Source organism: Pantoea sp. EKM101V, assembly GCF_011800325.1.
In the GTDB taxonomy this organism is placed as follows: Bacteria; Pseudomonadota; Gammaproteobacteria; order Enterobacterales; family Enterobacteriaceae; genus Pantoea; species Pantoea anthophila.
Genome location: NZ_JAALFP010000014.1, coordinates 1 through 114,959, shown reverse-complemented (window position 1 = coordinate 114,959; position 114,959 = coordinate 1). Strand labels below are relative to the sequence as shown.

At 55.9% G+C, this 114,959-nt stretch carries 107 protein-coding genes and 1 pseudogene (1 of these 108 running past the window's edge); 63 read left to right on the top strand and 45 right to left on the bottom strand.

The genetic code is table 11. The features are described from left to right. A protein-coding gene (fabR, locus tag HFD92_RS19050) for an HTH-type transcriptional repressor FabR (protein ID WP_009087996.1) crosses the window boundary here: on the bottom strand, positions 1-614 show its 5' portion. Its footprint begins 31 nt before the window's first position; only the first 614 of its 645 coding nucleotides appear in the window; it begins with the start codon at positions 612-614; the stop codon falls past the left edge of the window. A 192-nt stretch (positions 615-806) separates the two neighbouring features. Here fabR and sthA point away from each other — a divergent pair, with 192 nt between their 5' ends. Continuing rightward, positions 807-2,207 (top strand): Si-specific NAD(P)(+) transhydrogenase, encoded by a 1,401-nt coding sequence (gene sthA, locus HFD92_RS19045; RefSeq protein ID WP_009087998.1) that lies wholly within the window; start codon positions 807-809, stop codon positions 2,205-2,207. Here sthA and oxyR read toward each other — a convergent pair. After that, a complete protein-coding gene (gene oxyR, locus HFD92_RS19040; RefSeq protein WP_009088000.1) occupies positions 2,190-3,107 on the bottom strand; it encodes a DNA-binding transcriptional regulator OxyR in 918 nt (305 codons plus the stop codon). The genes sthA and oxyR overlap by 18 nt on opposite strands. A 122-nt stretch (positions 3,108-3,229) precedes the next feature. Here oxyR and HFD92_RS19035 point away from each other — a divergent pair, with 122 nt between their 5' ends. Next, positions 3,230-3,964 carry a glutathione peroxidase gene (locus HFD92_RS19035; protein ID WP_140029930.1) on the top strand — a complete coding sequence of 245 codons (735 nt, stop codon included), beginning with the start codon at positions 3,230-3,232 and terminating at the stop codon, positions 3,962-3,964. Between the two features lie 120 nt (positions 3,965-4,084). Here the strand turns inward: HFD92_RS19035 and argH are convergent, their stop codons facing one another. The 4 genes from argH to argC form a co-directional block, all read right to left on the bottom strand. Then, positions 4,085-5,458, bottom strand: a complete 1,374-nt coding sequence (gene argH, locus HFD92_RS19030; RefSeq protein ID WP_167429496.1) for an argininosuccinate lyase — start codon at positions 5,456-5,458, stop codon at positions 4,085-4,087. 91 nt (positions 5,459-5,549) lie between these two features. Then, a complete protein-coding gene (locus HFD92_RS19025; protein ID WP_058957348.1) occupies positions 5,550-6,770 on the bottom strand; it encodes an argininosuccinate synthase in 1,221 nt (406 codons plus the stop codon). A gap of 24 nt (positions 6,771-6,794) precedes the next feature. Continuing rightward, positions 6,795-7,571, bottom strand: a complete 777-nt coding sequence (gene argB / locus HFD92_RS19020) for an acetylglutamate kinase (RefSeq protein ID WP_046100826.1) — start codon at positions 7,569-7,571, stop codon at positions 6,795-6,797. 14 nt (positions 7,572-7,585) lie between these two features. Further along, positions 7,586-8,590, bottom strand: coding sequence for an N-acetyl-gamma-glutamyl-phosphate reductase (gene argC, locus HFD92_RS19015; RefSeq protein ID WP_154929275.1), 1,005 nt, complete (start codon positions 8,588-8,590; stop codon positions 7,586-7,588). A gap of 167 nt (positions 8,591-8,757) precedes the next feature. Between argC and argE the strand changes: the two genes are divergently transcribed. Both argE and ppc read left to right on the top strand, forming a co-directional pair. Next, the gene (gene argE, locus HFD92_RS19010) at positions 8,758-9,906 is read left to right on the top strand and encodes an acetylornithine deacetylase (protein WP_009088011.1); all 1,149 of its coding nucleotides are present in this window, start codon (positions 8,758-8,760) and stop codon (positions 9,904-9,906) included. A 353-nt stretch (positions 9,907-10,259) separates the two neighbouring features. Further along, entirely contained in the window at positions 10,260-12,911 is a 2,652-nt protein-coding gene (gene ppc / locus HFD92_RS19005) for a phosphoenolpyruvate carboxylase (RefSeq protein ID WP_046100828.1), read from the top strand. 92 nt (positions 12,912-13,003) lie between these two features. Here the strand turns inward: ppc and metF are convergent, their stop codons facing one another. From metF to metB, 3 genes are all read right to left on the bottom strand, one after another. Beyond that, positions 13,004-13,903 (bottom strand): methylenetetrahydrofolate reductase, encoded by a 900-nt coding sequence (gene metF / locus HFD92_RS19000; RefSeq protein ID WP_167429495.1) that lies wholly within the window; start codon positions 13,901-13,903, stop codon positions 13,004-13,006. 199 nt (positions 13,904-14,102) lie between these two features. Beyond that, a complete protein-coding gene (locus HFD92_RS18995; protein WP_150030384.1) occupies positions 14,103-16,538 on the bottom strand; it encodes a bifunctional aspartate kinase/homoserine dehydrogenase II in 2,436 nt (811 codons plus the stop codon). A 2-nt stretch (positions 16,539-16,540) separates the two neighbouring features. Then, the gene (gene metB / locus HFD92_RS18990) at positions 16,541-17,701 is read right to left on the bottom strand and encodes a cystathionine gamma-synthase (protein ID WP_009088017.1); all 1,161 of its coding nucleotides are present in this window, start codon (positions 17,699-17,701) and stop codon (positions 16,541-16,543) included. Between the two features lie 273 nt (positions 17,702-17,974). Here metB and metJ point away from each other — a divergent pair, with 273 nt between their 5' ends. The 3 genes and pseudogenes from metJ to HFD92_RS18975 all read left to right on the top strand — a co-directional run bounded on the left by metJ (position 17,975) and on the right by HFD92_RS18975 (position 21,951). Next, positions 17,975-18,292 carry a met regulon transcriptional regulator MetJ gene (gene metJ, locus HFD92_RS18985; RefSeq protein ID WP_009088019.1) on the top strand — a complete coding sequence of 106 codons (318 nt, stop codon included), beginning with the start codon at positions 17,975-17,977 and terminating at the stop codon, positions 18,290-18,292. Between the two features lie 242 nt (positions 18,293-18,534). Continuing rightward, positions 18,535-20,298 (top strand): annotated as a pseudogene (locus tag HFD92_RS18980) (ShlB/FhaC/HecB family hemolysin secretion/activation protein). 63 nt (positions 20,299-20,361) lie between these two features. Further along, complete coding sequence (locus HFD92_RS18975; protein WP_167429494.1) at positions 20,362-21,951, top strand: filamentous hemagglutinin N-terminal domain-containing protein; 1,590 nt, start codon at positions 20,362-20,364, stop codon at positions 21,949-21,951. 76 nt (positions 21,952-22,027) lie between these two features. Here the strand turns inward: HFD92_RS18975 and rpmE are convergent, their stop codons facing one another. Next, on the bottom strand, positions 22,028-22,243 hold the full coding sequence (gene rpmE, locus HFD92_RS18970) for a 50S ribosomal protein L31 (protein ID WP_003851227.1): 216 nt from the start codon (positions 22,241-22,243) through the stop codon (positions 22,028-22,030). Between the two features lie 226 nt (positions 22,244-22,469). On the opposite strand from rpmE, the gene priA reads away from it, so the two are divergent. From priA to rraA, 6 genes are all read left to right on the top strand, one after another. Continuing rightward, entirely contained in the window at positions 22,470-24,665 is a 2,196-nt protein-coding gene (gene priA / locus HFD92_RS18965) for a primosomal protein N' (protein ID WP_167429493.1), read from the top strand. Between the two features lie 162 nt (positions 24,666-24,827). Further along, complete coding sequence (gene cytR, locus HFD92_RS18960; RefSeq protein ID WP_185185213.1) at positions 24,828-25,865, top strand: DNA-binding transcriptional regulator CytR; 1,038 nt, start codon at positions 24,828-24,830, stop codon at positions 25,863-25,865. Between the two features lie 152 nt (positions 25,866-26,017). Further along, complete coding sequence (gene ftsN / locus HFD92_RS18955) at positions 26,018-27,031, top strand: cell division protein FtsN (RefSeq protein WP_167429491.1); 1,014 nt, start codon at positions 26,018-26,020, stop codon at positions 27,029-27,031. Positions 27,032-27,119: 88 nt separating this feature from the next. Further along, positions 27,120-27,650: an ATP-dependent protease subunit HslV gene (gene hslV, locus HFD92_RS18950; protein WP_009088029.1), complete on the top strand. Its 531-nt coding sequence runs from the start codon at positions 27,120-27,122 to the stop codon at positions 27,648-27,650. 10 nt (positions 27,651-27,660) lie between these two features. Then, a complete protein-coding gene (gene hslU, locus HFD92_RS18945) occupies positions 27,661-28,998 on the top strand; it encodes an HslU--HslV peptidase ATPase subunit (protein WP_046100836.1) in 1,338 nt (445 codons plus the stop codon). Between the two features lie 158 nt (positions 28,999-29,156). After that, positions 29,157-29,642, top strand: a complete 486-nt coding sequence (gene rraA, locus HFD92_RS18940) for a ribonuclease E activity regulator RraA (protein ID WP_009088032.1) — start codon at positions 29,157-29,159, stop codon at positions 29,640-29,642. Positions 29,643-29,713: 71 nt separating this feature from the next. Here the strand turns inward: rraA and zapB are convergent, their stop codons facing one another. Beyond that, the gene (gene zapB / locus HFD92_RS18935; RefSeq protein WP_003851242.1) at positions 29,714-29,953 is read right to left on the bottom strand and encodes a cell division protein ZapB; all 240 of its coding nucleotides are present in this window, start codon (positions 29,951-29,953) and stop codon (positions 29,714-29,716) included. A gap of 405 nt (positions 29,954-30,358) precedes the next feature. On the opposite strand from zapB, the gene HFD92_RS18930 reads away from it, so the two are divergent. From HFD92_RS18930 to glpX, 3 genes are all read left to right on the top strand, one after another. Next, complete coding sequence (locus tag HFD92_RS18930) at positions 30,359-31,213, top strand: MIP/aquaporin family protein (protein ID WP_009088034.1); 855 nt, start codon at positions 30,359-30,361, stop codon at positions 31,211-31,213. A 30-nt stretch (positions 31,214-31,243) separates the two neighbouring features. Then, positions 31,244-32,755 carry a glycerol kinase GlpK gene (glpK, locus tag HFD92_RS18925; RefSeq protein ID WP_009088036.1) on the top strand — a complete coding sequence of 504 codons (1,512 nt, stop codon included), beginning with the start codon at positions 31,244-31,246 and terminating at the stop codon, positions 32,753-32,755. A 96-nt stretch (positions 32,756-32,851) separates the two neighbouring features. After that, positions 32,852-33,862, top strand: coding sequence for a class II fructose-bisphosphatase (gene glpX, locus HFD92_RS18920; protein WP_058957357.1), 1,011 nt, complete (start codon positions 32,852-32,854; stop codon positions 33,860-33,862). Here glpX and emrD read toward each other — a convergent pair. After that, complete coding sequence (gene emrD / locus HFD92_RS18915; protein WP_084690423.1) at positions 33,852-35,045, bottom strand: multidrug efflux MFS transporter EmrD; 1,194 nt, start codon at positions 35,043-35,045, stop codon at positions 33,852-33,854. The genes glpX and emrD overlap by 11 nt on opposite strands. A 273-nt stretch (positions 35,046-35,318) precedes the next feature. Here emrD and fpr point away from each other — a divergent pair, with 273 nt between their 5' ends. Further along, on the top strand, positions 35,319-36,065 hold the full coding sequence (fpr, locus tag HFD92_RS18910; protein WP_111207965.1) for a ferredoxin--NADP(+) reductase: 747 nt from the start codon (positions 35,319-35,321) through the stop codon (positions 36,063-36,065). On the opposite strand, the gene HFD92_RS18905 is transcribed toward fpr, so the two are convergent. Next, positions 36,056-36,490: a DUF805 domain-containing protein gene (locus tag HFD92_RS18905; protein WP_046100839.1), complete on the bottom strand. Its 435-nt coding sequence runs from the start codon at positions 36,488-36,490 to the stop codon at positions 36,056-36,058. The genes fpr and HFD92_RS18905 overlap by 10 nt on opposite strands. A 96-nt stretch (positions 36,491-36,586) precedes the next feature. Here HFD92_RS18905 and HFD92_RS18900 point away from each other — a divergent pair, with 96 nt between their 5' ends. Next, positions 36,587-37,177, top strand: a complete 591-nt coding sequence (locus tag HFD92_RS18900; RefSeq protein WP_009088047.1) for a DUF1454 family protein — start codon at positions 36,587-36,589, stop codon at positions 37,175-37,177. A gap of 120 nt (positions 37,178-37,297) precedes the next feature. After that, positions 37,298-38,065, top strand: a complete 768-nt coding sequence (gene tpiA / locus HFD92_RS18895) for a triose-phosphate isomerase (protein WP_009088051.1) — start codon at positions 37,298-37,300, stop codon at positions 38,063-38,065. 26 nt (positions 38,066-38,091) lie between these two features. On the opposite strand, the gene HFD92_RS18890 is transcribed toward tpiA, so the two are convergent. From HFD92_RS18890 to cpxP, 6 genes are all read right to left on the bottom strand, one after another. Further along, entirely contained in the window at positions 38,092-38,865 is a 774-nt protein-coding gene (locus HFD92_RS18890; protein WP_167429490.1) for a CDP-diacylglycerol diphosphatase, read from the bottom strand. A 149-nt stretch (positions 38,866-39,014) separates the two neighbouring features. After that, positions 39,015-40,004 (bottom strand): sulfate ABC transporter substrate-binding protein, encoded by a 990-nt coding sequence (locus HFD92_RS18885; protein ID WP_009088055.1) that lies wholly within the window; start codon positions 40,002-40,004, stop codon positions 39,015-39,017. A gap of 144 nt (positions 40,005-40,148) precedes the next feature. Continuing rightward, on the bottom strand, positions 40,149-41,111 hold the full coding sequence (pfkA, locus tag HFD92_RS18880; RefSeq protein ID WP_009088057.1) for a 6-phosphofructokinase: 963 nt from the start codon (positions 41,109-41,111) through the stop codon (positions 40,149-40,151). Between the two features lie 205 nt (positions 41,112-41,316). Then, a complete protein-coding gene (fieF, locus tag HFD92_RS18875; RefSeq protein WP_058957362.1) occupies positions 41,317-42,219 on the bottom strand; it encodes a CDF family cation-efflux transporter FieF in 903 nt (300 codons plus the stop codon). Positions 42,220-42,460: 241 nt separating this feature from the next. Further along, positions 42,461-42,616, bottom strand: a complete 156-nt coding sequence (locus HFD92_RS18870; RefSeq protein ID WP_003851267.1) for a general stress protein — start codon at positions 42,614-42,616, stop codon at positions 42,461-42,463. 453 nt (positions 42,617-43,069) lie between these two features. Further along, positions 43,070-43,579 carry a cell-envelope stress modulator CpxP gene (cpxP, locus tag HFD92_RS18865; RefSeq protein WP_046100843.1) on the bottom strand — a complete coding sequence of 170 codons (510 nt, stop codon included), beginning with the start codon at positions 43,577-43,579 and terminating at the stop codon, positions 43,070-43,072. A gap of 148 nt (positions 43,580-43,727) precedes the next feature. Here cpxP and cpxR point away from each other — a divergent pair, with 148 nt between their 5' ends. The 3 genes from cpxR to trmL are packed head-to-tail and all read left to right on the top strand — an operon-like array spanning position 43,728 to position 46,312. Further along, positions 43,728-44,426, top strand: coding sequence for an envelope stress response regulator transcription factor CpxR (cpxR, locus tag HFD92_RS18860; protein ID WP_009088062.1), 699 nt, complete (start codon positions 43,728-43,730; stop codon positions 44,424-44,426). Beyond that, on the top strand, positions 44,423-45,802 hold the full coding sequence (cpxA, locus tag HFD92_RS18855) for an envelope stress sensor histidine kinase CpxA (RefSeq protein WP_009088064.1): 1,380 nt from the start codon (positions 44,423-44,425) through the stop codon (positions 45,800-45,802). The genes cpxR and cpxA overlap by 4 nt, the downstream gene beginning before the upstream one ends. 36 nt (positions 45,803-45,838) lie before the next feature. Further along, positions 45,839-46,312 carry a tRNA (uridine(34)/cytosine(34)/5-carboxymethylaminomethyluridine(34)-2'-O)-methyltransferase TrmL gene (gene trmL, locus HFD92_RS18850; protein WP_009088065.1) on the top strand — a complete coding sequence of 158 codons (474 nt, stop codon included), beginning with the start codon at positions 45,839-45,841 and terminating at the stop codon, positions 46,310-46,312. Here trmL and cysE read toward each other — a convergent pair. The 5 genes from cysE to HFD92_RS18825 form a co-directional block, all read right to left on the bottom strand. After that, positions 46,309-47,130 (bottom strand): serine O-acetyltransferase, encoded by an 822-nt coding sequence (cysE, locus tag HFD92_RS18845; protein WP_009088067.1) that lies wholly within the window; start codon positions 47,128-47,130, stop codon positions 46,309-46,311. The two genes, trmL and cysE, sit on opposite strands and share 4 nt — an antisense overlap. Positions 47,131-47,198: 68 nt before the next feature. After that, positions 47,199-48,215 carry an NAD(P)H-dependent glycerol-3-phosphate dehydrogenase gene (gpsA, locus tag HFD92_RS18840; RefSeq protein WP_181405375.1) on the bottom strand — a complete coding sequence of 339 codons (1,017 nt, stop codon included), beginning with the start codon at positions 48,213-48,215 and terminating at the stop codon, positions 47,199-47,201. Continuing rightward, positions 48,215-48,685, bottom strand: a complete 471-nt coding sequence (gene secB / locus HFD92_RS18835) for a protein-export chaperone SecB (protein WP_009088070.1) — start codon at positions 48,683-48,685, stop codon at positions 48,215-48,217. Before secB ends, gpsA begins: the two co-directional genes overlap by 1 nt. A gap of 38 nt (positions 48,686-48,723) precedes the next feature. Then, positions 48,724-48,978 (bottom strand): glutaredoxin 3, encoded by a 255-nt coding sequence (grxC, locus tag HFD92_RS18830; RefSeq protein WP_008926942.1) that lies wholly within the window; start codon positions 48,976-48,978, stop codon positions 48,724-48,726. Positions 48,979-49,004: 26 nt separating this feature from the next. Further along, positions 49,005-49,436: a rhodanese-like domain-containing protein gene (locus tag HFD92_RS18825; protein ID WP_009088074.1), complete on the bottom strand. Its 432-nt coding sequence runs from the start codon at positions 49,434-49,436 to the stop codon at positions 49,005-49,007. A gap of 252 nt (positions 49,437-49,688) precedes the next feature. Here HFD92_RS18825 and envC point away from each other — a divergent pair, with 252 nt between their 5' ends. The 4 genes from envC (at position 49,689) to HFD92_RS18805 (ending at position 54,133) form a co-directional block, all read left to right on the top strand. Continuing rightward, positions 49,689-50,990 carry a murein hydrolase activator EnvC gene (gene envC / locus HFD92_RS18820; RefSeq protein WP_111207968.1) on the top strand — a complete coding sequence of 434 codons (1,302 nt, stop codon included), beginning with the start codon at positions 49,689-49,691 and terminating at the stop codon, positions 50,988-50,990. Positions 50,991-50,993: 3 nt separating this feature from the next. Beyond that, the gene (locus tag HFD92_RS18815; RefSeq protein ID WP_111207969.1) at positions 50,994-51,896 is read left to right on the top strand and encodes a divergent polysaccharide deacetylase family protein; all 903 of its coding nucleotides are present in this window, start codon (positions 50,994-50,996) and stop codon (positions 51,894-51,896) included. A gap of 103 nt (positions 51,897-51,999) precedes the next feature. Beyond that, positions 52,000-53,229, top strand: a complete 1,230-nt coding sequence (locus tag HFD92_RS18810) for a glycosyltransferase (protein ID WP_058957366.1) — start codon at positions 52,000-52,002, stop codon at positions 53,227-53,229. Further along, positions 53,222-54,133: a hypothetical protein gene (locus HFD92_RS18805; protein WP_111207970.1), complete on the top strand. Its 912-nt coding sequence runs from the start codon at positions 53,222-53,224 to the stop codon at positions 54,131-54,133. The genes HFD92_RS18810 and HFD92_RS18805 overlap by 8 nt, the downstream gene beginning before the upstream one ends. A 28-nt stretch (positions 54,134-54,161) precedes the next feature. Here HFD92_RS18805 and tdh read toward each other — a convergent pair whose 3' ends face one another. Together tdh and HFD92_RS18795 are read right to left on the bottom strand one after the other, a co-directional pair. After that, positions 54,162-55,190, bottom strand: a complete 1,029-nt coding sequence (gene tdh / locus HFD92_RS18800) for an L-threonine 3-dehydrogenase (protein ID WP_167429489.1) — start codon at positions 55,188-55,190, stop codon at positions 54,162-54,164. Between the two features lie 10 nt (positions 55,191-55,200). Beyond that, a complete protein-coding gene (locus HFD92_RS18795) occupies positions 55,201-56,397 on the bottom strand; it encodes a glycine C-acetyltransferase (RefSeq protein ID WP_167429498.1) in 1,197 nt (398 codons plus the stop codon). Between the two features lie 230 nt (positions 56,398-56,627). On the opposite strand from HFD92_RS18795, the gene rfaD reads away from it, so the two are divergent. The 11 genes from rfaD (at position 56,628) to coaD (ending at position 67,879) form a co-directional block, all read left to right on the top strand. After that, positions 56,628-57,560 carry an ADP-glyceromanno-heptose 6-epimerase gene (gene rfaD, locus HFD92_RS18790; RefSeq protein WP_009088090.1) on the top strand — a complete coding sequence of 311 codons (933 nt, stop codon included), beginning with the start codon at positions 56,628-56,630 and terminating at the stop codon, positions 57,558-57,560. 17 nt (positions 57,561-57,577) lie between these two features. Then, positions 57,578-58,633 (top strand): ADP-heptose--LPS heptosyltransferase RfaF, encoded by a 1,056-nt coding sequence (gene rfaF / locus HFD92_RS18785; RefSeq protein ID WP_167429488.1) that lies wholly within the window; start codon positions 57,578-57,580, stop codon positions 58,631-58,633. Further along, a complete protein-coding gene (gene rfaC / locus HFD92_RS18780; RefSeq protein ID WP_167429487.1) occupies positions 58,621-59,598 on the top strand; it encodes a lipopolysaccharide heptosyltransferase RfaC in 978 nt (325 codons plus the stop codon). Before rfaF ends, rfaC begins: the two co-directional genes overlap by 13 nt. Next, positions 59,595-60,671, top strand: a complete 1,077-nt coding sequence (locus HFD92_RS18775; RefSeq protein ID WP_167429486.1) for a glycosyltransferase family 9 protein — start codon at positions 59,595-59,597, stop codon at positions 60,669-60,671. The genes rfaC and HFD92_RS18775 overlap by 4 nt, the downstream gene beginning before the upstream one ends. A 9-nt stretch (positions 60,672-60,680) precedes the next feature. Then, positions 60,681-61,670 carry a glycosyltransferase family 8 protein gene (locus tag HFD92_RS18770; protein ID WP_167429485.1) on the top strand — a complete coding sequence of 330 codons (990 nt, stop codon included), beginning with the start codon at positions 60,681-60,683 and terminating at the stop codon, positions 61,668-61,670. 327 nt (positions 61,671-61,997) lie between these two features. Beyond that, entirely contained in the window at positions 61,998-62,984 is a 987-nt protein-coding gene (locus HFD92_RS18765) for a glycosyltransferase (RefSeq protein ID WP_255461736.1), read from the top strand. A 73-nt stretch (positions 62,985-63,057) separates the two neighbouring features. After that, positions 63,058-64,134, top strand: coding sequence for a putative lipopolysaccharide heptosyltransferase III (rfaQ, locus tag HFD92_RS18760; protein ID WP_167429483.1), 1,077 nt, complete (start codon positions 63,058-63,060; stop codon positions 64,132-64,134). Next, positions 64,127-65,260: a glycosyltransferase family 4 protein gene (locus tag HFD92_RS18755; RefSeq protein WP_167429482.1), complete on the top strand. Its 1,134-nt coding sequence runs from the start codon at positions 64,127-64,129 to the stop codon at positions 65,258-65,260. Before rfaQ ends, HFD92_RS18755 begins: the two co-directional genes overlap by 8 nt. 92 nt (positions 65,261-65,352) lie before the next feature. Beyond that, on the top strand, positions 65,353-66,627 hold the full coding sequence (gene waaA / locus HFD92_RS18750) for a lipid IV(A) 3-deoxy-D-manno-octulosonic acid transferase (protein ID WP_009088102.1): 1,275 nt from the start codon (positions 65,353-65,355) through the stop codon (positions 66,625-66,627). Next, positions 66,627-67,403 (top strand): glycosyltransferase family 2 protein, encoded by a 777-nt coding sequence (locus HFD92_RS18745; protein ID WP_167429481.1) that lies wholly within the window; start codon positions 66,627-66,629, stop codon positions 67,401-67,403. Before waaA ends, HFD92_RS18745 begins: the two co-directional genes overlap by 1 nt. Further along, positions 67,400-67,879, top strand: coding sequence for a pantetheine-phosphate adenylyltransferase (coaD, locus tag HFD92_RS18740; RefSeq protein WP_167429480.1), 480 nt, complete (start codon positions 67,400-67,402; stop codon positions 67,877-67,879). The genes HFD92_RS18745 and coaD overlap by 4 nt, the downstream gene beginning before the upstream one ends. Here coaD and mutM read toward each other — a convergent pair. The 4 genes from mutM to radC all read right to left on the bottom strand — a co-directional run bounded on the left by mutM (position 67,876) and on the right by radC (position 70,076). Then, positions 67,876-68,685 carry a bifunctional DNA-formamidopyrimidine glycosylase/DNA-(apurinic or apyrimidinic site) lyase gene (gene mutM, locus HFD92_RS18735; protein WP_009088108.1) on the bottom strand — a complete coding sequence of 270 codons (810 nt, stop codon included), beginning with the start codon at positions 68,683-68,685 and terminating at the stop codon, positions 67,876-67,878. The genes coaD and mutM overlap by 4 nt on opposite strands. A gap of 69 nt (positions 68,686-68,754) precedes the next feature. After that, positions 68,755-68,922, bottom strand: a complete 168-nt coding sequence (gene rpmG / locus HFD92_RS18730) for a 50S ribosomal protein L33 (RefSeq protein WP_001051798.1) — start codon at positions 68,920-68,922, stop codon at positions 68,755-68,757. A 20-nt stretch (positions 68,923-68,942) separates the two neighbouring features. Further along, entirely contained in the window at positions 68,943-69,179 is a 237-nt protein-coding gene (gene rpmB, locus HFD92_RS18725) for a 50S ribosomal protein L28 (RefSeq protein WP_006121249.1), read from the bottom strand. A gap of 240 nt (positions 69,180-69,419) precedes the next feature. Next, entirely contained in the window at positions 69,420-70,076 is a 657-nt protein-coding gene (gene radC, locus HFD92_RS18720) for a DNA repair protein RadC (protein ID WP_009088110.1), read from the bottom strand. Positions 70,077-70,256: 180 nt separating this feature from the next. Between radC and coaBC the strand changes: the two genes are divergently transcribed. From coaBC to slmA, 3 genes are all read left to right on the top strand, one after another. Further along, the gene (coaBC, locus tag HFD92_RS18715; protein ID WP_033736105.1) at positions 70,257-71,477 is read left to right on the top strand and encodes a bifunctional phosphopantothenoylcysteine decarboxylase/phosphopantothenate--cysteine ligase CoaBC; all 1,221 of its coding nucleotides are present in this window, start codon (positions 70,257-70,259) and stop codon (positions 71,475-71,477) included. After that, positions 71,455-71,913 (top strand): dUTP diphosphatase, encoded by a 459-nt coding sequence (dut, locus tag HFD92_RS18710; protein WP_033736106.1) that lies wholly within the window; start codon positions 71,455-71,457, stop codon positions 71,911-71,913. The genes coaBC and dut overlap by 23 nt, the downstream gene beginning before the upstream one ends. A 118-nt stretch (positions 71,914-72,031) precedes the next feature. Beyond that, on the top strand, positions 72,032-72,628 hold the full coding sequence (gene slmA / locus HFD92_RS18705; RefSeq protein WP_167429479.1) for a nucleoid occlusion factor SlmA: 597 nt from the start codon (positions 72,032-72,034) through the stop codon (positions 72,626-72,628). A 28-nt stretch (positions 72,629-72,656) separates the two neighbouring features. Here the strand turns inward: slmA and pyrE are convergent, their stop codons facing one another. After that, a complete protein-coding gene (gene pyrE / locus HFD92_RS18700; protein ID WP_009088114.1) occupies positions 72,657-73,298 on the bottom strand; it encodes an orotate phosphoribosyltransferase in 642 nt (213 codons plus the stop codon). Between the two features lie 49 nt (positions 73,299-73,347). Beyond that, complete coding sequence (gene rph, locus HFD92_RS18695) at positions 73,348-74,064, bottom strand: ribonuclease PH (RefSeq protein WP_009088115.1); 717 nt, start codon at positions 74,062-74,064, stop codon at positions 73,348-73,350. 150 nt (positions 74,065-74,214) lie between these two features. Between rph and HFD92_RS18690 the strand changes: the two genes are divergently transcribed. Continuing rightward, positions 74,215-75,399 carry a NupC/NupG family nucleoside CNT transporter gene (locus tag HFD92_RS18690; protein WP_046100862.1) on the top strand — a complete coding sequence of 395 codons (1,185 nt, stop codon included), beginning with the start codon at positions 74,215-74,217 and terminating at the stop codon, positions 75,397-75,399. Positions 75,400-75,434: 35 nt separating this feature from the next. Here the strand turns inward: HFD92_RS18690 and HFD92_RS18685 are convergent, their stop codons facing one another. Continuing rightward, entirely contained in the window at positions 75,435-75,860 is a 426-nt protein-coding gene (locus HFD92_RS18685) for a DUF3574 domain-containing protein (RefSeq protein ID WP_167429478.1), read from the bottom strand. A gap of 157 nt (positions 75,861-76,017) precedes the next feature. Between HFD92_RS18685 and HFD92_RS18680 the strand changes: the two genes are divergently transcribed. The 9 genes from HFD92_RS18680 to HFD92_RS18640 all read left to right on the top strand — a co-directional run bounded on the left by HFD92_RS18680 (position 76,018) and on the right by HFD92_RS18640 (position 84,311). Further along, positions 76,018-76,881, top strand: a complete 864-nt coding sequence (locus tag HFD92_RS18680) for a YicC/YloC family endoribonuclease (protein ID WP_009088118.1) — start codon at positions 76,018-76,020, stop codon at positions 76,879-76,881. A 297-nt stretch (positions 76,882-77,178) separates the two neighbouring features. Then, the gene (locus HFD92_RS18675) at positions 77,179-77,994 is read left to right on the top strand and encodes a DUF3289 family protein (RefSeq protein ID WP_167429477.1); all 816 of its coding nucleotides are present in this window, start codon (positions 77,179-77,181) and stop codon (positions 77,992-77,994) included. Then, positions 77,991-78,479: a DUF943 family protein gene (locus HFD92_RS18670; protein WP_111207985.1), complete on the top strand. Its 489-nt coding sequence runs from the start codon at positions 77,991-77,993 to the stop codon at positions 78,477-78,479. The genes HFD92_RS18675 and HFD92_RS18670 overlap by 4 nt, the downstream gene beginning before the upstream one ends. Before the next feature lie 405 nt (positions 78,480-78,884). Next, a complete protein-coding gene (locus HFD92_RS18665) occupies positions 78,885-79,061 on the top strand; it encodes a hypothetical protein (RefSeq protein ID WP_158000249.1) in 177 nt (58 codons plus the stop codon). Further along, the gene (lpxP, locus tag HFD92_RS18660; protein ID WP_009088122.1) at positions 79,039-79,962 is read left to right on the top strand and encodes a kdo(2)-lipid IV(A) palmitoleoyltransferase; all 924 of its coding nucleotides are present in this window, start codon (positions 79,039-79,041) and stop codon (positions 79,960-79,962) included. The genes HFD92_RS18665 and lpxP overlap by 23 nt, the downstream gene beginning before the upstream one ends. A 218-nt stretch (positions 79,963-80,180) precedes the next feature. Continuing rightward, positions 80,181-81,323, top strand: coding sequence for an alanine racemase (locus HFD92_RS18655; RefSeq protein ID WP_167429476.1), 1,143 nt, complete (start codon positions 80,181-80,183; stop codon positions 81,321-81,323). 135 nt (positions 81,324-81,458) lie between these two features. Next, entirely contained in the window at positions 81,459-81,854 is a 396-nt protein-coding gene (locus HFD92_RS18650) for a hypothetical protein (RefSeq protein ID WP_009088126.1), read from the top strand. A 762-nt stretch (positions 81,855-82,616) separates the two neighbouring features. Beyond that, positions 82,617-83,261, top strand: a complete 645-nt coding sequence (locus HFD92_RS18645) for an oligosaccharide flippase family protein (protein WP_167429475.1) — start codon at positions 82,617-82,619, stop codon at positions 83,259-83,261. A 432-nt stretch (positions 83,262-83,693) separates the two neighbouring features. Then, positions 83,694-84,311 (top strand): trimeric intracellular cation channel family protein, encoded by a 618-nt coding sequence (locus tag HFD92_RS18640; protein ID WP_009088129.1) that lies wholly within the window; start codon positions 83,694-83,696, stop codon positions 84,309-84,311. On the opposite strand, the gene ligB is transcribed toward HFD92_RS18640, so the two are convergent. Next, positions 84,249-86,000 (bottom strand): NAD-dependent DNA ligase LigB, encoded by a 1,752-nt coding sequence (gene ligB / locus HFD92_RS18635; RefSeq protein ID WP_111207987.1) that lies wholly within the window; start codon positions 85,998-86,000, stop codon positions 84,249-84,251. The two genes, HFD92_RS18640 and ligB, sit on opposite strands and share 63 nt — an antisense overlap. A gap of 239 nt (positions 86,001-86,239) precedes the next feature. On the opposite strand from ligB, the gene gmk reads away from it, so the two are divergent. From gmk to HFD92_RS18600, 7 genes are all read left to right on the top strand, one after another. Beyond that, positions 86,240-86,863, top strand: coding sequence for a guanylate kinase (gmk, locus tag HFD92_RS18630; RefSeq protein ID WP_009088132.1), 624 nt, complete (start codon positions 86,240-86,242; stop codon positions 86,861-86,863). 54 nt (positions 86,864-86,917) lie between these two features. Then, positions 86,918-87,193 (top strand): DNA-directed RNA polymerase subunit omega, encoded by a 276-nt coding sequence (gene rpoZ, locus HFD92_RS18625; RefSeq protein WP_003851346.1) that lies wholly within the window; start codon positions 86,918-86,920, stop codon positions 87,191-87,193. Positions 87,194-87,213: 20 nt separating this feature from the next. Further along, complete coding sequence (gene spoT, locus HFD92_RS18620) at positions 87,214-89,319, top strand: bifunctional GTP diphosphokinase/guanosine-3',5'-bis pyrophosphate 3'-pyrophosphohydrolase (protein WP_009088134.1); 2,106 nt, start codon at positions 87,214-87,216, stop codon at positions 89,317-89,319. 3 nt (positions 89,320-89,322) lie between these two features. After that, positions 89,323-90,021 carry a tRNA (guanosine(18)-2'-O)-methyltransferase TrmH gene (gene trmH, locus HFD92_RS18615; RefSeq protein ID WP_009088135.1) on the top strand — a complete coding sequence of 233 codons (699 nt, stop codon included), beginning with the start codon at positions 89,323-89,325 and terminating at the stop codon, positions 90,019-90,021. Further along, entirely contained in the window at positions 90,018-92,096 is a 2,079-nt protein-coding gene (gene recG, locus HFD92_RS18610; protein WP_140029963.1) for an ATP-dependent DNA helicase RecG, read from the top strand. The genes trmH and recG overlap by 4 nt, the downstream gene beginning before the upstream one ends. Before the next feature lie 105 nt (positions 92,097-92,201). After that, a complete protein-coding gene (locus tag HFD92_RS18605) occupies positions 92,202-93,575 on the top strand; it encodes a uracil-xanthine permease family protein (RefSeq protein WP_111207991.1) in 1,374 nt (457 codons plus the stop codon). A 118-nt stretch (positions 93,576-93,693) separates the two neighbouring features. After that, positions 93,694-95,373, top strand: a complete 1,680-nt coding sequence (locus tag HFD92_RS18600; RefSeq protein WP_111207992.1) for an AsmA family protein — start codon at positions 93,694-93,696, stop codon at positions 95,371-95,373. Between the two features lie 32 nt (positions 95,374-95,405). Here the strand turns inward: HFD92_RS18600 and fabY are convergent, their stop codons facing one another. From fabY to typA, 5 genes are all read right to left on the bottom strand, one after another. Next, positions 95,406-96,353, bottom strand: coding sequence for a fatty acid biosynthesis protein FabY (gene fabY, locus HFD92_RS18595; RefSeq protein ID WP_009088141.1), 948 nt, complete (start codon positions 96,351-96,353; stop codon positions 95,406-95,408). Positions 96,354-96,409: 56 nt separating this feature from the next. Continuing rightward, a complete protein-coding gene (dtd, locus tag HFD92_RS18590; RefSeq protein ID WP_009088144.1) occupies positions 96,410-96,847 on the bottom strand; it encodes a D-aminoacyl-tRNA deacylase in 438 nt (145 codons plus the stop codon). Further along, the gene (locus HFD92_RS18585; protein WP_167429474.1) at positions 96,844-97,713 is read right to left on the bottom strand and encodes a virulence factor BrkB family protein; all 870 of its coding nucleotides are present in this window, start codon (positions 97,711-97,713) and stop codon (positions 96,844-96,846) included. Before HFD92_RS18585 ends, dtd begins: the two co-directional genes overlap by 4 nt. A gap of 3 nt (positions 97,714-97,716) precedes the next feature. After that, entirely contained in the window at positions 97,717-98,313 is a 597-nt protein-coding gene (yihX, locus tag HFD92_RS18580; RefSeq protein WP_140029965.1) for a glucose-1-phosphatase, read from the bottom strand. A gap of 210 nt (positions 98,314-98,523) precedes the next feature. Then, positions 98,524-100,347, bottom strand: a complete 1,824-nt coding sequence (typA, locus tag HFD92_RS18575; protein WP_009088150.1) for a ribosome-dependent GTPase TypA — start codon at positions 100,345-100,347, stop codon at positions 98,524-98,526. A 438-nt stretch (positions 100,348-100,785) separates the two neighbouring features. Between typA and glnA the strand changes: the two genes are divergently transcribed. The 3 genes from glnA (at position 100,786) to glnG (ending at position 104,800) form a co-directional block, all read left to right on the top strand. Beyond that, positions 100,786-102,195 (top strand): glutamate--ammonia ligase, encoded by a 1,410-nt coding sequence (gene glnA, locus HFD92_RS18570; RefSeq protein WP_009088151.1) that lies wholly within the window; start codon positions 100,786-100,788, stop codon positions 102,193-102,195. Between the two features lie 138 nt (positions 102,196-102,333). Next, positions 102,334-103,383, top strand: a complete 1,050-nt coding sequence (glnL, locus tag HFD92_RS18565; RefSeq protein ID WP_009088153.1) for a nitrogen regulation protein NR(II) — start codon at positions 102,334-102,336, stop codon at positions 103,381-103,383. 7 nt (positions 103,384-103,390) lie between these two features. Continuing rightward, complete coding sequence (glnG, locus tag HFD92_RS18560; protein ID WP_009088155.1) at positions 103,391-104,800, top strand: nitrogen regulation protein NR(I); 1,410 nt, start codon at positions 103,391-103,393, stop codon at positions 104,798-104,800. 40 nt (positions 104,801-104,840) lie between these two features. On the opposite strand, the gene hemN is transcribed toward glnG, so the two are convergent. Both hemN and yihI read right to left on the bottom strand, forming a co-directional pair. Beyond that, positions 104,841-106,214, bottom strand: coding sequence for an oxygen-independent coproporphyrinogen III oxidase (gene hemN / locus HFD92_RS18555; RefSeq protein ID WP_167429473.1), 1,374 nt, complete (start codon positions 106,212-106,214; stop codon positions 104,841-104,843). Positions 106,215-106,447: 233 nt separating this feature from the next. After that, a complete protein-coding gene (yihI, locus tag HFD92_RS18550; protein WP_009088161.1) occupies positions 106,448-106,972 on the bottom strand; it encodes a Der GTPase-activating protein YihI in 525 nt (174 codons plus the stop codon). A gap of 549 nt (positions 106,973-107,521) precedes the next feature. On the opposite strand from yihI, the gene yihA reads away from it, so the two are divergent. Next, the gene (yihA, locus tag HFD92_RS18545; RefSeq protein WP_009088163.1) at positions 107,522-108,157 is read left to right on the top strand and encodes a ribosome biogenesis GTP-binding protein YihA/YsxC; all 636 of its coding nucleotides are present in this window, start codon (positions 107,522-107,524) and stop codon (positions 108,155-108,157) included. 418 nt (positions 108,158-108,575) lie between these two features. Here yihA and polA read toward each other — a convergent pair whose 3' ends face one another. From polA to HFD92_RS18525, 4 genes are all read right to left on the bottom strand, one after another. Beyond that, positions 108,576-111,362: a DNA polymerase I gene (gene polA / locus HFD92_RS18540; RefSeq protein WP_167429472.1), complete on the bottom strand. Its 2,787-nt coding sequence runs from the start codon at positions 111,360-111,362 to the stop codon at positions 108,576-108,578. 378 nt (positions 111,363-111,740) lie between these two features. Further along, positions 111,741-112,370, bottom strand: coding sequence for a thiol:disulfide interchange protein DsbA (gene dsbA / locus HFD92_RS18535; protein WP_009088168.1), 630 nt, complete (start codon positions 112,368-112,370; stop codon positions 111,741-111,743). A 26-nt stretch (positions 112,371-112,396) separates the two neighbouring features. Next, on the bottom strand, positions 112,397-113,383 hold the full coding sequence (locus HFD92_RS18530; RefSeq protein WP_140029970.1) for a serine/threonine protein kinase: 987 nt from the start codon (positions 113,381-113,383) through the stop codon (positions 112,397-112,399). Positions 113,384-113,428: 45 nt separating this feature from the next. After that, positions 113,429-113,704: a YihD family protein gene (locus HFD92_RS18525; protein WP_046100879.1), complete on the bottom strand. Its 276-nt coding sequence runs from the start codon at positions 113,702-113,704 to the stop codon at positions 113,429-113,431. Between the two features lie 39 nt (positions 113,705-113,743). On the opposite strand from HFD92_RS18525, the gene mobA reads away from it, so the two are divergent. Next, the gene (gene mobA, locus HFD92_RS18520) at positions 113,744-114,310 is read left to right on the top strand and encodes a molybdenum cofactor guanylyltransferase MobA (RefSeq protein ID WP_167429471.1); all 567 of its coding nucleotides are present in this window, start codon (positions 113,744-113,746) and stop codon (positions 114,308-114,310) included. 1 nt (position 114,311) lies between these two features. Next, a complete protein-coding gene (gene mobB, locus HFD92_RS18515) occupies positions 114,312-114,818 on the top strand; it encodes a molybdopterin-guanine dinucleotide biosynthesis protein MobB (protein ID WP_150030352.1) in 507 nt (168 codons plus the stop codon). Positions 114,819-114,959: the final 141 nt, after the last annotated feature.

Here is a 114,959-nt window from a genome sequence, read left to right as displayed (position 1 = left end):
AGACGCTCCTGCTCCCGGCGGTACCAGTAATAGGCGCCTTTGGCGATCATACGCAGCTGTAACACCAGCCGATCCTCAAGCTTACGACGCTGCTCAGCATCAACATCCAGTGCTTCTGCACCGGCGCTGAAGACAATGGTCACCATCGCCTCAGCCTGCGCTTCGGTAAAACTGCGCGGCATGCGATTTTCGACCTCAAGATAGTCAGCCAGTTCAGCGATAAAGTGCTGAATTTCACGCGCCACGGCGGCACGGAAAGCGGCGGAGGTGCCGGAACGTTCACGCAGTAACAGGCGGAAAGCGTTGGGGTTGTTGCCGATGAACTCCATAAAGGTCGACACCGACGTTTTAATGATGCTGCCGCCTTTGGCGATACGCTGGCGCGCCTGGCGCATCAGCTGTCGCAGCATGAGCCCGCTTTCATCCACCATCGTCAGGCCCAGCTCATCGACATCCTTGAAATGACGATAAAAGGAGGTGGGTGCGATACCTGCCTCGCGGGCAACTTCCCGCAGACTCAGGCTGGCAAAACTGCGTTCGGCGCTGAGCTGACTGAACGCTGCTTCAATCAGTGTACGTCGTGTACGTTCTTTTTGTTGCGCTCTGACGCCCATTCTCTCTGCCTTTAGCGGTGTTAGGCAGGCACTATATCAAAAATTTCAGCGTACAGATTGGCAATCTTTGTCACCGCCTGTGAACCTCACTCTTTGTCAAACTGTGATGAAAATCGCTGATAGAATTCAGAAGTGCGCGACGAGATGTTAGAATCTCGTTGTAAAAATGTATAAATAATAGGACGTATCGGTATGCAAAAGTCTTACGATTACGATGCCATTGTGATTGGCTCAGGGCCCGGCGGTGAAGGGGCGGCGATGGGGCTGGTAAAACAGGGAGCGCGCATCGCCGTGATCGAACGCTACCATAACATCGGCGGCGGCTGTACCCACTGGGGCACCATCCCCTCTAAAGCCCTCCGTCACGCCGTCAGTCGCATTATCGAATTTAACCAGAACCCGCTTTACAGCGATCACACCCGACTCCTTCGCTCCTCTTTTGCCGACATTCTCAATCACACGGAAAACGTGATCAGCCAGCAGACGGCCATGCGTCAGGGCTTCTACGAGCGTAACCGCTGCGAACTGTACCAGGGCGATGCGCATTTTGTTGATGCCAACACCATTGAGATTGAACAACCTGATGGGACGCGTGAGCGGCTGACGGCAGAGAAATTTGTCATCGCCTGTGGTTCACGTCCTTACCATCCTGACGATGTCGACTTTACCCATCCCCGCGTCTATGACTCAGACTCCATTCTCAACCTGCATCACGAACCGGGCCACGTCATCATTTATGGCGCCGGCGTGATTGGCTGTGAATACGCCTCGATTTTTCGCGGTCTGAACGTCAAGGTTGACCTGATCAATACCCGCGACCGTCTGCTGGCGTTCCTCGATCAGGAGATGTCTGATTCGCTCTCCTACCACTTCTGGAACAGCGGCGTGGTGATTCGTCACAACGAAGAGTTTGAGAAGATTGAGGGCGTGGAAGATGGCGTCATCATCCACCTGAAATCCGGCAAGAAAGTGAAAGCGGACTGCCTGCTTTACGCCAACGGCCGAACCGGCAACACCGATTCCCTGTCGCTGGAAAATGTCGGTCTGGAAGCGGATGGCCGTGGCCTGCTGAAAGTCAACAGCATGTATCAGACCGCGCAGCCGCACATCTATGCGGTCGGTGACGTGATTGGCTATCCGAGTCTGGCCTCTGCCGCCTACGATCAGGGCCGCATTGCCGCGCAGGCGATTATTAAAGGGGAAGCGTCAGCGCACCTGATTGAAGATATCCCGACCGGTATCTACACCATTCCGGAAATCAGCTCCGTGGGCAAAACCGAGCAGCAGCTGACCGCCATGAAAGTGCCCTATGAAGTGGGACGCGCGCAGTTCAAACATCTGGCGCGGGCGCAGATTGTAGGGATGAACGTCGGCAGCCTGAAGATCCTGTTCCACCGGGAAACCAAAGAGATTCTGGGGATCCACTGCTTTGGTGAGCGTGCCGCCGAGATTATTCACATCGGTCAGGCGATCATGGAGCAGAAAAATGGTGGCAACACGATTGAGTACTTCGTGAATACCACCTTTAACTATCCGACGATGGCGGAAGCCTATCGCGTGGCGGCGTTAAACGGCTTAAACCGCCTGTTTTAACGTCGTGTCGAGATAGTGCTGCATGTGGGTTTTGATTGCTTCTGCCAGCTGTTCATAACGGCTGCGCAGAGGCGAACCCGGCCGATAGACCAGCGCAATCGTGCGTTGTGGTACCGGTTTATAGCACGGAAGATAGCAGACCCCATCGCGGATACGTTCCGGCGGAACCGCCAGCGCCGGTAACAGTGTAATGCCGCTGCCTGCTGCCACCATATTGCGCAGCGTTTCCAGACTGGTTGCCCTGAAATGGGTATCTTCGTCGGCACCCGCCTCAAAACAGAATCCCATCGCCTGGTCACGCAGACAGTGCCCGTCTTCCAGCATCAGTAATTTCTCGCCCGCCAGATCGGACATCGGTACCCGATCGCGGTCGCGCCACGGATGATCTTCGTAGATCGCCAGCTTCATCGGTTCATCAAACAGCGGAACCTCAATAAAGGCCTGGCTCTCTTTGACCAGCGCCACAATCGCGCAGTCCAGTTTGCCGCTGTCGAGCTGTGCCAGCAGCTGCTGCGTCTGAGCTTCATGCAGATACATTTCCAGTTTCGGGAACGTCTGGTGCAGCATCGGGATAATCTGTGGCAACAGGTAGGGGCCGGTGGTCGGGATAAGGCCGATATGCAGCGGGCCTGACATCGCTTCCCCTTGCTGACTGGCCATCTCTTTCAGCACTTTTACTTCACGCAAAACCGTGCGCGCCTGATCTACCAGCAGCAAACCGGCCTGGGTAAACAGCACTTTACGGCTGGTACGCTCCAGCAGCATCACACCCAGCTCATCTTCCAGCTTGCGGATCTGCCCGCTTAACGTTGGCTGACTGACATGACACGCATCTGCCGCACGGCGGAAATGGCGATATTCAGCAAGTGAGACCAGATATTCAAGATCACGAATATTCATTATTACCCTCCAAACCACGATAGCCCGTGGCGATAGATAGAATAGCAATGAACGATTGGCCCTATCAAGGGCGGTTCGGAATAATGCGCGCATCAAATGGAAAGGGGTTATCAGGAGAAAAAATGTTTGCAAGTCAGGAAGGTAAAGCCATTCCGTCCGTCACGTTTCATACGCGCCAGGACGATCGCTGGGTCGATGTCACCACAGAATCGCTGTTCAAAGACAAAACGGTGATTGTTTTTTCCCTGCCGGGTGCCTTTACCCCTACCTGCTCATCCAGTCATCTGCCGCGTTACAACGAACTAGCGGGCCTGTTTGCCCAACATGGCGTGGACACGATTCTCTGCGTCTCGGTCAATGACACCTTCGTGATGAACGCCTGGAAAGCAGAACAGCGGGCAGACAATATTACCTTCATTCCTGATGGCAATGGCGAGTTCACCCGAGGTATGGAGATGCTGGTTGAGAAAGCCGATCTCGGTTTTGGCCCGCGCTCATGGCGCTACTCCATGCTGGTACGCAACGGCGTGGTGGAGAAAATGTTTGTTGAGCCGAACAAGCCTGGCGACCCCTTTGAGGTCTCCGATGCCGATACCATGCTGCGCTATCTGGCCCCGGAGTGCAAAGCACAGGAGTCAGTCTCCATCTTTACGAAACCTGGCTGCATCTTCTGCGCCCAGGCAAAACAGATGCTGATGGATCATGGCATCCAGTATGAAGAAATTGTGCTGGGTCAGGATGCCACAACCGTGAGCCTGCGAGCCGTATCAGGCCGGGCAACGGTGCCGCAGATTTTCATGGGCGGTCGTCATATTGGCGGCAGTGAGGATCTGCAGCAGTTCCTGCTGTCAGCGTAAGAGAATCTTAGCGTCGGCCGGGAGAGCGGGCGCTTTGATGATGTGCCTATAATAAAGTAGTAATTCTGAAGCTAGAGGTTAGCGGGCATCTGTTGTGCCCGCCTTTTTTTTGCCTGCGGATTATGCCAGCCGCTGCTTCGCGTCACCGATGGCGCGGGCAACCTGCTGTGGCGAGACGCCCCCCTGCGCATTACGCTTATCCAGACAGGATTGCAGTGCCAGAATCAGATAGACATCGTCGTCAATCACCGCACTGAACTGCTGTAACTGTGCCAGCGACAGGGCTTCCAGCGCCACACCCTGCCCGATGGCCGCTACCACGACCTCGCCGACGATGTGGTGAGCTTCACGGAATGGCACACCTTTGGCGACCAGATAGTCGGCCAGTTCAGTGGAGTTTGCGTAGCCCTGCTCTGCGGCTTCCTGGCAGCGCGGACGTTTCACCTGCAGGCCATCCAGCACCAGCACGGACATGTGCAGACAGTCGAGCCAGGTGTCCAGCGCGTCAAACAGCCCCTCTTTGTCTTCCTGCATATCTTTGTTGTACGCCAGCGGCAGACCTTTCAGCGTCATCATCATGCCGGTCAGTGCGCCCTGCACCCGACCGCATTTGCCACGAATCAGCTCCAGCGCATCCGGGTTTTTCTTCTGCGGCATCAGCGATGAGCCGGAAGTGACTTTGTCTGACAGCTCAATAAAGCCCGCTTCACCGGTGTTGAAGAAGATCATATCTTCGGCGAAGCGCGACAGATGAACCATGCCGATCGCCGCATCAGAGAGCAGCTCCAGCACATGATCGCGATCGGAGACGGTGTCGAGACTGTTGCGCGTGGCGGAGGCAAAACCCAGCCAGCCTGCCAGCTGCTGACGATCGATTTCGTAGGCCGTTCCGGCCAGTGCGCCGCAGCCCAGCGGGCTGACATCGAGACGCTTCAGGGTATCCTGCAGACGGCTCTCATCACGCGCCAGCATTTCCACATAGGCCAGACACCAGTGCGCGAAGGTCACCGGCTGCGCACGCTGCAGATGGGTGTAGCCCGGCATCACTGCATCCTGATTCGCTTCCGCAGTGACGACCAGCGCCTGCTGCAGATCGCGTGTCGCGCCCAGCAATGCCTCAACCTGCATCTTGCACCAGAGTTTCAGATCGGTCGCGACCTGATCGTTACGGCTGCGGCCGGTATGCAGTTTTTTACCCAGCGCGCCCACTTTGTCGATCAGCTGTCCTTCAACCCAGCTGTGAATATCTTCGGCGTCGCTTTGCAGAATCTGCTCAGGATTCTCGCGCACTTCACCCAGCAACGTATTCAGGGCCGCTTCCAGCTGCTGCTGCTCATCCTGAGTCAGTACGTCTACCGTCACCAGCGCTTTGGACCAGGCAACAGAGCCAATAATGTCCTGCTCTGCCAGGCGGTAATCGAAGCGCAGCGAGTCGTTGAACTGTTTAAAACGTTGATCCGCTGCCTGAGTAAACCGTCCACCCCAAAGTGCCATGTGAAAACTCCTCTGAATCGTTAAACAAGGGGCGGCATAAATGCCGCCCCTGGATTGAATCTGTGAGGCGAGGCGCACCTCGCCTGAAATATTACTTCTTCTTCTGCTCGTTCAGCGCACGGATACGTGAAGAGAGCGAGAACAGACGGATAAAGCCGCCTGCATGACGGTGGTCGTAAACCTCATCTTCGCCAAAGGTGGCGAACTCTTCCGAGTAGAGGCTGTTAGCCGAGCGTTTCTGAGTGGCTGTCGCGTGGCCTTTGTAGAGCTGCACCACAACTTCACCATTTACCTCTTCCGCCAGCGATTCGGCAGCAGCCTGAATCGACTTACGCAGCGGGGCAAACCAGCGACCGTCATAGACCACATAGGACATCTCGTGGCCGAGCTGCTCGCGCCATTTGAAGCTGTCGCGATCCAGTACCAGCTGTTCAACGGCACGCAGCGCGCTGACCATGATGGTGCCGCCCGGGGTTTCGTAGCAGCCACGGGACTTAATCCCGACCAGACGGTTTTCCACGATGTCGATACGGCCGACACCATGTTTTGCGCCCAGCACGTTGAGTTTTTCCAGACACTGGAACGGGCTCAGTTTTTCGCCGTTAACGGCCACAACACGACCCTTCTCGACGGTCACGGTCACCTCTTCAGGCTGATCGGGCGCCTCCAACGGATCGACGGTCCAGACCCAGCAATCTTTATTCGGCGCATTGGCCGGGCTCTCCAGTACGCCGCCTTCGGTAGAGATGTGCCAGGCGTTTTCATCACGGCTGTAGATCTTTTCCAGTGAGGCGGTCGTCGGGATGTTGCGCTCTTTCAGGTAGTCCAGCAGCGCTTCACGCGAACGCAGGTTCCATTCACGCCACGGGGCAACCACTTTCAGTTGCGGCGCCAGGGCGGTATAGGTGGTTTCGAAACGCACCTGGTCATTCCCTTTACCGGTTGCACCGTGGCACAGCGCATCCGCGCCTACTTTCAGTGCCAGTTCAACCTGCGCTTTCGCGATGATAGGACGGGCCATTGAGGTGCCGAGCAGATAGGTGCCTTCATAGAGCGCACCGGTCTGCAGCACCGGGTAAACGTAGTCGCTGATAAACTCTTCACGCAGGTCGACAACGTGGCATTCCGAGGCGCCAGACTGCAGCGCTTTCTTCTCAACACCTTCCAGATCGCCACGCTCCTGACCGATATCCGCCACAAAAGCGACCACTTCACAGCCACCGTAGTTCTCTTTCAGCCATGGAATGATTGCCGAGGTATCAAGACCACCGGAGTAAGCCAGAACGATTTTTTTGATGTTTTGCGTTTGCATTTCGTAATCCTTGAATCAGAGTCGTTAAGCGAGAATCCGGGTGCCAATCGACACGCCGTTAAACAGGTCAGGCAGCCGCTCAGCGTGACGCCAGCTGGCGATATCGACCGGGCGGCCCAGCGTACGCGCGGCATCCAGCGCCGCGTGCACTTTCACAATCATGCCATCGGTAATAATGCCCTGGGTGATCAGCTGCTCCGCTTTGTCAGCGGTCATCTCTTCGATGCGCTGACCTTTGCCGTCGAGAATACCACTCACGTCGGAGAGCAGAACTAAATCCGCGCCCAGCGTTGAAGCCAGTGCCGTCGCCGCCTGATCGGCGTTGACGTTCATCAGTTCGCCGCCCTCAGTGATGCCAATGGAACTCACCACCGGCATGTAACCCGCCGCCAGCAGCGTATTCAGCAGTGCCGGATCGCCTGGCATGGCGTGGCCCACATGGCCAAGTTCCGGATCGAAGGCGGTGACATTCACGATGCCCGCATCACCCAGGCAGAGGCCAACCGCGTTGATGCCCGATTTTTTCGCCCAGGCCAGCAGCGTTTTATTGGCGGTTCCCGCCAGCGCACCGGTAATGATGTCAATCTGATCGGCTGGGGTGACGCGCAGGCCATTTTTCTTCATCACCGGCAGCGACAGCTTTTTCATCAGCTCGTCCACCAGGCAACCGCCGCCGTGGACAATGATCAGTGGACGCTGATGGGCGCTGCGATATTTCAGCAGCGCTTCAAACAAGCGGGCCAGCGCTTCTTCGCTGTCCAGCAGCACACCGCCCAGTTTGATAATCAATGGATTGGTCATGGTTTATTTGTCCGTTAAATCAGTGACTGCGTTTCTGGGAAGCCGAACCGGATGTTCAGGCACTGCACCGCCTGTGATGCCGCACCCTTCAGCAGATTGTCTTCGGCTGCCACGACAATCAGATGTTCGCCCTGCGTCTCAAATCCGATGTCGCAGTAAGGCAGGCCCACGACGGCTTTCAGCGCCGGCACACCCTGGTCATAGAAACGCACCAGCGGCTTATTGTCATAGGCGCGATGGAAAACGGCGGCAATATCTTCGCGGCTGACACCCGCTTTCAGACGGCAGGTAATGGTCGCCAGGATACCGCGCGGGAAGCTGCCCAGATGTGGGGTGAAGATCACCGGGGTGCCAAGGTGGGCCACAATCTCCGGATGATGACGATGATTGAACAGGCCGTAAGGCTGCAGGCTCACTTCGCAGAAGCTGGTGCCGACATTGGCTTTACGGCCGGCACCGCTCACGCCACTGGTGGCATTGATGACCGGCCACTGCGCGTCGTTTAGCAGTCCGGCATCCACCAGCGGTTTCAGCGCCAGCTGCGCGGCGGTCGGATAGCAACCCGGCACGGCCACCAGCTGCGCCTGCTGGATGTTTTCATGCTGATATTCCGCCAGGCCGTAAACGGCTTTGTCCAGCCAGTCGCCATGCTGATGGGTGAAGCCATAGAAGCGGGTGTAGAACTCAGCGTCATTGACCCGGAAAGCGCCCGACAGGTCGAACACCACACAACCCGCCTTAAGAAATTCCGGAGCCAGATCGTGGCTGACTTCATGCGCCGTCGCCAGAAAGACCACATCCACTTTGTCTGCCCACTCCGCCGCGCTGCTCAGTGGCTGAAGCGGAAGATCCACCACGCCTTTCAGCTGCGGATGAAGATCGGACAAGCGCTTACCTGCATCAGGGCTTTGCGCCGAAACCGCTAAAGCGGTTATGTTGATATGTGGATGACGATTCAGGAAGGTGGCAAGCTCTACTCCAGCATAACCACTGGCACCAACGATCAGCGTATTCAACATCAGGCTGTAACCCCTTTTACAGTCGCACGTCCCGGGCCGCGGCCTTGCCCCGTAACCCACTCAGTCTTCTGCAGTGATTTAAGGTTTCCTTGCAGAGGACGTTAATGTATTTTTATTCACTATTAATGCATGAATATGGATACATCCTAACCCAAGGACCGTCAACAGTGAAGACAAAATTACCGCCTTTTATTGAACTCTACCGCCAGTTAATCGCCACACCGTCGATCAGCGCAACCGATGCGGCTCTGGATCAGAGTAATGAAACTTTAATCAATTTGCTGGCAGGCTGGTTTCGTGACCTCGGCTTCAGCGTGGAAGTGCAGCCTGTACCCGGCACCCGCAATAAATTTAATATGCTGGCGCGGACCGGAACCGGTGCGGGCGGCCTGCTGTTAGCCGGGCATACCGATACCGTTCCCTTTGATGATGGCCGCTGGACACGCGATCCCTTTACCCTGACCGAGCACGACAACAAGCTCTATGGCCTGGGCACGGCAGACATGAAAGGTTTCTTCGCCTTTATTCTCGATACGCTGCGGGATGTGGATGTCAGTACCCTCAGCAAGCCGCTCTATATTCTTGCCACGGCCGATGAAGAGACCACGATGGCCGGCGCGAAATATTTCTCTGAATCGACGCAGCTGCGCCCCGACTGCGCCATTATCGGTGAACCGACATCACTCAAGCCGGTGCGGGCGCACAAAGGACACCTGTCGAATGTGATCCGTATTGAAGGGAAATCGGGTCATTCCAGCGATCCGGCTCGCGGCGTGAACGCTATTGAACTGATGCATGAGTCGATTACCCATCTGATGCAACTGCGCACGACCCTGCAGGAGCGTTATCACCATGATGGCTTTGCCATCCCTTATCCCACCATGAACTTCGGCCATATTCATGGCGGTGATGCCGCTAACCGTATCTGCGCCTGCTGTGAACTGCATATGGATATCCGTCCGCTGCCGGGCCTGTCGCTCAGCGATCTGGATGGGCTGCTTAACGAGGCGCTGGCTCCGGTCAGCGCACGCTGGCCAGGCCGTGTCACAGTGGCCGAACTGCATCCGCCGATTCCCGGCTATGAGTGTCCGGCGAATCATGAACTGGTGAGTGTGGTGGAAAAACTGCTGGGCACGCCGACCGAAATCGTCAACTATTGCACCGAAGCCCCTTTTATTCAGCAGCTCTGTCCGACGCTGGTGCTGGGGCCAGGGTCCATTAATCAGGCCCACCAGCCAGATGAATTTATTGATACTGCATTTATTAAGCCGACACGGGCGCTTATCAGTCAGGTTGTGCAGCATTTCTGTCACTGATTGACAGTAAATGGGGCATTTCACTGTATTAACAGTAAAATGCCCCCTCATTCTGCGGGATTTACCAATAAGAATAACTTATCCCGCTTTGTTCCCGATAAATTCTTCGAATTTCCGTTATTTAGCGACCTGTTCAGCCCACTTTAACGCATTTGACGAACGCAACATTACGTGGCTAGATAAAAGACGTTGTTATGCCCACCGGGTGACTATCCAGAACGTTTCAGAATGCTGACAGGCGGCAACGGAGCCGGTTCCCTGTAGATTAGCGGGAGCAGAACGTTGCCGATTTTTCTGCTGCCTGAAAGGTCGGGTGTAGAAGTTTTTCAAGACGATAAGGGTGTCAGGGTCCAATGAACGAACAATATTCCGCAATGCGAAGTAATGTCAGTATGCTCGGCAAACTGCTCGGGGATACGATTAAGGAAGCTCTGGGCGAGAACATCCTCGACCAGGTTGAAGCCATCCGTAAGCTCTCCAAGTCATCCCGTGCAGGCAATGACACACATCGTAAAGAACTGCTCAATACGCTGCAGAATCTCTCCAACGAAGAGCTTCTGCCGGTTGCACGCGCCTTCAGCCAGTTTCTTAACCTAACCAACGTGGCCGAGCAGTATCAGACCATTTCCCAGAGTGGCGAAGGGGCGAATCACCCGGAACTGCTGAAAAAGACCTTTGAGACCCTGAAACAGCAGAAAGATATCCGTGAAAGCGACATTCTGGCGGCCATTGAGTCGCTGTCGCTGGAGCTGGTGCTGACCGCGCATCCGACCGAAATCACCCGCCGTACCCTGATTCACAAGCTGGTCGAAGTTAACAGCTGCCTGAAACAGCTCGACCACAGCGATGTCTCTGACTACGAACGTAACCAGATTATGCGCCGCCTGCGCCAGCTGGTCGCGCAGGCATGGCACACCGATGAAATCCGCAAATACCGTCCGACCCCTATTGATGAAGCCAAATGGGGCTTTGCCGTAGTGGAAAACAGCCTGTGGGAAGGCGTTCCTGCCTTTCTGCGTGAGCTGAACGAACAGGTAGAAGAGGCGTTTGGCATTAAGCTGCCGGTGGATTTCGTGCCGGTCCGGTTCACCTCCTGGATGGGCGGCGACCGCGACGGCAACCCGAATGTGACGGCGTCGATCACCCGTCATGCGATGCAGCTGAGCCGCTGGAAAGCCACTGACCTGTTCCTGCGCGATATCGGCGTGTTGATCTCCGAACTGTCGATGTCGGAGTGCAGCGATGAGATCCGTGAACTCAGCGGCGATCCGGAAGCGATCGAACCTTATCGTGTGATCCTGAAGCGTCTGCGCAGCCAGCTCATGAGCACGCAGTCATTCCTGGAACATCGCCTGAAAGGCGAGCGTCTGCCGCGTCCGGCCGACCTGCTGGTCTCCAACGATCAGCTGTGGGACCCGCTGTTTGCCATCTACCAGTCGCTGCAGCAGTGCGGCATGGGCATTATCGCCAACGGTCAGCTGCTTGATACGCTGCGCCGCGTGAAATGTTTTGGCGTGCCGCTGGTGCGTATCGATCTGCGCCAGGAGAGCACCCGTCACACCGAAGCGATTGCCGAAGTCACCCGCTATCTGGGACTGGGCGACTATGAAAGCTGGTCTGAAGCGGATAAGCAGGCCTTCCTGATCCGTGAGCTGAACTCTAAGCGTCCTCTGCTGCCGCGCAGCTGGGAACCCAGCGACGAGACGCGTGAAGTGCTGGAAACCTGCCGCGTCGCGGCTGAAGCGCCACAGGGCTCCATCGCCGCCTACGTGATCTCAATGGCGAAAACCCCGTCTGACGTGCTGGCCGTGCATCTGCTGCTGAAAGAAGCGGGCATCAGCTATGCGATGCCGGTTGCACCGCTGTTTGAAACTCTGGATGACCTGAACAACGCCAATGATGTGATGAGCCAGCTGCTGAGCATCGACTGGTATCGCGGCTTTATTCAGGGCAAACAGATGGTGATGATTGGCTACTCTGACTCGGCGAAAGATGCCGGTGTGATGGCCGCCAGCTGGGCGCAATATCAGGCGCAGGATGCACTGATCAAAACCTGCGAGAAAGCGGGCATCTCCCTGACCCTGTTCCACGGACGCGGCGGCAGCATTGGCCGTGGCGGCGCACCGGCTCATGCCGCGCTGCTGTCGCAGCCGCCAGGAAGTCTGCGCGGCGGTCTGCGCGTCACCGAACAGGGCGAGATGATTCGCTTCAAATATGGTTTACCGGCCGTCACCATCGCCAGTCTGTCGCTCTATACCGGCGCAATTCTGGAAGCGAACCTGATGCCACCGCCGGAGCCAAAACGCGAATGGCGTGACATCATGAATCAGCTCTCCGCTGACTCCTGTGCGATGTATCGGGGTTATGTGCGTGAAAATGCCGACTTCGTTCCCTACTTCCGTTCAGCCACGCCGGAGCAGGAGCTGGGTAAATTACCGCTCGGCTCACGCCCGGCTAAACGTCGCCCGACCGGCGGCGTGGAGTCGCTGCGTGCCATCCCATGGATTTTCGCCTGGACGCAGAACCGCCTGATGCTGCCTGCCTGGCTGGGTGCCGGTGCAGCCCTGCAGCAGGCGATGGCGGCAGGTCATCAGGATCAGCTGGAGGCGATGTGTCGTGACTGGCCTTTCTTCTCTACCCGCCTGGGGATGCTGGAGATGGTGTTCGCAAAAGCGGACCTGTGGCTGGCAGAGTATTACGATCAGCGTCTGGTCGACAAATCCCTCTGGCCGCTGGGCAAGCAGTTGCGCGATCAGCTTGATGCCGATATCAAAGCGGTGCTGACCATCGCCAACGACTCGCACCTGATGGCCGACCAGCCGTGGATTGCCGAGTCAATTGCGTTGCGTAACGTCTACACCGACCCGCTTAACGTCCTTCAGGCGGAACTGCTGCATCGTTCACGCGCACAGGAAGCACGCGGCGATGAGCCGGATCCGCGCGTTGAGCAGGCCCTGATGGTGACCATTGCGGGCGTGGCAGCAGGCATGCGTAACACCGGTTAGCGCGCAGGCGCGGCGAAGCGTCCGCGCCCTCTGAACGTCGCCATAAAAAAGTCGGGACTGTCCCGACTTTTTTATTGCCTGAAGGAGAGCGGTTAAGCCGCCACCGCAACCGGACGCACGCCCAGCGTGTGGCAGATGGCGTAACTCATTTCAGCGCGGTTCAGCGTGTAGAAATGAAAATCTTTCACCCCTTCGCGTGACAGGATTTTCACCATGTCCATCGCGATGTTTGCCCCGACCATTTTCCGGGTTTCCGGGTCCTCATCCAGTCCGGCAAACATCGCGTTCATCCAGCCCGGCACGCGCACATTGGTCAGCGTGGCAAAGCGTTGCAGCTGTTTAAAGTTAGAAACCGGCAGAATGCCCGGCACAATTTCAACGTCGATGCCGGTCGCGACACAGCGATCGCGGAAACGTAAATAGTTTTCCACGTCGAAGAAAAACTGGGTAATGGCGCGGCTTGCGCCTGCATCGATTTTTCGCTTCAGGTTAATCAGATCGGCCTGGGCACTTTTCGCTTCGGGATGGACTTCCGGATAGGCCGCGACGGAGATATCAAAATCGCCGACCTCTTTCAGCAGCGCCACCAGATCGCTGCCGTACATCTCCGGCCTGCCGCCTCCCTCTGGCAGATCACCCCGCAGCGCCACAATGTGACGGATGCCGTTATGCCAGTAATCCTGGGCGATAGCGCGCAGTTCATCGCGGGTGGCATCAACACAGGTGAGATGAGGGGCCGCCTCCAGACCGGTGCGATCTTTAATGCCTTTGATAATGCTATGCGTGCGATCGCGCTCGCCTGAGTTGGCACCGTAGGTGACAGAAACAAATTTCGGTTTCAGGCTGCTCAGACGGTCGATGGAACGCCACAGGGTCTCTTCCATTTCACCAGACCGCGGTGGGAAGAACTCAAATGAGACGTTAATGCGCCCGTTCAGCTCAGCCAGGCTCTGGTTTAGCGCTTCGCGCTGATTGGCATGAAAGAAACTCATCCTGCATCCTCATCGGTTAAAAACTGGACCGCGAACATCTGAACGTTTAGACGTCCAGATGTTCAAAATGACCCAATCCGATCGTGCCGTCAACGAATAAATCGTGAACAGCGATGATCAATTTTCAACCAGCATGAAAGAGATTCAACAGGCAGCGGTAACGCATTGAAAACAGGCGCCGAAGCGCCTGAGGGGAGGATTAGAGCAGTTGTGCGAGGCGATTGATATCTGACTGGATAGCACCGGCGGTGACATCCCGGCCTGCGCCCGGCCCGCGAATTACCAGCGGGTTGTCGCGATACCAGCGGCTCTCAATGGCGAAGACATTGTCGCAGGGCAGCAGCGAGGCCAGCGGATGTTCCGGACGAACCGCTTCAACCCCGACGCGCGCCTTGCCGTTGGCATCAAAACGGGCAACATATCGCAGCACGAGATCCATCTCCCGCGCCGCTTCCAGTCGCTGCAGCATCTGCTCATTCAGCTCATCGCCATTTTCAAAGAAATGGTCAACCGAGCCCTGCTGGCAGTTGTCTGGCACCAGCGATTCGACCCGCACCTGATCCGGCTCGATGTTATAGCCCGCCTCACGCGCCAGGATCACCAGTTTGCGCATTACATCCTGCCCTGAGAGATCGGCCCGCGGATCGGGTTCGGTCAGGCCCTGCTGCCACGCCTGATCCACCAGCTCGGTGAAGGGCACCGTGCCGTCAAACTGCAGGAACAGCCATGACAGCGTGCCGGAGAAGATCCCGCTGATCGCCAGGATGGTATCACCGCTGTCACGCAGATCGCGCACCGTATAGTTGATCGGCAGACCTGCACCGACAGTGGCGTTATAGAGCCAGTGACGCCCGGTTTTGGTAAAAGCATCACGGATTTGCCGCCAGGTCTGGCTGTCGGATGCACCGGCCACTTTATTGGCGCTGATGACATGGAAACCGTGGCTGGCAAAGTCGAGATACTGCTGCGCCAGCGGCGTACTGGCGGTGACATCCAGCACCACTAAATCATCAAAGGGATGGGCGCGCATCCACAGGAACAGCGACTCTTCGTCACGCTCCACCGCTTCATCGTCAAAGAAGGCCAGCGCACGGCTGGCATCCAGTCCCTCATAACTCAGCAGGCTGCGACGGCTGTCCACCACACCCGCCAGCACAAATTCAAAGCCGGTGCGCGCTGAGAGCGTTTCCTGATCGCGGGCAAACAGCTCCAGCCAGCGTGAGCCGATATTGCCTTTGCCAAACAGCATCAGGCCGATACGCTTTTCTGCACGGAACAGTGACTGATGCAATCCCTGAATCAGATGCTGAGTGGGACCGACGCGCAGCACTGCGACCACGCTGATGTGCTCTTCAGACTGCCAGATAAACTCAACGGGTTGATCTTTTAACTGCTGCCAGAAGCGATGGGTATGCAGCGGATTGCGGGTCACGCCTGCGCCTACCAGCGCCACCAGCGCCAGGCCGTCACGCAGCTGCAGATGGCCCGGCAGTCCGGCATCCTGCAGCAGCGTAAAGGCGCTGTTGACCACTTCAGAGGTGTAACAGAGCTGCAGCAGCTGGCGGTCAGGATGGACGCCAAACGCCAGCGGACGCAGCTGCGCCCGCTTCAGCAGCAGGTCGATCTCTTTGTGCAGGATGGCGAAGTCATGCTGCTCCGGCAGCTGGATTTCAATCAGACAGACATCATCATGACTGGTCACGATGCGTGCGCCGGTTCCGGAGGCCAGCACCCGCTCGATGCGGGTGGAACCCTGCTCCGGCTGATAACTGCAGCGCAGTTGCAGGTCGATATCGCTGCCGGAAACCGGCTGCAGGGTGCGGGTATGCAGCACCGGGGCCGCCAGACGCGCCAGCTCACTGGCTTCGTCCAGCCTTAACAGCGGCAGCAGACAGGCATCAGAAACTTTGCGTGGATCGGCGCTGTAGACGCCCGCCACATCGCTCCAGATCGTGACCCGTCCCACACCTGCCAGCGCACCAATCTGCGTGGCGGAGTAGTCGGAACCGTTGCGGCCAAGCAGGACGGTTTCACCCGCGTCATTGCGGCTGATAAAGCCGGTCACCACGATGCGCTGATGCGGATGCTGTGCCAGCAGGGTCTGCAGCAGCGGCCAGGATTTGCCTTCATCGACCTGCGGCTGGGCCGCACGTTCAGCACGCAGAAACTCACGCGCATCCAGCCAGCAGGCCTGCATGTCGCGCTGACTCAGCACCGCTGCCATCAGGCGCGCCGACCAGAGTTCACCGTGGCCGACCACTTCGGCGTAGACCGCATCGGTTATCGGTCCATCCAGCAGCGCAGCCAGCTTTTCCAGGTCGCGAATAAATGCCGCGGTTAAGGGTTCCGCCATCTCAGCAGGCAGCAGCGCACCGATCAGTTCGCTCTGGTAACGCCGTAAAGCCTGTTGCACCTGGTGCGCGGAGAGCCGGTCGCTCTGGCTCAGCTTCAGCCAGCTAATCAGCTGGTTGGTGGTCGAGCCAGCCGCAGAGACCACCATCATGTCGCCCGGCTGACTGTAATCCGCCATGATGCTGGCCACACGCTGATAGCAGCGTGCGTCGGCCAGGCTACTGCCGCCAAATTTATGCAACTGCCTGATAGTCGGCGTTCCCGTGCCTGCTGAAATCGTCATGCTTAACCCTCGGCTGCGACCCGGAATGCATTATCCAGATCGGCAATTAAATCTTCGTGATCTTCAATACCAACAGAAACCCGCAGTAGCGTATCGGAAATGCCCGCTGCAGCGCGTGCCTCTGCCGACATCCCCGCGTGCGTCATGGTGGCGGTGTGGGAGATCAGACTCTCAACGCCACCCAGCGATTCCGCCAGCGTAAACAGCCGCAGCGCTTTCAGGAAGCGGCGCAGCAGCGCCTCGTCACCGTCAACCTCGAAACTCAGCATGGCGCCAAAGCCGCGCTGCTGACGAACGGCATGTTCGTGTCCGGCGTTCTCCGGCAGCGAAGGATGATACAACTTTTTCACCCGTTTCTGCTGCTTCAGATACTCCACAATCGCCAGCGCATTGCGCTGCGCCGCTGCGATGCGTGGTGAAAGTGTGCGAATCCCGCGCAGCAGCAGGTAGCTGTCAAAGGCCGCGCCCGTGACGCCAATGTTGTTTGCCCACCAGGCCAGGTCCGTCGCCAGCTGCGGATCTTTAGCAATCACCGCGCCTGCCACCACGTCGGAATGACCGTTGAGATATTTTGTACAGGAGTGGATCACCAGGTCTGCCCCCAGCGCCAGCGGATTCTGCAGGGCCGGACTCATAAAGGTGTTATCCACCACGCTGATGGCACCCGCCGCCCGGGCAGCGGTGCAAATCGCGCTGATATCCACCACGCGCAGCAGCGGATTGCTGGGGCTTTCGATCAGCACCAGTTTAGGTTTCTCATCCAGTGCCGCCTGCAGTGCCACCGGATCGCCCTGATCAACAAATTTCACCCGATATGCGCCACGCTTATTCATGCTGTCAAACAGCCGATAGCTGCCGCCATAGCAGTCATGTGGCGCAACCAGCAGATCGCCAGGCTTCAGGAACACCGTCGTCACCAGATGAATCGCCGACATCCCGGTATTGGTTAATACCGCGCCCGCACCGCCTTCCAGTTCCGCCAGCGTACGCTGCACGACATCACGCGTGGGGTTACCCCGACGGGAATAGTCATGCGCACGCGGCTCATTAAAATCCAGGAAGTTATAGGTTGTGGAAAGATGGATAGGCGGGACAACGCAGCCATACTGCTCGTCATCATTCAAACCGCTACGCACTGCGATGGTTGCCGGTTTACGCGTCATGAGCGAATTGTTCCTGAAAAGTGAATAAAATGTGGCTCACAGAATATCACCCTCTAATTAGACGTCAATACATCTGGACATCTAAATGTCTTTGCGTATAGATTGAGCAGAAACGCAATAACCGCTAAAATTATGCGTCATCGCCTGGCGTTCCTCTCTGAAGAACAGAGGCAGTGAACGAAGAAAACCCGCCATATCAGGGGTCAGGCAGGAAAAAATCAGGCATAATCCGCTGATTTCCTCACATTTAACGTTTATTAATTAAGGTAACCCATGGCTGAATGGAACGGCGAATATATCAGCCCGTACGCTGAGCACGGTAAGAAGAGCGAGCAGGTCAAGAAGATTACAGTGTCTATCCCCTTGAGCGTGCTGAAGATTTTAACGGATGAGCGTACCCGTCGTCAGGTGAACAACCTGCGTCACGCCACCAACAGCGAGCTGCTTTGCGAAGCCTTTTTACATGCCTTTACGGGTCAACCGCTGCCGGATGATGTCGACCTGCGCAAAGAGCGCAGCGATGAGATCCCGGAAGAAGCGAAAGCAATTATGCGCCAGATGGGTGTTGATCCGGATACATGGGAATATTGATCCCCGGCGCCGTTGTCGCCTGACCTCGCTGCAGAGAAGCAGGCTCCGCTCAGGGAGCCGCTTTTCTGATCCGTTCTGCCCCCTGTGACGCTCCTCTCTTCCGGCCTGACGCCATCGCCTGCATATTGCCTGCCAGACGTATCAGAAAAATCTACCCTCTTTTCCTTATTATTGCGTTATTTCCATTGCAATAAGAATATTGTTTTATCCGGACAATAGAATTATTACTATTGTTCACTATTATGCGCATCCGTAAGATTTTGTCAGAGCGACAATTTCACGGAAAGCCAATGAGCATCAAATATAAAATAAAATCCTTCGCACCCACTTTTTTTATTCTTTTCATCACCGGCACAACCAGTTATTTCACTTCTGCATCCAGCGTGGCACCGGCTATAACGGTGCAAAATGAGAATATTAATGCCCGGCAACAGGATCGGGAGCGCAAAGCGCAATTAACGCCTGACCTGCCGCCTGGCATGTCTGAAAAAGAGGACTTCAGACCGGAAGCGATTCCGTTTCCGCATGAGGAAAATTGCTATCCGATCGATAATATTTCGCTGAATCAGGACAGTAAAAAACTGCACCTCAGAAAATTACGCTATTTTACCGCACAGGCAGAAGGGAAGTGCCTGGGCATTAACGGAATAAAACTTCTCGCTAAAACGCTGCAGAATGAAATTATCCGGCTGGGTTATATTACAACGCGTGTTAATTTGCCCGAACAGAATCTGTCGGGCCGTACGTTAACGTTTGATATTCATGCCGGTCACGTCGGAAAAATCGTGCTAAATAAGGCGAGTGGCGACGACATTAATCTGACCAGTACCCTGCCGTTCAGCGCGGGCGATCTGCTCGAACTCAGCGATCTGGAGCAGGGCAGCCTTAATCTTCAGCGCGTCCCGGGATCGCGGGTTAACGTTCAGCTATTGCCAGGCAGCAGCAAAGGTGAAAGCGATATCGTTATCCAGCGCGAACAGGATAAATACTGGCAGATGAGCGCCTGGCTGAATGATGCCGGCTCGGCGGCGACGGGGCGTTATCAGGGGGGAACCGCACTCTATTTAAACAACATTGCGTCATTAAGTGACATATTTTACGTCTCTTACGGCCACGATATTGCGCCGAAACAGACCCGCAAAGGCAATGATAATAAATCGATGGGTTATTCGGTGCCATGGGGTTTCTGGTGGCTCGATCTCTATGCCAGCCAGAGTCATTATCAGCAACGCCTGACCGGAAACTGGTCAGAATGGGCACTGGATAATGAGAACAGCTACTACAGTGCGCAGCTCAACCGACTGCTTTCGCGAACCCTCTTTCAGACCACCACAGCTGGCCTGCAAATCTTCAATACGTCATCGCGTTATTCACTTAATGACCGGGACCTCATCAGCATGCATAAAAAAAGTGCGGGCTGGAAAGCGTTGCTGCAGCATGAGATGCATGACGATAACGCGGCGCTGACGACGACCCTGAGCTATCAACGAAAGATGCCCTAGTTTAACAGCAGCCATACCGTTGAACAGACGTATGGGCTCATTGATACGCAGGGCCGGATTATGACGCTGGATCTGAAAGGTTCGGTTAATTTCCAGTTAGGAGATAACTGGCTGAACTACTCACCCCATGTCAGTGTGCAATATTCACCCGACACCCTCTCTTCGCTGAATCGCTTTTCGCTGGCAAACCGCTGGACGGTTCGTGGCTTCGATGGCGAATACGCGCTTCAGGATAATAAAGGCTGGTTCTGGCGCAACGATATCAGCTGGATTTTCCCTGACAAACCGGTTCAGCCTTATATCGGTATTGACGCAGGCCAGGTCTACGGTAGTAGCAGCCAGCAGGAATATGCCGGAAAAACCGTTATAGGCAGCGTGGCTGGCCTGCGGGGAACACTCCTGAAAACACGTTTTGATCTTTTTGCCGGCACCCCGGTTAAAAAACCCCAGGCTTTCCACACCGATCCCGTTACGCTCGGTTTTTCACTGCAGTGGAAATATTAGTAAGAAGTAAAAGCGTTAAATAAAAGAGTTTGAAAATAAACACACACATCCAGAGGAAAAAAAATGAATACGCATAAGTTTAATCTGCTATTCCTGGCCACGCTCGCCACCCTGTGTAGTCAGCCTGCGCTTTCTGCACTGAACAGTTATCAGCATGCAAATGGTTCGACCGTGGTGGATATTAATCAGCCGGATGCGAATGGTCTGTCACATAATATGTATCAGAGCTTCAACGTCTCCGAAAAGGGGTTGGTACTGAATAACAGCACCACAGATATGGTTCGCGACAGTGGTAATATTGCCCGGAACAGCAATCTGAATAGCTCAGCCAGTCTGATTCTGAACGAGGTCATCTCAAATAAAGCTTCTTCACTGAACGGCTTTATTGAAGTCGCAGGTCAGAAGGCCGATGTAATTATCGCCAACCCAAACGGGATCACCTGTTCCGGCTGTAATTTTATCAATACCGGACGCGCCACCCTGACCACCGGCACGCCAGTTTTAACCGATGGTGCACTGACGGGCTTTAATGTGACGAAAGGCACCCTTACGGTTAAAGGCAAAGGGCTGACAGGCGCCGATTATACGGACCTGCTGGCACAAAAAATCAATCTTGAGGGCAAAGTCGGGACAACCCAGCTCAGGGCGATTGCCGGTAAATACACCTATAACAGGGCATCGGGTCAGGCCACAGCCAGCACGACAGGCCGGACTGGCGGCAACAGCATCGATGTCAGCGCGCTGGGCGGAGCAACAGCAGGCCTGATCCAGCTGCAAACTACGGAAGCCGGTGCGGGCGTCAACAATAATGGCGTCCTGAATGCCAGCAGCCTTTATATCTCAACCAATGGCACGTTAACCAACAACGGAACCCTTGACGCTGGCGTGATGAGCATCGCAGCCAGCGGCAGCATGACGAACAAAGGGACGCTTTCTGCCAGCCAGGCTGCTCTGCAGACAACAAATACATTCACGAATGAAGGCACTGTTAAAGCCACCAATAACGCCAGCATCGTGAGTTATGGAAAAGTGACTAACAACGAGAAAGGGCAGATCAGTGGCGATGGTACCGTCAGCATTTTTTCGCTTGCGGGAGATATCGAAAATAAAGGCACCATCAGCACGGCTGGAGCCCTGACAATGCAGACCGGCTACAGCACGGTGAACGGCGTTATCACGCCTGTCGCCAACACCAGCCTGATTAACTCCGGCTCGATTCAGGCGGACACTATTGGCTTATACGCCGTTAAAGGGGTCAGCCTCCGGTCAGGCGATGTTACCGCACAGAGCACAGCCTCTGTTTCTGCCGTAACTGTCTCTAACGCCGGAACCCTCACAGCGCAGAATGCCTCTCTCGTTTCTGACGACTTCAGCAATCAGGGTGTGATGCAGGCGACTGAGCGGTTAAGCGTGACCGGTAAAAGTGGAATTTCTAATAAGGGTACCCTGAAGGCGGCAACCCTGGCGCTGACAACGGATGGGAAAATCAGTAACACATCCTGCCGGCTGTGGTTATTGTGCAGGCAGGGCACCATGAAAGCGGATAAAATTTCGATTTCAGCCCCTAAGATCACTACCATTGCTGATTTAGATGGTGATTACACCACGCAGCTTCTGGAATTGAACAAGCCTGAAACAGACTCCAGCCTGTAACCGGGCCATAAAAAAACCCAGCCGAGGCTGGGTTTTTTGTTGCCGCCGAACCCGCAGGTTCAGGTGCCTTTTAATCTTATTTTTTAGCGCCTGGCACGCTGAAACGCTTGTTAAAGCGGTCAACACGGCCACCAGTTGCCACTTCACGCTGCTTACCGGTATAGAACGGGTGGCATTTACCACAGACGTCCAGGTTCAGTTCGTGAGTCAGTGTTGAACGGGTGTGGATCTCGTTGCCGCAGGTACATTTGATAGTAACTGCTTCGTATTTCGGGTGAATACCTTGTTTCATGGGAAACCTCATAGAAGGCCGTGTCGCTCTCCGTGCCAGGCGTAAACCTGCACAGCACCACACGCGGTTGAACATTATAGGGTGTACTCCGGCAAGGTCTTTCTCACCGAAGGCGGCATATTATACAGAGAAGTTGTCATTGCTGCAAATTTATCCTGGGATACCCGCCATCCGGGTCCAGCGTGTACACTAGCCCTCCCGATGCCCGAGCCGGAAAGAGAGAGTTATGCCCGTTGTCCAGGTTGCCCTGCCCGTCCCCTTGCCCCGCCTGTTTGATTATCTGCCGCCACAGGGCGCGCAGCCGGTCATTGGTGGTCGCGTAAGTGTGCCCTTTGGCAATCGCAGGATGATCGGCATTGTGGTCGCCCTGCGTGAGAGCAGCGATCTGCCCGAAGGACAGCTCAAGCGCGTCATTGAGGTGCTGGATAGCGAGTCACTCTATCCCTCTTCGCTGTGGCGCATCCTTAACTGGGCCGCCAGCTACTACCACTCTCCCCAGGGCGAAGTGCTGAATCATGCCATCCCGGTGCTGCTGCGTCAGGGCAAACCCGCGCAGGATAACCCGTTATGGCGCTGGGAAATTACCGAGCAGGGCCGGGCGACCATGCCGGAGAGTTTAAAGCGCGCGCCCAAACAGCAGCAGGCGCTGGCTGCCCTGCGTCAGCAGCCGCTCTATCGCCATCAGGTCAGCGAACACGACCTGACGGAGGCGACGCTTCAGGCTCTGCGCACCAAAGGGCTGTGCGAGCTGTATGAGCATCAGCCGCAGCGGCACGACTGGCGAACCACCTTCGCCATTAAAGGCGAACGCCTGCGTCTGAATACCGATCAGGCGATGGCGGTCGGTGCGATTCGGGCAGATGACGAACATTACGCCGCCTGGCTGCTGGCGGGCATCACCGGTTCCGGCAAAACGGAGGTCTACCTCAGCGTGCTGGAGAATGTGCTGGCTCGGGGAAAACAGGCGCTGGTGCTGGTCCCGGAGATCGGCCTGACCCCGCAGACCATTGCCCGCTTCCGGGAGCGTTTTGATGCGCCGATTGACGTGCTGCACTCCGCCTTAAACGACAGTGAGCGGCTGGCCGTCTGGTTACGTGCGCGGCGCGGGGAAACGGCAATTGTGATTGGCACCCGCTCGGCGCTGTTTACCCCGCTGGCCCGGCCGGGGGTCATCATCATTGATGAAGAGCACGACAGCTCTTACAAGCAGCAGGAGGGCTGGCGCTATCAGGCGCGCGATCTGGCTGTGTTTCGCGCCCATGAAGAAAATATCCCGATTGTAATGGGATCGGCGACGCCCGCGCTGGAGACGCTGCACAATGTGCGCAGCGGCAAGTATCGCCAGCTCGACCTGACAAAGCGCGCAGGCAATGCCAGACCGGCGCTGCAACAGCTGATCGACTTAAAAGGTGTGCAGCTGATCGGCGGCCTGGCACCGGGCCTGATTGGCAAAATGCGTCAGCATCTGCAGGCGGATAATCAGGTGCTGCTGTTTCTTAACCGCCGCGGCTTTTCGCCCGCCCTGCTCTGTCACGACTGCGGCTGGATTGCCGAGTGTCACCGCTGTGACCGCTACTACACGCTGCATCAGCATCATCGCCAGCTGCGCTGCCACCACTGCGACAGCCAGCGTCCGCTTCCTCATCAGTGCCCGCAGTGTGGCTCAACTCACCTGCTGCCGGTCGGTGTCGGCACGGAACAGCTGGAACAGCAGCTCGGCACGCTGTTCCCTGGCGTGCCGGTGTCGCGAATCGATCGTGATACCACCAGCCGTAAAGGGGCGCTGGAGCAGCATCTGGCCGATGTGCATCGCGGAGGGGCGCGCATTCTGGTTGGTACTCAGATGCTGGCGAAGGGTCACCACTTCCCTGACGTTACGCTGGTGTCGCTACTGGATGTCGATGGGGCGCTGTTTTCCGCCGATTTTCGGGCGGCGGAGCGCTTTGCTCAGCTCTATACCCAGGTCGCCGGCCGTGCCGGGCGTGCCGGTAAGCAGGGCGAAGTCCTGCTGCAGACCCACCACCCGGAACATCCGCTGCTTCAGACCCTGCTGCACCAGGGCTATACGGCGTTTGCGCAGCAGGCACTGCTGGAGCGCCAGGCGGTTCACCTGCCACCCTGGAGCCGCCATGCGCTGTTTCGCGCTGAAGATATGGATAATCAGCAGGCAGCTGAATTTCTGCAACAGCTTCGTAACCTGCTGGAGGCCAGTCCGCTCAACGATCAGGCCATGTGGTTTATGGGGCCGGTCCCGGCCCTGCAGCCAAAACGCAGCGGCCGCTGGCGCTGGCAACTGCTGGTTCAGCACCCTTCCCGGCAGCGTCTGCAGCAGTTGCTGAGCAGTTCGCTGCCGCTGATTTCCACCCTGCCCGCCGCGCGCAAAGTGAAATGGACGCTGGATATTGACCCTACCGAGAGCTGATCTCCGCTGACGTTGCGAGCCAGATCGAAAAATGTCGCATAAGTCACAATTTTTATGCAAATTAAGTAACAACCAGCCACGCAATCGTTAACAATGTGGCTGGTTTGCCTCTGAGCAGGCAAAAACAGAATCGAACACGCCATAATGCGTCAGGAGCATGTGTTGGAGCAGAATCAACAACCGCCCGCCGCCACGATGAAGGATGTCGCGGAACATGCGGGTGTCTCAACCGCCACCGTATCGCGTGCGCTGATGAATCCGGAGAAAGTTTCTGCGGCCACCCGACAGAAAGTCGAACAGGCTGTTGCCGCCGTCGGCTATGCAGCACATGGTCCAATACGCAACGCGCGTCGCAATGAGACCCGAACCATCCTCGTCATTGTCCCTGATATCTGCGATCCCTTCTTCAGTGAAATCATCCGCGGCATTGAAGTCACGGCAGCCGAAGAGGGTTATCTGGTGCTGATTGGCGACTGCGCCCATCAGAATCAGCAGGAGCGAACCTTTCTCAACCTGATGGTGACACGCCAGATAGATGGCATGGTCCTGCTGGGCTCACAGTTGCCCTTCGATGCCGGCATTGATGAGCAGCGCAACCTGCCGCCGATGGTGATGGCGAATGAGTTTGCGCCCGAAATGTCACTGCCCTCGGTGCACATCGACAACCTGACCGCCGCGTTTGAAGCGGTTAATCATCTGCTGCAGTTAGGTCACACCCAGATTGCCTGCATCGCCGGGCCGGAAGAGATGCCGCTCTGTCAGTATCGGTTACAGGGCTATGTCCAGGCGATGCGGCGCAGTGGCCTGACGGTCGATCCCACCTATATTGTGCGCGGCGATTTCACCTTCGAAGCGGGCGTTGCCGCGATGAATCAGCTGATGACCCTGCCGCAGCCACCGCGCGCGTTGTTCTGCCACAGCGACATTATGGCGCTCGGGGCGATGAATCAGGCCCGACGCTGCGGGCTGCGGATACCTGACGATCTCTCTGTGGTGGGATTTGATGACATCGAGTTGTCGCGCTACTGCGAGCCGCCGCTGACTACTGTTACCCAGCCGCGCTATCAGATCGGCCGGGAAGCGATGCTGCTGCTGCTGGATGAGCTGAATGGCAAACGGGTCATCAGCGGTTCGCGGCTACTGGACGCGGGTCTGACCATTCGGGGCAGCACGGCGCGCGCAAAAAAGCGTGAAAAATAAGCGTATTCGCCGCGCTTTTTCAGTAGATTCTTAAAGCGAACACTGCTGGTCAAAGTTCCGACCCTTGAGTAACATGGCGGACTCCTTGCCGGGCGCGTAAAAATCATCATTTCGCCCATCTGGCACTATTTTTGAAGGGTATAAGAACGAGAGTGGCACAAAAAGATTACGTAGGCCGCGGGCGTTCAACAGGGACGCGTCGCAAAAAAAGCCCCAGCCGCGGCAAGAAGAGCAAAGGCGGTTCGGGAACATCCAAACTGATGATTGTACTGGCGGTCGCCGTGCTGGTGACCTTTGCCGGTGGTTTATGGTTCCTGGCGCATCACAAGAAAGAGGACGTGCCGGTCATTACGGATCATAAAGCCAACGGCAATGGCTTACCGCCGAAGCCCGAAGAGCGCTGGAAATATATTAAAGAGCTGGAGAACCGTCAGGTTACCGTGCCGACCCCTATCGAACCCTCTTCAGGTGGCGAGGTGAAGTCGCAGACGCAGCTGACTGACGAGCAGCGTCAGCTGCTGGAGCAGATGCAGGCGGATATGCGCCAGCAGCCAACGCAGCTGAACGAAGTGCCGTGGAACGAACAGACACCGGCGCAACGTCAGCAGACGCTGCAGCATCAGCAGCAGTTACAGCAGCTGCAACGCCAGCAGCAGCAGTTCCAGCAACGTCAGCAGCAGCAGGTTCAGCAACAACAGCTGCAGCAGCAACGTCAGCAGTTGCAGGCTCAACAGCAGCAACAGCGCCAGCAGCAGTTGCAGCAGCAACAACAGCGTCAGCAGCAGCTGCAGTTACAGCAGCAACGTCAGCAGCAGCAGCAGCAGCAGCAGCAGCAAAATGTTCAGCGCCAGACGCAGCCTGCGCCAGTTACGCGGGAACCCGAGGTGCAGTCAAAACCGCAGGAGACCGCGAAAGCGAAACCGGCGGAGAAAGCCTCTTCGCAGCGCTGGATGGTGCAGTGCGGGTCATTCAAAGGCACCGACCAGGCGGAGTCAGTGCGTGCCGGTTTAGCCTTTGAAGGATTTGAAAGCCGCATTACGACCGGTGGCGGCTGGAATCGCGTGGTGATTGGTCCGTATAAAGATCGCGCCTCTGCAGACAGCACACTGAAGCGTCTGCGCAGTTCCGGTCACTCCGGCTGCATTCCCCTCTCAATCGGGGGTTGAAACCCGTCAAACCCGCCCCATATCTGTTGCATGATACTCCGCGCCCCGTGCGCGGAGTCCTTTTCCGACTGCAACAAGGGGTCTGCCCGTGACAACAATAGTAAGTGTACGACGCAACGGCCAGGTAGTGATTGGCGGTGATGGCCAGGCTACGCTCGGCAATACCGTGATGAAAGGCAACGTTAAAAAAGTGCGTCGTTTATACAACGATAAGGTGATTGCCGGATTTGCTGGTGGCACCGCAGACGCCTTCACCCTGTTTGAGCTTTTCGAACGTAAACTGGAAATGCATCAGGGCCACCTGGTGAAAGCCGCGGTGGAACTGGCTAAAGACTGGCGTACTGACCGTATGCTGCGTCGACTTGAAGCCCTGCTGGCGGTCGCGGATGAGTCCGCCTCACTGATCATCAGCGGTAATGGTGATGTAATTCAGCCTGAAAACGATCTGATTGCCATCGGCTCCGGCGGACCTTTCGCCCAGGCCGCGGCACGTGCGCTGCTGGAGAATACCGACATGGGCGCGCGCGACATCGTTGAGAAGTCGCTGAACATCGCAGGCGATATCTGCATCTACACTAACCATAACGTTAATTTCGAAGAATTAACCTCCAGGGCGTAAAGGTATAACTATGTCTGAGATGACTCCACGCGAAATCGTCAGCGAACTGAACCGCTTTATTATCGGCCAGGACAGCGCCAAGCGCGCCGTGGCTATTGCACTGCGCAACCGCTGGCGTCGCATGCAGCTGGATGAAGAGCTGCGCCATGAAGTGACCCCGAAAAACATCCTGATGATCGGACCGACCGGTGTCGGTAAAACGGAGATCGCCCGTCGTCTGGCTAAACTGGCCAATGCGCCCTTTATCAAGGTCGAGGCGACCAAATTTACCGAAGTGGGTTATGTCGGTAAGGAAGTCGATTCGATTATTCGCGACCTGACCGACTCTGCCATCAAGATGGTGCGCAGCCAGGCGATTGAAAAGAACAAATACCGTGCAGAAGAGATGGCTGAAGAGCGCATCCTGGATGTTCTGATTCCGCCAGCCAAAAACAACTGGGGCCAGTCAGAGCAGAGCGCGGAACCTTCTGCGGCGCGCCAGTCGTTCCGTAAAAAACTGCGCGAAGGTCAGCTGGATGACAAAGAGATCGAGATCGACCTGGCCGCCAGCGGCCCGGGCGTCGAAATCATGGCGCCTCCGGGAATGGAAGAGATGACCAGCCAGCTGCAGTCGATGTTCCAGAACCTCGGCGGCCAGAAGCAGAAAGCCCGCAAGCTGAAGATCAAAGAAGCGATGAAGCTACTGATCGAAGAAGAAGCGGCAAAACTGGTGAATCCGGAAGAGCTTAAACAGGACGCCATCGATGCCGTCGAGCAGCACGGTATCGTGTTTATCGATGAGATCGACAAAATCTGTAAGCGCGGCGGCCAGAATGCTGGCGGTCCGGATGTGTCTCGCGAAGGCGTTCAGCGCGACCTGCTGCCGCTGGTGGAAGGCTGCACGGTCTCAACCAAGCACGGTATGGTGAAAACGGACCACATTCTGTTTATCGCTTCGGGCGCGTTCCAGGTTGCCAGCCCGTCCGATTTAATTCCGGAACTGCAGGGTCGTCTGCCTATCCGCGTTGAACTGCAGGCGCTGACCGTGAATGATTTCGAACGCATTCTGACCGAGCCTAATGCGTCGGTAACCGTGCAGTACAAAGCGCTGATGAATACCGAAGGCGTGAATATTGAGTTCACCGAGGATGGTATCCGCCGGATCGCTGAGGCCGCATGGCAGGTTAACGAAACTACCGAAAACATCGGTGCGCGTCGTCTGCATACCGTACTGGAACGTCTGATGGAGGATATCTCCTATGACGCCAGCGATCGTCACGGTGAATCGGTCACCATCGATGCTGACTATGTGGGTAAACATCTGGATGAACTGGTGGCTGACGAAGACCTGAGCCGCTTCATTCTCTGATTCACGGATGCCGCACTTTTCAGAAGCCCAGCCGAACCGGCTGGGCTTTTTTATGCATGTTCTTGATCGAACGATGCTTTTTTCAGAGTGATGATTTTGCCAACAATCTGCATATAGCGATATACTTAGCATTCCTGTGGCAAACAGACGAAACCCTTATGAAATACGATACATCTGAACTCTGCGACATCTACCATGAAGAAGTGAATGTGGTTGAACCGCTTTTTTCAAACTTTGGTGGGCGCACTTCATTCGGTGGTCAGATTACCACAGTGAAATGCTTTGAAGACAACGGCTTACTCTACGACCTGCTGGAAGAAAATGGCCGCGGCCGGGTGCTGGTGATTGATGGCGGCGGTTCCGTGCGTCGGGCGCTGGTGGATGCGCAGCTGGCACGTCTGGCAGCCACTAACGAGTGGGAAGGCCTGGTCATCTACGGGTCAGTACGTCAGGTTGACGAGCTGGAAGAGCTGGAAATTGGCATTCAGGCGATTGCCGCCATTCCGGCCGGCGCGGCGGGTGAAGGGATTGGCGAAAGCGATGTGCGCGTCAATTTCGGCGGCGTGACCTTCTTTTCCGGTGACCATCTCTATGCCGACAATACCGGTATCATTCTGTCAGAGGATGCGCTGGACCTCGAATAAGGTCCGACAGCAGCCGGGAGCAGACATGAAAACGGGTGCCTGAGCACCCGTTTTTCACATCAGCTGAGGCTTCAAACCTCTTCCATTTTTCCCAGCAGTGCGCGCAGACGTTCCTGCCAGACGTGCTGCTCTTCTTTCAGGTGCTGATTTTCACGCATCAGCGCATCGTGGTTGCCCGCGACTTGTTGCGCATCGTTACGCAGTGAGTTGTTCTGCTCTTTCAGCTCTTCGATTTCCATCTGCAACAGGGTGATGGTATCAATCGCCTGCTGTACTTTCGCTTCCAGTTTCTCAAACACTTCAAATGACATCTTTCTGACCTCTCCTAAATTCCTGCAAGGCGTTGATGATGCCAGCGCTAGCCAGCAACGTTGTCCCGATTGTATGTACCCTCACCCCGCAAGTCCAGCAACGCGGGCGCGCCGGGCGTAGTCTGTAACACTTTTCAGTCTATGCCTGAATTTATGCTGTGCTCCGATCAACGGCACACAGAGATCTCTCCGCCACGCCCGCTATCCGGCGCATTTAAGGGCGAAAGAAAGCCGGAATACGCGAAAACGCGCATTTTTATGACACAGTACACAAAAAATGATTTCGCTATTTCTCGTTTATGTTCGTTAACGATAAATTCACACCAACCCTACAATAAAGCTGGGCGACTCATGGAATGAGAACAAAAACTGATAAAATTTAACCTCGCTTCAGGAACCACTATTATGAGTCAGACAACTAACACGCTCAAAGGTCAGTGTATTGCCGAATTTCTGGGGACAGGCTTGATTATTTTCTTCGGCGCGGGCTGTGTGGCCGCACTGAAACTCGCCGGTGCCGCATTCGGTCAGTGGGAAATCTGCATCATCTGGGGGCTGGGCGTTTCCATGGCCGCCTACCTCACCGCAGGCATTTCGGGTGCGCACCTGAACCCGGCCATTACCGTGGCGCTCTGCCTGTTTGCAAATTTTGAAGGACGTAAAGTTCTGCCTTACATCATCTCACAGGTTGCCGGCGCCTTTTGTGCCGCAGCGCTGGTCTATGGCCTCTACTACAGCCTCTTTATTGACTATGAGCAGAGCCATCAGATGGTGCGCGGTACGGTTGAGAGTCTCGACCTGGCGGGCATCTTCTCAACCTATCCTAACCCTCATATCGGCGTTGGTCAGGCATTCCTGGTTGAGATGGTCATCACGGCGGTGCTGATGGCGGTCATCATGGGTCTGACGGATGACGGTAACGGCATCCCACGCGGCCCACTGGCACCCCTGCTGATCGGCCTGCTGGTCGCGGTAATTGGTGGCGCAATGGGTCCGCTGACCGGCTTTGCCCTGAACCCGGCACGTGATTTCGGACCGAAGATTTTCGCATGGCTGGCAGGCTGGGGTAACGTTGCCTTCACCGGCGGTCGTGACATCCCTTACTTCCTCGTTCCGATTTTTGGTCCGCTGGTCGGTGCCTGCCTGGGTGCCGTAGGTTATCGCGCACTGATTGGCCGCTATCTGCCAGGCACCGCGAAGGAACCTGCCAGTGTTCCTGCAGACAAACCGGTTGCACGCGCTCAGCAGCGTAAAGCGTAAGTTTCACCTTTTATCATCAGGACTGAATTTATGACTACCACAGATAAAAAATACATTGTCGCGCTCGATCAGGGCACAACCAGTTCACGCGCCGTGATCCTCGATCACGACGCCAACATCGTCGCCGTCTCGCAGCGTGAATTTACCCAGATCTACCCGAAAGCGGGCTGGGTTGAGCATGATCCGATGGATATCTGGGCCTCTCAAAGCTCCACGCTGGTTGAAGTGCTGGCACACGCCGATATTCGCTCCGATGAAATTGCCGCTATCGGTATCACCAATCAGCGTGAAACCGCTATCGTCTGGGACAAAGAGACCGGTAAGCCGGTCTATAACGCCATCGTCTGGCAGGATCCCCGCACCGCCGACTACTGTAATAAACTGAAGAAAGAGGGACTGGAAGAGTATATCCAGCACACCACCGGTCTGGTGATTAACCCCTACTTCTCCGGCACCAAAGTGAAGTGGATCCTCGATAACGTTGAAGGCGCGCGTGAGCGTGCGAAACGTGGCGAGCTGCTGTTCGGCACCGTTGATACCTGGCTGGTCTGGAAAATGACCCAGGGCCGCGTACATATCACCGATTACACCAACGCCTCCCGTACCATGATGTTCAACATTCACAAGCTGGAGTGGGATCAGCGCCTGCTGGATATTCTGGATATCCCGCGTGAAATGCTGCCGGAAGTGAAATCGTCGTCTGAAGTCTATGGTCAGACCAACATCGGCGGTAAAGGCGGCACGCGTATTCCTATCGCCGGTATTGCCGGTGACCAGCAGGCGGCGCTCTATGGCCAGCTCTGCGTCCAGCCTGGCATGGCGAAAAATACCTATGGCACCGGCTGCTTTATGCTGATGAACACCGGTACTGAAGCGGTCACCTCAACGCATGGCCTGCTGACCACCATCGCCTGTGGCCCGCGTGGTGAAGTGAACTATGCGCTGGAAGGGGCGGTATTCATCGGGGGTGCCTCGATTCAGTGGCTGCGCGATGAGATGAAGCTGATTAGCGATGCCGCTGACTCCGAATACTTTGCGATGAAAGTGAAAGATACCAACGGCGTCTACATGGTGCCGGCATTCACCGGTCTGGGCGCACCTTACTGGGACCCGTATGCCCGTGGCGCGATCTTCGGTCTGACGCGCGGTGCGAACGCTAACCACATCATCCGCGCCACGCTGGAGTCGATTGCTTATCAGACCCGCGACGTTCTGGAAGCGATGCAGAACGATGCGAACACCCGTCTGCAGGCGCTGCGTGTGGATGGGGGCGCGGTGGCCAACAACTTCCTGATGCAGTTCCAGTCTGACATCCTCGGCACCCGTGTTGAGCGTCCGGAAGTGCGTGAAGTTACGGCGCTGGGTTCAGCGTATCTGGCGGGTCTGGCCGTCGGCTTCTGGCAGGACCTGGACGAAGTCCGTGCGAAATCGGTGATTGAGCGTGAGTTCCGTCCAAGCCTGGAGACCACCGAACGTAACTTCCGCTATGCCGGCTGGAAAAAAGCCGTCGCCCGCGCGCAGGCGTGGGAAGAAGAAGAGTAATACCGGGGCCCGCGACGGTCTGCGTCGCGGGCCTTTTCCCCGCCCCACTCTCCCGCTGTGTTACACTGCCTGTCTGTTTTTTGTCAGGCAGAGACCATGAAACGAGAACTTGCCATTGAATTTTCCCGCGTAACCGAAGCTGCCGCTCTGGCGGGCTATCACTGGTTAGGGCGCGGCGACAAAAATGCGGCCGATGGCGCGGCTGTCCATGCCATGCGTCACGTCCTCAACTCCATTGAGATCGACGGCCAGATTGTGATCGGCGAAGGCGAAATCGACGAAGCCCCGATGCTCTATATCGGTGAAAAAGTCGGCACCGGTCGCGGCGACGCGGTCGATATTGCGGTCGATCCGATTGAAGGCACCCGCATGACGGCGCTGGGTCAGGCTAACGCGCTGGCCGTCATGGCCGTGGGCGATAAGGGCAGTTTTCTCCATGCACCCGATATGTATATGGAGAAGCTGATTGTGGGACCGGCCGCCCACGGGGCGATCGATCTCGACCTGCCGCTGGAAACCAACCTGCGTAATATCGCTATCGCGATGAACAAGCCGCTGTCGCAGTTAACCGTGTCGATTCTGGCAAAACCCCGTCATGACGCGGTGATTGGTCAGCTGCAGCAGCTGGGTGTACGGGTCTTCACCTTCCCGGATGGCGACGTGGCCGCCTCCATTCTGACCTGCATGCCGGACAGCGAAGTGGATGTGATGTATGGCATCGGCGGTGCGCCGGAAGGCGTGGTCTCTGCGGCCGTCATCCGGGCGCTGGACGGCGATATGCAGGGCCGGCTGCTGGCGCGTCATCACGTTAAGGGCGACAGCGCGGAAAACCGTCTGCTCGGCGAGCAGGAGCTGCAGCGCTGTGCAGAGATGGGGATTGAGGCGGGGAAAAAGCTGACGCTGAGTGAGATGGCGCGCAACGACAACGTGGTCTTTGCCGCCACCGGCATTACCAGTGGCGAGCTGCTGAAAGGCATTACGCGTCAGGGTAATATCGCCACCAGCGAAACCCTGCTGATTCGCGGTAAATCACGCACCATCCGCCGTATCCAGTCGATTCACTATCTTGACCGCAAGGATCCGGCGCTTCATCCGTTTATCCTGTAACCGCCTGGTTGCCGCGCTCCGGCTGACGTGAGAGCGGCAACCAGCAGAGCAGCATCACCAGCGCCGTGAAGAACATCAGCATCCCCAGACTGAACTGGTCGCGCTGCGGCATCATCGCTGACAGCCACGCGACCAGACCCGAGCCCAGGTTCATCAGCCCGCCAATCAGCGCGCCCGCGCTACCCGCCAGCCAGGCATAAGGCTCCATAGCGCCAGAGGTTGCCAGCGGAAAAAGCATACCGGCACCAAAAAAGAAGAGCGCGGCCGGCACCAGCAGGGTCCAGATATTCATCACGCCGAACCACGCCGGGATCCACATCAGAATGCCCGCCAGCAGGCAGCTGTTCACGCCCCACCACATCAGGCTATGCCAGGAGCCCTGCTCGCGTCCGGCAAACCAGGCGCCAAAGAAGGCCGCCGGAATCGGCAGAATAAACAGGATACTGACTGTCAGGCTGTGCAGGCCCAGCACGCCGCCCAGTAATACACCGCAGCTCGACTCAAATACCGCAATTCCGGCGAGCGCGCCAATCAGCAGCACGATGTAGCGGACGAAATTCGCGTCGCTGAGCAGACGGGCGTAGCGTTTAAAGAAGGGCGTCACTTCTGCACTCTGCGGCCGGGTTTCCGGCAGCCAGCGCGCCATCGCGCCGGTGACCGTCAGGCAGAGCAGCAGCAGGAAGGCAAAGCAGGCATGCCAGCCAAAGAGCTGGGTCAGCAGCGCGCCAATCACCGGTGCCAGCAGCGGGCTGACCAGAATGCCCATATTCAGCAGGCTGTTAGCACGGCGCAGCGCGTGGCCCTCATAGAGATCGCGCGGCATGGTGCGGGCCATCACGCCAGCCACGCCGGTTCCCAGCCCCTGTACGGCACTGCCAAGCACCAGCATATCCAGCGAGGTCGCCATCAGCGCGGTCACTGCCCCGATCATAAAGATCAGCATGCCTGCCAGGATCACCGGGCGCCGCCCTACGCTGTCCGACAGCGGGCCGTAGATCAGTTGCGATCCGCCATAGGTCATCAGATAGGCCGCCATCACGCGCTGCAGCGCGCCATCCCGCACGTTCAGCGCATCGGCCATTACCGCCATGGCCGGAACATAAATGGTCTGCGCCATCTGACCCACGGCCACCAGCACAATGAGCATCACCAGCAGCGGGCGATTTTCCAGTTTCGTCATCATGGTTATACAAAATATCTTTCTGTGAAAGGAGGTTAAAACAGCGGTTCACCCGCCGGACGTCTTATTATGGCGGGCAAAATATCAGGATTAGGTGACAAAGCGAGAGGCAGACGAAAAGGTCCTGGCTTGCGCCTGTCAAGTTTATGCACCAGCCTGTAAAGGGAATGCAACAGTTTGTCGATTCGAGCCTTTGCGAGGGCGCAGGCTGGCAATAACGCCGGGCAGCCGCGAAAATAGTGACCTGCCTGAATCATCAACAACCAGGGAGTGAGTATGGCTGAGTGGGTCAATGCTGAAGTTAAGGAAGTCAAAAACTGGACGGATGCGCTGTTCAGTCTGCGGGTGACGGCACCGGTCGATCCCTTTATCGCCGGGCAATTTGCCAAACTGGCGCTGGAAATTGAGGGGGAACGCGTGCAGCGCGCTTACTCCTACGTCAACGCGCCGAAAGATGATCTGCTGGAGTTCTATCTGGTCACGGTGCCAGAGGGCAAGCTCAGCCCACATCTGCAGGCCCTTCAGTCAGGCGATCAGGTGATGGTCACCAAAGAAGCCGCGGGCTTCTTTGTGCTGGATGAGGTTCCGCCCTGCAGGACGCTGTGGATGCTGGCGACCGGCACCGCTATTGGTCCTTACCTGTCGATGCTGCAGCAGGGCGAAGGGCTGGAACGCTTTGAAAATATCGTGCTGGTGCATGCCGCGCGTTATGCGGCCGACCTGAGTTTTTTACCGCTGATGCAGCAGCTGCAGCAGCGTTATCAGGGTCAGCTACAGATTCAGACGGTGGTAAGTCGCGAAGAGATTGCCGGTTCGCTGACTGGCCGGGTGCCTGCGCTGATTGAGAATGGCGAGCTGGAGCGGGCCACCGGTCTGACACTGGATGCAGAGAGCAGCCATGTGATGCTGTGCGGTAACCCGCAGATGGTGCGTGATACTCAGCAACTCCTGAAAGAGACACGTGAGATGCGCAAACACCTTAAGCGTAAACCGGGACATATCACCAGCGAACATTACTGGTGAGCCGTTGAGCGGTATCGCACCGGCTGGGTCGCCGGGCCAAACCGGTTAGCGCCGGGGGAGCCGCGAAAAACGCCGAGGTCGAGCAGCAGGCCCGCCAGTAAAACAAAGGGAATGGCGCGTCCCAGCAGCCAGGGCAGGATGCCCGTCAGCATGCTCCAGTTCCCCACCACCAGCAGCCAGGCCACGATCACCAGCAACCCCCAGTAGCCGGGACGATCGCGATCGTGCAGCCGTTTGACGATCACCGCGCTGGCAGGCCACAGCAGGCAGACCACGCCAAAGGCCGCCATCTGGGTATCGAGCCAGTCGTTAGCCGCCAGCACGAAGAGCAGTGTCGTTGTCAGCAGCCAGACCGCCTGCCAGATCCAGAAATCACGTCGTCCCAGCCGTCCGCGCCAGGAAAAACACCATTGTTGTAACGTCATGCTTTATCATCCGGAAAAGAGAGCTGCCGCGCTTTTGACCTCGCGGATAAAAACCGTTTTAATTTGCGCCTGAGTTTACGGGACAGGATCGACAAAATGAAGAATTTGCCTGGCGCACTGCTGTTATCGTTTGCGCTGACGGTTCCGGTCTTTGCCGCCGATCCGCCACCGCAGGAGCGGACCGATGCGTTGCCTCCCGCCCCCTATCTGCTGGCGGGTGCGCCCACCTTTGATATGACTATCGGCCAGTTTCGCGAAAAGTATAATCTGGCCAATGCCGCGCTCATCCTGCCGGAGTATCGCGCTATTGATAATCGCGGTGACAAAAGCAACCTGACGCGGGCTGCCAGCAAAATCAATGAGACGCTCTACGCCTCTACGGCGCTGGAGCCCGGCACCGGCAAAATCAAAACGTTGCAGATCACCTGGCTGCCGTTACCTGGCCCGGATCAGAGCGCCTCGCAGCAAAAGGCGCTGGCCTACATGACCGCCCTGCTGCGCTTCTTTGTGCCGGGATTAAGTGCCGAAGAGGGGCGTAAAAAGCTGGAGGCGTTGCTGAATGCCGGCAAGGATTCACCCTACTATGCGCAGGTCGACGGCGCGCTGCGATTTGTCGTCTCTGACAGCGGTGATAAGGGGCTGACCTTTGCGATTGAGCCGGTCAAACTGGCGCTCGCCAGCCCCTGATGATGTGGCCGAAAATGACGAAAAGCAAAGCCATCGCAACATTTGATCTCTATACTGTCTGGCAGACAACGCTGCCGGCTGGCAGCGATTTTTCATGTATCGCGTTATGCGGAGGATAGAATGCGACATCCACTGGTTATGGGTAACTGGAAGTTGAATGGCAGCAAGCAGATCACAGCTGAACTGATCGCCGGTCTGCGCAAGGAACTGTCTGGCGTTGACGGTTGTGGCGTTGCCATTGCACCGCCGGCACTCTATCTCGAGCAGGCAAAACACGCCCTCTCCGGTAGTCACATTGCACTGGGTGCACAGAACGCAGACGTTAACCTGTCTGGTGCCTTCACCGGTGAAGTTTCCGCAGAGATGCTGAAAGATATCGGCGCGAAATATATCATTATCGGCCACTCAGAGCGTCGTACTTACCACAAAGAGAGCGACGAGTTCATCGCGAAGAAATTCGCGGTGCTGAAGTCAGTGGGTCTGGTTCCCGTGCTCTGCATCGGTGAAACCGAAGCAGAAAACGAAGCGGGTAAAACCGAAGAAGTCTGCGCTCGTCAGCTGGATGCCGTGCTGGAAACCCAGGGCGCTGAAGCGTTCAACGGTGCGGTCATCGCCTATGAGCCCGTCTGGGCTATCGGTACCGGTAAATCGGCGACCCCAGCGCAGGCTCAGGCCGTGCACAAATTCATCCGTGACCACATCGCGAAGAAAGATGCGGCAGTCGCGGAGCAGGTCATCATTCAGTACGGCGGCTCCGTTAACGACAAAAATGCGGCAGAGCTGTTCACCCAGCCTGACATCGATGGTGCGCTGGTTGGCGGTGCGTCACTGAAAGCTGACGCGTTTGCAGTCATCGTGAAAGCGGCGGCGGCGGCAAAAAGCGCCTAAGCGTTGATGCACAGATTAAAGGCGGCTTAAGCCGCCTTTTTTATGGGCGCAATCAGCTGGCAGCTATGATCCTGCACCTCCTCCGCCGACCCGCTATTCAGCAGCAGCCAGTTTCGCTCTACCGCCATCAGCACCAGTCGCCCGTCGCTTAACTGCGCCAGCGCCAGTCCATATTTCCCCATCTCTGTGCGCGCCTGTGGCCGCTCACTGGCCAGACGGATAAAGGCACTCTGCTGGGCCAGTTCGGCTGGCGTCAGGGCACGCAGCCAGTAGTGATGCTGACGCAGCGTGCTGCGCTGCCACTGGCCGTTAAGCTGCGGCGTCAGCGTATCAAGTTGCCGACGCACATCGGGGCGCAGGCAGGAGAGATGAATATGAAGCTGGTTCTGGGTGCGGCCATACTCTGAATTAATAGCCAGCGACAGAACCCGGTCGTCAATCGGCGAGCCATGCCGCTGGGCTAGCAGATAGCGTTCATGCCAGGCAAAGGCAAGATAGTTGGGTGTGGCGGGCTGAAGTAAGCGCGGGCTTTCTATGCCCGTGATCCTGTCGAGCGGAATCAGCAGAAACTGCAATGGCCCATGGATATCTTTCAGCATGGCATAACGATGTGGCCGATCGACACGCTGACAGGGCGCAGGGTTGCCACTGCTCTGCTGGTGGGGCACACATTTCTCGCTGACGATCTGCCACAGCGCATCACTGTTCTTTTTAAAATGCAGTGCGGCCGCCAGCATCCCCGCAATGACCAGCACCAGCAGGATCGCCATCCCGCGGGCTGCATGACGGTGTATCGGCATAACAACGCTTCCTGAGTGGCTTCGCAGCCTGCATCCTCGCCTGGCGGGAAAAGAATGTCACGGGGAATTCTGGCTGATAGCGCAGCAGGGGTGGAGAAGAGATGTGTCGCGTTAAGCGTTCAGCGCAGAGATGCGCTGAACGCCATGCCTTACGGTTTCATGACCTGGTCATAGCTGCCGCCGTCGGCGAAGTGGGCTTTCTGAGCCTGTGTCCAGCCACCAAACTTGTCCTGAATGGTGAACAGTTTCACGGGCGCAAAGGTGCTGGAAAATTTCTTCGCAATCTCAGCATCACGCGGACGGTAGTAGTTCTGCGCGGCAATCGTCTGGCCTTCCGGCGAATAGAGGTATTTCAGATAGGCGTCCGCAACCTTACGCGTACCCTTTTCGTCCACCACCTTATCGACTACCGACACGGTCGGCTCAGCCAGAATGGATTCACTCGGCGTCACAATCTCGAACTTATCTTTGCCCAGCTTGTTCACCGCCAGATAGGCTTCGTTTTCCCAGGCGATGAGGACGTCACCAATGCCGCGCTCAACGAAGGTGTTGGTCGCGCCGCGCGCACCGGAATCCTGCACCTCAACGTTTTTAAACAGCGCTCTGACGTAAGCCAGCGCTTTAGCCTGATCGCCATTGTTGTGATCCAGCGCCCAGCCCCAGGCCGCCAGATAGTTCCAGCGTGCCCCGCCGGAGGTTTTCGGGTTAGGGGTGATGACAGAGACGCCTGGTTTGATCAGGTCGCTCCAGTCATGAATGCCTTTGGGATTGCCTTTGCGCACCAGGAAGACAATGGTCGAGGTGTAAGGGGCAGAGTTATCCGGCAGACGCTGAAGCCAGTTTTTATCAATACGCCCGCGTTCTGCAATGGCATCGACATCGGATTGCAGCGCCAGCGTCACCACATCTGCCCGGATGCCGTTAATTACGGAGGTTGCCTGCTTGCCGGAGCCGCCATGGGACTGACGCACCACGACGTTGTCGCCGGTTTCCTGTTTGTAGTGCGCACTGAACGCTTTGTTGTACTGTTCGTACAGCTCACGCGTTGGATCGTAGGACACGTTAAGCAGCTGAATGTCTTTTGCCAGAACGCTGGTTGAGGCCAGCAACAGGGTAACGCCGATACTCCACTTGTTCATTACGCACTCTCCCAATGTCGTTATGGGCGTAGCGTGACATAAACCAATACAGAGCTTAAAGAATTAAAAATAAGTGGTTATAACTGTGGGGAATATAGACTGGCGATGCCGGGGCGTGCGGTAACGCACACCCCTGCAGAGGGATCAGTAGAGTTTTTTCGCGGTGTCGAGCCAGTCGCGCTTAAACGGACGCTTCATGTTTTCAATCGCGTCGATGATGTCGTGATGCACCATCTTCTCATTCTGAATACCAACACAACGACCGCCGTAGCCCTGCATCAGCAGCTCAATGGAGTAAGCGCCCATGCGTGACGCCAGAATACGGTCATAGGCACAGGGCGCGCCACCACGCTGAATATGGCCCAGCACGGTGGAACGGGTTTCGCGTTTGGTTTCCGTTTCAATAAAGCGCGCCAGATCGTCGATATCGCAGATATGTTCGGTAATCGCCACGATAGCGTGCTTTTTCCCTTTGGCGATGCCCGCTTTGATTTCCGCAACCAGCTCTTCACGGGTATAAGGGAATTCCGGCAGCACGATGAACTCACAGCCACCCGCAATGGCCGCCGCCAGCGTCAGATCGCCGCAGTAGCGGCCCATCACTTCAACGATGGAGATACGCTGATGCGACGAAGAGGTATCACGCAGGCGGTCAATGGCCTCCACCACGGTTTCCAGCGCCGTAAAGTAACCGATGGTGTAATCCGTTCCGGCAACGTCGTTGTCGATGGTGCCCGGTAAGCCGATGCAGGGGAAGCCCATTTCGGTCAGACGTTTCGCCCCCATATAGGAGCCATCGCCGCCGATAACCACCAGCGCGTCAATGCCGCGCTTTTTCATGTTCTCGATGGCCACCTGGCGAATATCTTCATTACGGAATTCAGGAAAACGCGCAGAGCCCAGGAAGGTGCCGCCGCGGTTGATCATGTCGGAGACGCTGTAGCGATCGAGATTGATCATGCGGTCTTCGTACAATCCCAGATAGCCATCATAGATCCCAAAAACTTCCAGTCCTTCACTCAGCGCGGAACGCACGACTCCACGAATAGCTGCGTTCATGCCTGGGGCGTCACCGCCGCTGGTTAATACACCAATTTTTTTGATCATGACAACCTCTGGATTTTTAAAACGAAGGGTTAATCCTGCCTGTCGATCGCTGCTGAACATCATTAAAGGCCAGCGCGACATGTGATGGCAGATAGTATATCAAAGGCTTGCTGCTGAATTGATTCAGGTCAGACAACTTTTCACTATTTTTTGCAGCAATGTTAGCGTTACGTCGTCCCTTACGTATCAAATTGATTCGTTTAGGTTAAAAACCTGGAGAATCCTCCTTCTCGAACGGTACCACAGAACAGGGGTCCTGATGGATAATTACGTCTGACCCGGGAAATGCGTCGCGTAACGCCCTCTCAACCTGATCGGCCACACGGTGCGCCTGCACCAGGGGCAGCTGGTCTTCAAGCTCCAGATGCAGCTGAATAAATTTTGTCGGGCCGGACTGGCGGGTACGCAGATCGTGCACCCCCTGCACCTGCGGCCAGTTCGTCGCCAGCGTCAGAATCTGCTGACGCTCCTCTTCCGGCAATGCGCGATCCAGCAGGGACTGCACTGCGTCGTAGCCCATACGCAACGCGCTGTAGAGAATAAAAATGCCGATTCCCAGCGCGAACAGGGCATCTGCTCTTGCAAAACCATAGCTGCTCAGCATCAGCGCGATCAGAATCGCGCCATTCATAATGACATCGGACTGATAGTGCAGCATGTCAGCCCGAATGGCCTGACTGCGGGTTTTCCGCACCACCCAGCGCTGAAAGGCCACCAGTAACAGGGTTGAACTCAGCGCGACAACCGTCACCACAATCCCGACACCGGGAGCCCGCAGAACATCCGGCGACGCCAGATGTTGCAGGCCGGTCAGGAACAGAAACAGCGCCGAGCCCGAAATAAACATGCTCTGAGCCAGTGCCGCCAGCGATTCCGCTTTACCGTGCCCGAACGTATGGTCTTCATCGGCGGGCTGCAGCGCATAACGCACCACCAGCAGATTCGTGAGCGACGCGGCAATATCAACCAGCGAGTCCACCAGCGAAGCGAGCAGACTCACCGAACCGGTGTACCACCAGGCAAAGATTTTCACGATCAACAGCACCGACGCGAGAAGGGTAGCGGCCAGCGCAGCACGCTTTACCAGTCGGCCATAAGAGGGTTGCATGCCGGATCCCCTGCAGCCCATCATCAGATGAGGCGTATTCAGATGGAAGAAAGGCTGAAGTCTAACACCCTGAAGCGGGCAATGCTTAAGGAGGCGCAACGGAGAGAGGTTCTTTACAGCGGGGGCAACCGATAAAAACAAGCCCCGGCCTTTGAAAAAGGACGGGGCAGCGTGTCATACACATCAGTTACATCAGTGCCAGACCCTCAGGTTCAGGTCTGTTCAGGAAACGTTGCAGCTGTTATTTTTTGCCGCCTTTCTTACCGGCTTCTGATGCTTTTTCACGATCGTTTTTAAAGTTTCCGCCGCCGCTGTTCTGGCCGCCTTTTTTACCGGCTTCAGAGGCCTTTTGCGGATTATCTGCGAAATTACCTGAACCACCACGATGCTCTGCCATAATTTACTCCGTTAATAGATTCATTCGGGATTACATAATGTGGTTGTTGCTCCCTGAGACTTCGCGAAATCACTTCACTTCCCTGCAGTGACAGGATTAAGTGTAGATAAAGCCAGGGCGCCAGCAAGCGCAACGGTAAAATCCCTATCTTACTGAAAAATAGTATTTATTTTTCCGAGCAGACGAATAAATATACTCTTTTCAACGGGTTAAAATATTTTTCCCTGTTTTGCCCTGCCGGTGCGCTTAAACGCAACCAGAACCCCGGTCAGTTCATCTTTCAGCAACTAAAAGCCGGTAAAGGGCCAATAGCGGTAACAAAACCGGGGTTTTGTTGTGCGGTGATGATTCGGGTCAAAACAGAAAAAGTGAAAAAAAGATAAAAAAAACCCCCGCCATCATGGCGGGGGAAGACAGGGATGTGTCTATGGCAAGGAAAACAGGGATACTATGTTACTGGTTACTGCTGGTACTACTCACTGCCTGCAGCGATGAGGCCGACTGCAAATTCGAAAACTGGCGCAGCTCGTTCAGCCGCCGCTGGTAGTTCTTCTGTAACGTGGCCTGCTGGGCCGGCGTTAACAGCTGAAACATCTGATTCTGTACGCGTGCCATCTCAACCTGCTGTTCAACCTGAACTCTGGCGATAATTTCCGCTCTGTTGCGGATGGCCGCTTCGTTAAACTGGTCTGCAGTCACTAACTCATGAAGTGCTGCGATATCGTCAATATGAACCACCGGGCGATCATGTCGGGCCTGTTGCATCAGGTCACGCATCTGCTGACGTTGCTCTTCAGTCAGCTCAATGCCATCGAACATGTGGCTTTGCGGATTTTGCGTCATACTGCCTGTCGGAAATCCGCCATGATGCATCTCGTCAATCGTCGTCGCATCTTTAGCACCTGCACTGGCGATACTCAGGGTCATCGCTGAGGCAAGGACGACGGCGGTTAATTTGCGCATCGTGTACTCCAGTTCGTTCCGTTTTGCGATTCAACGAGAGCCAGTGTACGGCGACAGCTGCAAACATCCGTCAGGGGGTGTAAAACTACGTAAAGCGATGGATAGGTGCGCCAGGAACACGGTATTTTGCCTGCGGAGGGCTACAAAAATGAATAAAATCCTGTTGGTAGATGACGACCGCGAATTAACTTCGCTTTTGAAAGAACTGTTAGAAATGGAAGGGTTTGAAGTGGTAGTGGCCAGCGATGGTGAACAAGCGCTGAACCTGCTCGACAACTCTATTGATCTGCTTTTACTGGATGTCATGATGCCGAAGAAAAACGGTATCGACACCCTGAAAGAACTGCGACAGCAACATCAGACTCCCGTCATCATGCTGACCGCGCGCGGCAGCGAGCTGGATCGCGTGCTGGGCCTCGAACTGGGTGCAGATGACTATCTGCCTAAGCCGTTTAACGATCGTGAACTGGTGGCCCGTATCCGCGCGATTCTGCGGCGTTCGAACTGGAGTGAACAGCAACAGCAACACGATAACAGCTCACCGACGCTGGAAGTGGACTGCCTGCGTCTCAATCCCGGTCGTCAGGAGGCCAGCTTTGATGATGTGACGCTGGATCTGACCGGCACGGAATTTACCCTGCTCTATCTGCTGGCGCAGCATCTGGGCCAGGTGGTCTCACGCGAACACCTGAGTCAGGAAGTGCTGGGCAAGCGTCTGACGCCGTTTGACCGCGCCATTGATATGCATATCTCCAATCTGCGTCGCAAGCTGCCTGAGCGCCGTGATGGTCATCCCTGGTTTAAAACGTTACGCGGCCGCGGCTATCTGATGGTTTCGGCATCATGATTGGCAGTCTGACCACCCGCATCTTCGCTATCTTCTGGTTAACCCTGGCGCTGGTGCTGATGCTGGTGCTCATGGTACCTAAACTCGATTCACGTCAGATGACCTCGCTGCTGGAAAGTGAACAGCGGCAGGGCATCATGATTGAGCAGCACGTCGAAGCCGAACTGTCACAGGATCCCCCTAACGATCTGATGTGGTGGCGTCGTCTGTTTCGTGCCGTCGAAAAATGGGCACCGCCGGGTCAGCGACTGCTGTTAGTCACCAGCGAAGGTCGGGTGATCGGCGCGCAACATAACGAAATGCAGGTGATCCGTAACTTTATCGGCCAGTCTGACAATGCCGATCATCCGCAGAAAAAGAAATATGGTCGGGTGGAGCTGGTCGGGCCTTTCTCCGTGCAGGATGGCGAAGACAACTACCAGCTTTACATGATCCGTCCCGCCAACAGCTCCCAGCTCGATTTTGTCAATCTGCTGTTTGACCGCCCGTTACTGCTGCTTATCGTGACGATGCTGATCAGCTCCCCGCTGCTGCTGTGGCTGGCCTGGAGCCTGGCGCGCCCGGCGCGTAAGCTGAAATATGCCGCCGATGAGGTGGCGAGCGGAAACCTGCGCCAGCACCCGGAACTGGAGTCAGGCCCGCAGGAGTTTCTGGCCGCCGGGTCGAGCTTCAATCAGATGGTGAGTGCGCTGGAGCGGATGATGACCGGTCAGCAGCGCCTGCTATCGGACATCAGTCATGAACTTCGCACCCCGCTGACCCGCCTGCAACTGGCAACCGCGCTGCTGCGTCGTCGCCAGGGTGAAAGTAAAGAGCTGGGACGCATTGAGATGGAGGCGCAACGCCTTGATGGCATGATCAACGATCTGCTGGTGCTCTCGCGCACACAGCACAAGAATGCGCTGGTCAGCGAAGCGATGAAGGCCAATCAGTTGTGGAATGGGGTGCTGGAAGATGCCCGTTTCGAAGCTGAGCAGATGGGCAAGAAGATGGATATCCCCTATCCTCCGGGCCCGTGGCCGCTCTATGGCAATCCGCACGCTCTGGAGAGTGCGCTCGAAAATATCGTGCGCAATGCGCTGCGCTATTCACACACTCACATCAGCGTCAGCTTCTCCGTCGATATTTCCGGTATCACGGTTCACGTCGATGATGATGGTCCTGGCGTAAGCCCGGAAGATCGGGAACAGATTTTCCGTCCCTTCTACCGGACCGATGAAGCGCGCGATCGCGAATCGGGCGGCACCGGGCTGGGCCTGGCCATTGTTGACACGGCCGTGCAGCAGCATCGCGGCTGGGTGAAAGCCGATGACAGCCCACTGGGCGGTCTGAGACTGACCCTCTGGTTACCGCTCTACTCCTCCGGTCGTCAATAATTTGTTATGCTTCGGCCCCTGTCATCGGGGGCCTTAATGCTTAACATTGTCTTGTTTGAACCAGAAATTCCGCCGAATACCGGCAATATCATCCGCCTGTGCGCCAACAGTGGCTTTCAGCTTCACCTGATCCAGCCGCTTGGCTTCGCCTGGGATGACAAGCGCTTACGCCGCGCCGGGCTGGATTACCATGAATTTACGGCCATCAGATTTCATGCGGATTATGCGGCGTTTCTCGCCTCAGAGGCACCAGAGCGTCTGTTTGCGCTGACGACCAAAGGCACGCCTGCACACAGTGCTGTGACGTATCAGGCGGGCGATTATCTGCTGTTCGGACCGGAGAGCCGTGGGCTGCCGGCTGAGATCCTGGCGGCGTTACCGGCGCAGCAGAAAATCCGTATCCCGATGCGGGCAGAAAGCCGCAGCATGAACCTGTCGAACGCCGTTTCGGTAGTGGTGTATGAAGCGTGGCGCCAGCTGGATTATGCCGGCGCGCTGATTAAGGACTAGATGCCGTCGCCGAACTGAAAACCCGCCAGGCTGCCGTTGAAGTGCTGATCCATATCCATTGATGGCTTATCGCTGCCTGGCTTGCCGACGATACGGGCGGGTACGCCTGCTGCCGTGGTGTGCGGCGGCACAGGCTGCAACACCACTGAACCGGCACCGATTTTTGCCCCCCGGCCCACTTCAATGTTGCCGAGCACTTTCGCACCGGCTCCAATCATGACCCCTTCACGGATTTTAGGATGACGGTCGCCGCTGGTTTTACCGGTACCGCCCAGCGTCACCGACTGCAGGATAGAGACATCATTCTCAACCACGGCGGTTTCACCAATCACGATGCCTGTGGCGTGGTCGAGCATGATACCGTGACCGATGCTGGCAGCGGGGTGGATGTCGACTGCAAACGAGACGGAGATTTCATTCTGCAGATAAACCGCCAGCGCACGACGGCCCTCATTCCACAACCAGTGGCCGATGCGGTACGCCTGCAGGGCGTGAAACCCTTTAAGGTAGAGCAGTGGCGTAGAGTATTTATCGACTGCCGGGTCGCGCTGACGCACCGCCTGAATATCGTAAGCCGCTGACAGTATCATCGACGGATCTTCACGGTAGGCTTCTTCGACGATTTCACGGATGGCGATGGCGGGCATAATCGGATTTGCCAGCTTGTTAGCCAGCATATAACTCAGAGCGCTACCGAGATTTTCATGCTTAAGCAATGTCGCGTGAAAGAAGCTGGCCAGCATCGGCTCACAATCAGCCAGGGCTCGCGCTTCTGCTTTGATATTATTCCAGACCAGTTCTAACTCATCAGACGACATTGCTGCTTTCTCCCGATAAAAAAAGCGCCTGAATGGGCGCTGCAGGTGATGATGCTACGCGTCCTGCGTTAGCCAGTGCTGTTTTCGTCCTTCCTTGTTCGTCCCAGCAGGCTCAATGCTGCATCTCTCGCCGGTTTTTCGCAATACAGCACCTGATAAATCTGCTCGGTAATCGGCATTTCCACACCGAATCTTGAAGCCAACGCTTTGACTTCTTTGGTGTTTCTGTAGCCCTCTACAACTTGTCCGATAATGCGTTGTGCGCTATCTACATCTTCGCCCTGGCCCAGCATCATGCCAAACCGGCGGTTGCGCGACTGATTGTCCGTGCAGGTCAGGACCAGATCGCCCAGGCCCGCCATCCCCATAAAGGTGGTAGGATCGGCGCCCAGTGCAGCACCGAGCCGGCTCATCTCAGCCAGACCGCGGGTGATCAGTGCGGTTCGCGCGTTGGCGCCGAATCCGATACCGTCAGAGATCCCGGCTCCGATAGCAATCACGTTTTTCACCGCACCGCCCAGCTGGACACCGACAAAATCGGGGTTGTTATAAACGCGGAAACTTTTACCGCAGTGCAGCTTCAGCTGCAGATCGTCAGCAAACTGCGCATCCGTGGCGGCCAGCGCGATAGCCGTTGGTAAGCCTGCGGCCAGCTCTTTGGCGAAGGTCGGCCCCGAGATCACGGCCAGCGGGATGGAGTCGCCCAGAATCTCACGCGCCACATCCTGCAGCAGGCGTCCGGTCTCTTTTTCCAGCCCTTTGGTCGCCCAGACAATCCGCGAGTCAGACCGCAGATGCGGCTTAATCTGTTGCAGTACGTCGCCAAAGACGTGGCTCGGCACCACGATCAATATGTCGCGGCTGGCTGCAATGGCTTTTTGCAGGTCGGGTTCAGGAGAGAGGTTATCGGGAAACGGAACGTCAGGAAGGAAAGCCGTGTTGCAGCGGTCGGTCTGAAGCTGCGCCAGATGCGCCGGGTTATGTCCCCACAACAGTACCGGATGGCCATTACGGGCCAGCGTAATCGCCAGAGCGGTGCCGTAGGAGCCGGCACCGATGACGCTAATCGAAGCGTGAGTGGTCATCAGGCATCCTGATGTTGTTGAGCACCTTCTTCACCCTGCTGCTGCTGCAGATAGTTCATGAACAGTGCATCAAAGTTGACCGGTGCCAGGTTCAGCTGCGGGAAGGTGCCACGTGATACCAGGCTGGTAATGCATTCACGGGCATACGGGAACAGGATGTTCGGGCAGTAAGCGCCCAGGCAATGTGCCATCTGCGTTCCTTCGATACCGCTGATGGTGAAGATACCGGCCTGCTGAACTTCACACAGGAAAGCGGTCTCTTCACCCACGTTGGCGGTTACAGTCACACGAAGTACCACTTCGTAAACATCGTCAGCCAGCTGAGAAGATGCAGTATCCAGATCCAGTTTGACGTCCGGTTCCCACTCTTTCTGGAAAACCTGCGGGGCATTAGGCGCTTCAAAAGAGATGTCTTTCGTGAAGACGCGCTGAATCTGGAATTGCATTTCGTTCGTGTTATGTTCTGACATGTGACCAAATCCTATGTATGAGATTGTCCGGCGTAAATTTACGCCTGCAGTAAGGGATCTAAACCTTCGCGATTATCGAGTGCGAATAAGTCATCGCAGCCGCCAATGTGCTGCGCATCAATAAAAATCTGAGGCACGGTGGTGCGGCCACTACGCTTGATCATCTCTTCGCGTTTCGCCATGTCTCCATCAATGGGGATCTCCTGGAACGACACGCCTTTTTGCGTTAACAGCGCTTTCGCCCGATGGCAGTAAGGACAGGTGGCCTTGGTGTACATTTCAACATTTGCCATGCTACGCACCTCTGTCAGGTTACAGGTTATTTACCGCGAACTAACGGCAGATTTTCGCCGCTCCAGCCGCTGATACCATCTTTCAGAACAAAGACCTGCGGGAAGCCAGCAGCACTCAGATGTGCAGCGGAATCAGCCGCGCTTTGTCCGGTTGCACATACCACAATTATGGGCTGCGCTTTGTGCTTTTCCAGTTCGTCTGCGTTGCCTTTTTTAATCTCAGCGGCTGCCACATTCAGCGCACCTGAAATATGCCCTCTGCGAAAATCGTCGCGCGAACGCACGTCGACAACCACCGCGTCCTCTTTGTTAATCAGGCGGGTCGCTTCACCGCGGCTGATCGTTTTTACCTTAGAGAACATTCCTTTAACGGTAGTCACAATCACCAGAATGAGTAAAACGACCCATGCGAGACTCAGGATGGGGTGATTGCTTGCAAACTGCATAATTTCTTGCATGAGGGGTAACGACTCCAGACCGGGCTAATAAGCTAAAACAAGGGTTCTGAGTATACCTGCGCCACTTCGCATGTACAGATGCTATGCGGCGAGAGTATCGATTTGTGCGCCATTTTCCAAAAAAAGTGGCTGAATAGCAAAAATGGCGTAAGGCTTAATCCATCTCATTGTGAAAGCGGACATAACTGGTAAAGCAAATGCCGGTGGGGAGCACTGGTAAGCGGCGATTCATCGTGGAATAATCATTGGCCTATGAAGGGAAAAACTACCGTTTTGTACACAAGGACCCGTTCCAGCGGCGAAAATCGGCCGTTGTTCACACCGTTGTCCACCCTCTCCCTCAGCCTGCTTTGCGCGGGAGCACTGTTGTTGCCAGCTGTGGCACAGAGTGCGGAAGACAGTAAATCTCAGCTGCAATCTATTCAGCAGAACATTGCTGAAAAAGAGAAAAGCGTTAAGGCGCAGAAAGTGCAGCGCAGCAAATTACTGGATCAGTTGCAGAGTCAGGAAAAAATCATCGCCCAGGCGAGCCGTCAGTTGCGCGAAACCCGCAACAGCCTCACCGCCCTGAATAACGATATTAAACAGCTCACCACCTCCATCGCCCGGCTTGAGAAGCAGCAAAGCCAGCAGGAAAGCCTGCTGTCGCAACAGCTTGATGCCGCATTTCGTCAGGGCCAGCACAACGGTATACAGCTGTTGATGGGCGGAGAAGAGAGCCAGCGCAGCGAGCGTATTCTGGCCTATTTTGGCTATCTGAACGCGGCGCGCCAGAAAAGTATCGCCTCACTGCAACAGACGCGTCAGGACCTGGATCAGCAACGCGCCACGCTGGAGCAGAAGCAACAGCAGCAGAAAGCACTATTAGCCCAGCAGCAGGGCCAGCAGCAGAAGCTGCAGCAGGCGAGCGACGCGCGCAGGAAAACCCTTACGTCGCTGGAAAGCGCGCTGGAAAAAGATCAGGCCGATCTGGTCGAGATGCGTCAGAACGAAAGCCGTCTGCAGGATAAGATCGCCCGGGCAGAACGGGAAGCGCGTGAGCGCGCGGCGCGCGAAGCTCGTGAGGCAGAAAAAGTGCGCCAGCGCCAGGCGCAGGCCAAAGCCAAAGGCTCCAGCTATCAGCCGACCCAGAGCGAACGCGAACTGGTTGCCCGTACCGGAGGACTCGGTCGCGCAGGCGGGCAGGCGTTGTGGCCGGTGCGCGGACGCATCGAACATCGCTTTGGTGAACAGCTGCAGGGTGAACTGCGCTGGAAAGGCCTGGTGATTGATGCGCGGGAAGGCACCGAGGTGAAAGCCATTGCCGACGGGCGGGTCCTGATGGCCGACTGGTTGCAGGGCTACGGTCTGGTCGTGGTGCTGGAGCACGGTAAAGGCGACATGAGCCTCTATGGCTATAACCAGAGTGCACTGGTGAGCGTGGGGACACAGGTGAAGGCAGGACAGCCTATCGCCCTGGTGGGCACCAGCGGGGGTCGCGGTACCCCGTCGCTCTATTTTGAAATCCGACGTCAGGGACAGGCCGTCAATCCACTCCCGTGGTTAGGAAAATAAGTTTTGCTGCAACGTCGAAAAATCTCCGTTTTGTTAAGCGCGCTGCTGTTCAGCTTCGCTGCCCAGGCAGGTAAACTGGCTATTGTTATCGACGATGTGGGTTACCGGCCTGCCGAAGAGAACAAAGTTCTGCAGATGCCCCAGGCGATTTCAGTGGCCGTATTGCCCAATGCGCCTCATGCACGGGAGATGGCGACTAAAGCCCATCAGGGTGGGCACGAAGTGCTGATCCATCTGCCGATGGCACCGCTCAGCAAACAGCCGCTGGAAAAAGATACGCTGACCCCGGAGATGAGCAGTGAAGAGGTCACCCGCATTATGCGCAATGCGGTCAACAACGTGCCTTACGCCGTGGGCCTGAACAACCACATGGGCAGCAGGATGACCTCAAGCCTTCCCGGTATGCAGAAGGTGATGCAGGCGCTGAATCACTATAACCTCTACTTCCTGGATAGCATGACCATCGCCAACAGTCAGGCGATTCCTGCCGCGCAGGGCACTCAGGTCAAAGTTCTGAAACGCCGGGTGTTCCTGGATGACAGTCAGGATATTAATGCTATCCGCCAGCAGTTCAGCCGGGCGGTGAAGCTGGCACAGCGCGACGGGTATGCCATTGCTATCGGTCATCCCCACCCCAACACCGTTCGGGTGCTGCAGCAGATGCTGCCCTCGCTGCCCGCAGACATTACGCTGGTTCGCCCCAGCCAGTTGCTGAACGAAACACGCCACAGCGGCTCACAGACGCCAGCGGTTCCGGCGAAACCGGCGAAGCCGCGCTTCCAGCCAGCAGAACTATGTAAAGTGAAACAGCCGCTGGCGCCGGTTCCGGCGACCCGGGCGTTAACGGTGGTAGGCGAAAGCGTGAGTCACAGCCCGCTGTTTAGCACCCTGAAAAGTCTGTTCTGAATTTGCCATGAATGCTAAGTGCTAAGCTTAAAGTTCAATTGCAGGTAAAAATTACTATAATCCCGGTCGGGCGATAACATGCGGTGCGGGAATAGTAAGACGGATGACGATTAATAAACAAAAAATCCTGCTGCTGGATAACGGCAGAGAGTGGGGAGGCGGCACCAACAGTATGCTGGAGCTGCTGAAACGTATCGATCGTCAGAAATTTGATATTACCTGCTGCTTCTATCACAACTACAGCCGTGGCAATGACGAAACCATTGAGGCCACGCTCAATGCGCTGGCCATTCCGGTCTTTTTCATCCCGCAGATCAGGCAGCCGCGCTGGGCAAAATTTGTCAAAGAAGCCGTGCGGGCGCTGCTGTTTTTTAATAAAAAGCTGAAGAAGCGGGCTATCGATGAGATCGATACACGCTGGCGCATCATGCCCAACGCCAGCAAAATTAACTCCCTGCTCCAGCTGGGAAAATTCGACACGCTCTACATGAATAACCAGCCCAGCACCAATGTGGAGGGCTATCTGGCCGCGCGCAGCCTGGATGTGGCGGTGGTGCAGCATTGCCGTATCGACCCGGTGCTGGAACCACGACTGGTCAGCATGGTGAACCAGGACTGCCAGGCGATTATTGCCGTGTCGCAGGGGGTAAATAAGACGCTGATCAGCCACGGTGTTGATGCGGAACGCTGTTTTACCGTTAACAATGCGATCGACATCCACCAGCCTTTACCTGACCGCCTCGACGTTCGCCAGCGTTTTAAACTCTCCCCGACCACCTTTGTGTTTGGCACCATCGGCTCACTGATATTACGTAAATCCAATCATCACATTCTGCAGGCGCTGGGCCGTTTCAAACGGGCTCATCCCGACGCAGACTGGCGGATGGTGATTGTCGGTGCCGGCCCGGAACTCCAGCACCTGCTGCAACTCGCAACGGCGGAGAATATCCAGCAGCATGTGGTCTTTACGGGCTTTCAGAACAATGCGCTGGATTACCTCACCGCCTTTGATACGTTTATTCTTGCCTCACGCAGTGAGGGCTTACCTCGGGTCGTGCTGGAGGCGATGCTGGTGAATACCGCCGTCATCGGTTCCCGTGTGGTCGGTACTGCCGAATTGATCAGTCATGACGAAACCGGGTTGCTGTTCGATTATGGCAACGTGGTGCAGCTGACCCAGCACTTAACCGCGCTGTGGCAGGATGCCGGCTTACGTCAGCGCCTGATCAATGCGGCAGCGAAACGCGTTCGTGAACAGTACGCCATTGAAACCTACATCAGCGGCGTTGAAAATATTCTGCAAAGTGTCGCTAATAAGAAACCTCATGCTTAATTTTTTAAATCCCCGTTATCGCCATATCCGGGCGAGCCATAACCTGCCTTATTCGCTAAAAGAAGTTCAGGGCTCGGTACCGGTTACCTCTGTTGTGATCCCCTGCACGGGCGCGGACTATATCGAAGAGGCGCTGCTCAGTGCCGATTTTGCGGCGCGCTTTGCCACGCAGGCAGAGGAGATTGTGATTGTCAGCGATCAGCCTGCCAACGCCTTTGGCAGCCTGCCCGCTAAAACCCGCGTGGCCACGCTGGATGTACCGCAGCGCGAAGAGCACTATCGCTACAAGCAGATCTATCGCAGTCGTTTAATCAAACTGCAGGCCCCGTTGCAGGCAAAAGGCGACGGCATTCTGATGATCGATTCCGACCTCAATCTGCTAAAGATGCCGGAGATCATGATGAAACCTGGCCATCTCTACTCCAGCTTTCGTCAGGGGAAAATGATTGCCAAGCTGGCTGATGCGCCGCAGGAGGCGATTCCTGCCTACTACCCGCACAGTATCCGGCCTTATCTGGTGGATCACGTTAACGGTGCCTATCTGGCGGCGACCCGTGAGGTCTGGCAGCGTATTTCACCGCTGTGGCTGACGCTGTTCAATGACACCTGGCATCTGATGAACGACAGTCAGCCGCCGACCGATCAGCTGCCGCTCGCGGTGCTGCTGGATATGCTGGACATTAAAACTGTCAATCTGGGCGAATGGGCTAACTGGCCGGTCTCCAAGAAAATCGGCGGTCAGTCTGCGGTGATCCCGGCGGAAGTGGTCGGCGCACACGGCGGCTTTCCGCTGTCGGAATGGCAAAAATATCTGGCCGATCCGCAACAGCCGCTCCACTTTAAAGGTCAGGATTACACGCGCAAGGTGCGCTATCTGACCGACGAAGAGAAGAAGCAACGCTGATTATCCGGCCGCTGCGGCGGCCGGTGTGTTAATCCCAACTCAGTATTACCTTTCCCGAGCGTCCTGAACGCATCTCATCAAAGCCCTGCTGGAAGTCGTCAATCCCATAGCGATGCGTAATGACCGGCGTTAAGTCGAGACCGGACTGGATCAGCGCCGCCATTTTGTACCAGGTTTCAAACATTTCCCGGCCATAAATGCCCTTGATAAAGAGTCCCTTGAAGATCACCTGATTCCAGTCGATAGCCATCTCACCCGGCGGAATACCCAGCAGGGCAATCCGCCCGCCGTGATTCATTACGTCGAGCAGCGCGCGAAACGCAGGAGGCGCACCGGACATCTCCAGTCCGACATCAAATCCTTCCGTCATCCCCAGCGAATGCATGACGTCGCGCAGATTTTCATGGGCCACATTGACCGCGCGGGTGACGCCCATTTTTCGCGCCAGCGCCAGTCGGTAGTCATTGATGTCGGTGATTACGATGTTACGCGCGCCGACATGGCGGCAGACCGCCGCGGCCATGATGCCGATAGGCCCCGCGCCGGAGATCAGCACATCCTCGCCAACCAGATCGAACGACAGCGCGGTATGCACGGCATTACCAAACGGGTCAAAGATCGCGGCCAGCTCATCGGAAATGTTGTCGGGAATTCTGAAGGCGTTAAAGGCCGGGATGACCAGATATTCCGCAAAGCAGCCCTGACGGTTAACCCCCACGCCCATGCTGTTCCGGCACAGATGCGTTCGCCCGGCGCGGCAGTTGCGGCAATGCCCGCAGGTGATATGCCCCTCTCCCGACACCCGATCGCCAGGCGTAAAGCCCTTTACCTCCTGGCCTATAGCCACCACTTCACCCACATATTCATGACCGACAATCATCGGCACCGGAATGGTTTTGCGCGACCAGTCATCCCAGTTGTAGATGTGGACATCGGTGCCGCAGATAGCGGTTTTACGGATTTTAATCAGCAGGTCATTGTGGCCCGGCTCAGGAACCGGCGCATCAGTCACCATCCAGATGCCCGCTTCCCTCTTCAGTTTGGCGAGTGCTTTCATAACGGACTCCTCAGGCGATGACGCCCAGCTGTTTGCCGATACGGGTAAAGGCGGCCACCGCACGTTCCAGCTGCTGCTGGGTATGTGCCGCAGAGATTTGCGTGCGAATACGAGCCTGCCCTTTTGGCACGACCGGATAGAAGAAGCCGGTAACGTAGATGCCTTCCTGTTGCAGCAGGTGGGCAAACTGCTGAGCGACGCTGGCCTCACCCAGCATCACCGGAATAATGGCGTGATCGGCCCCGGCCAGCGTAAAACCCGCTGCGGTCATCTGCTGCCGGAAGAAACGGGCGTTATCCCGGAGACGCTGACGCAGCCCATCGCCTTCGCTGAGCAGATCCAGCACCCGCAGCGAGGCGGCCACAATCGCCGGAGCCAGCGAGTTGGAGAAGAGATAGGGACGGGAACGCTGGCGCAGCCACTCCACCACTTCCGCTTTTGCTGCGGTGTAGCCACCGGAGGCGCCGCCCAGCGCTTTGCCCAGCGTGCCGGTAATGATGTCAACCCGGCCCATCACGTCACAATATTCGTGGGTGCCGCGTCCGCCATTTCCGACAACACCCACCGCGTGGGAATCATCCACCATCACCAGCGCAGAGAACTCTTCAGCCAGGTCGCAGATGGCGGGCAGATTGGCGATGACCCCATCCATGGAGAAGACGCCATCGGTGGCGATCAGGATATGGCGAGCGCCTTTATCGCGCGCCTGCTGCAGGCAATCCCGCAGCGCCGTCATGTCGTTGTTCGCGTAGCGGTAGCGCTGCGCTTTGCTGAGCCGGATGCCGTCGATGATTGAGGCGTGATTCAGCGCATCGGAAATAATGGCATCCTCTGCATCCAGCAGCGTTTCAAACAGGCCGCCGTTGGCGTCAAAGCAGGAGGAGTAGAGAATGGCATCTTCCATACCGAGAAATGCGGCCAGCCGCTTTTCCAGCTGCTTATGGCTGTCCTGCGTGCCACAGATAAAGCGCACCGACGCCATGCCAAAGCCGTGCGAATCCATCCCCGCCTTCGCGGCCTGAATCAGTGCCGGATGATTGGCCAGCCCCAGATAGTTGTTGGCGCAAAAGTTAATCACTGCCGGACCGTGACCTACCGCTATCTCTGTCTGCTGGGCAGAAGTGAGGATCCGCTCCTGTTTAAACAGCCCTTCCTGACGTGCATCATCCAGTTGCTGACGAAGTTGTTGATAAAATTGCGCAGGCATCATTGCTCTCCTCAGATGGCAAAAACCTGGCATATCTTACTGAACAGGGCGCTTATTAACGATAAAACGCCCAACAGAATGTCATTTTTGCAGCATAGTTCACGCCTCGAGGTGGCAGCCCTGTGGCGTTACAGAGTCATCTGGCTGTCTGCACCCTGATGAAATGTTATGATGTGAGGTATTCGTGTGTGAAACCTCCTGTTTCACCCCACAACATTGAAGGTAACAACATGATTATCGTAACTGGCGGCGCAGGAATGATTGGCAGCAACATCGTCAAAGCGCTGAACGATCGCGGTCACACCGACATTCTGGTGGTGGATAATCTGAAGGATGGCACTAAGTTTGCCAATTTAGTCGACCTGGATATCGTCGATTACATGGACAAAGAAGAGTTTCTGATGAGCGTGATCGCGGGCGACGATTTAGGCCCGATTGAAGCGGTATTCCATCAGGGTGCCTGCTCCTCCACGACCGAGTGGGATGGCAAATACATGATGGAGAACAACTATCAGTATTCCAAAGAGCTGCTGCACTACTGCCTGGAGCGCGAGATCCCGTTCCTTTACGCCTCTTCTGCAGCGACCTACGGCGGCCGCAATGAAAACTTCATCGAAGAGCGTCAGTATGAGCAGCCGCTGAATGTGTATGGCTACTCCAAAATGCTGTTTGACCACTACGTTCGTCAGATGCTGCCGGAAGCGAACTCGCCGGTGTGTGGCTTCCGCTACTTCAACGTCTATGGGCCGCGTGAAGGCCACAAAGGCAGCATGGCAAGCGTGGCGTTTCATCTGAACACCCAGATCAGCAACGATGAAAATCCAAAACTGTTTGAAGGCAGTGACGGCTTCAAACGCGATTTCATCCACGTTGATGATGTGGCAGCCGTAAACCTGTGGTGCTGGGAAAACGGCGTCTCCGGGATCTACAACTGTGGCACAGGCCGCGCCGAATCGTTCCAGGAAGTGGCCGACGCCGTGCTGAAGTTTCATCAGAAAGGGCAGATTGAGTACATCCCGTTCCCGGAAAAACTCAAAGGCCGTTATCAGGCTTACACCCAGGCCGATCTCACGAAGCTGCGTGCCGCGGGCTATGACAAGCCGTTTAAAACGGTGGCGCAGGGCGTCGCTGACTATATGGTCTGGCTGAATCGCAACGCATAAAGGAAGCTGCTCCGGCGATGAAAATTCTGGTAATCGGCCCGTCGTGGGTCGGCGATATGATGATGTCGCAAAGTCTCTATCGCACCCTCAAGGCCGAACATCCCGATGCGGTGATAGACGTGATGGCACCGGCATGGTGCCGTCCCCTGCTGTCACGCATGCCGGAGGTCAGTCAGGCGCTGGCCATGCCCCTGGGCCATGGCGCGCTGGAACTCGGCGAGCGTCGCCGGCTGGGCAAGGCACTGCGCGACAGCCATTATGACCGGGCCTACGTGCTGCCTAACTCCTTTAAGTCGGCGCTGGTTCCCTTCTTTGCCGGCATACCACGTCGCGTCGGCTGGCGGGGGGAGATGCGCTATGGCCTGCTGAACGATCTGCGGGTGCTGGATAAAGCCGCGTTCCCGCTGATGGTTGAGCGCTACGTGGCGCTGGGCTACGACACGCCTGTCGCCTCGGCGGCGCAGCTGCCGCAGCCGCTCCTGTGGCCAAAGTTGCAGGTTGAAGAGCGGGAGATGCGGGAAACGGCCGCACAGTTTCAGCTCACCGCAACGCGTCCGATCATCGGTTTTTGTCCGGGCGCGGAATTTGGCCCGGCCAAACGCTGGCCGCACTATCACTACGCCGCCCTGGCCCGCCAGCTGATCGCCGAAGGCTTTCAGATCCTGCTTTTTGGCTCCGCCAAAGATCGCCCGACCGGTGAAGAGATCATCGCGGCACTGCCGGAAGAGAGTCGCAGTCACTGCCGCAATCTGGCGGGTGAAACCCAGCTGGAGCAGGCGGTCATCCTGCTGGCGCAATGCCGCGCCGTGGTCAGTAACGACTCCGGCCTGATGCACATCGCCGCCGCGCTGGATCGTCCGCTGGTGGCACTCTATGGACCCAGCAGCCCTGACTTTACGCCACCGCTGGCCCGCCAGGCGCGCATTATTCGCCTGATTAGCGGCTATCACAAAGTACGTAATGGCGATGCCGAACAGGGGTATCACCAGAGCCTGATTGATATTCAGCCTGAGCGCGTTCTTCAGACGCTGAATGAACTCCTTGCGCCGCAGGAGGTGCCATGCACGTCCTGATTGTTAAAACGTCCTCAATGGGGGATGTGCTGCATTCGCTGCCGGCTCTGACCGATGCCATGCATGCCATTCCTGGCATCCGTTTTAACTGGGTAGTGGAAGAGAATTTCGCCCAGATCCCTGGCTGGCACCCTGCCGTGGACCAGGTGTTGCCGGTCGCGATTCGCCGCTGGCGCAAACACTGGTTTGGCAGTCAGCAGCGTGAAGAGCGCGTGCAGTTTAAGCGCGCGTTACAGTCGCGCGAGTACGATATCGTGATTGATGCCCAGGGGCTGATCAAAAGCGCCGCGCTGGTGACCCGTTTATCCAAAGGGGTAAAGCACGGGCAGGATAGCCGCAGCGCGCGTGAACCTTTTGCCAGCTGGTGGTTTGACGTCCGCCATGAGATCAGCAAACGCCAGCACGCCGTTGAGCGGACGCGCGAGCTGTTCGCCAAAAGCCTGGGCTATGAAAAGCCGCAAACGCAGGGTGACTACGCGATTGCCGGGCATTTCCTGCATCATCTGCCCGCGGATGCGCATCACTATCTGGTCTTTCTGCATGCCACAACGCGTGACAACAAGCACTGGCCGGAATCCCACTGGCGACAGCTGATTGAGCAGATGCAGCCCAGCGGATTGCGGGTGAAGCTGCCCTGGGGGGCCGAACATGAGCATCAGCGTGCGCTGCGCCTGGCTGAAGGTTTTGAGCATGTCGAGGTGCTGCCTAAGCTGACGCTGGAAGCGATCGCCCGACAGCTGGCAGGTGCGCGGGCGGTGGTCTCTGTGGATACCGGTTTAAGCCATCTGACCGCCGCACTGGATCGTCCTAATCTCACGCTGTATGGCCCGACCGATCCGGGTCTGATTGGCGGCTACGGGCAGAACCAACAGGCGCTGAGCGCCCCGAATCACAATCTGGCGGAGCTGACGGCTGACGCCGTGGCAGAGAAACTGCAGGCCGTTATCGGGAAAAATGCGCCATGAACTATGTGCTGATCTATCTGCTGCTGCTGCCTTTCCGCACCCTGATGCGGATCTTTTACCGGCCCACCGGCCGCAGTCTGGTGATTCAGACGGCGAAGATCGGGGATTTTATTAACATCACCCCGATGCTGCGCGCCCTGGGTCAGTCTGAACTGCTGATCAGCAAATCGGTAGAGCCGCTGGCGCGTCACGATGACACGGTCAGCCGCTATTTTCTGATTGAAGAGGCGAAGCGCAGCTTTTTTGCCAAACTCAGACTCGCCTTCACGCTGATGAACCGTTATGACCATGTTTATCTGGTTCAGCCCAACAGCGTTAATCTCTTTTTCGCGGCGCTGTGCAATGCACCGAACAAACAGTTTCTGCGCACCTATGTGCGTAAATCCTATCATGCGATCTTCTATCGCAGCGCCAGTGGCATCGTCGACCACGCGAAAACGGATTTGACGCTCGACAGCTATCTGAAGCTGATTAATCGGGACTACCGCTACACCGATTTTCCCAAGCACGCCACGTCACCGCTCTGGCAGCCGCCTGCGCCTCCTGCCGCGCTGCTGCATCCGCGCAGCGGGATTAAAATCGGCATCAGCATTTCTGCCGGGAATCGGGCCAAAACCATTCCTGCCGCCATCTGGCAGCAGCTGATGGCGTCGCTGGCTGAACTGCCCTGCACCTTTTATGTCTTTGGTCCACCAGCCGAGCAGCCGTGGCTGGATGAATTACTGAGCCTGACCGGCCCGCAGGAGAATATTGTCAGCCTGATTGGCGCGCTGAAGCTGGAAGAGGTGCCATGGGCCATCTCGCAGATGGATTTTTATATTTCATCGGATTCCGGTAATGCTTATATTGCTGACGCCCGACAGATACCGGTCATTATGCTCTATGGCCCCTGTGAGATCAGGGAACAGCGCCCGGTTAATAATGTCCTGTTTATCGGACCAGACAATATCGCCGCATCGACCTTTGTTTTTGCCACGCGATTTAAGTTTGATCAGCCCGCTGAAAAATTATTCGGGCTGGATGCCGACAAACTGACTAGAATACAAACGTTTATTACTCATAATCTGGAATAGTGAAGCGTAATGGCAATTACCCCTCTTGCTGATGCCGTTCAGCAAAGTCAGCTGCTGGTCAACACGCTTGCGGATGCGGATGATAATCCGGTTCACGTTGCGTTTGGCATCAACCACGCTTACGCGCGTGGTCTGGGTATTACGTTGTTTTCACTTCTCAGCCATCACCCCGACACCGCTTTCCACGCCCATATTTTCTCTGACTCGCTGCAGGAAGAGGATGTGGAAAAGCTGCGCTCAATGGCGTCGGGCCATCGTCTGGCCATCACCCTGCATATTTTTAACAGTGCCTGGGTCGATCAGTTGCCGGCGGTCGGGCGCTATCCCAAAAGTATCCATTACCGCTTTCTGATCCCTGAAACGGTGGCGCGCTACAGCGACCGGGTAATCTACATCGATGCGGACACGCTGGTCGTCGGCGATTACTCCCCCCTGTTCACGCTGGATATCACGGACTACACGCTGGCAGCCTGCAACGACACCCCGCGTGCGCGTCATAACCAGTGCGCGCGACTCGGGCTGCAGCACCATGACTATTTCAACTCCGGCTTTATGCTGATCAATATTCCACGTTGGCTCGCCAGGCAGACTACCGCGCGGATTACTGAGGTTCTGGTGACCCGGGGCGCAGCGTTCGGTTTTCCCGACCAGGATGCGCTGAATATTGTGCTGGAGGATGAGGTGCTGATCCTGCCGGATCGCTACAACCACATCTACGACATCATCGCGAACAAGGTCTGGGACCACTCCCGCGTGCCCGCTGACACCGTGATGATTCACTACACAGGTAAGTGTAAGCCCTGGCATGCCTGGGCCGGCAGCGACCTGTCCCTGCTCTACTACAGCTATTACCAGCGCTCGCCCTGGGCTTCTCAGCCGCTTGATTTACCCAGACATTATAAAGAGATGAAGCGCTTTGCCCGTATCAAGTGGCATCAGAAGCAGTATGCAGAAAGCGTGAGCTGGATGATGCATTACGTCAGGCTCAAATTTTTTTAGTCAGCGCTCTCCACCTGTCAAACCGATGCGAGCGCGGTGACTGCCGCGCCGCCCTCTCCGCCAGTACCTCCGCCGTTGTCTGCCAGATCCTTTTGAAAATGCTGCTGATAAACCCCAGGCACACTATGCTGTTTACCGGCGCGGCCGCGTTGCGTAAAAAAGAGGCAGATAGTGCATTATTACGCGCGCGCGTGGTTTTTCGTGAAGCAGAGAGGCGACACCGTTTTATAATCGTGGATTAATGTATGCCATTCTGCTGATTTGGAAATGATTTATGACGAGGCAACGCCCTTTGACAGTGAACAGAATGCTGGTGCAGATATTGTCATGAGTACTTCTCCTCTGCTGAGTATCATTACCCCGATGTACAATGCGGGCAGCATGTTTGATGAGTTCATGCAGGCACTGCTGGCGCAGACGCTGACCTCGCTGGAGATCATCATCGTCGATGATGGTTCTACTGACGGCTCAGGCGAGCGCGCTGACCACTATGCAGAACATCACTCCCACATTCGCGTGATTCATCAGGAAAATGGCGGCGTGTCGCGTGCCCGTAACGCCGGGCTGGCGATAGCGCGCGGCAAATATGTCACCTTTCCGGATGCGGATGACACCATGCAGCCCGGGATGTACCAGACGCTGGTGACGCTGGCGGAAACGGACAATCTGGATGCGGCACAGTGCAACGCCGAATGGTTTTTCAAACACAGCCAGCGGGTAAAACCCCTGATACCGCTGGACCGCCTGCGCAGCACGCCGGTGCTGAGCGGCGCTGACTGGCTCAATACCGCGCTGAAAACCCGCCGCTATATGCATGTGGTCTGGCTGGGCATCTACCGCCGGTCGCTAATCGAGCAGCATCAGTTGCAGTTCGAGCCGGGCCTGCATCATCAGGATATTCCCTGGACCACCGAGTTTATGCTGCTGGCAAAACGCGTGCGTTACACCGATGCGGTGCTCTACCGCTACTATATGCATGACGCGTCGATCAGTAACCGCAAACGCACCGGCGAGCGCAACGTCGAATATCAGCGCCACTACCTGAAGATTGCGCGGCTGCTGGAAGAGATTAATATCCGCTATCGTGACCACGTGCGGATCTACCCGTCGTTTCACGCTCAGGTGACGCATGAAGCGCTCAGTGTCTGCCATAGCGTGAGACGTGAGCCTGATGCCCGCGCACGCCAGGCGATCATCGCCGATCTGTTCGCAACCCGGACACACCGGCGCATGTTACGCAACGCCCGCGGCATTAAGCAGTGGTATCAGTTGCTGCTGTGGCTGGGACGGCTCTATCGCTGGCGCGATAAATAACCCCTGAGGCTGGCTTTATCCTAAAAAGCGTTTGCCCTACAATCGGTTCACTGAAATCTGAGAACCTTTGTTTATGGCCAGCCTGACTCCAGCAAACATCTCTCCAAAACGTATTTTACTGATTAAGCTGCGCCACCACGGCGACATGCTGCTCACCACGCCCGCCATCAATGCGCTGCATGCGCGTTATCCGCAGGCCAATATCGACGTGTTGCTCTATCAGGAGACACGCCCGATGCTGGAAGCGCATCCGGCTATCCGCCATCTGCACGTCATCGACCGGAAATGGAAGCAGGAGGGCACCTGGCGCAAGCTGGGCCATGAACGGGCATTAATCCGTGCCGTCCGTGACGCCCATTATGACCTGGTGATTAATCTGGCAGACCAGTGGCGTGCGGCGCTGATCACCCGGCTCTCCGCTGCGCCGGTGCGCATTGGTTTCGCCTTTAAAAAACGCGATAACGTCCTGTGGCGCTGGTGTCACAACCGGCTGGTCCCGACGCATAATCACAGCAGACTGCATACCGTTGAGCAGAACATGTCCGCCCTGGCCCCGCTCGGTATCAGCAGCGACAATGCGCGCGTTTCGATGCACTACAGTGACGCTGACCAGCAGATCGTGCTGACCCGCCTGTCAGAACATCAGGTGACCACCCCCTATATCGTGGTTCAGCCTACCTCACGCTGGGGCTTTAAATGCTGGGAAGAGGAGAGCGTGGCCGCCACGGTCGATGAGCTGGCACGGGCTGGACGGAAGGTGGTGCTGACCGCCGGGCCGGACAAACAGGAGCTGGCGATGATCAACCGCATCCGCGCGCTGTGCGCCTCGCCGGATGTCGTGTCGCTGGCGGGTCAGTTTACGCTGCCGCAGCTGGCGGCGCTTATCGATCACGCCACGCTGTTTATCGGGGTCGATTCCGCGCCGATGCACATGGCGGCGGCGCTGGAAACGCCCTGTATCGCCCTGTTTGGCCCGACCAAGCTGCAGCACTGGCGGCCATGGGGAAACAACAACCATGTCATCTGGGCGGGGGATTATGGCCCACTGCCCTCACCTGATTCTATCGACACCCGAACGGATCAGCGTTATCTGTCAGCCATTCCGGTGAAGGATGTGGTCGCGGCGGCGAGGAGCTTCCTGAATGAGTAAGTTAAGGCTGGCGATTGTCCGGCAGAAATACCGGCCGGATGGCGGTGCTGAGCGTTTTATCTCCCGTGCGCTGGAAGCCCTGGGCAGCGAACAGCTCGATCTCAACATCATTACCCGCAGCTGGCAGGGCACGCCCAATCCGGACTGGCATCTCCATATCTGTAATCCTGCAAAGCTGGGCAGGGTTTCCCGCGAGCGCGGCTTTGCCCGTGCCGCACGCGCCTGCTGGGAGCGTGAAAAGTTCGATATTGTGCAGAGTCATGAACGTATCGCTGGCTGTGACATCTTTCGCGCGGGTGATGGCGTGCATCGCGTCTGGCTGGAGCAGCGCGCCCGCATCGTCTCACCGTGGCAACGACTGAGCGCAACCCTCAGTCCCTATCATCGCTACGTTCTGCAGGCGGAAGCGGAGATGTTTAATTCGCCGACGCTGAAAGCGGTGATCTGCAATTCTGAGATGGTTAAGCGCGATATCCTGCGCTGTTTCTCACTCGACGCCAGAAAAATTCACGTCATCCATAACGCTATCGATGCCCGTCGTTTTCAGCCCGCCACGGAAGCGACCCGCCATGCGACCCGCCAGCAGCTGGGGCTGCCGGATGCGGCCACCGTACTGATTTACGTCGGTTCCGGCTTTGAGCGCAAAGGGCTGAAAGCGGCGATTCAGGCGCTGGCCGCCAGTGACCGCTACCTGATTGTGGTGGGTCAGGATAAACAGCTGCAGCGTTATCAGCAGCTGGCTAACCAGCTGAACTGCCTGGATCGCCTGCGCTTTGTTGGCGTACAGCAGGATGTGCAGCCGTTTTATCACGCGGCGGACGGCCTGCTGCTGCCCACACTCTACGATCCTTTTCCTAACGTGGTGCTGGAGGCGATGGCCTGCGGCCTGCCGGTTATTACCAGCACCGGCTGCGGGGGGGCTGAGTTTATTACCGCCGGTCAGGAGGGCTTCGTCTGTGATGCGCTGGATATCAACGGATTAAATCAGGCTGTTTGCGCCATTCCGCCGCTGACGGAAGATTCACGCATGGGTGATGCGGCCCGGCGTAAAGTTGAACCCTATGGCCCGCAACGGCTGGCACAGGCGCTGACTTCGCTTTATCAACAGGTATTGAGTACCAACTGACAATCCGGGATGAGTGCATGCGGGGTTTCTGATAACATGCCGCCATCTGATTTTAACCTGTTTTTAGACGCGAACCTGCTGTAACGGTAACTATGACGACCATTTACACCGCATTGCTCTACTTTATTCAGCCACTGATTTGGCTGCGCCTGTGGCTGCGCGGTCGTAAAGCGCCGGCGTATCGCAAACGCTGGGCGGAGCGCTATGGCTATTGCGTCGGCAAAGTGAAGCCCGACGGCATTGTGCTGCATTCGGTTTCCGTGGGGGAAACCCTGGCCGCAGTGCCGCTGGTGCGCGCGCTGCGTCATCGTTACCCGACCCTGCCGATTACCGTCACGACCATGACGCCAACCGGCTCTGAGCGTGCGCAGTCAGCCTTTGGCAAAGATGTGCACCATGTCTATCTGCCTTACGATCTGCCCGGATCGATTAATCGTTTTCTGGACACGGTCAACCCCCGGCTGGTGATCATCATGGAAACCGAGCTGTGGCCGAACATCATCCGCATTCTGCATCAGCGTAACATTCCGCTGGTGATCGCTAACGCGCGCCTCTCAGCCCGATCCGCCAAAGGCTATCGCAAGCTGGGTAAATTCATGCGCAGGCTGTTGCAGAGCATCACGCTGATAGCAGCGCAGAACAGTGAAGATGGCGACCGCTTCCTGGAGCTGGGCCTGAAACGCTCTCAGCTGGCGATCACCGGCAGCCTGAAGTTTGATATTTCTGTCACGCCAGAACTGGCCGCCAGAGCCGTCACGCTGCGTCGCCAGTGGGCGCCACGCCGTCCGGTCTGGATTGCCACCAGCACCCACGAAGGCGAAGAGGCCATTGTGCTGGATGCCCACCGCCGCCTGCTGCAGACGTTCCCTGATCTGCTGCTGATTCTGGTTCCGCGTCATCCTGAACGCTTTAACGATGCGCGTGAACTGACCCAGTCGCGCGGCTTCAGCTTTATTCTGCGCAGCAGCGGCGAGATCCCCTCGGGCTCCACCCAGGTGGTCATCGGCGACTCGATGGGCGAACTGATGCTGCTTTACGGCATTGCCGATCTGGCGTTTGTCGGCGGCAGCCTGGTGGAGCGCGGCGGACACAATCCACTGGAGCCTGCAGCGCACGCGATTCCGGTTCTGATGGGGCCACATATCTGGAACTTCAAAGATATCTGCGGCAAATTGCAGGAAGGCCAGGGACTGATTACCGTCACCGACGTGTTCTCGCTGGAAAAAGAGGTCACCAACCTGTTGCAGGATGATGACTATCGTCGTTATTACGGCCGTCATGCCGTGGACGTGCTGCACCAGAACCAGGGTGCCTTACAGCGTCTGCTCCAGTTACTTGAACCGCATTTACCTCCACGGGCTCACTGATGTCAGCACGCCAGCGTCTTTCAGTCGTTATGATCGCCAAAAATGAAGCGGAATTGCTGCCAGACTGTCTGGCTTCAGTCAGCTGGGCGGATGAGATTATCGTGCTGGATTCAGGCAGTCACGATAACAGTGCCGATATCGCCACGCAAGCTGGCGCGAAGGTCTACCACAGCGATGACTGGCAGGGGTATGGCATCCAGCGCCAGCGCGCGCAACACTATGCCACCGGCGATATGATTCTGATGATTGATGCCGATGAGCGCGTCACACCGGAACTGCGCGCGGCGATTGAGCAGGTGCTTATCGCGCCGCCGGGCCGCACGATTTACAGCCTGGGCCGCAGCAATCTGTTTCTAGGGCGCTTTATGCGCCACAGCGGCTGGTACCCTGACCGCGTGCTGCGGCTCTATCCGCGCACCTTCCGCTACAATGATAATCTGGTGCATGAATCGCTGCAGCGTGACGGCGCACCGGTGGTGGCGTTACCCGGCGATTTACAGCATCTGACCTGCCGCGATCTGATCGCTTTTCAGCGTAAGCAACTGGCCTATGCCGAAGCCTGGGCCACGGAACGCCACCAGCGTGGTAAGCGTTGCGGTCTGTTCTCGCTGTTCGGTCATACCCTGGGCGCGTTTGTGAAAACGCTGCTGCTGCGCGCCGGTTTTCTCGACGGAAAGCAGGGCTGGATACTGGCGGTGGTCAACGCACAATATACCTTTAACAAATATGCCGCCCTCTGGGCGCTGAATCAGGCTGCGAAAAAAGGGCAGGTATGAGCACGAAAGCCATCTATCCCGGAACATTTGATCCTGTCACGCTTGGGCATCTCGACATCGTGACGCGGGCCGCGCAGATGTTTGATCAGGTTATTCTGGCCGTTGCCGCCAGCCCCAGCAAAAAGCCGCTGTTCAGTCTGGAGGAGCGCGTGGCGCTGGCGAGTGAAATGGTGGCCCATCTGCCCAACGTTAAGGTGGTAGGATTCAGCGACCTGATGGCCAATTTTGCGCGAGACCAGCAGGCGAATGTGCTGGTGCGCGGATTGCGTGCGGTGTCAGACTTTGAGTATGAAATGCAGCTGGCGCAGATGAATCGTCACCTGCTGCCGACGCTGGAGAGCGTTTTCCTGATGCCGTCTGAGGGCTTCTCGTTTATCTCCTCTTCGCTGGTCAAAGAGGTGGCGCGTCACGGTGGTGATGTCTCCGCCTTCCTGTCCGCGCCCGTCCATCAGGCATTGCTGGCTAAGCTGACTTAGTGCTGGCAGCGGGGGCACCAGTAGGTGCTGCGTTGCCCATGCCTGCCGCTGATAATGGGTGTTCCACAGGCCCGGCAGGGCTCACCTGCCCGGCCATAGACCTGCAGCTGCTGCGCAAAATAGCCCGGTTTACCGTCGCTCTGTAAGAAATCCCGCAGCGTGGTTCCGCCCTGCTCAATGGAACGTAACAGCACCGCTTTGATGGTGTTGACCAGCAGCTCTGCTTCCGCCTGCGACAGACTGCCGGCGGCACGATCGGGCAGGATCCCGGCGGTAAACAGTGACTCGCTGGCGTAGATGTTGCCCACCCCCACCACGACTTTGTTATCCATCAGCCACTGCTTAATCACCGTTCGCTTGCCGCGTGACTTCTCAAACAGGTAAGCCGCGTCAAACTGGTCGCTCAGTGGCTCCGGTCCCAGATGCGCCAGCACGCTGCTGCCTGCCAGTTCGCTGCTCCAGAGCCAGGCACCAAAACGCCGTGGATCGGTGTAGCGCAGCACTTTGCCGTTGCTCATCACCAAATCAACATGGTCATGCTTCTCCGCAGGCCGCTCTTCCGGCAGCACGCGCAGGCTGCCGGACATACCCAGGTGGATAATGATCCAGCCATGCGGCAGCTCCAGCAGCAGATATTTCGCCCGGCGCTGCACGCTGAGCACCGGCTGATCGCTTAGCGCATGGATCTCCTGTGAAACAGGCCAGCGCAGACGGGAATTACGCACCACGGCGTGAAGGATGGTTTCACCCACCAAATGCGGCTCGATACCGCGCCGGCTGGTTTCAACCTCTGGCAACTCTGGCATACCCTCTCCTCAGCGTTTTACACAAACAAAAAACCCGGCCGGAGCCGGGTTTTTAGCAGAACACTAAAATTACTTAATTTTAGCTTCTTTGTAGATCACATGCTGACGTACAACCGGATCGAACTTTTTCAGTTCCAGCTTCTCTGGTTTAGTACGTTTGTTCTTCGTGGTGGTATAGAAGTGACCTGTACCAGCAGAGGAAACCAGCTTGATCTTCTCACGAATACCTTTAGCCATGATTCAGTTCCTTAGTACTCTTAGTACTTCTCACCACGGGCACGCATGTCGGCTAACACCGTATCAATGCCCTTTTTATCAATAATACGCATACCTTTTACAGATACACGCAGAGTAACGAAGCGCTTCTCGCTCTCAACCCAAAAACGGTGTGAGTGCAGGTTCGGAAGGAAACGGCGTTTCGTCGCGTTCATTGCGTGGGAACGGTTGTTACCGGTCACCGGACGCTTTCCAGTTACCTGGCAGACTCGTGACATGTCTATTCTCCAAAAATCAAATCAGCTCGAGCTTTAAAAATTAGGTTTTGGCCGCCTCGTCAGGCTTGCAGCCCGCCAGGCGAGTTCCATGGAACCCGCTAAGCTGGCCTAACCGCCAAACCCGAGATTCTCAAAGGTGGCGTAGTATACGCCGCTCAGCCCAAGTGCTCAAGTCCCGAACAGATAAAGATCCCGAATGATCGGGCAAAAAGCCGCCACCTGGCGCGAATTTTCCCGCTATCAGAGCCATCCCCGCTCAGCAAAGGAGACATATTCGCCATGACCTATCACCAGATGATCGAGCAGGCGGATGTCGAGAAGCTGACAGGCTTCGCTGACTTTATGGGTCACCTGGCGGTCAGCCCGGCTCGGTTCCGCCATGCCCGACGGATGGTTATGCGCCAGAATCAGCGCGGCGGCGTTGAGCTTCAGCGCCTCCCGGACGATCTCGCGTGGGTGCACTTCCACACTGTTAATCGACCCCGAGAACATTTTTTGTGCCCGCAGCACCCGGTGCTGATTATCCAGAAAGAGGGCCATAAAGATCTCGCGCTCCTGATGGGCTAATAAACTTTGCAGATACTGGCGGGTGATCTGGGGATTTTCCATGACGCTTTCGCGCGCCAGCTTGCTGGCGAAGAAACGCTTCGCCAGTTCGGCAATCGCGTGCAGCTGGGCCAGTTTGGCATCACCAACGCCTTTTATGTTACTGAAAGCCGCCTTGCCCGATGTCATCAGCTGATAAAGCGAGCCAAACTCCTGCAGCATCTGTCCGGCCAGCTCAATGACGTTCTGCCCCGGCGAGCCGGTGCGGAGAAAAATGGCCAGCAGTTCGGTATCGCTGAGGGCATGCGCGCCCAGCTTCTGCAGTTTTTCCCGTGGTCCACTGTTTTTCATGTCTGCTCTCCCTGAGATCAACCCCAGCATGACCCAGCCATGCCCGGGGTGCCATCAGCGCAGCCACAATCTTCGAGGCGGCTCGCAAACGCAGTCCGTGAAAAGGCGCATCCGCACTTTTGTGATAAAGTCCGTGCATTCGCCGCCCCGTGCGGCAGAGAGCTTAGTGAGGCCAACATCATGATGGGATTAGCCGGCAAAAAAATTCTTCTTGGCGTAAGCGGCGGCATTGCTGCTTATAAAACTCCGGAGCTGGTGCGCCGCCTGCGCGATCGCGGTGCCGATGTCCGCGTCATGATGACGCAGGGCGCGAAGGCGTTTATTACGCCGCTCAGCCTGCAGGCCGTCTCCGGCTATCCGGTGTTTGACGATCTGCTCGACCCGGCGGCGGAAGCCGCGATGGGTCACATTGAGCTGGCAAAGTGGGCCGACCTGATTGTACTGGCACCGGCGACGGCTGATCTGATAGCCCGTATTACCGCCGGTATGGCAAACGATCTGGTGACCACCGCCGTGTTAGCGACCGCCTCGCCCGTGGCCGTGGTACCCGCCATGAATCAGCAGATGTATCGCGCGGCGGTGACGCAGCACAACCTGGAGCAGTTACAGGCGCGTGGCGTGCTGATCTGGGGGCCGGACAGCGGCAGCCAGGCCTGCGGCGATGTCGGCCCCGGCCGGATGCTCGATCCGCTGGCGATTGTGGACCATGCGGTCACGTGGGCCACCCCCGTCAACGATCTGCAACATCTCAACATTATGATTACCGCCGGTCCGACCCGTGAGGCGCTCGACCCGGTGCGCTACATCACCAACCACAGCTCCGGAAAAATGGGGTTTGCGATTGCCGCCGCCGCCGCCCGACGCGGCGCAACGGTTACGCTGGTCAGCGGCCCGGTCACGTTGTCAGCCCCTGCCGGCGTGCGGCGCATTGATGTCACCAGCGCGCTGGAGATGCAGGCTGCCGTGATGGGTGAGATAGATAAACAACATATTTTCATTGCAAGCGCAGCCGTGGCAGACTACCGGGCAGCCGATATTGCGGCCGATAAAATCAAGAAACAGGGCGGCGATGATACCGTCACGCTGAACCTGATAAAGAATCCCGACATTGTTGCCGGCGTCGCCGCACTTCAGGAAAACCGGCCATTCGTCGTTGGATTTGCTGCTGAAACACAGAATGTGGAAGAATACGCCCGGCAAAAACGGGTGCGCAAGAATCTGGATCTGATCTGCGCTAACAACGTCGCTCAAACCGGACAGGGGTTTAATAGCGACACCAATGCTCTTCACCTTTTTTGGCAGGATGGAGAAAAGCGCTTACCGCTCAGCGATAAGTCTCTCCTTGGCCAACAATTAATAGACGAGATTGTCAGCCGTTATGATGAAAAAAATAGACGTTAAAATCCTCGATGCGCGCGTCGGCAAAGAATTTCCGCTGCCGACCTACGCCACGTCAGGTTCCGCTGGGTTAGATTTACGCGCCTGTATTGATGATGTTCTCGACATCGCACCGGGCACCACGACGCTGGTTCCGACCGGTCTGGCGATTCATATTGCCGATCCCGATCTGGCCGCAGTCATCCTGCCGCGCTCCGGCCTTGGCCATAAGCATGGCATCGTGCTGGGCAACCTGGTCGGTCTGATTGACTCCGACTATCAGGGACAGCTGATGGTTTCCGTCTGGAACCGCGGTCAGGAAAGCTTCTCACTGCAGCCTGGCGACCGCATGGCGCAACTGGTCTTCGTTCCGGTAGTGCAGGCGGAATTTAATCTGGTAGAAGAGTTTGACGCCAGCCTGCGCGGCGAAGGCGGCTTCGGCCACTCAGGCCGCCAGTAACCCGTATTACCGACTTTCACTTACGCCCGTTATTTTTCCTCATCGCCATGAGACGCGTTCTTGTGGCAGATGCGTAGGTGTTGCCTGTTTCAGGTGAATTTCAGGGGTTTTTAAGGTCATGGCAGAAAAAAAAGTCGTGAAGCGAAATCGTCGTGAAGAGATTTTGCAGGCGCTGGCGCAGATGCTGCAGTCCGGTGATGGCAGTCAGCGTATTACCACAGCCAAACTGGCAGCCAATGTAGGCGTATCCGAAGCGGCGCTCTATCGTCACTTTCCCAGCAAAACACGGATGTTCGACAGTCTGATCGAGTTTATCGAAGACAGTCTCATTACCCGCATCAATCTGATCCTCAAAGATGAAAAAGAGACCATGACGCGGCTGCGTCTGATCGTGCAATTGATTCTGGGTTTTGGTGAGCGTAATCCGGGACTGACGCGCATTCTGACCGGTCATGCGCTGATGTTTGAGCAGGACCGGCTGCAGGGACGCATCAACCAGCTGTATGAGCGGATTGAAGTGCAGCTGCGGCAGGTCATGCGTGAGCGTAAAATGCGTGAGGGTAAAGCCTTTCAGGCTGATGAAGCGCTGCTGGCGAGTCAGCTGCTGGCCTTTTGTGAAGGCTTACTGTCGCGCTATGTCCGCTCGGAGTTTCGCTTCAGTCCTACCGCAGACTTCGATAGCCGCTGGCCACTTATCGCGGCCCAGCTGGTCTGAACAAAGGCGGGCATCACGCCCGCCCGGGTTAAATCCCGTACGCCTGCTGATAGGCACGCACCTGAGCCAGGTGATCGGCCATCTCCGGCTTCTCTTCCAGCCACGTAATCAGGTCTGCCAGCGTAATAATCGCCGTCACCTTACAGCCATAATCACGTTCCACTTCCTGAATGGCTGACATGTCACCACGGCCACGCTCCTGACGATCAAGCGAAACCAGCACGCCCGCCAGCGTAGCGTTGTGCGCGCCAATGATATCCATCGACTCACGAATCGCCGTACCTGCGGTGATCACGTCATCAACCAGCATCACTTTGCCCTGCAGCGGGCTGCCCACCAGCAGGCCGCCTTCGCCGTGATCTTTGGCTTCTTTGCGGTTGAAGCAGTAAGGCACGTCGCGGTCATGATGATCCGCCAGCGCCACCGCGGTGGTGGTCGCAATCGGAATACCTTTGTAGGCCGGGCCAAAGAGCAGATCGAAATCGACAGCGCCATCCACCAGCGCCTGCGCGTAGAAGCGTCCCAGCAGCGCTAAATCCCGTCCGCTGTTAAACAGACCGGCGTTAAAGAAATAGGGACTTTTACGTCCGGACTTTAAAGTGAACTCACCGAACTTCAGCACCTGTTTGTTCAGGGCGAATTCAATAAACTGACGCTGCCAGGCTTTCATTTCTCACTCCTCAAATAAAGAAAAGGCGACTCTGTGGTCGCCTGTTACATCAACTGTTCAGTGCCGCTTTCTGCGCCTGAATTAACTCCTCAATTCCGCCGCGTGCCAGCGCCAGTAGTGCCAGCAGCTCTTCATGGCTGAACGGCTCGCCTTCGGCGGTGCCCTGAACCTCAATCATGCGGCCATCTTCCATCATCACGACGTTCATGTCGGTTTCTGCGGCTGAATCTTCCACATACTCCAGATCGCACAGCGCTTCGCCCGCCACGATCCCTACGGAAATAGCGGCGACCATGCCTTTCATCGGATTGGCTTTCAGCTTGCCGCTGGCGACCAGTTTGTTCAGCGCGTCGGCCAGCGCCACACAGGCGCCGGTGATGGACGCGGTGCGGGTGCCGCCATCGGCCTGGATCACGTCACAGTCGAGTGTAATCGTGAATTCTCCCAGCGCTTTCAGATCGACGGCGGCGCGCAGTGAGCGGGCAATCAGACGCTGAATTTCCAGCGTGCGACCACCCTGCTTGCCTTTTGCGGCCTCACGCGCCATGCGGCTGTGGGTCGAACGCGGCAGCATGCCATATTCAGCTGTTATCCAGCCCTGGCCCTGCCCTTTAAGGAAACGCGGAACCCCTTCGTCTACGGAGGCAGTGCAAAGCACTTTCGTTTCGCCGAACTCCACCAGAACGGAACCCTCTGCGTGTTTGGTGTAATTGCGGGTCAATGTGACTGGACGCACCTGCTGTGCGCGACGGCCTGCTGGACGCATGGGTTATCTCCGGCTTGCTAATGATTGGCTGCGCATTATACGGACTTCCATGCCCGCTGTCTCTTGCGCTGGTCGGGCGCAGGCTTCAGATGAAATTCCGCGCCAGCTGTGGCTAAATGCGCGTTCCTTTCACTCTGATTAAAAAGACATATGGCCGCCATTCTTCATTTCCTGCTGGCGCTGGTGGTGATTTTCGCCCTTGCGCTGCTGGTCAGTCATGACCGTAAACAGATTCGCCTGCGCTTTATTATTCAACTGATTGTGGTGGAAGCCGCGCTGGGTTGGTTCTTCCTTCACTCTGCCGGAGGGCTGGCGCTGGTCAGTTCGTTCGCCGGCTTCTTTGAGACATTGCTGGGCTTCGCTGCACAGGGCACGGAGTTCGTGTTTGGCGGCATGAGCAAACAGGGGCTGGCCTTTATTTTCCTCGGCGTGCTCTGCCCGATTGTCTTTATTTCCGCGCTGATCGGCATATTGCAGCACTGGCGTATCCTGCCGCTGCTGATCCGTATTTTCGGAACGCTGCTGTCGAAAATTAACGGTATGGGCAAGCTGGAATCGTTCAATGCCGTCAGCACGCTGATTCTCGGTCAGTCGGAAAACTTTATCGCCTATAAAGGGATCCTCGGAGATATCCCGCCGCGCCGGATGTACACCATGGCGGCGACCGCGATGTCTACCGTGTCGCTGTCGATTGTCGGCGCCTACATGTCGATGATCGAAGCAAAGTATGTGGTTGCCGCACTGCTGCTTAACATGTTCAGCACCTTTATTATCCTGTCGATTATCAACCCGATGAAACAGCAGGATGAGCAGCCTATCGCCCTGGAAAAACTGCATGAAGAGCAGAGTTTCTTCGAGATGCTCGGCGAGTACATCCTGGCGGGTTTCAAAGTGGCCATGATCATTCTGGCCATGCTGATTGGCTTTATCGCCCTGATTGCTGCCGTTAATGCGCTGTTCGCGGCGCTGTTCGGGTACAGCTTCCAGCAGCTGCTCGGCTATCTGTTCTATCCGCTGGCATGGCTGATTGGCATTCCCAAAGCCGATGCCCTGCAGGCGGCCAGCATTATGGCGACCAAGCTGGTGGCAAATGAGTTTGTGGCGATGATCGAGCTGCAGAAGGTAGCGGCAGGTATGAGCGCACGCGGACTGGGGATTCTGTCGGTCTTCCTGGTCTCCTTCGCCAACTTCGCCTCAATCGGCATCGTGGCGGGAGCAATAAAAGGCCTGAACGAGACGCAGGGTAATGTGGTGTCCCGCTTTGGCTGGAAGCTGGTTTACGGCTCTACGCTGGTCAGCCTGCTCTCTGCGGCTTTTGCCGGTCTGTTTATCTGATGATGCAGGGGCGGTGGCTCTGCCGCCCCTTCGCCCTAGAACCCGACACAGACGGGCGCATCCACCCGCATGACCGACTCCTGATGAAAGCGTTTTTTATAGAGGCTGCGTAGCGCCTCAATATCATGGTTGATGGCGGGATCGATGCCGTGGATCAACATCAGCGCTTTACTGTTTTCTCGTGCCAGCTTCCCGTTTTCCCCCAGCCACTGACCTTTAGCGTCATAAACCGACAGGCCCGCTTTGAAGCGTGGCGTGACCTCATTGTCCACGAAGTTCATCCAGTCGAGTGAGCTGACCGAACCGCCATCAGGCTTGCTCAGTCCAAACCACAAGGTGGTCTGCATCATCATGTCGCCACCCGCGCAGATCGGTTGCGGTTTAGTGGGTGCCGGATGGCGAGTCTGGCAACCTGACAGCAGCAGCGCCAGCATAACAGGAAGAGCAATCACGCGAGACATCGATCAGTAATCCTCACACAGGGGGTCAGTGGTCATCATAAGTGGCTGTCACTGAAGGCGTAAAGCGTTCGTTATTGCCCTGTGAGACGCTTATGCCTGTTATGCCGTGGCTCGCCTCGCTATACTTCACCCATCTTTCCGTAAAAGAGTGCCACTTATGATCCGCAGTATGACCGCTTATGCCCGCAGCGAAGCCAAAGGCGAATGGGGCAGCGCCGCCTGGGAGCTGCGTTCCGTGAACCAGCGTTATCTGGAAACCTACATCCGCCTGCCGGAACAGTTTCGCGGGCTGGAGCCGGTTATCCGCGAGCGCATTCGCCAGCGTCTGACGCGCGGGAAAATCGAGTGCAACCTGCGTTATGACGCCGATCCCAGCGCACAGGGCGAGCTGATGCTGAACGAAACGCTGGCAAAACAGCTGGTTCAGGCCGCTAACTGGGTCAAAATGCAGAGCGATGAAGGTGCGATTAATCCGCTGGATATTCTGCGCTGGCCTGGCGTGATGTCTGCCCAGGAGCAGGATCTGGATGCCATCAACACGCAGTTATTGCAGGCGCTGGATAATGCGCTGGATAACTTCGTTGCGGCTCGCGAAAGCGAAGGCACCGCGCTGAAAGCGATGATTGAACAGCGTCTGGAAGGCGTTTCACAGGAAGTCAGTAAGGTTCGCGCACAGATGCCTGAAGTGATCAAATGGCAGCGCGAGCGCCTCGTCGCTAAGCTGGAAGATGCGGAAGTCCAGCTGGAAAATAATCGCCTTGAGCAGGAGCTGGTGATGATGGCGCAGCGTGTTGACGTCGCTGAAGAGCTGGATCGTCTGGATGCGCACGTTAAAGAGACTTACAACATCCTGAAAAAGAAAGAGGCCGTGGGCCGTCGTCTCGATTTCATGATGCAGGAGTTTAATCGCGAATCAAACACGCTGGCGTCAAAATCGATTAACGCCGATATCACCGCGTCAGCCATTGAGCTGAAAGTGCTGATCGAGCAGATGCGTGAGCAGATTCAGAATATCGAATAATTTCCACTCCCATCCATGAATATCCATAAGCCCATGTTAAATGGGCTTTTAAATAGGTCCTGAGTTCCGGTTAATTCAGCAGGAAAAACCGAATCAAAATGAAAAGTGAGACACACACCACTTCACTTTCTCAATTATGCCGTTTAACATTGCAGGGATCGGTTCTATCTTTAGAGTGGTAGCTTTATGAACTGAACTGTAATAAACAAGGGTTCAGTTTTTACAGATGTATCGATTCTGAAAGTTTTAATTATATTAAAATAGAGTACGAAATATTGATATCACAAGGAGGTTATCATGTCAGTATTAACGTTGCCTGCTACGATCTATCAAACAAAGCATAAGTTTAACGATTATAGTACTGATGATATGAAGTGTGGTGATCTTACTGAGAAGCAACTCAGAGGCGATTTGGGTCTGGATGATGTTTCTGAAGTGGTTGATCCCTGGACTGGAAAAGAAGTATCAATCTTCAACTCATTCCGGGATACCCGTCAAAAATCCAGAGCAGAAATGGCTGAACTTCTTTTCAATGAGTTTCTTCGTGTTTCTATGCCTGCATATTATCTTGGACAGCACCAAATATTCAACAATCTCGTAAAGCATCTTTATCACGGCAATGGAAAAAGCTATTCCAGCCCCTTTCTGGATAGGGCATATGAGAGTTTAATATTGAATGATAAATCCTCTTCATCTTCACCTCTTTCAATTATCCAGTCAATCCTGGATAAGTTTGCCAATGATTCAAAAAATGGCTTATCTGATGATGCTAAAAATGCATTAACTGTGGGAATAAGTAAATCAAGACTTCCCAGATTCAACAGATGGGCTGATAGCTTTAATGGTTTAGGCATGTCAATACATGATATATATGCTACGAATATACAACTCACACAACTGGATATAACTGATAGTGGTTATGTAGCTAAAGTAACTTTTACAGGACAAGATCATTTTGGTCTCGACAAAACTGATATCACAAGTATGAAGTTTCATTATATAAGAGCATTTCGTATCTGGTTTGTACTTCAACAATGGGAAAAATTCGCCTACAAACCCTTTTTTACAAATATGAAAGCAGTATTAGAAATTAGTGGCCGGAGGAATCGATGAGAACCAGAAAAATTTTATTCTCCATATTTTTATTAATCGTACTTTCTTTTTTTTACTTAATGTTTTTTAGCTCTCCTAAAATTATCGCTATTCACGGCTCGGGTGTTAACAGAGAACTGTTAGCTGAAAACATCCCTTTCACTGATAGTAATAAAATAAAATGGTGGGATAACAATGGTGTTAAAACCATCTCTTCGCCTGAAACTTACAATGTTTCAATCTGGAACTTTAACGGTAAGTATCAAAAGCTTGCCCCTAAGAACTCTGGCTTATTTCCAGATCATGATATTGATTACTTGTTTTGCTTCGATGACATGAAGACAAAAGAAAATTGTATAGACAAATCAAACTGGCTCATGGACATTACTAAAACTAAGGATGGCTACACTTACTATCGTTTTGATGGTGAATCTTACTATCGAAAACCTTCTGGTGAACTCATCAAGGGTGAACGATTTACGACCACCATTAGAGCCTTAAGATGACCAGATAGTCACTGCAAAAAATGGAGGGGTTAATTGAGGAGTGAAACTTTAACTATCCATATAAAATCAAATTAAGTAATTGAAAATTAAGGATATTTAAATATTAATCAACGTTCAGATTCTTAATGTCACGTAAGCCTTTATTCGATGGAAAGTGAGTAAGCGTCAGCGATGGCAGCTTACTCACTTTTTGTACAAGGTGGGCTGAGATGTAGTGGCATACAGAAGGATCGTGCTGCTTAAGTGCCGCGGGATTTCGTAAAGATAGATAAATAATCATTTCCGGACTGTTCCTGAACGGTCATTTGTCACGTTTTTCCTTTCAGAACCACATTTTCTAATGCACTGAATTAAAGAGACTTTTCCATAAAATCCTCTTCTGAACACCCTCAATGCGCTCGCTCCATGAAACTGGTCAATCCTGTGGAGTCAGTAGTTTCCCTTTCTTTGAAGGCACTTTTTGATAAAGTGCTGGTCGAAATCAGTACAGCTGTAGCGCCTGGAGACTTTATGGAAGTGTTCTTTATGCGATGCATCCATTTATCTCATGAAGGTTTTAATGAAAAACACCGGAAAATTTAGCAGCTCGCTGCTGCATCCGCGTTATTGGTTTACCTGGTTTGGTCTTAGTGTGCTGTGGCTCATCGTCCAGCTTCCCTACCCTCTTCTTATGCGTCTGGGTGCCGGTGCAGGCAAGATCTCCCGTCATTTCCTGCAGCGTCGCGAGCGCATCACTCGCCGGAATATTGAACTCTGCTTTCCGGGCATCAGTGAAGAAAAAACAGAGGCGATGATCGCCGGCAATTTTGCCTCACTGGGCATGGCACTGGCAGAAACCGGTATCGCCTGGTTCTGGTCAGATCGTGCCGTAAGGCGTCTGTTTAATGTCACCGGGATGGCAAATCTTCATGCGGCGCAGAACGAAAAGCGTGGCGTGATGCTGATTGGCGTGCATTTTATGTCGCTGGAACTGGGCGGTCGCATCAGCGGTCTCTGCCAGCCGATGATGGCAATGTATCGCCCGCATAACAATCAGGCGATGGAGTATGTACAGACCCGGGGTCGGATGCGCTCAAACAAAGCGATGATCGACCGTCGCGACCTGCGCGGTATGGTGCATGCGCTGAAACAGGGTGAATCGGTCTGGTTTGCACCGGACCAGGATTACGGCCCTAAAGGCAGCACCTTTGCGCCACTGTTTGCGGTAGAAAAAGCCGCCACCACCAACGGGACATTTGTCCTGTCACGTCTGGCGAAGCCCGCGATGGTGCCGATTATGCTGATCCGTAATCCCGATAATTATGGCTACCACCTGATCATTGAACCGATGCTGGAAAATTACCCGCATACGGATGAGGCAGCGGCCGCGGCTTATATGAATAAAGTCATTGAGAATCAGATCCTGCGTGCGCCTGAGCAGTATCTCTGGCTGCATCGTCGCTTCAAAACCCGGCCACCGGGTGAAGCATCGCTCTACGTCTGAGTTAACGGATAAAGCAGGCCACGCGCCTGCTTTATTTTTTCAGCTTCTCCTTCCTGCAGTCTGGCGTTCACGCCTTCTTCCGGTTCCCTGCCGGGCTTTGCTTAACCTGTTCCTGTCATTTCTGCTGTCCGGCCTCACGCGGCGAGTGGGCAGACTGGTATCAGATCGTTAATTCAGCAATCATAAACACCCTTATTACCTCAAGGTCGGATTTTCATATGGATATCAACGATAAACAGCAGTGGCAGCGTCCGCTGATTGATGACCGCCTCACCCCCTATATTGAAGTGGATGCAGCGCGGCTGGAGCAGAACCTGCAGCAGATGCAGCAAAAAGCACAGGCGGCCGGCGTTGCGCTTCGCCCTCATATCAAAACGCATAAAAGCGTCTGGATTGCTCTGCAGCAGCTTGCGCTCGGCGCACAGGGCGTCACCGTTTCTAAACCCAGCGAAGGCATCACCTTCATTCAGGGTGGCATTCGCGATCTGCTGTTAGCCTATCCGGTAGTGCAACCACAGAGCGTGGCAGAATTACTGCGTCTCGCCGTGCAGCACCAGGCGAAAGTCACACTGATTGCGGACAGACTGCAGGGTGTGGAGGCGATAGCTGCGGCCTGGCAGCAGCAACCGCAATGCGAACTGGCGGTGGCGATTAAAGTTGATGTCGGTTTACACCGGATTGGCGTCAATCCTGAGAGCGATGCAGCTGTGGAGATAGCGCAGGCGTTGCGGGACAAAGGGTTACGTTTTGCCGGACTGGTGTCGCATGCCGGTCACGCTTATGGTGCCGGTGAGGCTACGGCCATTGCTGAGATTGCCCGACAGGAAATGATCCTGATGCTGCGACTGCAGGCAAAATTGCAGGCTGCCGGTTTTGGCGACTGCCCTGTTTCTGTCGGCTCAACCCCGACCGCGCTGGCGGCAGATATTGCGCCCGGCACCAGGGAAATCCGGCCCGGCAATTATGCCCTGCTGGATCTGACCGCCTGCCGTCTCGGTTTAAGCCACGTCGATCAGCTGGCAATGAGCGTGATTACCCGTGTGGTCGCGGTGAACGATCACTTTGTGATTGTGGATGCAGGATCAAAAATGCTGAGTTCGGATAAAGGGCCGCACGGCACCAATGCCAGCGGCTTTGGCATTGCCGTGGATGAAGCAGGTCAGACCTATGAGGTTACGAAACTATCGGAAGAACATGGGTTCCTGCTCTATCAGCATCATCGCCCTGAAGTCGGCACGCTGCTGCGCATTTTCCCCAATCACAGCTGCGCCGTAATGGCCCAGTCAGATGGCTTTGTTCTGCGTCACGCCACCGGCCAGAGTGAAGAACAGGCGGTGTCTGCGCGTGGTAACTTCATCTGAATCCGTTGCAGACAGCGCCTTATGCTGTCTGCGCCCTGTACGAAACCCTGCCAGCACCACACTTCTGTCGTTACAACGTTTTAACATACCGGTGGCCGTGCTTTAATGTTTTTTTGCTTCTCCCCCGGAGGTTATATGCTCTCCTCGCGCACGCTGAGCCTGACGATTCCGCGCCACTGGTTAGATCTCTATGAAACCATCTGGAAGCCCGAATTTTTTCCTAAGTGGGCTTCCGGCCTGACGCACAGCGCGTTAGAACCTGATGGCAATCGCTGGCGTGCTAAAGGCCCGCAGGGAAATGTGAAGCTCCGTTTCTCGCCCCATAATCCGTTTGGTGTGATGGATCACTGGATTGATAGCGGCTCTGGCAGGGAGATTTACGTGCCTATGCGCGTGATAGCGAATGAACAGGGCGCCGAAGTGATGGTGACAGTCTATCGCCAGCCATTTACCTCTGATGAGAAATTTAAGCAGGATATTGAATGGGTTAGCAACGATCTGGAAAAACTCAATCATTTGCTGACTCAGTAAATCAATAACTTAGCGCGATTTCTTGCTGTAATTATGGCTGGCCGGTAATGAAAAAAAACAGAAAAATTTGCGCGGATAAAGCATAAAGCACTTATCTGATTGGTGACCGCGCCTTCACCATTAGTAACAACCCTGCTTAAGCTTCCCTTCCAGGAAAATTCCTGGGAAAACCCTGTCAGAAGCAGGGATTCCCCGGGATTTCAGGGCTTTTAATGTCTCCTGCATGTTTTGATTGTTTCCTGCACACATTAATCCTTAATCGGCGTTTATTATGCCACCACTGAGGATTTAATATTTATCATGCACAAAGTGAAACCATTTATTTCTGCGGCCCCGTTATCAGACTTTTCTTATGGTGTTAAATTAAATAAAACAATGTATAAATCATTTCACACACAGCAATACCCATAATGATAAAGCAGTAAAAAGTCATGGACCGCTCAGCGAATCTTTAAATGAAAGCGTTGAGTTTGCCGCAAGGATGCTGGCAGGAGAATATAAAAAAACAACAGGGTTTATTCGTGATCTGGCGGAATTCTTTGTGATAGCAGGGAATTCCGCCATGACACGAAACAGGGGCTTTACCAGGGATACTTTCCAGGATTATTTAAAGCAGCACATAATAACAGGGCAAGCCTGATAAATTTCTCCAGGACTCCGCTCAGAAAGAATTGCACTCATTAACGGTGTCACAGCAATCATCTCTTGCCGTTGCACAAAGACAACATTCTCACAGAGTCGCCGGACTCTAACGAGTATATTATGGCAATACGCGAAAGCAGTCTTAATAGCGCAAAATGGTCTCTGCTCTCTTCCATTAAAATTATTGGCATCGGCGTTCTGCAGCTTTCGTTGCTGGCGCAGATTCTGCAGGCAAACGAACTTAACCTGCTGGCGATCGCCGTGATTGCTCTGCTGGCTATCGATACGCTGGCCGATCGGGGCTTCTCAAACTCACTGATCCGCCGCTGCATGCTCTCGATTAATGATCTGTCCATCCTTTACTGGGGGAATGTCCTGGTGGGTGTGGCAATATTTGGCCTGCTCTTTTCTGGCAGCCATCTGCTCAGTAACCTGTTTGATCAGCCCGAGCTGGCATTAATGCTGCAGATGGTCTCAGTGGTCTTTATTATTATTCCACAGGGCCAGCATTATCGTGCGATATTACAGCGCGAAAAACAGTACACTCGTATCGCCTTTGCGGAAACATCGTCAGTACTGGTCGGACTGGGCGTGACCTTATTTACCGTCTGGCTGACACCTTCCGTATTATGTGCAATCTGGGGTTATCTGGCGATGGCGTCTATTCGCATGCTGATTTACTGCTACTACGGTCGTTCATGGTTCCAGCCAGAATATCGTTTTAGCCTGAATGCCTTTGCTAAAATTCGTGCAAGAAACAAATAATATAATAAGTCTGTAAGGTGGGCTCTGAGCATCCGAAACGATGCGTTGGCGTGCTGTTAACCAGCACGCCTTTCTTTTTTATTGCGCCGGATATCTTTTCCCTGTGACCGGTTATTTCCTCTATCCTCACCTCTGCTTATTCCTTCCTGTCCGGATGAATCTTCGCCGGGTAGCGAAAAAGCCTTTGCGGTCACGACGTCCCCCGTTCTGCGTAAGCGCAATCCGGACAGAAACATGCCCCGGATCTCTGCGCCTTCATCTCAGATTTTCTCATGCGTTCAGCTCAGTCCGCTCGTCAGAGAGCCTTTATATGCTGACGCCATCGCTGGCTGGTATAAACTGCGCTCATCCCGGACGCCGCTCGCCAGAAAATCTCAGTCGCTGGCGCTAAGGTAATGCCGTAGCCTTGTCGCCGTCTCACTGGAGCCTGCTATGTTACTGACTGTTCTCTACATCATTGGTATTACCGCCGAAGCCATGACCGGCGCGCTGGCGGCCGGTCGCCGCAAAATGGATCTGTTCGGCGTCATTATTATCGCCTCGGTGACCGCCATTGGCGGCGGGTCGGTGCGCGATATTCTGCTCGGTCACTATCCGCTGGGCTGGGTGAAGCACCCTGAATACATCATGATCGTTGCGGCAGCAGCGGTGGTGACGACATTTGTGGCTCCCCTGATGACACACCTGCGCAAAGTGTTTCTGGTGCTGGATGCGCTGGGCCTGGTGGTCTTCTCCATCATTGGCGCACAGGTTGCGCTGGATTCCGGACATGCCATGATTATTGCCGCCATCAGCGCGGTGATTACGGGTGTCTTCGGCGGCGTATTGCGCGACATGTTCTGCAATCGCATTCCGCTGGTGTTTCAGAAAGAGCTCTACGCCGGTATCGCCTTCGCCTCGGGCTGGATGTATATCCTGCTGCTGAAAACAACCCTGGCGCATGAAGCCGTCATCATCATTACTCTGCTGTTCGGATTCTTTGCGCGCTTACTGGCGCTGCGCTTCCGTCTCGGTTTGCCCATTTTCAACTATCCCCATCCCGAGCATTGAGGAAGCGGGGATGTTCTGCTGCTGCAGGAACGCGATCACGGCCTGCAGCCGGGCATCATGAAACTGCGCAACGAGGCGCCGGGCCAGTGCTGCGCCCACACCCGGCAGGGTCTGCCAGGCCATCACATCCCGCTGCGTTAAGCTTTCCCACTGCCTGTCGGGCAGCGTGTTCAGCGCCTTGCGTGGCAGTGAAACGCCGGACGCCGCCACCCAGCGGCGAAGCGGCTGCTGGCGGGTGAGATTAAAGCGGTGCCAGATCGCCTTTGCCCGTTCCGGAGAGAGGCCTGTTGCGGCGGCGATCTGTTCCGGTGTTAACGTCAGCCAGCCAAAGAGGTGCGTCATTGCGCCGCTTTCCAGTAAGCGCAGCCAGGTGCTGCGCTCTACGCCCGGAATATTCAGCACCGCTTTCTGGCTGAGCCAGCGTAATTTTGCCAGCAGCTGTTTCTGACATGCGGCACTGAAGGTGAAACAGCTCAGCGGCGTGTAGCGCGCCGCATCGGGAGGCTGAGGGTAGTGCCGTTCTGCCACGCGCCAGATCACCCGCTCCAGCCGGGGAATACCCTGGCCCGCCAGGCTCAGCGTAATCAGATCGCCTGCAACGATGTCCATCTCCTGCCAGCGACGCAGCGATCCGACGCTGACCCGTCTGACGGTCTTATCATCCAGCTGAACCGGCTGCAGATTGAGAACCGCCGCGATTTTACCGGTCCGGCCGATGGGGAAATCGACCGAGAGCACTTCCGCGCTCACTTCAGGAGGATCATATTTCCAGGCAACGGCCCAGCTCCCCTCGCCCGGCAGCCAGTTTTTACCCGCAGGTCGCCGGGCCTGATGTACCACCACACCGTCAGTCACAAAAGGCAGCGCAGCATGGAACCAGCGCGTTCGCCAGGCGGCGACATCCTCTTCGTCGTTTACCCGGTGACTCCATTTTTCCGCCACACCCAGTCCCCAGCGGCTGAGTTGCTGCAGGCGTTCCGTCATTGCGGCGGGACCATCGGGCCAGGCCCAGATAAAGATATTGAGCGACTTCCGCAGCGGAGCCCGCGTTTTGCTCATCATGGCACCCGCCACCTGCGCGCGCGCATTCCTGCCGCCATCCGTTGCCTGCTGATGACCGGTCATCGACAGGAAGAGCTCACCCTGCAGCACCACCTCGTCAAGGCGGGTGTCGATATGCTGTGGGATCGCCGGAATCTCAGCGGCTTTACTCAGCCACTCTTCACCGCGTAAGCCATCGCCGCGACTCAACAGGGAAACCAGCCGGCCCTGGCGATAAACCAGCGAAACAGCAATGCCATCGACTTTCGGCTGTACCCAGAGATCGTGCCGTCCCTGCATCCAGTAGGCCAGAGCCAGCTTGTCCCGCAGCTTTTTCACGCCGGTATGCGCAACCGGATGCAGATGCTCTCCCTTGTTCGGCAGTTGCGGTGTATAAGCAGGCTGCGAAGGACTGAAGCAGTGCTGCCAGTGATTCAGGCGCTGCTGCAGCGCATCGTAATCGCTGTCCGCCACCGGGCTCTGCCCCTGCTGATAGTAGGCCTCGTCCCAGTGTTGCAGCTGCTGCTGCAGGCGAGCGATCTCTTTCTCCGCCCGGATGGGGGTCCAGACCGGACACAGGGCGCTGTGCGCCGGACAGAGGACGAACCCCAGCGCCACCCCAAACAGCCTCCAGCCAACTCCTTTCATCTTCTCTCTCCTGAGGTTTTGTGGCATTCAACCTCAGGCCATCAGCACCAGCCAGCGACGATGTACAATGATGGAAGAGAGGCTGTCGTCATCTGCCCGCTATTGCAGCGGCACGACAGGTCATTGCGTCAGAATGCGCAAAAACTGGTTATTGCCGCTGCGCAAACGCTGCGTGGCAACCGGAAGCTGTGTATACTGTGCAGGAAATCGACTCCGCTTTTAATCAATTCAAGAAAACCATGGCTCAAGGCACGCTCTATATTGTTTCTGCTCCCAGCGGCGCAGGTAAATCCAGCCTGATTCAGGCACTGTTAAAGACCCAGCCGTTGTATGACACGCAGGTCTCTGTTTCGCACACGACGCGCGGTATGCGTCCGGGTGAAACCCATGGCGAACACTACTTCTTTGTTGAAAAACATGAATTTGAGCGGATGATTGAGGAAGAAGCTTTTCTCGAACACGCCAAAGTTTTCGACAATTACTATGGCACCTCACGTCAGGCAATTGAGCAGGTGCTGGCGACCGGCGTGGATGTTTTTCTCGATATCGACTGGCAGGGCGCGCAGCAGATTCGCGCGAAAATGCCCGGCGCACGCAGCATCTTCGTTTTGCCGCCGTCGAAAGAAGAGCTCGATCGCCGTCTGCGCGGTCGTGGCCAGGACAGCGAAGAGGTCATCACGCGCCGCATGGCGCAGGCCGTTGCGGAAATGAGCCACTACGCCGAATATGACTATTTAATTGTGAATGATGATTTCGATCTGGCGCTGTCCGATCTGAAAACCATCATTCGCGCAGAACGTCTGCGCATGGCACGTCAGAAGGCGCGTCACGATGCTTTAATCAGCAAACTGTTGGCAGTCTGAATACAGTTTCAGTATGATGCGCAGTCATTTCTTCATCTGTGGAGTAGCACACCTATGGCACGCGTAACCGTTCAGGACGCAGTAGAAAAAGTTGGTAATCGTTTTGACCTGGTGTTGGTCGCTGCACGTCGTGCACGTCAGATGCAGGTTGGCGGTAAAGATCCGCTGGTTCCGGAAGAGAACGACAAACCTACCGTTATCGCTCTGCGCGAAATCGAAGAAGGTCTGGTCACCAATCAGATTTTAGATGTGCGTGATCGTCAGGAACAGCAAGAGCAGGAAGCCGCTGAATTACAGGCCGTTACCGCTATCGCTGAAGGTCGTCGTTAACAGCCACCTGCAGGTCGCCCTTGTATCTGTTTGAGAGCCTCAATCAACTGATTGAAAAATACTTGCCAGAGGAGCAGATCAAGCGCCTCCAGCAAGCCTACCTTGTCGCACGTGATGCCCACGAGGGACAGACACGCTCCAGCGGTGAGCCTTATATCACCCATCCGGTTGCCGTGGCCTGTATTCTGGCAGAAATGAAGCTCGACCATGAGACCCTCATGGCCGCGCTGCTGCATGACGTCATCGAAGATACGCCAGCCACTTACCAGGACATGGAACAGCTGTTCGGTAAAAGCGTGGCGGAACTGGTTGAAGGCGTTTCCAAGCTGGACAAGCTGAAATTCCGCGACAAGAAAGAGGCGCAGGCAGAGAACTTCCGCAAGATGATTATGGCGATGGTGCAGGATATCCGCGTCATTCTCATCAAGCTGGCTGACCGTACCCACAATATGCGCACCCTGGGGTCATTACGCCCGGACAAACGTCGCCGCATCGCGCTGGAGACGTTAGAGATTTATAGTCCGCTGGCGCACCGCCTGGGTATTCACCATCTGAAAACGGAGCTGGAAGAGCTCGGTTTTGAGGCCCTCTATCCGAACCGCTATCGGGTGATTAAAGAGGTGGTGAAAGCCGCGCGCGGTAACCGTAAAGAGATGATCCAGAAGATTCTTTCTGAGATCGATGGCCGTTTACAGGAAGCGGGCATCCCCTGCCGCGTCAGCGGTCGTGAAAAGCATCTTTACTCGATCTACCGCAAAATGACGCTGAAAGAGCAGCGTTTTCACTCGATCATGGATATCTACGCCTTTCGCGTCATCGTGAAAGACCTGGATACCTGCTATCGCGTTCTGGGCCAGATGCACAGCCTCTATAAGCCGCGTCCGGGTCGCGTGAAAGATTACATCGCCATCCCCAAAGCTAACGGCTATCAGTCGCTCCATACCTCCATGATTGGCCCGCACGGCGTGCCGGTTGAGGTGCAGATTCGCACCGAGGATATGGATCAGATGGCGGAGATGGGGGTCGCTGCGCACTGGGCCTACAAACAGGCGGGAGAAAGTGGCACCACCGCACAGATTCGCGCCCAGCGCTGGCTGCAAAGCCTGCTGGAGCTGCAACAGAGTGCGGGCAGCTCATTTGAATTTATTGAGAGCGTGAAGTCCGATCTCTTTCCTGACGAGATCTACGTCTTTACGCCTGAAGGCCGCATTGTGGAACTGCCCACCGGCGCGACGCCGGTGGACTTCGCCTATGCGGTTCACACCGATATTGGTCATGCCTGCGTCGGCGCGCGCGTCGATCGCCAGCCTTATCCGCTGTCGCAGCCGCTGACCAGCGGGCAGACGATTGAGATCATTACCGCCCCAGGCGCCCGGCCTAACGCCGCCTGGCTTAACTTCGTCGTCAGCTCAAAAGCCCGTGCCAAAATCCGTCAGCTGCTGAAAAACCTTAAGCGCGAAGACTCGGTCAATCTGGGTCGCCGCCTGCTCAGCCATGCGCTGGGCGGCAGCCGTAAACTGGCTGAAATCCCGGCTGAGAATATCCGCCAGGAGCTGGATCGCATGAAGCTGACCTCGCTCGACGATCTGCTGGCCGAGATCGGTCTGGGCAACGCGATGAGCGTGGTGGTGGCGAAGAACCTGCTGCAGGCTGACAACAAGACGATCAGCAACAGCAAACGCGGTAAGCTGCCGATTAAGGGCGCTGATGGCGTATTGATTACCTTCGCCAAATGCTGCCGCCCTATTCCTGGTGACCCGATTGTGGCCCACGTCAGCCCCGGAAAAGGGCTGGTGGTGCATCACGAATCCTGCCGGAATATTCGCGGCTATCAGAAAGAGCCCGAAAAATTCATGCCGGTCGAGTGGGACAAAGTCACTGAGCAGGAGTTCGTGGCGGAGATTAAGGTCGACATGTTTAACCATCAGGGCGCGCTGGCTAACCTGACGGCGGCGATTAATACCGCCGGCTCGAATATTCAGAGCCTGAATACCGAAGAGCGCGATGGCCGCGTCTACAGCGCCTTTATCCGCCTGACCGCCCGTGACCGCGTCCATCTGGCCAACATTATGCGGAAAATCCGCGTGATGCCGGATGTGATTAAAGTCCACCGTAACCGTAATTAGTGCATGAACGATCAACGTTTTGCCCGGATTCAGGCGATGCTGGCACTGCGCCAGCACGATCTTACGGTCTGTATGGAGCAGGTGCATAAGCCGCACAATGTTTCCGCAGTGATCCGCACGGCCGACGCCGTGGGCATCCACGAAGTGCATGCGGTCTGGCCCAGCCAGCGGATGCGCACGCAGGCTTCTGCCTCTGCCGGCAGCAACAGCTGGGTGAAAGTGGTCACCCATCCCACCATCGGCGATGCCGTAAAGCAGCTTAAACAGCAGAAGATGCAGGTTTTAGCGACCCATCTCTCTGCGGATGCCGTTGATTTCCGCGAGATCGATTACACCCTGCCGACCTGCATCCTGATGGGACAGGAAAAAACCGGGATTACCGAAGAAGCACTGGCGCTGGCCGATCGGCAGATCGTTATTCCGATGGTGGGGATGGTTCAGTCGCTGAATGTCTCGGTCGCCTGCGCGCTGATCCTGTACGAAGCACAGCGACAGCGGCAGAATGCGGGGCTCTATCTGCGCGACTACAGCCTGCTGGACGAAGAGGAACAGCAGCGCCTGCTATTCGAAGGCGGATTCCCGGTGCTGGCACGCGTCGCCAGACAGAAAGGGTTGCCCTATCCGCGCATCAACGCTCAGGGTGAAGTCGACGCCGATCCCAGCTGGTGGGCCACCATGCAATCGACCGGTAAAAGACGATGAAAGGCCGTCTGCTGGATGCCATCCCGCTCAGTACCCTGACCGGCGTCGGTGCCAGCCAGGCAGCAAAGCTGGCCAGAATAGGCCTGCACACCATTCAGGATCTGCTGCTTCATCTCCCGCTGCGCTACGAAGACCGCACTCAGCTCTATGCCATTAACGATCTGCTGCCTGGCATCTGGGCCACCGTAGAAGGCGAAGTACTGCACACAGATATCACCTTTGGTCGCCGCCGGATGATGGTCTGCCAGATCAGCGATGGCAGCGGCGTGCTGACCATGCGCTTCTTCAATTTCAATGCCGGTATGAAGAACAACCTGTCGCCGGGTCGTCACGTTACCGCCTATGGTGAAATCAAGCGCGGCCAGCGTGGTGCTGAGATTATCCATCCTGAATATCGCATCCAGGGCGAACAGAGCAGTGTGACGCTGGAAGAGACCTTAACGCCGGTTTATCCCACCACCGAAGGTATCCGCCAGGCCACGCTGCGTAATCTGACCGATCAGGCGCTGACGCTGCTGGAGAGCTGCCCGATTGCCGAACTGCTGCCGCAGGAGCTGAGCGGCGGTCTGATCAGCCTGCCCGATGCCTTACGCACGCTGCATCGCCCACCGCCCGACCTCCGGCTCAGCGAACTGGAGAGTGGCCGCCATCCGGCCCAGCGCCGTCTGATTCTGGAAGAGCTGCTGGCGCACAACCTGAGTATGCTGGCGGTGCGCGCCGGTGCGCAGCGCTATTACGCGTTGCCCATGCCGCCGCGCCATAACCTGAGCGACCAGCTGCTGGCCGCGCTGCCCTTCTCGCCCACCCAAGCGCAGAAACGCGTGGTGGCGGAGATAGAAAACGATCTGGCGAATGACTTTCCGATGATGCGGCTGGTGCAGGGTGATGTTGGCTCAGGCAAGACGCTGGTGGCTGCACTCGCTGCGCTGAACGTGATCGCCCACGGTAAACAGGTGGCGCTGATGGCGCCGACCGAACTGCTGGCTGAACAGCACGCCAGTAACTTCCGTCAGTGGTTTGCACCGCTGGGAATTGAAGTCGGCTGGCTGGCCGGGAAACAGAAAGGCAAAGCGCGTCAGGCGCAGCAGGAAGCGATCGCCAGCGGTCAGGTGGCGATGGTCGTCGGCACCCATGCTCTGTTTCAGGAACAGGTGCAGTTTAAGGGACTGGCGCTGGTCATCATTGATGAACAGCATCGGTTCGGCGTCCACCAGCGCCTCGCGCTGTGGGAAAAAGGTGAGGAGCAGGGTTTCCATCCGCATCAGCTGATCATGACCGCCACCCCCATTCCGCGCACCCTGGCGATGACCGCCTATGCCGATCTGGATACCTCGACCATCGACGAGCTGCCGCCGGGACGCACACCGGTGACCACCGTGGCCATTCCCGACTCCCGACGGGATGAGATCGTCGCACGGGTGGAACACGCCTGCCGCGAAGGGCGTCAGGCCTACTGGGTCTGCACCCTGATTGAAGAGTCAGAATTACTGGAGGCGCAGGCGGCAGAGGCGAGCTGGGAAGCCCTTAAAACGGCCCTGCCTGCGTTGAATATAGGCCTGGTGCATGGCCGGATGAAACCCGCCGAGAAACAGGCGGTGATGCAGGCGTTTAAAGCGAACGAGCTGCAACTGCTGGTGGCGACCACCGTGATTGAAGTCGGGGTAGACGTGCCTAACGCCAGCCTGATGATTATTGAGAATCCGGAACGGTTAGGCCTGGCACAGCTGCATCAGCTGCGGGGCCGGGTCGGTCGCGGTGCGGTGGCTTCACACTGTGTGCTGCTCTACAAAGCGCCGCTCAGCAAGACGGCGCAGAAGCGTTTGCAGGTGCTGCGAGACAGCAACGATGGCTTCGTCATTGCCCAGTTCGATCTGGAGATACGCGGGCCAGGTGAACTGCTGGGCACCCGCCAGACCGGTAACGCCGAGTTTAAAGTGGCCGACCTGCTGCGCGATCAGGCGATGGTGCCCGAAGTTCAGCGTGTGGCGCGTCACATCCACCAGCACTATCCCGAACAGGCCAGCGCCCTGATTGAACGCTGGCTGCCGGAAAATACCCGTTATACCAACGTCTGAGTCACGCCCCTGCCCGTACCCACTTTTCACCTCAGACGGGCAAACGATTGCTTTTGGCCTGCGGATGATTACAATCGCCACACACTTTTTCGGGAAGAGCAGAAGATGTCCACCAATCCGCAGCCAGACCAGCCCCCCGCCCTGCAAAGCGAACTGATTTACCGCCTCGACGATCGTCCTCCCCTTCCGCAGACGCTGTTTGCTGCCGCTCAGCATCTGCTGGCCATGTTTGTTGCCGTCATCACGCCCGCGATACTGATCTGTCAGGCTCTGGGCCTGCCCGCAGAAGACACCCGGCACATTATCAGCATGTCGCTGTTTGCCTCGGGCGTGGCATCACTGCTGCAGATCAAAACCTGGGGGCCGGTCGGTTCGGGCCTGCTGTCGATTCAGGGAACCAGCTTCAACTTCGTCACCCCCTTAATCATGGGGGGGATGGCGCTGAAAAACGGCGGTGCGGATGTTCCCACCATGATGGCGGCCCTGTTTGGTACGCTGATGGTGGCCTCCTGTACTGAAATGGTGCTGTCCCGCGTCCTGCACCTGGCACGCCGGATCATTACCCCGCTGGTGTCCGGTATCGTGGTCATGATTATCGGCCTGTCGCTGATTCAGGTGGGACTCACCTCTATCGGCGGGGGATTCGGTGCGATTAACGATCACACCTTTGGCGCGCCGAAAAACCTGATGCTGGCCGGCGCGGTGCTGCTGGTGATCGTGCTGCTTAACCGGCAGAAAAACCCTTACCTGCGTGTCGCCTCCCTGGTGATTGCGATGGCGGTCGGCTATCTGCTGGCCTGGGCCATGGGCATGCTGCCTGCCTCAGGTCTCCCGACCGATCAGCCGCTGATCAGGGTGCCCAGCCCGCTCTATTACGGACTGGGCTTCGACTGGAACCTGCTCATCCCCCTGATGCTGGTGTTTATGGTGACCTCACTGGAGACCATCGGCGACATCACGGCCACCTCGGATGTATCAGAGCAGCCGGTGAGCGGCCCTCTCTATATGAAACGCCTGAAGGGCGGCGTGCTGGCGAATGGCCTGAACTCCTTTGTCTCTGCGCTGTTTAACACCTTCCCTAACTCCTGCTTCGGTCAGAATAACGGGGTGATTCAGTTAACCGGCGTGGCCAGCCGCTACGTGGGCTTTGTGGTGGCGCTGATGCTGATTGTGCTGGGGCTGTTCCCGGCGGTCAGTGGTCTGGTGCAGCTGATCCCTGAGCCGGTGCTTGGCGGTGCCACCATTGTGATGTTCGGCACCATTGCTGCGTCGGGCGTTCGCATCGTGTCACGCGAGCCGCTCAACCGCCGCGCCATCATGATTATCGCGCTGTCGCTGGCCGTGGGCCTGGGTGTTTCCCAGCAGCCACTGATCCTGCAGTTTGCCCCTGACTGGCTGAAAACCCTGCTCTCTTCGGGCATTGCCGCGGGCGGTATTACCGCTATCCTGCTCAACCTGATTTTCCCGCCAGAGAAGTAAGGCCACGGGCAGGCTTCGGCCTGCCTGCTATTTCTTCGTATTTACATCCAGGCTGTTGAGCTGTAACGGTAATTCAGGCATAACAACCTCTCACCGGATTGAACGCGGGAAGGATGCGATGAAATTTCTTGGAAAGTTTTTCCTCACCATACTGTTACTGCTGCTTTTCACCCTGGTGGTGATCTATGTGCTGCTGCAGACACAGTGGGGTGCAGGCTGGTTTAGCCGGTGGGTAAGCGACAAAACCGAATGGCATCTCTCCCTGAGTAAAATTGAACACAATTTCTCCTCGCCCTCTCACATCATTCTGGATGATTTCAGCTTTGGTCACGATGGGCAGCCGGCGGTGCTGGTAGCAAAGCGGGTCGATCTCGGTCTGGCCCTGATTCAGTTCAGCGATCCGCTGCATTTCAGCAGCCTTGAGCTGCGCGACGGGGAAGTGAATCTGGCTAATCTGACGCCAGACAGCGCGCTTCCGATTCAGGCTGACCGCCTGCAACTCAATAACATGCGTCTCGACAGCCCCGGCAGCGCGTTACCGCTGTTTGCTCAGCAGGTGAATGGCGGCATTCTGCCGTGGAAACCGACCGCCCGCGATATGCTGGGCAGCGATGCCCGCTTCCAGATGAGCGCCGGCAGCATGACGCTGAACAATGTGGCGGGCGAGAACGTACTGATTCAGGGAAGTGTTTCCCAGGGCCGGATGCGCTTTGACAACATCGGTGCCGATCTGGCGCGCGGCTCCATGACCGGTAACGGTGAACGGGATGCCCAGGGCAACTGGAAAATCAACCAGCTGCGACTGAACGATATCCGTCTGCAGACCGCCAGCAGTCTGAAAGACTTCCTGCACAGCCTGCAGGTGGTTCCCTCCATCGCGATTACGCGACTCGATCTGACCGATGCCCGTCTGCAGGGACCGGACTGGGCGGTAACCGACCTCGACCTGACGCTGAGAAACGTTAACTGGCAGGGAGACGACTGGCAGAGTAATGATGGTTCACTGGCGCTGAATGCCAGCAATTTTATCAACGGGGGTTTCGAGCTTAACGACCCTATCGTTAACCTGGATTTTTCTCCGCAGGGCATCGCACTGACGCAGTTCAGTTCACGCTGGGCGAACGGTGTGATTCGGGCTGACGGTGACTGGTCGCGCAGCGATAAACGCCTGACCCTGAAAAATCTGGCCGTTGCCGGACTGGAATATACCCTGCCGCAGGACTGGCGCGATCGCTGGCAGGCAACCCTGCCCGCGTGGCTGGAGAGTGTAGAGGTGACGCGTTTCATGTCGAACCGGAACCTGATTATCGATATCAATCCGGCCTTTCCTTTCCAGCTGACATCACTGGATGGCACGGGTGAGAATCTGCGACTGGCGCAGCAGCATCAGTGGGGGATCTGGTCGGGTAAGCTGAGCCTGAACGCGGCGGAGTCCACCTTTAACCGTACCGATCTGCGTCACCCATCCATTGCGCTGAGTGCTGACGCAGAGCAGATTCAGGTAACGGAGCTGAGCGCGTTCAGTAACAAGGGACTGCTCGAAGGAACGGCCAGCGTGGGCCAGCAATCCGCCCGTCCGCTGACGCTGCAGCTGACCGGCCGTGCGGTGCCGGTGAACGTATTGCAGAACTGGGGATGGCCCGCGCTGCCGCTAACGGGAGACAGCAATATGCAGCTGCAACTCAGCGGTGCGTTACGCGCTGATCAGCCACTGCGTCCGACGGTAAATGGCACACTGTCGGTGACAACCGACAGTCAGCAGCTGCAGCAGACCATGCAGGCCGGTGAGGTGCGATAATCGCATCAGGGCCGCGGGTGCGGCCCTGATGATTAATTGATACGTGCGCCGGAACCGCCCTCTTCCAGCGGTCCGTCGGGATCGGCGGGCAGCACGATATAAACGCCTTCAAACACTGCGCCACACTCATCATCGCCGAAAAGCTCCACTTCAAGCTGCACGCGCGCTTTACGGCCACGCGCCAGACGATCGAGATCGCCGCTCAATGAGCCCAGATCGGCAATCGCTCCGGGCCGCCCGCTGATGGGATGGCTATAGCGAATGTGGGCATCTGCCAGAATAATCGTTCCACCGAGATGACGCTCGCGCAGCAGCAACCAGATCAATCCCCAGCCGGTCAGTGTTGCCAGCGAAAAGAGGCTGCCGGCGAACAGGGTATGGTGCGGATTCTGGTTGCCCGCCTCGGGCATGGTGGTAATAAATTTCTGCCCGGTAAACTGCAGAATGCGGACCCCCATCTTCTCGCTGAGCGGGATGTGATCGTACCAGGCCTGTTGCAGCTGCCCGCACCAGTCGGCGCGGTGCAGAATGTCATCCAGCGTAATAACCGGCTTAATCATCAGAAAGTGACGAACCGGCGTGGTCTGCGGCGCGGTTATCTCGCCCTGATTGACGTAGCCGAGTTTCGCGAAGAAAGCGACAGCATCTTCCCGGGCACTGCAGGTCACCCGCTTTGCGCCTTCCTGACGCGCCACTGACTCCAGCGTCATTGCCACCAGCGTTCCCAGCCCTTTGCCCTGCACGGAGGGATGAACGGCCATGAAGCGGATCGCGGCCTCGTTGTCGGCATTAATGTAGAGACGACCGATGGCGACCGGATTTCCCTGCTCGTCCACCACCATCTGATGATGCGCTAAGGCATCCCAGGCGTCACGTTCAGACCCCTGCGGCTGACGCAGCGGTTTACGTAACATTTCCCAGCGGAACTGATAGTAGATATCCAGCTCTTCCGCTGTCTGAGGCACACGAAGGTGATACATAAAATGTTTCTCCCGCTCGGAGGTGTGGCCTGTTCCCTGCCGCTCAGCTGACGCTCTCACACCTGTAACCAGAACGTCACCGGACCATCGTTCACCAGTGAAACCTGCATATCTGCCGCGAAACGGCCATTCGCCGTGGTAATGCCCTGCTGCCGACAGCAGTCGCTGAAGTACTCATACAGACGCTCAGCCTCAGCCGGCTCGGCGCCACCAGAAAAGGAGGGGCGCATCCCTTTTTGCGTGTCAGCGGCCAGCGTAAACTGTGACACCACCAGCACGCTTCCCCCCGTCTGGCGGAGACTCAGGTTCATTTTGCCCTGCTCATCACTAAAGATGCGATAGCCCAGTACGCGTTCTGCGAGACGTTCCGCACGCGCATTGTCATCGCCCTTCTCCACCCCCAGCAGGACCAGTAGTCCGGCACCAATTTCACCGGTCACATCCTGATCGACGCTGACGCTGGCGCGCGTTACGCGCTGAATCAATGCAATCATCTTTCCTCGCGTTGCTCATCTTTGTGCTGCTGTTTCAACTGCCGGTAGTCGGCTAACGTCACGGTTATTTCAGCGCCCAGCAACACAATACACCAGGTCCAGTAGACCCAGAGAAACAGAATCGGGATCACGGCCAGAACACCGTAGATCAACTGATAAGAGGGGAACATCGTAACATAGAGCGCAAAGGCCTTTTTGCCCAGCTCAAACAGCGCCCCGGCGACCAGTGCACCAATCAGCGCATCACGCGGCGGCACGCGCTGGGTGGGCACAATACTGTAGAGCAGCCAGAAGGCGAGCCACGAGAGCAGAAGCGGAAAAATACGCAGCATCTGATCAACCAGGCTGGTGACCCCGGTGGCATTAATCCAGCGCAGCGACAGCAGATAGGAGCTGATCGCCAGGCTGGCACCGGCCAGCAGCGGGCCGAGGGTCAGGATCATCCAGTAGACCGCAAAAGAGTAAACCATCGGCCGCTTCTTGTGGCTGCGCCAGATGGTGTTCAGCGCGCTATCGACCGAATGCATCAGCAGCAGGGCCGTCACAATCAGGCCGACGGCCCCGACAGCCGTCATCCGGTTGACGTTAGCCACAAACTGCTCAAGATAACGTTGCAGCGTATTGCCTGCGGCGGGCATCAGGTTGTTGAAGACAAACTGCTTCAGCTGCACGCTGATGTCGGAGAAGACCGGAAACGCCGCAAACAGTGCAAACACTACCGCAATCAGCGGCACCAGCGCCAGCAGTGAGACATAGGCCAGGTTGCCCGCCTGGGTTGTCATGCCATCTTCGTCAATACGTTTCCACAGCAGCCTGAGCCACAGCCAGAAGGCATGCAGCCCGGGATGAAATGTTCGTGACTTCATGCGTTACTGTCGACCTGCAAACCAGTCGGGAACCGTGCGGCTGTCCGTCACCAGCACGCTTTCGATACCCAGCGCCCGGGCCGCCTCGATATTTTCTGCATTATCATCAAAAAAGACCGCCTGCTCGGCCGTTACCCCTTCCGCATCCAGCACATGCTGATAAATGCGGGCTTCCGGCTTCCGCATGCCCAGCTCCTGTGACAGGTAGAGCTTGTCGGCCGCCTGCTGCACGTCGGGGTACTGCGTCGGCCAGAAGGCGCAGTGCAGCTTATTGGTATTGGAGAGGATCACGACCCGATGCCCCTCCAGCCGCAGCCGGTTCATCAGCGCCAGCGTTTCCGGACGCACGTCAACGAACACCGCCTGCCAGCCCGCGGCAAACTGTTCATAGCTGAGAGCGATCTCCAGCTTTTCGCAGAGGGCCAGCGCAAAATCTTCATCGCTGATCTCACCGCGTTCATGCTGTTCGAACGCCTCATCCATCCGGAAATGGCTTTGCAGTGAGGCCAGCGGCACACGGCTAAGGTCACTCCAGACGCCCAGCACGCGGTTAAAGTCGATATCAATAATCACATTGCCTAAATCAAAGATATACAGCATGGTGCGCCTCCTTCGGTTCCCTGGAGTATTCACTCTAGCGGCAAAAACGCAGGCTGAACAGCCAGCACCGGAGAGAAAAGCGTAAACGGCAGCGGGTGGGCAAAAAGCGTGTCACAGCAGACAATAATTGGCTGGCCCGGCGGGCAGGCGCGGAATCGCAGGCAAAAAAAAGCCCCGCATAGCGGGGCTCTTTATTACGCTAAAGCGTGATTACGCGTCTTTAGGACCACGTGAAGCACGTTTACGGTCGTTTTCGGTCAGATGGCGTTTACGGATACGCACTGACAGCGGAGTCACTTCTACCAGTTCGTCATCATCGATGAACTCGATAGCCTGCTCCAGCGTCATTTTCTGCGGTGGAACCAGGGTGGTGGCTTCATCTGTACCGGAAGCACGCATGTTGGTCAGCTTCTTACCGGTCAGACAGTTCACGGTCAGGTCGTTAGAACGGCTGTGAATACCGATGATCTGGCCTTCATAGACTTCTGCACCGTGACCCAGGAACAGCTTACCGCGATCCTGCAGACCGAACAGGGCGAACGCAACCGCTTTACCCTGACCGTTAGAGATCAGGACGCCGTTCTGACGCTGACCCACTTCGCCCTGACGAATGTCGTCGTAGTGGCTGAAGGTGGAGTAAAGCAGACCGGTACCGGAAGTCATGGTCATGAATTCGTTACGGAAGCCGATCAGACCACGGCTTGGGATCACGTAGTCAAGACGTACGCGGCCTTTACCGTCCGGATCCATATTTTTCAGGTCGCCTTTACGCTCGCCCATGGCTTGCATAACGGAACCCTGATGCGTTTCTTCGATATCCAGCGTGACGTTCTCGAATGGCTCCTGTTTACGGCCTTCGAATTCGCGGAAGATAACTTTCGGACGGGATACCGCCAGTTCGAAACCTTCACGACGCATGTTTTCGATCAGAACAGACAGGTGCAGCTCACCACGACCTGAAACGCGGAATGCGTCCGAGTCTTCGGTTTCTTCAACGCGCAGTGCCACGTTGTGAACCAGTTCTTTGTTCAGACGCTCCAGGATCTGGCGCGACGTCACGTACTTACCTTCTTTACCGCAGAACGGTGAGGTGTTGACGTTGAAGAACATGGTTACGGTAGGTTCATCGACGCTCAGGGCTGGCAGCGCTTCCACATTCTGCGTGTCACAGATGGTGTCAGAGATGTTCAGCTCACCCAGACCGGTGATAGCAATGATATCGCCCGCTTCAGCCAGATCGCTGTCGATACGCTCAAGACCCAGGTGAGTCAGGACTTTGCCGACTTTACCGTTACGGGTTTTGCCTTCGCTATCGATGATAGTAACCTGCTGGTTAGGCTTCACTTTACCGCGCTTGATGCGGCCGATGCCGATCACGCCCAGGTAGTTGTTGTAGTCCAGCTGCGAGATTTGCATCTGCAGTGGCGCTTCAACTTCAACCTGTGGAGGTGAAACGTGGTCAACGATGGCCTGGTACAGCGGGGTCATATCGTCAGCCATGTCGGTGTGGTCAAGACCTGCAATACCATTCAGCGCAGAGGCGAAAATGATAGGGAAGTCGAGCTGCTCATCAGTCGCATCCAGGTTAACGAACAGGTCAAACACCTGATCCACAACCCAATCCGGACGTGCGCCCGGGCGGTCTACCTTGTTGATAACCACAATCGGCTTCAGACCATGCGCGAACGCTTTTTTGGTCACGAAGCGGGTTTGCGGCATAGGGCCATCCATCGCATCTACAACCAGCAGCACCGAGTCCACCATGGACATGACGCGCTCAACTTCACCACCGAAGTCGGCGTGTCCTGGGGTATCAACGATGTTGATACGGTAGTCATTCCACTTAATGGCGGTGTTTTTTGCGAGGATGGTAATCCCACGCTCTTTCTCCAAATCATTGGAGTCCATCACGCGCTCGGTTGCTTCGGTACGGGCATCAAAAGTACCGGATTGTTGCAGCAGTTTGTCAACCAGGGTGGTCTTTCCATGGTCAACGTGCGCGATGATGGCGATGTTACGCAAATTTTCGATCACAGCTTTGCCTCAGGCATTAGAAATAGCGCACTATTGTACACGGATTAAGCGGAAGACTGAACACGATCACACTTTTCACTGAAAGATTATTGCATTGACGCAAATTCGCACTGTTCCCGGTGCAGAAAATGCACTAAGTTGGTCCTATGCACCAAAATGGTGCCTTTAAATTCACCTTCAGCACTATTATGGTGCATTAAAACCATCGTGGTGCAGCCGCATTACGACAAAAAGGTGCATCATAAGGCGATTTAAGCAACATCAAAAAAGTTGGCACAGAATTCGCTTTATCTGTAACAAGCGTAAACGCCAGTCAGATGTCGGTTGAAGAGCGTGCCGGAAAAGAGTGGTCAGGAATTTCCTTTCCCGCCACGCCCTCCGGAAACGACGTTTCCTCGCCATGTAGATAATGAAAGACCATTTCCAGGAGAGTTGAGTATGTCCGCTGAACACGTTCTCTCGATGATGAACGAGCATGAAGTTAAGTTTGTTGACCTGCGTTTTACCGATACCAAAGGTAAAGAACAGCACGTTACGATCCCTGCTCACCAGGTTAACGCTGACTTCTTCGAAGAAGGCAAAATGTTCGATGGTTCGTCTATCGGCGGCTGGAAAGGCATCAACGAATCAGACATGGTGCTGATGCCTGACGCTACCACGGCGGTCATGGATCCTTTCTTCGAAGATTCTACGCTGATCATCCGTTGTGACATTCTCGAGCCAGGCACCATGCAGGGCTACGACCGCGATCCACGTTCTATCGCCAAACGCGCTGAAGATTTCCTGCGCTCTTCCGGTATCGCCGATACCGTCCTGTTTGGACCAGAACCTGAATTCTTCCTGTTCGATGACATCCGTTTCGGTTCATCGACTTCCGGCTCACACGTTGCTATCGACGATATCGAAGCGGCATGGAACACCGGTAAAGAGTACGAAGGCGGTAACAAAGGTCACCGTCCAGGTCTGAAAGGCGGCTACTTCCCGGTTCCACCGGTTGACTCATCACAGGACATCCGTTCTGCCATGTGTCTGACCATGGAGCAGATGGGTCTGGTAGTTGAAGCGCATCACCACGAAGTGGCGACTGCGGGTCAGAACGAAGTGGCGACCCGCTTCAATACCATGACCAAAAAAGCTGACGAAATTCAGATCTACAAATATGTCGTTCACAACGTCGCGCACGCTTACGGTAAGACCGCGACCTTTATGCCGAAGCCAATGTTTGGCGACAACGGTTCAGGCATGCACTGCCACATGTCACTCTCTAAAGGTGGCCAGAACCTGTTCGCGGGCGATAAGTACGGCGGCCTGTCTGAAATGGCGCTGTTCTACATCGGCGGTATCATCAAGCACGCTAAAGCGATCAACGCCCTGGCGAACCCGACCACCAACTCCTACAAGCGTCTGGTTCCGGGCTACGAAGCACCGGTTATGCTGGCTTACTCTGCCCGTAACCGTTCCGCGTCTATCCGTATCCCGGTAGTGGCCAGCCCGAAAGCCCGTCGTATTGAAGCGCGCTTCCCGGATCCAGCGGCTAACCCATACCTGGCGTTCACCGCACTGCTGATGGCTGGCCTTGATGGCATCATCAACAAAATCCACCCTGGCGATGCGATGGATAAAAACCTGTACGACCTGCCACCGGAAGAAGAAGCTGAGATTCCAAAAGTTGCAGGCTCGCTGGAAGAAGCGCTGAATGCACTGAACGAAGATCGCGAGTTCCTGACCCGCGGTGGTGTCTTCACTGATGAATCTATCGATGCTTACATCGAACTGCGTAAAACTGAGATGGACCGCGTTCGCATGACGCCACACCCGGTTGAGTTCGAGCTGTACTACAGCGTTTAACTGATCAGACGTTTTTGTTGCCGTGGAAACTTTTAGCCCATCTTCGGATGGGCTTTTTTCTCCGCGAATTCACCGTTCATTCTCCCGCTTTTCGGCTTAAACACCAGAATGCACCTATTTAGTGCAGAGGAACGTTGTATGGCAACTGGCTCTCTGCCCGACGCCGGGCAGATTCTCAACGCTTTAATCAACAGTATTTTGTTGGTGGATAACGACCTGGTTATTCATTACGCCAACCCGGCGGCGCAGCAATTACTGGCGCAGAGCTCACGCAAGTTGTTCGGCACGCCGTTACCGGATTTAACCGGCTACTTTTCGCTGAATATTGAGGTGATGCGCGAGAGTCTTGAGGCTGGCCAGGGATTCACTGACAGTGAGGTCACGCTGGTAGTCGATGGTCGCGCACATATTATGTCGCTGACCGCACAGCGTTTACCCGATGGCTTGATTCTGATGGAAATGGCGCCGATGGATAACCAGCGTCGCCTCAGTCAGGAGCAGTTACAGCACGCCCAGCAGGTGGCTGCACGCGATCTGGTTCGCGGCCTGGCCCATGAGATAAAAAATCCGCTGGGAGGATTGCGCGGCGCGGCACAGCTTTTATCACGCGCCCTGCCCGATCCCTCGCTGAATGAATATACCAGGGTCATTATTGAACAGGCCGACCGGTTGCGGAATCTGGTGGATCGTCTGTTAGGGCCACAGCAGCCGGGGATGCACATTACCCAGAGCATTCACCAGGTGGCTGAGCGGGTGGTCAATCTGGTGTCGATGGAGCTGCCGGAGAATGTCTCCCTGGTGCGGGATTACGATCCCAGCCTGCCGGAACTGCCGCACGACCCTGACCAGATTGAACAGGTGCTGCTTAACGTCGTACGCAATGCGCTTCAGGCGCTGGGCGACGACGGCGGGACGATTGTTATTCGCACCCGTACGGCTTTTCAGCTGACGCTGCATGGCACCCGTTATCGCCTGGTAGCACGAATAGATATTGAAGATGATGGCCCCGGTATTCCGGCCCAGCTACAGGATACGCTTTTCTATCCGATGGTCAGTGGACGTGAAGGCGGAACCGGTTTAGGTCTCTCCATCGCCCGTAGCCTGATTGATCAGCATTCAGGAAAAATAGAATTTAACAGTTGGCCGGGTCACACCGAATTCTCGGTCTACCTGCCTATTCGCCAGTGAGGTTTCTATGCAACGAGGGATAGTCTGGATCGTCGATGACGATAGCTCCATCCGCTGGGTGCTTGAACGCGCGCTCACTGGAGCCGGTTTGAGCTGTGCGACGTTTGACAGCGCAGGTGAGGTGCTGGATGCCCTCTCAACCAAAACCCCGGACGTTTTACTGTCAGATATTCGCATGCCCGGTATGGATGGCCTGGCGCTGCTGAAACAGATTAAACAGCGTCATCCGATGCTGCCGGTCATCATTATGACGGCGCATTCCGATCTCGATGCCGCAGTCAGCGCCTATCAGCAGGGTGCGTTTGATTACCTGCCTAAGCCGTTCGATATTGATGAAGCGGTTGCGCTGGTAGAGCGCGCCATCAGTCACTATCAGGAGCAGCAGCAGCCGCGTAATCAGCCGGTCAGCGGACCGACCACCGATATTATCGGGGAAGCGCCCGCGATGCAGGATGTGTTCCGCATCATCGGGCGGTTGTCGCGCTCCTCAATCAGCGTCCTGATCAATGGTGAGTCGGGCACTGGTAAAGAACTGGTCGCCCATGCGCTGCACCGGCACAGCCCGCGCACCAAAGCACCGTTTATCGCGCTGAATATGGCGGCGATCCCCAAAGATTTGATTGAGTCAGAACTGTTCGGTCATGAGAAAGGCGCCTTTACCGGTGCGAACCAGATCCGCCAGGGCCGTTTTGAGCAGGCCGATGGGGGCACGCTGTTTCTGGATGAGATTGGCGACATGCCGCTGGATGTGCAGACCCGACTGCTGCGCGTGCTTGCCGATGGTCAGTTCTATCGCGTCGGCGGCTATGCGCCGGTCAAAGTGGATGTGCGGATCATTGCGGCTACCCACCAGAACCTGGAATTACGCGTGCAGGAAGGCAAGTTCCGTGAGGATCTGTTCCATCGCCTGAATGTAATTCGTGTGCATCTGCCGCCGCTGCGTGAGCGTCGTGAAGATATCCCGCGTCTGGCGCGTTATTTCCTGCAGGTGGCGGCCCGTGAGCTGGGGGTAGAAGCGAAGATTCTGCATCCGGAAACCGAAACGGCGCTGACCCGTCTGCACTGGTCAGGTAACGTGCGCCAGCTGGAAAACACCTGTCGCTGGCTGACCGTGATGGCGGCCGGTCAGGAAGTGCTGATTCAGGATCTGCCCGGCGAGCTGTTTGAGTCCAGCACACCGGAAAACCCGGTGCAGTCACTGCCTGACAGCTGGGCAACGCTGCTGGCTCAGTGGGCCGACCGCGCCCTGCGTTCCGGTCATCAGAATCTGCTGTCAGAAGCCCAGCCCGAGATGGAGCGGACGCTGCTGACTACGGCGCTGCGCCATACCCAGGGCCACAAGCAGGAAGCCGCACGTCTGCTGGGATGGGGACGCAACACCCTGACGCGCAAGCTGAAAGAGCTGGGGATGGAATAGGGGTTCAGTTCGGGCTGGCGAGGTCTGCCAGCCCGTTTCTCTAGATCACGCGCGAAAACTGCTTCTGACGAACTTTCTGCCGCAGATAGCGATCAAAGCACATGCAGATATTGCGGACCAGCAACCGGCCAATCCCCGTCACTTCCAGCCCCGTCGTCGTCTGCTCCACCAGCCCGTCGGCAATTAAGGGTTTCAACAGCGCCAGATCTTCAGCAAAGTAGTCATGAAAGCAGATTCCCCACTGCGCCTCTGTTGCGGCAAAATCGAGCGAAAAGTGGCAAATCAGTGTTTTAATCACGTCCCGCCGCAGACAGTCATCGCGGGTTAAGGCGACGCCGCGCCACAGGCCATTCCCCTGCTGTTCCACACTGCTGTACCAGCTGTTAAGGTCTTTCTGGTTCTGCGCATAGCTGTCACCCACCATGCTGATGGCGGAGACACCCAGCCCCAGCAAGTCGCTGTCGCCCTGCGTCGTGTAACCCTGAAAATTGCGATGCAGCTTCCCGTCGCGCTGCGCGACAGCCAGCTCATCCTGCGGCTTCGCAAAGTGATCCATGCCGATATAGTGATAGCCCTGCTGCGTCAGGGTCGCGATGGTCTGCTGCAAAATATCCAGTTTCTGCCGGGCCGAGGGGAGTTCATCCTCTTTGATTTTGCGCTGTGCCGCAAACAGCGCCGGCAGATGCGCATAGTTGAAGACGCTGAGACGGTCCGGATTCAGCGCCACGACCCGCTCCAGCGTCCAGGCGAAGCTGTCGGGCGTCTGCAGAGGTAAACCGTAGATCAGATCGATGCTGGTTGAGCGGAAGCCCTGTTCACGAGCGCGGGCCATCAGACTGAAGATCACTTCCTCATCCTGCACCCGGTTAACCCGCGCCTGCACCGCTTTGTTAAAGTCCTGCACGCCCATACTGAGACGATTAAAGCCCAGCGATCGGAGATGATCGATCATATCCAGCGCCATTTCCCGCGGATCGACCTCGATCGACATTTCGGCATCATCGGTCACATTGAAGTGTTGCTTCAGCAAGCCCACCAGCCGCGAAACCTGCTGCCTGTCGAGAAAGGTCGGTGTGCCGCCTCCCCAGTGAAGCTGTGTCACCCGGCGCTGGCGGAACAGCGGCGCGCGCTGAATAATCTCCTGCTCCAGCACATCCAGATAGCGGTCCGCTTTGTGGCGCTGACGCGTCACCTGCTTATTACAGCCGCAGAAGTAGCAGAGACGGTGGCAGAAAGGGATATGAACGTAAAGCGACAGCGGACGCCCGGGATAGCGTGCCATGGCATGCTGAAAATCGGTTTCCGTATAGTCTTCGCTGAACTCCAGCGCAGTGGGATAGGAGGTGTAACGTGGCCCGGCGTAATTGTACTTTTCAATTAACGCCTGATCCCAGGCAATCTGCAGCGATGGCATGCTCACTCCTTCCGGTGACGTCGTCTGAGAGAAGGTCGCGAAGAAGAAGGGATGAAAGGTGAGCGGGATGAGACCCGACGTAAACGTTGCTTCAGACGCGACAGGCGTCGTAGTTTAAACAATAACCACAGCAGATAACATGTCGCCAGCAGCGCGAAAATTGATCCAGGCCAAAACATTGTCGTTTACCTGAGAAGCACGGCATGCGGAACTCGCATGCCGATCAAATTTGCTTAGTTGCCCTTCAGCAGACGGTACATATCCTCTTCTGCCTGTTCATCTTCGCCATCGTCCATCACGATGCCTAACTGCTCCATCAGTTCGTCGATGCGATCCAGCGAGGCATCCAGCCAGCCCTGATCTTCTGCCGACAGCGTTTCGCCATTTTCCAGGCGATCCAGCAGCGCATCCAGACGCTCATCGTTTTCCAGCTTCGCCAGCTCTTCTTCCGGCGTCAGGCGCACTTTCTTCGGGGCTGCCGGTTTATCTGCACTTTTCTGTGGCCTGACGGCGGTGGTTTTGCCATCGGCGATCAGGGCCACCGGTTTCTTACTCCCGATGCGCGGATCTTTTGCCGGGGCTGACTGGCGTGCGCCATTGCTGTCCGACGCCGCCGGATTAGCACGGCTGCCAGATGCATGTCCGCGATGCTTTTTATCGCGTTTGCGATCGCGCGCTTCGAGGTTAATTTCGTCACGCGATTTGCGTTTGGCTTTGACGGCAGGTTTGCCGTGGGCAGCTCGTGCAGGTTGCTTCATAGTATTCGGTCCTGGCTTTTTTATTCAGTATAGAATTGCGGCGAAATCTAGCAGAAACCCGACAAAGAAAAAAGGCGACAGCTCAAGCTGTCGCCTTATTTCATACCTTCACAAGAAGGAATCATGTTTTAAATCCTTTTCGGCTCGTAACATCCCGGTCAATCCCGCGCCTGCTCAACTCCTGAGCTATTCCCTGTCCCTGTCTGGCCATATCCCTGACCTGTTCCATTCCATCGCTCATTGCCATCCTGACATCCCTGAGCGCATCATCCTGATGTGTGCTGCCATTCACTGCACAATAATGTAGACCAACTGGTAAAAGCCTCAAGTCAGCGCCACCGATAGTTGGCTTAAAAAAAGAGCAAAACTTATTAACTCATTGAAATAGTGATGATTTTATTTTCAAAAATCCGTGTAAAAATCGACATAACCCGCAGCGCGAATGGTCAATCTCTTACATGGACTGTTATCACGACGCGATTGAGCACTTTCGCGCCATAACGCGTATAATCGCCGCCATTGCCCTAATGCGTTTTCTGGAGTGTTACCTTGTCTGAATTGAATTATCACGTTACCCACTTTGTCATGAGCGCGCCGGATATCCGTCATCTGCCTGCCGATACCGGAATTGAGGTGGCTTTTGCTGGCCGCTCGAACGCGGGAAAATCGAGTGCGCTGAACACGTTAACCAATCAGAAAGGCCTGGCGCGCACCAGTAAAACACCGGGACGTACCCAGCTGATCAACCTGTTTGAAGTTAAAGAAGGGAAGCGTCTGGTCGACCTGCCAGGCTACGGTTATGCCGAAGTGCCGGAAGAGATGAAGCTGAAGTGGCAGCGTGCGTTAGGCGAGTACCTGCAAAAGCGTCAGGCGCTGAAGGGGCTGGTCGTATTGATGGACATTCGTCATCCGCTGAAAGATCTCGACCGCCAGATGATTCAGTGGTCGGTGGAAAGCGCAATTCCGGTTCTGCTGCTGCTCACCAAAGCCGATAAACTCGCTTCCGGTGCCCGCAAAGCCCAGCTCAACGTCGTGCGTGAGGCGGCGCTTAGCTTCGGCGGCGATATCCAGGTAGAGCTCTTCTCATCGCTGAAGAAAATCGGCGTGGATAAGGTTCGTCAGAAACTGGACAGCTGGTATGCGATGCCTGATGAGGCGACTGAGGATCAGCACGGGGACGCGTGAGCAGCATCGCTGATCCGCTGACACTGCGGTAACAAAAATCCCAATAAAAAACGCCCCAGTCACAGAATGACTGGGGCGGCTAAATTCAGCCAAATCCGATTACGTGAAGTAAAAGGTCTGAAAGATAGAACATCTTACCTCTGTACCCTACGCGACGAACTTTACCTGATTTTTTGTGCCTGACAAAGGCTTTTTTGTTGCTTACTTACATCAAAACAGGACTTTTTTTACCATACCCGTCACAAAAATAGCGTTGTGATGTAGTTTAATGACGAAAAAAATGTTTAGCCGATAAGCAGTTAGAAACGCGCTTTCACTCCCGGTGTCGCCCGGTTACAGCTGACCACTCAACTAAACGAATTACTTATGCCTGAATCAGGGCCAGTTTTGTGCGACAGAACCGGCCCGGAGGCGGTAATCAGTGTGCTTCGTCCCAGTTGTCACCGACGCCGACTTCAACCAGTAACGGTACGTCGAGCTTCACACTGCCTTCCATTAACGCACGGATTTTCTGGCTGGCCGCTTCCACCGCCTCCGATTTCACTTCGAACACCAGTTCATCGTGAACCTGCATGATCATTCTTACTGCGCTGTCATTCTGCTGCTGAAGCCACTCATCCACGGAAATCATCGCGCGTTTGATGATGTCTGCTGCCGTTCCCTGCATTGGCGCATTGATGGCGGCACGCTCTGCAGCTTTGCGGCGAATCGCATTGCTGGATTTAATATCCGGCAGCCAGAGCCGGCGCCCTTCCAGCGTTTCGACATAGCCTTTATTCGCCGCCAGCTGCCGGGTGTTCTCCATATAGCGTAGTACGCCCGGATAGCGTTCAAAGTAGAGGTCCATATACTTTTTCGCTTCACCTGCACCGATGTTGAGCTGACGTGACAGGCCAAAGGCACTCATGCCATAAATCAGACCAAAGTTAATCGCTTTGGCGCTGCGACGCTGTTCTCCACTCACCTTATCCAGCGCGACACCAAACACTTCCGATGCCGTGGCACGGTGAATATCCTCACCCTGGGCAAAGGCGTCCAGTAAGCCTTTATCCTGAGAGAGATGCGCCATGATACGCAGTTCAATCTGGGAGTAGTCGGCTGCGACGATGCGATAACCTTTATCGGCAATAAAGGCCTGACGGATTCGGCGCCCCTCGTCATTACGCACCGGGATGTTCTGCAGGTTAGGATCGGCAGAGGACAAGCGTCCGGTGGCGGTAACGGCCTGATGATAGGAGGTATGCACCCGTCCGGTCAGCGGATTGATCATCTGCGGCAGCTTATCCGTATAGGTCGATTTCAGTTTCGACAGGCCGCGATGCTCCAGGATCACTTTAGGCAGCGGATAATCGAGCGCCAGTTCGGCTAACACCTCTTCGCTGGTTGACGGTGCCCCACCCGGTGTTTTCTTCGTGGGTTTGATGCCCTGTTTTTCAAACAGAATCACCTGAAGTTGTTTTGTGGAGGAGAGGTTGAAGGGCTCGCCTGCCAGCTCATGCGCTTTCGACTCCAGCTCAGCCAGTCGGGCAGTCAGCTCTTTCGAGTGTTGCGCCAGAATAGCCTGGTCGATCAATACGCCATTGCGCTCTATCCGGGAGATGACCGTCAGCAATGGCATCTCAATCTGCTCAAAGACGTTTCTCGGGCCCGTTTCTTTTTCCAGCTCAGGCCACATCTTCAGATGCAGCTGCAGCGTGACATCGGCATCTTCGGCAGCATAGTGGGCTGCCTGCTCTAACGCGATTTGATTGAACGTCAGCTGATTTTTACCTTTACCGGCAATCTCCTGGAAAGTGACCGTTTTATGTTTAAGCCAGCGAGCAGCCAGGCTATCCATATCGTGTTTGCCCACCACGCTATTGAGGATGTATGACTCCAGCATGGTGTCAAACCGGATACCGGCCAGTTCAATGTCGTAGTTCCTGAGGACGCCGCGATCGTATTTCAGGTTCTGGCCCACTTTCCAGGCACTGGCATCTTCCAGCAGGGGCTTAAGCTGCGCCAGAACGGCGGCGCGATCCAGCTGCTCAGGCGCATCAAGATAGTCATGGGCAACCGGCAGATAAGCCGCTTCACCGGGTGCCACCGCGAAGCTGATGCCGACAATATTTGCACTCAGGGTATCAAGCGCATCGGTCTCCAGATCAAAGGCAAAGACGTCGCTGTTTTTCAGCTTCTCCAGCCAGCTATCAAAGAGAGCCTGATCCAGAATGGTCACGTAATTATCGGTTGGCAATACGCTGCTGGTTTCCACCACGGGTGCCGGCTCATCGGACAGGGCTTTTTGCGCCTGCGTATTGCTCTTTTTCCCCTGCAGCCATTTACCGTCCTGCAGATCGCTCAGCCAGCGTTTGAACTCATAACGGCTGAACAGAGACTGCAGTGCCTCAATATCGGGATCGGTCACCGTCAGCTCTTCACAGGGCTGTGCCAGCTCAACGTCGGTTTTGATGGTCGCCAGCTGATACGAGAGGAAGGCCACCTCACGATTCTGCTCAAGTTTGGTCGCCATCGTTTTGGCACCGCGAAACGAGAGATCGGCCACTTTATCCAGGTTGTCATAGATCGTCTGCATGCTGCCCAGCCCCTGCAGCAGCGCCTGTGCGGTTTTCTCACCCACGCCCGGTACGCCGGGAATGTTATCTGAGCTGTCGCCCATCATGGCAAGGAAGTCGATAATCAGCGCGGGAGGGACACCATATTTCTGCTCGACCTCTTCCGGCCCGAGAATGGTATTGGTCATGGTGTTAATCAGCGTAATCCCTGGCGAAACCAGCTGCGCCATATCTTTATCGCCCGTGCTGATCAGCACTGAACGGCCCTTCTTTTCAGCCTCCAGCGCCAGCGTACCGATCACATCGTCCGCTTCCACACCGCTCACCGCCAGCAACGGCAGCCCCATCGCCCGTACCATCTCGTGCAGCGGCTCAATCTGCGCGCGCAGATCGTCCGGCATTGGGGGGCGGTGAGATTTGTAATGCTCGAACAGTTCGTCTCTGAAGGTTTTGCCTTTGGCATCGAACACCACAGCAACGTGACTCGGATTATACTGTGCCAGCAGGCTTTTCAGCATGTTGAGCACGCCGTACATGGCGCCAGTCGGTTCACCTGCACTGTTGGTCAGCGGCGGAAACGCGTGATACGCGCGATAAAGATAGGATGAGCCATCAACCAGAATCAGGGGATTTTCTGCAATTTGCGCCATAAGTCTGTGTAGTCTTCGTTGCTGTGAGTTGGACTATAAGGATGCCACAACCTGGCAGAAATGGTGAACTAAGGCGTGCCGCGTGGACGTTTTTTCACATTTCCGGAGGCAGGATCGCAACGATCGGGTTGTGGATAACTTTGTGCGTAAAAATGATAACGCGCGATCCCTCAGGCGAGCAGGCAATTTATGAGCAAATAAAATGCTTATTTTTCATATGCTTTATCAATTACCGTGACGTGATCGCCATTTTCAATAGCGTGATCCCTTGTGTGGATATTAAATTTATGCCCTGGAGATGGACAAAACCGTCGCGCAATTAAGAAGCATAAAAAAAACGCCAGCAGGCGCTGGCGTTTCACGGGTGCAGAAGGCTGATTACTTCTGGCTTACCAGGAATTTAACGACGTTGGCATAGTCTGCAACGAAATTATCCATAGAGCTGGTATCCAGCCCGCCATTGTTCACCATGTATTTGCCATTAACGAACATCGCAGGCACACCACGCAGATCGACATCAGCCGCCGCTTTCTGCTGCTGGGCAACTAAGGCTTTAACTGCGAAGCTGTTCCAGGCCGCATCGTAATCAGAAGAGGAGATCCCGGCCGCCTGAATAAAGGCCTCTTTCAGACTGGCAGGATCGGTAATGGTCTGCGTTTTCTGAATGCCATCGAAGATCGGTGCCGTAACCTTGTCTTCCACACCCAGCGCCATTGCTACCGCCCAGGCCTGAGTCACGACCGGTCCGAGATCACCGCCGAGGAAATCGACGTGATATTTCACCAGTTTGGTGTCAGCAGGCAGGTTCTTTTTAACCGCGTCATTAACGTGATAAATGCGTTCAAACTGATAGCAGTGCGGGCAGAAAAACGAGAAGAACTCCATCACCTGAGGTTCGCCGGCCACGGGTTTCTGCAGACTGACATATTGTTTACCTTCAGTGAACTGGGCAGCAGACGCGCTGAATGCCAGCACTAAACCCATCAGTGCAAACCAAATCTTTTTCATCGTGAAACACTCTCCTGACTACGTCATTAATATTGCGGTGTCAGCTGCAGAGGAGGTTCCTGCAACAGCTTCTCCTGCTCGGTGAATAGCGAAATTTGCCTGCGCCAGAAATCTTCATCTGTCATCCAGGGAAACGCACGCGGAAAAGCGGGATCCTGCCAGCGTCTGACGACCCAGGCCAGATAATAAACCATGCGCATCGCGCGTAAAGGTTCAATCAGTGACAATTCATTAATATCAAAATCGCTGAATTCACCGTAAGCCTCCAGCAGGATATCCCACTGAATACGCTGTTCCTGTCGATCGCCGCTGATCAGCATCCAGAGATCCTGCACCGCCGGACCATTACGGGCGTCATCCAGATCGACAAACAGCGGCCCATCGCGCCACAGAATATTTCCCGGATGGCAGTCACCATGTAATCGTAGCGGCTGCCATCCGGTATGCCAGTGCTGCTGCAGCGCCTCTCCCAGCTTATCAACCGCCTGTAGCAGCATGGCTTTCAGTGAATCAGGAACCAGCTGAGCCTGCTCCAGCACCTGACGCGGTTCGTGCAGATACTCATCGAGTCCCATGACTGGCCGGTGACTGAACAGCGCTTTGCGACCGGTCTGATGAAGACGCCCCAGAAAACGACCTACCCACTCCATCTGATCTTCGTTGTCGGTCTCATATTGCCGCCCGCCCAGACTGGGAAAGAGCGCAAAGAAAAAGCCCGCGTGGCGGTGCAACGTCTCGCCCTGAAGCCGCAGCGGTGCCGCAACAGGGACCTCGTCAGCCAGCAGATCGAGAGCATACTGATGCTCTTCCGCAATCTGTTCGGCACGCCAGCGCTGTGGACGATAGAATTTGGCGACATAGCGACGTTTTTCATCATCGCTGAACTGATAGACCCTGTTCTCATAACTGTTCAGGGCTGTCAGTCCCGATTCGACGCGGATTCCTGTACCCCAGAGCGCATCAAGCAGCACGTCGGGGTTCAGTGTCTGGAAGTTGAAAGCAGCGTCGCTCATTCTGTTACCTGTGGTTGCCCTTGCATGTAGCTGCCAAGGATAACACTACTCGTCCGGTTTAATGACACCCCGCGCGCGGAGGAGTGCCGTTTTAAAATCGACTTCATAATCTTTTTTCAGCCCCGGAATGGCATCATCGCTGGCTGAGTCACGCATTTTGAGATGGTAAATTAATATATCGTCCGTTAATTCACTTAACGGGCCACGGAAACCAGATTCCTGAGCCAGTTTCTGCAAAAATGTGACCAGATTAAGGTCAGGCTCTTTTTGCCAGGCGGGTTGCAGCAATTCCAGCAATTCATTCAGGCGATGGCATTTCATTTCGTTTTCTCCAGGTACGTAATCAGCGAGGGCACTGTCATGACAGCATTAACCGGCATCATTCTGGCGGGTGGTCAGGGCCGCCGTATGGGTGGTCTGGATAAAGGGCTGGTGCAGCTGGACGGCAGACCGCTTTACCAGCATGTTCTTGAGCGGCTCAGGCCACAAGTCGACATTGTCATGATTAATGCGAATCGTAATATTGATCGCTATCAGCTAAGCGGGTGTCGCGTTATAGAGGATGTTTTTGACGATTACCCCGGCCCGCTGGCTGGCATCTACAGTGCCTTAATCGCCATAGAAGGGGAATGGGCGGTTTTTTGCTCCTGCGATACCCCGGCGATTCCTCTTAACTTTGTGGAAAAACTGATCCATCAACGCAGAGAAGCACCCGCAGTATGGGTTCGCTCGCAGACGCGCGATCACCCTACACTCGCCCTGATTCACCGTGACATGGCAAAAGCCCTTTTTGACTATCTGCAGGCCGGAGAGCGGCGCCTCATGCAGTTCCTGCGCGATCATGGTGGTCATGCGGTCGTGCTGGATGATGATGAATCCGCCTTCCGCAACATCAATACGCCAGACGATCTGAAAGAGAGAACCTGATATGTCACTACCCTTACTTGCCATTGTGGGCTGGAGTGGAACCGGTAAAACCACGCTGTTACAGCAGGTGATTCCGCTCCTCAGTGGCAAAGGCATTCGCGCGGGGTTGATCAAGCATACCCATCATCAGATGGATGTGGATACCCCAGGTAAAGATAGCTATCTGCTCAGAAAGGCGGGGGCCAGTCAGGTCATGGTCGCCAGTTCAGAACGCTGGGCGTTGATGTGTGAAACGCCGGATCAGCCGTCGATTGATCTGTCGTATCTGGTCAGCCGCATGGATCACGCTTTACTTGAGGTGGTGCTGGTCGAAGGCTTCAAAGATGAACCTGTTCCAAAGATTGTTTTATGGCGCGAGGGGGTTAAGGGTGGGATCGAAGAGCTGCTCGATGCGCGGACAATAGCGGTTGCCACCGACCAGAAATTAGCGCTGGACGTACCGGTTCTGGATATAAATTGTCCGGGCAGCGTTGCAGATTTCATTGCTGAGTGGCTGAAAAGCCGCTGAAGATGGTATTACACTGCGATTTTTCACGATCGGCAGACGTAAAAAAGCCCCGCACGTCAGTGCAGGGCTTCTTCACTTGTATAATGCCTGGCAGTTCCCTACTCTCGCATGGGGAGGCCCCACACTACCATCGGCGCTACG

Excerpts from the sequence above, each read along its gene's own strand:
- sthA (WP_009087998.1), top strand. The coding sequence starts at position 807 with ATGCAAAAGTCTTACGATTACGATGCCATTGTGATTGGCTCAGGGCCC.
- oxyR (WP_009088000.1), bottom strand. The coding sequence starts at position 3,107 with ATGAATATTCGTGATCTTGAATATCTGGTCTCACTTGCTGAATATCGC.
- HFD92_RS19035 (WP_140029930.1), top strand. The coding sequence starts at position 3,230 with ATGTTTGCAAGTCAGGAAGGTAAAGCCATTCCGTCCGTCACGTTTCAT.
- argH (WP_167429496.1), bottom strand. The coding sequence starts at position 5,458 with ATGGCACTTTGGGGTGGACGGTTTACTCAGGCAGCGGATCAACGTTTT.
- HFD92_RS19025 (WP_058957348.1), bottom strand. The coding sequence starts at position 6,770 with ATGCAAACGCAAAACATCAAAAAAATCGTTCTGGCTTACTCCGGTGGT.
- argB (WP_046100826.1), bottom strand. The coding sequence starts at position 7,571 with ATGACCAATCCATTGATTATCAAACTGGGCGGTGTGCTGCTGGACAGC.
- argC (WP_154929275.1), bottom strand. The coding sequence starts at position 8,590 with ATGTTGAATACGCTGATCGTTGGTGCCAGTGGTTATGCTGGAGTAGAG.
- ppc (WP_046100828.1), top strand. The coding sequence starts at position 10,260 with ATGAACGAACAATATTCCGCAATGCGAAGTAATGTCAGTATGCTCGGC.
- metF (WP_167429495.1), bottom strand. The coding sequence starts at position 13,903 with ATGAGTTTCTTTCATGCCAATCAGCGCGAAGCGCTAAACCAGAGCCTG.
- HFD92_RS18995 (WP_150030384.1), bottom strand. The coding sequence starts at position 16,538 with ATGACGATTTCAGCAGGCACGGGAACGCCGACTATCAGGCAGTTGCAT.
- metB (WP_009088017.1), bottom strand. The coding sequence starts at position 17,701 with ATGACGCGTAAACCGGCAACCATCGCAGTGCGTAGCGGTTTGAATGAT.
- metJ (WP_009088019.1), top strand. The coding sequence starts at position 17,975 with ATGGCTGAATGGAACGGCGAATATATCAGCCCGTACGCTGAGCACGGT.
- HFD92_RS18975 (WP_167429494.1), top strand. The coding sequence starts at position 20,362 with ATGAATACGCATAAGTTTAATCTGCTATTCCTGGCCACGCTCGCCACC.
- rpmE (WP_003851227.1), bottom strand. The coding sequence starts at position 22,243 with ATGAAACAAGGTATTCACCCGAAATACGAAGCAGTTACTATCAAATGT.
- priA (WP_167429493.1), top strand. The coding sequence starts at position 22,470 with ATGCCCGTTGTCCAGGTTGCCCTGCCCGTCCCCTTGCCCCGCCTGTTT.
- hslU (WP_046100836.1), top strand. The coding sequence starts at position 27,661 with ATGTCTGAGATGACTCCACGCGAAATCGTCAGCGAACTGAACCGCTTT.
- rraA (WP_009088032.1), top strand. The coding sequence starts at position 29,157 with ATGAAATACGATACATCTGAACTCTGCGACATCTACCATGAAGAAGTG.
- zapB (WP_003851242.1), bottom strand. The coding sequence starts at position 29,953 with ATGTCATTTGAAGTGTTTGAGAAACTGGAAGCGAAAGTACAGCAGGCG.
- HFD92_RS18930 (WP_009088034.1), top strand. The coding sequence starts at position 30,359 with ATGAGTCAGACAACTAACACGCTCAAAGGTCAGTGTATTGCCGAATTT.
- glpK (WP_009088036.1), top strand. The coding sequence starts at position 31,244 with ATGACTACCACAGATAAAAAATACATTGTCGCGCTCGATCAGGGCACA.
- glpX (WP_058957357.1), top strand. The coding sequence starts at position 32,852 with ATGAAACGAGAACTTGCCATTGAATTTTCCCGCGTAACCGAAGCTGCC.
- emrD (WP_084690423.1), bottom strand. The coding sequence starts at position 35,045 with ATGATGACGAAACTGGAAAATCGCCCGCTGCTGGTGATGCTCATTGTG.
- fpr (WP_111207965.1), top strand. The coding sequence starts at position 35,319 with ATGGCTGAGTGGGTCAATGCTGAAGTTAAGGAAGTCAAAAACTGGACG.
- HFD92_RS18905 (WP_046100839.1), bottom strand. The coding sequence starts at position 36,490 with ATGACGTTACAACAATGGTGTTTTTCCTGGCGCGGACGGCTGGGACGA.
- HFD92_RS18900 (WP_009088047.1), top strand. The coding sequence starts at position 36,587 with ATGAAGAATTTGCCTGGCGCACTGCTGTTATCGTTTGCGCTGACGGTT.
- tpiA (WP_009088051.1), top strand. The coding sequence starts at position 37,298 with ATGCGACATCCACTGGTTATGGGTAACTGGAAGTTGAATGGCAGCAAG.
- HFD92_RS18890 (WP_167429490.1), bottom strand. The coding sequence starts at position 38,865 with ATGCCGATACACCGTCATGCAGCCCGCGGGATGGCGATCCTGCTGGTG.
- HFD92_RS18885 (WP_009088055.1), bottom strand. The coding sequence starts at position 40,004 with ATGAACAAGTGGAGTATCGGCGTTACCCTGTTGCTGGCCTCAACCAGC.
- pfkA (WP_009088057.1), bottom strand. The coding sequence starts at position 41,111 with ATGATCAAAAAAATTGGTGTATTAACCAGCGGCGGTGACGCCCCAGGC.
- fieF (WP_058957362.1), bottom strand. The coding sequence starts at position 42,219 with ATGCAACCCTCTTATGGCCGACTGGTAAAGCGTGCTGCGCTGGCCGCT.
- HFD92_RS18870 (WP_003851267.1), bottom strand. The coding sequence starts at position 42,616 with ATGGCAGAGCATCGTGGTGGTTCAGGTAATTTCGCAGATAATCCGCAA.
- cpxP (WP_046100843.1), bottom strand. The coding sequence starts at position 43,579 with ATGCGCAAATTAACCGCCGTCGTCCTTGCCTCAGCGATGACCCTGAGT.
- cpxR (WP_009088062.1), top strand. The coding sequence starts at position 43,728 with ATGAATAAAATCCTGTTGGTAGATGACGACCGCGAATTAACTTCGCTT.
- cpxA (WP_009088064.1), top strand. The coding sequence starts at position 44,423 with ATGATTGGCAGTCTGACCACCCGCATCTTCGCTATCTTCTGGTTAACC.
- trmL (WP_009088065.1), top strand. The coding sequence starts at position 45,839 with ATGCTTAACATTGTCTTGTTTGAACCAGAAATTCCGCCGAATACCGGC.
- cysE (WP_009088067.1), bottom strand. The coding sequence starts at position 47,130 with ATGTCGTCTGATGAGTTAGAACTGGTCTGGAATAATATCAAAGCAGAA.
- gpsA (WP_181405375.1), bottom strand. The coding sequence starts at position 48,215 with ATGACCACTCACGCTTCGATTAGCGTCATCGGTGCCGGCTCCTACGGC.
- secB (WP_009088070.1), bottom strand. The coding sequence starts at position 48,685 with ATGTCAGAACATAACACGAACGAAATGCAATTCCAGATTCAGCGCGTC.
- grxC (WP_008926942.1), bottom strand. The coding sequence starts at position 48,978 with ATGGCAAATGTTGAAATGTACACCAAGGCCACCTGTCCTTACTGCCAT.
- HFD92_RS18825 (WP_009088074.1), bottom strand. The coding sequence starts at position 49,436 with ATGCAAGAAATTATGCAGTTTGCAAGCAATCACCCCATCCTGAGTCTC.
- envC (WP_111207968.1), top strand. The coding sequence starts at position 49,689 with ATGAAGGGAAAAACTACCGTTTTGTACACAAGGACCCGTTCCAGCGGC.
- HFD92_RS18810 (WP_058957366.1), top strand. The coding sequence starts at position 52,000 with ATGACGATTAATAAACAAAAAATCCTGCTGCTGGATAACGGCAGAGAG.
- HFD92_RS18805 (WP_111207970.1), top strand. The coding sequence starts at position 53,222 with ATGCTTAATTTTTTAAATCCCCGTTATCGCCATATCCGGGCGAGCCAT.
- tdh (WP_167429489.1), bottom strand. The coding sequence starts at position 55,190 with ATGAAAGCACTCGCCAAACTGAAGAGGGAAGCGGGCATCTGGATGGTG.
- HFD92_RS18795 (WP_167429498.1), bottom strand. The coding sequence starts at position 56,397 with ATGCCTGCGCAATTTTATCAACAACTTCGTCAGCAACTGGATGATGCA.
- rfaD (WP_009088090.1), top strand. The coding sequence starts at position 56,628 with ATGATTATCGTAACTGGCGGCGCAGGAATGATTGGCAGCAACATCGTC.
- rfaF (WP_167429488.1), top strand. The coding sequence starts at position 57,578 with ATGAAAATTCTGGTAATCGGCCCGTCGTGGGTCGGCGATATGATGATG.
- rfaC (WP_167429487.1), top strand. The coding sequence starts at position 58,621 with ATGCACGTCCTGATTGTTAAAACGTCCTCAATGGGGGATGTGCTGCAT.
- HFD92_RS18775 (WP_167429486.1), top strand. The coding sequence starts at position 59,595 with ATGAACTATGTGCTGATCTATCTGCTGCTGCTGCCTTTCCGCACCCTG.
- HFD92_RS18770 (WP_167429485.1), top strand. The coding sequence starts at position 60,681 with ATGGCAATTACCCCTCTTGCTGATGCCGTTCAGCAAAGTCAGCTGCTG.
- HFD92_RS18765 (WP_255461736.1), top strand. The coding sequence starts at position 61,998 with ATGAGTACTTCTCCTCTGCTGAGTATCATTACCCCGATGTACAATGCG.
- rfaQ (WP_167429483.1), top strand. The coding sequence starts at position 63,058 with ATGGCCAGCCTGACTCCAGCAAACATCTCTCCAAAACGTATTTTACTG.
- HFD92_RS18755 (WP_167429482.1), top strand. The coding sequence starts at position 64,127 with ATGAGTAAGTTAAGGCTGGCGATTGTCCGGCAGAAATACCGGCCGGAT.
- waaA (WP_009088102.1), top strand. The coding sequence starts at position 65,353 with ATGACGACCATTTACACCGCATTGCTCTACTTTATTCAGCCACTGATT.
- HFD92_RS18745 (WP_167429481.1), top strand. The coding sequence starts at position 66,627 with ATGTCAGCACGCCAGCGTCTTTCAGTCGTTATGATCGCCAAAAATGAA.
- coaD (WP_167429480.1), top strand. The coding sequence starts at position 67,400 with ATGAGCACGAAAGCCATCTATCCCGGAACATTTGATCCTGTCACGCTT.
- mutM (WP_009088108.1), bottom strand. The coding sequence starts at position 68,685 with ATGCCAGAGTTGCCAGAGGTTGAAACCAGCCGGCGCGGTATCGAGCCG.
- rpmG (WP_001051798.1), bottom strand. The coding sequence starts at position 68,922 with ATGGCTAAAGGTATTCGTGAGAAGATCAAGCTGGTTTCCTCTGCTGGT.
- rpmB (WP_006121249.1), bottom strand. The coding sequence starts at position 69,179 with ATGTCACGAGTCTGCCAGGTAACTGGAAAGCGTCCGGTGACCGGTAAC.
- radC (WP_009088110.1), bottom strand. The coding sequence starts at position 70,076 with ATGAAAAACAGTGGACCACGGGAAAAACTGCAGAAGCTGGGCGCGCAT.
- coaBC (WP_033736105.1), top strand. The coding sequence starts at position 70,257 with ATGATGGGATTAGCCGGCAAAAAAATTCTTCTTGGCGTAAGCGGCGGC.
- dut (WP_033736106.1), top strand. The coding sequence starts at position 71,455 with ATGATGAAAAAAATAGACGTTAAAATCCTCGATGCGCGCGTCGGCAAA.
- slmA (WP_167429479.1), top strand. The coding sequence starts at position 72,032 with ATGGCAGAAAAAAAAGTCGTGAAGCGAAATCGTCGTGAAGAGATTTTG.
- pyrE (WP_009088114.1), bottom strand. The coding sequence starts at position 73,298 with ATGAAAGCCTGGCAGCGTCAGTTTATTGAATTCGCCCTGAACAAACAG.
- rph (WP_009088115.1), bottom strand. The coding sequence starts at position 74,064 with ATGCGTCCAGCAGGCCGTCGCGCACAGCAGGTGCGTCCAGTCACATTG.
- HFD92_RS18690 (WP_046100862.1), top strand. The coding sequence starts at position 74,215 with ATGGCCGCCATTCTTCATTTCCTGCTGGCGCTGGTGGTGATTTTCGCC.
- HFD92_RS18685 (WP_167429478.1), bottom strand. The coding sequence starts at position 75,860 with ATGTCTCGCGTGATTGCTCTTCCTGTTATGCTGGCGCTGCTGCTGTCA.
- HFD92_RS18680 (WP_009088118.1), top strand. The coding sequence starts at position 76,018 with ATGATCCGCAGTATGACCGCTTATGCCCGCAGCGAAGCCAAAGGCGAA.
- HFD92_RS18675 (WP_167429477.1), top strand. The coding sequence starts at position 77,179 with ATGTCAGTATTAACGTTGCCTGCTACGATCTATCAAACAAAGCATAAG.
- HFD92_RS18670 (WP_111207985.1), top strand. The coding sequence starts at position 77,991 with ATGAGAACCAGAAAAATTTTATTCTCCATATTTTTATTAATCGTACTT.
- HFD92_RS18665 (WP_158000249.1), top strand. The coding sequence starts at position 78,885 with ATGAAACTGGTCAATCCTGTGGAGTCAGTAGTTTCCCTTTCTTTGAAG.
- lpxP (WP_009088122.1), top strand. The coding sequence starts at position 79,039 with ATGAAAAACACCGGAAAATTTAGCAGCTCGCTGCTGCATCCGCGTTAT.
- HFD92_RS18655 (WP_167429476.1), top strand. The coding sequence starts at position 80,181 with ATGGATATCAACGATAAACAGCAGTGGCAGCGTCCGCTGATTGATGAC.
- HFD92_RS18650 (WP_009088126.1), top strand. The coding sequence starts at position 81,459 with ATGCTCTCCTCGCGCACGCTGAGCCTGACGATTCCGCGCCACTGGTTA.
- HFD92_RS18645 (WP_167429475.1), top strand. The coding sequence starts at position 82,617 with ATGGCAATACGCGAAAGCAGTCTTAATAGCGCAAAATGGTCTCTGCTC.
- HFD92_RS18640 (WP_009088129.1), top strand. The coding sequence starts at position 83,694 with ATGTTACTGACTGTTCTCTACATCATTGGTATTACCGCCGAAGCCATG.
- ligB (WP_111207987.1), bottom strand. The coding sequence starts at position 86,000 with ATGAAAGGAGTTGGCTGGAGGCTGTTTGGGGTGGCGCTGGGGTTCGTC.
- gmk (WP_009088132.1), top strand. The coding sequence starts at position 86,240 with ATGGCTCAAGGCACGCTCTATATTGTTTCTGCTCCCAGCGGCGCAGGT.
- rpoZ (WP_003851346.1), top strand. The coding sequence starts at position 86,918 with ATGGCACGCGTAACCGTTCAGGACGCAGTAGAAAAAGTTGGTAATCGT.
- trmH (WP_009088135.1), top strand. The coding sequence starts at position 89,323 with ATGAACGATCAACGTTTTGCCCGGATTCAGGCGATGCTGGCACTGCGC.
- recG (WP_140029963.1), top strand. The coding sequence starts at position 90,018 with ATGAAAGGCCGTCTGCTGGATGCCATCCCGCTCAGTACCCTGACCGGC.
- HFD92_RS18605 (WP_111207991.1), top strand. The coding sequence starts at position 92,202 with ATGTCCACCAATCCGCAGCCAGACCAGCCCCCCGCCCTGCAAAGCGAA.
- HFD92_RS18600 (WP_111207992.1), top strand. The coding sequence starts at position 93,694 with ATGAAATTTCTTGGAAAGTTTTTCCTCACCATACTGTTACTGCTGCTT.
- fabY (WP_009088141.1), bottom strand. The coding sequence starts at position 96,353 with ATGTATCACCTTCGTGTGCCTCAGACAGCGGAAGAGCTGGATATCTAC.
- dtd (WP_009088144.1), bottom strand. The coding sequence starts at position 96,847 with ATGATTGCATTGATTCAGCGCGTAACGCGCGCCAGCGTCAGCGTCGAT.
- HFD92_RS18585 (WP_167429474.1), bottom strand. The coding sequence starts at position 97,713 with ATGAAGTCACGAACATTTCATCCCGGGCTGCATGCCTTCTGGCTGTGG.
- yihX (WP_140029965.1), bottom strand. The coding sequence starts at position 98,313 with ATGCTGTATATCTTTGATTTAGGCAATGTGATTATTGATATCGACTTT.
- glnA (WP_009088151.1), top strand. The coding sequence starts at position 100,786 with ATGTCCGCTGAACACGTTCTCTCGATGATGAACGAGCATGAAGTTAAG.
- glnL (WP_009088153.1), top strand. The coding sequence starts at position 102,334 with ATGGCAACTGGCTCTCTGCCCGACGCCGGGCAGATTCTCAACGCTTTA.
- glnG (WP_009088155.1), top strand. The coding sequence starts at position 103,391 with ATGCAACGAGGGATAGTCTGGATCGTCGATGACGATAGCTCCATCCGC.
- hemN (WP_167429473.1), bottom strand. The coding sequence starts at position 106,214 with ATGCCATCGCTGCAGATTGCCTGGGATCAGGCGTTAATTGAAAAGTAC.
- yihI (WP_009088161.1), bottom strand. The coding sequence starts at position 106,972 with ATGAAGCAACCTGCACGAGCTGCCCACGGCAAACCTGCCGTCAAAGCC.
- polA (WP_167429472.1), bottom strand. The coding sequence starts at position 111,362 with ATGGCGCAAATTGCAGAAAATCCCCTGATTCTGGTTGATGGCTCATCC.
- dsbA (WP_009088168.1), bottom strand. The coding sequence starts at position 112,370 with ATGAAAAAGATTTGGTTTGCACTGATGGGTTTAGTGCTGGCATTCAGC.
- HFD92_RS18530 (WP_140029970.1), bottom strand. The coding sequence starts at position 113,383 with ATGAGCGACGCTGCTTTCAACTTCCAGACACTGAACCCCGACGTGCTG.
- HFD92_RS18525 (WP_046100879.1), bottom strand. The coding sequence starts at position 113,704 with ATGAAATGCCATCGCCTGAATGAATTGCTGGAATTGCTGCAACCCGCC.
- mobA (WP_167429471.1), top strand. The coding sequence starts at position 113,744 with ATGACAGCATTAACCGGCATCATTCTGGCGGGTGGTCAGGGCCGCCGT.
- mobB (WP_150030352.1), top strand. The coding sequence starts at position 114,312 with ATGTCACTACCCTTACTTGCCATTGTGGGCTGGAGTGGAACCGGTAAA.